Origin of the sequence: Mesorhizobium sp. M0816 (assembly GCF_040320005.1) — a bacterium.
Classification (GTDB): domain Bacteria; phylum Pseudomonadota; class Alphaproteobacteria; order Rhizobiales; family Rhizobiaceae; genus Mesorhizobium.
On the sequence record NZ_JAMYOT010000004.1, the window covers coordinates 1 to 108,573 of the forward strand.

A 108,573-nucleotide genomic window follows, 5' to 3' on the forward strand; every position below is an offset into this window, starting at 1 on the left:
TGCCGGTCGATGCCATACCAAGCCGTCGAAAACTGCTTTCCCGGCCTTCAAAAAAGCCCCATTAACTCACCAACCAGGATTTCGCTTCCCGTGCAAAGCCCTCCTTGTGGGAGAAGGTGGATTGGCGCGCAGCGCCAAGACGGTTGAGGGGTGTTGGACGGAGTGCCGTCGTTGCCAAGCTGGAACACCTCTCATCCGACCGCGCTTCGCGCGGCCACCTTCTCCCACAAGGGGAGAAGGGAGAACCCCAAGCGTGCGGCCTGCTTGCGTCATCGTTTCGGCTGGCGTAATGAGGCGCCGCCAACGGGTCTCATCCGCTGGACCGCACGGCATCGATCGAATGCCATATCCTATGACAGAGTCGAGATGCCGGAGATATCCATCGTCATTCCTTGCCGGAACGAGGCGGCGAACCTGCCGCTTCTGCTCGACGAGATCGGCGCCGCGATGGCCGGGCGCGACTTCGAGGTCATCGTCGTCGACGACGGCTCGACAGACGATACGCCTTCGGTGCTTGCCGCAGAGGCAGCGCTTCGCCGGTTTCCGCTGCGCCATCTCAGGCATGAAAAATCCGCCGGCCAGTCGCTCTCGGTGCGCTCGGGCGCCTGGGCGGCGCGCGGCGATATCGTCGCCACCATCGACGGCGACGGCCAGAACGACCCCGGTTATATCCCAGTGTTGATAGACGCGCTGCGGCAGGCTGGTCCCGATGTCGGGGCCGCGCAGGGACAGCGTCTGAAGCGCCGCGACAGCAAGATCAAGCAGCTGGCGTCGCGTTTCGCCAACGGGCTGAGAAAGGCCATCCTGCACGACGAGACGCGGGATACCGGCTGCGGCCTCAAGGCGATCCATACCGACATTTTGAGGAAATTGCCGTTCTTCGACGGCACCCACCGCTTTGTTCCGGCGCTGGTCATCCAGGAGGGCTACCGCGTCGTCCATTGCGACGTCGTCGATCGCTCCCGCCGTCACGGCAAATCGAATTACGGCATCTTCGATCGCGGCCTGCAGGGCGTGCTCGATCTTGCCGGCGTCTGGTGGCTGCGCCGCAGGCGCCGCAGAATGCCCAAAGTAGAGGAAATCAGGCATGGGTAACGTGCTTCAGGAATTGGCGACCTGGCTTCACGATGTTTTCGTCAAGCAATTCGATGCCTGGGTTCTGCTCGGCTTCGTCGCCCAGTTCTTCTTCACCATGCGCTTTCTGGTGCAGTGGGTGGCGTCGGAAAAGGCCAAGCGCAGCGTCGTGCCGATCGCCTTCTGGTTCTTTTCGCTGTTCGGCGGCGGCCTGCTGCTGATCTACGCCATCCAGCGTCAGGATCCGGTGTTCATCGCCGGCCAGGCCATGGGCCTGTTGATCTATATCCGCAATCTCTGGCTGATCGCCAACGAGCGCAAGACGGCGATGACGAAGGTCGATTGAGCCCTCGACCGGCCTGAAACCGGTCGAGCAAGCAATCCAGATTACTTGCCGTCCAGCCCGCCGTAAGACCTTACCAGTCGGACCATGTCGGCCGAATCGGCAGTCTCGCTCTCGAGCCCCTCGGCGACACCGACGCGGTCGGCGGCCGGGCGGTTCTGGCTGACTTTCCATTTGCCGCTGATTTCGGTGATTTCGATCTCCAGGCCGACGATGCCTTTGATCTGTGACTGGATGAAGGGTGCCGGCGCGTCGGTCACCGCCCACGGCGCCGAGCGGCTGCCCTCCTGCGACATCGTCAGATCGGAAATCTGCTCGGCCAGCCAATCCTGGTCTTCGATCACCGTGACGATGCCGCGCACCTGGACGATGGCGTAGTTCCAGGTCGGTACCACCTTGCCGGTTTCACGCTTGGTCTCGTACCAGGACGGCGTCACATAGGCATCGGCGCCCTGGAAGACGACCAGCACCCGCGCCAGGGGATTGTCGGCCAAAAGCCGCCATTGCGGATTGGCCTTGGCCAAATGGGCGCGGAGCCTGCCGTTCTGTGGCACATCCGTGTCTAGAAGAAAGGGAATCGCGTTGGCGACCGGCCCCTCGACGCCGTTCGACACCAGCAGGCCAAGCGGATGCGCCCGGATCAGCCCGTGCAGGACGTCCTGCCGTGTTTCCTGGAAGTGAGGCGGTTGGTACATCGCCGATTATCTCAGCCGCTTCGGCCGTGGGTCGGACAATTCCCCGGCCAGCCGGCGATCGAGATAGTCGGCGCATTCCTCGATCAGAAGCTCCGCATGGTTGGCAAAGAAATGGTTGGCGCCGGGTAAGGTCTTCTGGGTGATGGTAATGCCCTTTTGCGTGTGCAGCTTGTCGACCAGCCCCTGCACGTCCTTGGGCGGCGCGACCTTGTCGGCGTCGCCGTGGATGATCAGGCCGGACGACGGGCATGGCGCCAGGAACGAGAAATCATAGGTATTGGGCTGCGGCGCGACCGAGATGAAGCCCTCGATCTCCGGCCGGCGCATCAGAAGCTGCATGCCGATCCACGAGCCGAACGAATAGCCGGCAACCCAGCAGCTCTTGGAATCCGGATGCAGCGACTGCACCCAGTCGAGCGCCGCGGCGGCGTCGGACAATTCGCCGGTGCCGTGGTCGAACTCGCCCTGGCTGCGGCCGATGCCGCGGAAATTGAAGCGCAGCGTGGTGAAATTGCGCTTCTGGAACATGTAGAAGAGGTCGTAGACGATCTTGTTGTTCATCGTCCCGCCGAACTGGGGGTGCGGGTGCAGGACGATGGCAATCGGCGCGCTCTTTTCCTTCGAGGGCTGATAGCGACCCTCCAGACGGCCGGCCGGACCGGTGAAAATGACCTCAGGCATGAAATACTCCACTTGGTATAAATTTGCGCGGCGCCCGGAACAACTCTTCCTCTGGCCCCAGTCTTCCTCTGGCCCCAGTCTTCCCTAGGCCCCAGTCTTCCCTAGGCCTTGACGCAGGGCGGGCGTCTTTCTAGAAGCTAGTTTAGAATTGTTCAAAACTGGGCGGCCAAAGACTGTGGCTCGGCCACCCACGCCGCAAGCCGCGTAAATAGGACGTCTTGCCTTGCAATTTCAAGGAAATAACGCGCTATCTTCGCGGAACGGCTTTTGAAGGGACCAGTTGGACGGAAATGGCCGGAGCACGCGCCTATCTCGACTACAATGCCAGCGTGCCGCTGCTTGCCTCGGCGCGCGCGGCGGTGGTCGCTGCGCTCGACGTCGCCGCCAACCCGTCCTCGGTCCATGCCGAGGGCCGCGCTGCACGGCGGCTGATCGAGGACGCCAGGCGCGACGTGGCTCGACTGGTCAACGCCAAAGCCGAGCATGTCGTATTCACCTCCGGCGCGACGGAAGCGGCCTCGACGCTGCTGACGCCGGACTGGCAGATGGGGCGCGGCGCCCTCGGCATGAGCCGGCTTTACGTGTCCGAGGCCGACCATCCCTGCCTGCTGAATGGCGGGCGCTTCCCCACGGGGCAGGTAACGCGGATCGGCGTCGACACCGACGGCGTCGTCAGGCTCGACGTTTTGGCCGAGGCTCTCGCCCAGCATGACAAGGCCGAAGGCTTGCCGCTGGTGGCCATCCACGCTGCCAACAATGAGACCGGCGTGATCCAGCCGATTGGCCGCATTGCCGAAATCGTCAAGGCGGCGGGTGGCATCCTGGTTGTTGATGCGGTGCAGGCTGCCGGCCGCATTCCGCTCGATATCTCGGCGGGTTACGGTGATTATTTGATTCTTTCCTCGCACAAGATCGGCGGCTCAAAGGGCGTCGGCGCCATGGTCGCGGCGTCGGACCTGATGATGCCAAAGCCGCTGGTCAGCGGCGGCGGCCAGGAAAAGGGCCATCGCGGCGGCACCGAAAACCTGGCGGCGATTGCCGGGTTTGGCGCGGCGGCGCGTGAGGCGCTTGCCGGCTTGCAAACGATCGAAACGGTGCGGCAGCGTCGCGACGAAATCGAGGCGATCGTGAAAACGCTGGTTCCGGACGCCGAAATCTTCGGGACCGGCGCGCCAAGGCTTGCCAATACGACATTCTTCGCTATTGCCGGTATCAAGGCCGAGACGGCGCAGATCGCCTTCGACCTGGCCGGTGTGGCGCTGTCGGCGGGATCGGCCTGTTCGTCGGGCAAGGTCGGCCCGAGCCATGTGCTGAAAGCCATGGGTTACGGTGACGGCCTCGGCGCGTTGCGCGTGTCCATCGGCCACGCGACCAGCGCTGAAGATATCGAGCTGTTTCGTTCGGCGCTGGCGACGATCGTCGCGCGCCAAGCCGGTAAGGAAAAGGCAAGCAGGGAACGAGCCGCCTGAGCGCGGCAGACGAAATGTAGGGCCTTGCGGCCTGGTAGAGCCGGGCGTTCGCATTTGGCCGGGTGAATTTCCGGCATGAACGCACTATATGAAACTTACGCCGCCTCCGGTGCCTGATGGGTGCTCGTTTGCGGTGCCATAGTTTGAAAACTGCCGGGCCTTGACCCCGGCGTGGATGGAGAACGCTGATGCCTGCTGTGCAGGAGACGATCGATCGAGTTCGAAAGATCGATGTCGACCAGTATAAATACGGATTCCAGACCGAAATCGCGATGGACAAGGCCCCCAAGGGCCTGAGCGAAGACATTATCCGCTTCATTTCGGCGAAGAAGGACGAGCCGTCCTGGATGCTGGAATGGCGCCTGGAAGCCTATCGCCGCTGGCTGACGCTGGACGAGCCGAAATGGGCGCGCGTCCACTATCCCAAAATCGATTTCCAGGACCTCCACTATTACGCCGCGCCCAAGAGCACGCCGGGGCCGACTTCGCTCAGCGAGGTCGATCCCGAACTGCTGAAGGTCTATGAGAAGCTCGGCATTCCGCTCAGGGAACAGGAAATCCTCGCCGGCGTGCAGAAGACCGATGCGTCGGAGCTCGAGGAAGCCAGCGACAACGTCTACAAGTCGGGCCGCGTCGCCGTCGATGCGGTGTTCGATTCCGTCTCCGTCGTCACCACTTTCAAGAAGGAACTGGCGCAGGCCGGCGTCATCTTCTGCTCGATCTCGGAAGCCATCCGCGAGCATCCGGAGCTGGTGAAGAAGTATCTCGGCTCGGTCGTGCCGACCTCCGACAATTTCTACGCGACGCTGAATTCGGCGGTGTTCACCGACGGCTCCTTCGTCTTCGTGCCCAAGGGCGTGCGCTGCCCGATGGAACTGTCGACCTATTTCCGCATGAACGAGAAGAACACCGGCCAGTTCGAGCGCACGCTGATCATCGCCGAGGAGGGGGCTTACGTCTCGTATCTCGAAGGCTGCACGGCGCCGCAGCGCGACGAGAATCAGCTTCATGCCGCGGTGGTCGAGCTGATCGCGCTCGACGATGCCGAGATCAAATATTCGACGGTGCAGAACTGGTATCCCGGCGACGCCGAAGGCAAGGGCGGCATCTACAATTTCGTCACCAAGCGCGGCGACTGCCGCGGCCATCGCTCGAAGATTTCGTGGACGCAGGTCGAGACCGGTTCGGCCATTACCTGGAAATATCCGAGCTGCATCCTGCGCGGCGACGATTCCAGCGGCGAGTTCTATTCGATTGCCGTGTCGAACGGGTATCAGCAGGTCGACAGCGGCACCAAGATGATCCATCTCGGCAAGAACACGTCGAGCCGCATCATCTCCAAGGGCATCGCCGCCGGCTTCTCGCAGAACACCTATCGCGGCCAGGTCTCGGCGCACCGCAAGGCGACCAACGCCCGCAACTTCACCAATTGCGACTCGCTGCTGATCGGCGACCAGTGCGGCGCACACACTGTTCCCTACATGGAAGCCAAGAACTCGACCGCTCAGTTCGAGCATGAGGCAACCACCTCGAAGATTTCAGAGGACCAGAAATTCTACGTCATGCAGCGCGGCATCCCCGAAGAAGAGGCGATCGCGCTGATCGTCAACGGCTTCGTCAAGGACGTCATCCAGCAGCTGCCGATGGAATTCGCGGTCGAGGCGCAGAAGCTGATCGGCATCAGCCTCGAGGGGAGCGTGGGGTGAGTGACGATGAGGCAGAGAACGGTCCGCCGTTGGTCGCACGCGTCCACCAGTTTGACAGGCATTCTGGTGAGCTACCCGACGACTATCGGGCTAAACTCGATGAGCGGATTTGCGGAGAATTGGCAACGTCGCTTGGCAACCACCTTCGGAGCTTTGCTGCCGAAAGCAAAGTTGTCGTCAGTATCGAAGTCGAAGCCAACCGAATTAGCGCTGGGCGCGAAGACGGCACGGAGTTGATGATCACAGTCTACGGCCCTGAGATTTTTGAAATCACCAGGTGGCCGAATCCCGCCGACGCCGTCGAGGACGGAAGTATGCGATTTGACTTGGCACCTGAACTTGAAAGCGACGTCGCCGTTGCACTAGCTCGGCGATATGTAGTTAACGGAACGATAGAGCAAGAGAATGCTTGAAATCAGAAACCTGCATGCCCGCATCGTCGATGACGGCACCGAGATCATCCGTGGCCTGAACCTGACGGTCAGGGCCGGCGAGGTTGCCGCCATCATGGGGCCGAACGGCTCGGGAAAATCGACGCTGTCCTATATCCTCGCTGGCCGCGAGGACTATGAGGTCACCGAGGGCGATATCCTCTACAACGGCCAGTCGATCCTCGAAATGGATCCGGCCGAGCGCGCCACCGCCGGCATCTTTCTCGCCTTCCAGTATCCGATGGAGATACCGGGCGTGGCGACGATGGAATTCCTGAAAGTGGCGATGAACGAGCAGCGCAAGGCGCGCGGCCAGGAACCGCTGAAGATCCCGGAATTTCTCAAGCGCGTGAAGGAAGCGGCGGCCTCGCTCAACATGGACATGGCGATGCTGAAGCGGCCGCTCAATGTCGGCTTCTCCGGCGGCGAGAAGAAGCGTGCCGAGATCCTGCAGATGAAGCTGCTCGAGCCAAAGCTCTGCGTGCTCGACGAGACCGATTCCGGTCTCGATATCGACGCGCTGAAGATCGTCGCGGACGGCGTCAACACGCTGCGCTCGCCGGACCGGGCCATCGTCGTCATCACCCATTACCAGCGCCTGCTCCAATATATCGTGCCGGATACGGTGCACGTGCTCTACAGGGGTCAGGTGATCAAGTCGGGCGACAAGTCGCTGGCGCTCGACCTCGAGGCCAATGGCTATGCCGGCGTGATCGGGCAAGCCGCGTGAGATGCCAGCAGGCCCGGAAGGCAAGCCAAATAAGGCGATACTGATGAATATGCACACGACACCCCAGCGAACATTGGCCGAAACGGCGCTGATCGACGCCTTTGGCGAGCGGCTGTCGCTGCTGCCCGGCGACGGCGCGGTGATGCTGAAGCGCGACGACGCCATCGAGGCGATCAAGGGCGGCCTGCCGACGCGGCGCGTCGAATCCTGGCATTATACGGACCTGCGCCGGCTGCTGACTTCGGTGCCGGACTTCGATCCGGCAGCGGTCGCGAAAGCCATTGCGCCGATCGTCGAAGGCTCCAGCGTTTTACCGGTGCTGAACGGCGTTTCGAGCGCGAAATGGGCTGTTGTCGAGGGCGTCACGGTACAGCGCCTATCGGAGAAGCTGACCGACGGCAGCATCGCCCCGGGGCTGGATTCCTATGGCAGCGACGATGCCATCGGCGCGCTCAACACCGCCTTTGTCGCCGACGGCTATTTCGTCGACATCGCCGACGGTGCCCAACTGGACAAGCCGGTCGAAATGCAGAATTTGCAGGCCGGTGGACAGACGCATGTACGCTTGGCCGTCCGCGTCGGTGCCCGCGCCAACGCTGTTATCGTCGAACGCCAGGCGGGCGAGGGGGCGGCACTGGTCAGCTCGGTCAGCCAGCTTGTGCTTGGCGAGGGCGCCGAAGTGACATGGCTGGTCGTGCAGGAGCAGCCGGATACGGCGACGCACCTTGCCCAGTTCAAGGCGCATCTCGGCAAGAATTCGAAGCTGACGCTGTTCGTCATGAATGCCGGCGGCAAGCTGGTGCGCCAGGAGGTCGTCGTGAAGACGACCGGCGAGGGCGCCGAATTCACCCTGCGCGGCATCAATCTGCTCGCCGGCGACACCCATACCGACGTCACCATGGTGCTCGACCACGCCGTGCCGCATACGGCCTCGACTGAAGTCATCCGCAATGTGGTGACCGGCAGAGCGCGCGGCGTCTTCCAGGGCCGCATCAACGTCCATCAATATGCCCAGAAGACCAACGCCAAGATGGCCTGCAACACGCTGCTTCTGTCGGACGACGGCGAGTTCTCGACCAAGCCGGAGCTTGAAATCTTCGCCGACGACGTCGTCTGCGGCCATGGCGCGACCGTCACCGAGATCGACCACAATCATTTGTTCTACCTGATGGCGCGCGGCATCGACGAGAAGACCGCGCGCGGCTTGCTGGTCAAGGCCTTCGTCGCCGAGGTGATCGAGGAACTGGACGACGAGGCCATCGTCGAGGCGCTGGAAGCGAGACTCGACAACTGGTTCGTGGCGCACGGATAAAGTGGATGAGGGCCTGGCGCTTCGGCCAGCACCCCTCATCCGACCGAGCTTCGCTCGGCCACCTTCTCCCACAAGGGGAGAAGGAAACGCGCCTCTCCTTCTCCCCTTGTGGGAGAAGGTGGATTGGCGCGAAGCGCCAAGACGGATGAGGGGTGTTGGAAGGAACGCGGCAGCGCGGCAAGGACTTCGAGATGGACCAGAAAGTCGAAAACATCCCCTACGACGTCGAGGCGATCCGCCGCGACTTCCCGATCCTGTCGCGGCAAGTCTACGGCAAACCGCTGGTCTATCTCGACAATGGCGCCTCGGCGCAGAAACCGCAGGCCGTGCTCGACGCCATCCAGCACGCCTATTCCCAGGAATACGCCAACGTCCATCGCGGCCTGCATTTCCTGTCGAATGCCGCGACCGACGCCTATGAGAGGGCTCGCGAGACGGTGCGCCGTTTCCTCAATGCGCCGAGCACCGACAACATCGTCTTCACCTCGAACACCACGGCGGCGATCAACACGGTCGCCTATGGTTTCGGCATGCCGAACATCGGCGAAGGCGACGAGATCGTGCTCTCGATCATGGAGCATCATTCCAACATCGTGCCGTGGCATTTCATCCGCGAGCGGCAGGGCGCCAAGCTGGTCTGGGTACCGGTCGACGATCTCGGCGTCTTCCATATCGAGGAATTCGAGAAGCGGCTGACCGACCGGACAAAACTGGTCGCCATAACCCACATGTCGAATGCGCTGGGCACGGTGACGCCGATCAAGGAAATCGTGCGCATCGCGCATGCCCGCGGCATCCCGGTGCTGGTCGACGGCAGCCAGAGCGCCGTGCATATGCCGATCGACGTGCAGGACCTCGACTGCGATTTCTTCGTCTTCACCGGCCACAAGGTCTATGGCCCGTCGGGCATCGGCGTGCTCTACGGCAAGAAGGATATTCTGGAGCGCATGCGCCCGTTCATGGGCGGCGGCGAGATGATCGAGGAGGTGACGCAAGACATCGTCACCTACAACGATCCGCCGCACCGTTTCGAGGCCGGCACGCCGCCGATCGTCCAGGCGATCGGGCTGGGTGCCGCGCTCGAATACATGGAAAACATCGGCCGCGAGCGCATCGCCGCGCACGAGGCCGATCTGAAGGATTATGCGCATCAAAAACTGCGCGCCATCAACTCGCTGCGCATCTTCGGCGATGCGCCCGGCAAGGGCGCCATCATCTCGTTCGAGCTGCAGGGCATCCACGCCCATGACGTGTCGATGGTCATCGACCGGCAGGGCGTGGCGGTGCGCGCCGGCACCCATTGCGCCCAGCCGCTGTTGAAACGCTTCGGCGTAACATCCACATGCAGGGCGTCGTTCGGCATGTATAATACCAGGGCCGAAGTCGATGCTTTGGCCGATGCGCTGGAAAAAGCGCGCAAGTTCTTCGGGTGACGATCATGGATGATGCCGGCCATACCGCCGAGACCACTTCCGAAACGGCCACCAATGCGGTGGTCTCCGGATCGGCCATTCCGGCCGAAGAATTGGCGCGGCTGACCGACGACATCGTCTCGGCGCTGAAAACGGTCTACGACCCGGAAATCCCGGCCGACATCTACGAGCTCGGCCTGGTCTACAAGATCGACATCGAGGACGACCGCTCGGTCAAGATCGATATGACGCTGACCGCGCCTGGCTGCCCGGTGGCCGGCGAAATGCCCGGTTGGGTGGAGAATGCCGTCGGCGCCGTCGAAGGCGTCTCCGGCGTCGAGGTCAACATGACCTTCGACCCGCCCTGGTCGCCCGACCGAATGTCGGAAGAGGCGCAGGTGGCGGTTGGGTGGTACTAGCATCCGACCAGCCAGAGGCTGGCGCACTTGCGCCGGGTACAAAACTTCACCATTTTAGGTGAGGAATCATTCGGCAGGCCTTGAACCTGCGCGCATGGAGAAGGAAAACATGGGACGCTTCGCCGTCATCACGATGACCGAAAAGGCCGCCGACCGGGTTCGCGAGATCGTTGCGACCCGTGAGAATGCGCATGGCATTCGCCTTGGCATCAAGAAGGGCGGCTGCGCCGGCATGGAATATACGGTCGATCTGGTGACCGAACCCAATACCAAGGACGACCATATCGAGCGTGACGGCGCCCATGTCTATGTCGCGCCGGAGGCGGCCCTTTTCCTGTTCGGCACCGAGATGGATTTCGAGCAGACGACGCTGCGCACCGGCTTCACCTTCCGCAATCCGAACCAGAGCTCGGCCTGTGGCTGCGGCGAATCGGTCGAGTTGAAGCCGGCCGATTTGAAGGCACTGGCCGAGGCGCGCGCTTCGGCCTGAGAATTTTCTTTTCCTTAGTAGGATTTCGCGAGACCCCCTCATCCGGCCGCTTCGCGGCCACCTTCTCCCCGAGGGGAGAAGAGGTCGCGAACGGTTGAGCCAGTCTCTTCTCCCCAGCGGGGAGAAGGTGGCCCGAAGGGCCGGATGAGGGGGACTGCCGAAGCTAATCCACCCACATCCCCGTTCGCTTGTGCCAGTCTGCGATCGACTCCTCCGGGTAGACGTCGAACACCTTGTCGCCCTTGCCGATATCGGGCTCGACCCAGTTCGCCTTGTATTTCAGCATCAGATGCACCTTCTCCGGCGGTTTCGGCAGGTCTGTGTCGACAGCCGAGGCGAACGGATGCACCAGCTCCGGCCAGGTCGGATCGTAGAGCCAGAGTGCCGTCCCGCATTTCGTGCAGAAGTTCCGCTCGCCCGTCGAGGTCTCGCGTTGCGGGTGCTCGTCGTCCTCGATCTCGGCGCGGTAGACGCCGAGATGGCGCTTGCCCTGGATTTTCAGCGTCTCGTAATCGGCGCCGAGATTGATGGCAAAACCGCCACCGCCCTGCTGCTTGCGGCAGATCGAGCAGTAGCACAGCATGAACGGCACCGGCGTGTGGCTTTCCACCTCGAAACGCACGGCATTGCACCGGCAGGACCCTTTGAGCAGAAGCGGCATGAAAAACTCCGACGAAATTGATTCTGAACTTGTCAGGATGGTGCCGGTTGCGTCGATGACAAGGGGAAATCCGGGTGACATGATCGCCGCATGGACAACGAGCGCATAGAAGAGCTTTTCGAAGGCCTCGGCCCGGTCAGCATCCGCAAGCTGTTCGGCGGCAAGGGCATCTATTTCGACGGCGTCATCGTCGCCATCGTCATCGGTGGCGAATTGATGCTGAAGGCCGACGCCGAAAGCGCCCCGGATTTCGAAGCGGCCGGCTGCCGGCAATGGACCTATACCGGCTCGCGCCACGGCAAGCTCGTGTCGATGCCCTATTGGAGCGTTCCCGACAGCGCCTTCGACGATCCCGACGAGATGGCGATCTGGGCACGCCGCGCCTACGAGGCAGGACGGCGCGCCGGCAAATAGGCTGCGTCATGCTTCGGCAATTCCGGGCCGTACTTCATGCCAGGTCCCGCGCCTCGGGCACGAGCGCCAGCGCTTCGGCAAAGCCAGCGCTGGTGAAGGCGGCGCGCTCGACGGCGAGCATAGCTGCGGCAATGCCTTCGCGCAGTGCCGCGCGTAGCGTCAGGCCGCGCAGCAGGGCAACGATCGTGGCGCCTGCCAATGCGTCGCCGGCGCCGGCAGTATCGGTCCGCTTTTGTAGCGGCGGTGGCGAGATCGAGAACGCGCTCAATTCGTCAAAACCGAGCACTGGTTCGTCGCCGGCGGTGATCACGCCGCTTTTCAGCCCGGCGCGTCTTAGGCCGTCGACGATGCCTTGATCGTCAGCATCGATGCCGACGCCGGCGAGCACGCCGGCCTCCTGCCGGTTCATGAAGGCCAGCGCCAGACGGTCGAGCACCGGCATCAGCCGCGCCGCCTTATTGGGCGAGACCGCAAGCGCAAACACCGGCTTGTCGGCGGCGAGTGCCGCCAGCCGCCCCAGCGCGGTCGACGGCAGGTTGGCGTCGCACAGCACCGCGTCGGCCGAACCGATCGCTTCCCGCACCTTGGCGCGGCGGATCTGCTTGGGAAGCGCCAGCTCGTAGAGCACCATGTCGGCAAGGCCGGCGATCAGCCCGCCGTCGCTATCGATCAGCATCGTATGGCTTGGCGTTGCTCGGTCGAGGAACACCGCCGACAGGTCGGCAATGCCGGCCTCGGTGACGGCGCGTAAAACCGTGTCGCCAAGGGCATCGCCGCCGCGCACCGAAAGCAGCGAGGCCGAGGCGCCGCGTCGCACCGCACAGCGCAAGGCGTTGAAGACGGCACCGCCGACATGCTCGCGCATCGTGCCGGGGTTGGAAGCGGCCGGCACGAAGGCGCCGGCAACCCGGCCACGCCGCTCGATATAGGCGCCGCCCACGGCCAGGATCGTCGGGGAGTTCATCATGCCGGCAAAAATGCCCTTTGCTGTTGCCCGGGAGGAGACTAGGTGGCCGGGCGGAACCCTGCAATCGCGGGTGCGATTCGGCTGGTGACGGCAACGGCGCCGCATGCGAGGCGAGACACATCGGAAGCAATAATTGCGAAACAAAAATAGAACAAATAGGGATATGCGTTGTTTTTCAAACCCTTGATGCTCATTGACAAATGAGAACAAATGAGGTACATTCTTTTAAGGATTGCGGGATTGTCCGGCCTCCATTGACGACCACGGGGTGATGTATCATGGCTCAGAATTCTTTGCGGCTTGTAGAGGACAAAGCGGTGGACAAATCAAAGGCTCTGGATGCGGCGCTGTCGCAAATTGAGCGTGCCTTCGGCAAGGGCTCGATCATGCGGCTCGGCGCGAACGAGCAGGTCGTCGAGATCGAAACGGTGCCGACCGGCTCGCTTGGGCTGGACATCGCGCTTGGCGTCGGCGGCCTGCCGCGCGGCCGCATCGTCGAGATCTACGGACCGGAAAGCTCGGGCAAGACGACGCTGGCGCTGCACACGGTGGCCGAAGCCCAGAAGAAGGGCGGCATCTGCGCCTTCGTCGATGCCGAGCACGCGCTCGACCCGGTCTATGCCCGCAAGCTCGGCGTCGATCTCGAAAACCTGCTGATCTCGCAGCCCGATACCGGCGAGCAGGCGCTGGAGATCTGCGACACGCTGGTGCGCTCTGGCGCCATCGACGTGCTGGTGGTCGATTCGGTGGCGGCGTTGACGCCGCGAGCGGAAATCGAAGGCGAGATGGGCGATTCGCTGCCCGGCCTGCAGGCCCGCCTGATGAGCCAGGCGCTGCGCAAGCTGACCGCCTCGATCTCGCGCTCCAACACCATGGTCATCTTCATCAACCAGATCCGTATGAAGATCGGCGTCATGTTCGGTTCGCCCGAGACGACGACCGGCGGCAATGCGCTGAAATTCTATGCCTCGGTCCGCCTCGACATCCGCCGCATCGGCTCGGTCAAGGATCGCGACGAGGTCGTCGGCAACCAGACCCGCGTCAAGGTCGTCAAGAACAAGCTGGCGCCGCCCTTCAAGGTGGTCGAGTTCGACATCATGTATGGCGAGGGCGTCTCCAAGACCGGCGAGCTGGTCGATCTCGGCGTCAAGGCGGGCGTGGTCGAAAAGTCGGGCGCCTGGTTCTCCTATAATTCGCAGCGTCTTGGCCAGGGCCGCGAAAACGCAAAGCTGTTCCTGCGCGACAATCCCGACACGGCGCGCGAGATCGAGCTGGCGCTGCGGCAGAATGCCGGGCTGATCGCCGAAAAATTCCTTGAGAACGGCGGCTCCGAAAGCAGCGATGACGGTTTCGAGGACGACGCCGGGGTGATGTAGGGCAAGCGACGCCTCGCGGAGCGTCAACCAGGTTTTGGATTTGATGTTTTGATTTTGAGTTTGCGTAATCGATGCGTTTCGAACCGCCGGCCCCGTGCCGGCGGTTCCCGTTTGATGGCGAGGCAGACGCGTTTCAAAGCGCTGATGAAAGCCGGGATTTTAGCCCATTTGGTGTTTCTGGACAGGCTGCGGTGCGACCGCTAAAAGGCCATGTCTATTTTCCGCCGACAGCCGGCGGTTCTCTCGAAAAGGCAGTATTCATGAGTGGCGTCAACGAGATCCGGTCGGCATTTCTCGACTATTTTCGCAAGGAAGGTCACGAGGTCGTCGCGTCAAGCCCGCTGGTGCCGCGCAACGACCCGACGCTGATGTTCACCAATGCCGGCATGGTGCAGTTCAAGAACGTTTTCACCGGTCTGGAGAAGCGGCCCTATTCGCGCGCCACGACTGCCCAGAAGAGTGTTCGCGCCGGCGGCAAGCACAACGACCTCGACAATGTCGGCTACACCGCGCGCCACCTGACCTTCTTCGAGATGCTCGGCAATTTCTCCTTCGGCGACTATTTCAAGGAGCGGGCCATAGAGCTTGCCTGGAACCTGATCACCAGGGAGTTCGGGCTGAAGAAGGACAAGCTGCTGGTCACCGTCTACCACACCGACGACGAGGCGGCCTCGTACTGGAAGAAGATCGCCGGCCTTTCGGACGATCGCATCATCCGTATCGCGACTTCGGACAATTTCTGGGCAATGGGCGACACTGGGCCTTGCGGGCCCTGTTCGGAGATTTTCATCGACCGCGGTGAGCATATCTGGGGCGGCCCTCCCGGCAGCCCCGAGGAGGATGGCGACCGTTTCCTCGAATTCTGGAACTTGGTGTTCATGCAATACGAACAGGTGACGAAGGACGAGCGCGTCGACCTGCCGCGTCCGTCGATCGACACAGGCATGGGCCTCGAGCGCATGGCATCCATCCTGCAAGGGGTTGAAAGCGTCTTCGAAACCGACCTGTTCCGCCACCTGATCGACGCTGCGTCGTCGGCGCTTGGCAAAGGTCCGGATGCGGGCACCGTCGCATCGTTCCGTGTCATCGCCGACCATTTGCGTTCGTCCTGCTTCCTGGTCGCCGACGGCGTGCTGCCGTCCAACGAAGGACGCGGCTACGTGCTTCGTCGCATCATGCGCCGCGCCATGCGCCACGCGCAGTTGCTCGGTGCCCGCGATCCTCTGATGTGGCGCCTGGTGCCGGCGCTGGTCCGCGAGATGGGCCAAGCCTACCCGGAACTGGTGCGCGGCGAACAGATGATCACCGAAACGCTGAAGCTTGAGGAAACTCGTTTCCGCAAGACGCTGGTGCGCGGCTTGGGCTTGCTTTCGGAGGCGACGGAAAAGCTGGCCTCCGGCGACATGCTGGATGGCGAGACAGCGTTCAAGCTCTACGACACCTATGGCTTTCCGCTCGATCTGACGCAGGATGCGCTGCGCCAGCGCAACATCTCGGTCAACCTTGCCGGCTTCACCGAGGCGATGGAACGGCAGAAGGCGGAGGCGCGCAAAAGCTGGGCCGGCTCCGGCGACGTGGCGACCGAGACGGTATGGTTTCCGGTGCGCGAGAACGCCGGCGCCACCGAGTTCCTCGGCTATGAGACCGAGCAGGCGGAAGGCCTCATCCAGGCGCTGGTCAGGGACGGCAAGACCGTCGACAGCGCCGGCAAGGGCGACGCCGTTGCCGTGGTTGTCAACCAGACGCCGTTCTATGGCGAGTCCGGTGGCCAGATGGGCGATACCGGCGTCATTTCGGGCGACGGGTTCTCGATCGAAATATCCGATACCCAGAAGAAGGCCGATGGGCTTTTCGTCCATCTTGGCAAGGTGGCCACCGGCACGGTCAAGACGGGTGCGACCGTCGAGCTGAAGGTGGACCACGCGCGTCGCTCCAGGCTGCGCGCGAACCATTCCGCCACGCATCTGATCCATGAGGCGCTGCGCGAGGTGCTGGGTACCCATGTCGCGCAGAAGGGCTCGCTGGTCGCGCCCGAGCGTCTGCGCTTCGACATTTCGCACAACAAGCCGATCTCGCCTGACGAGCTCGAAGAGGTCGAGCGCATGGCAAACGAGATCGTCGTTCAGAACGGCCCTGTAACCACGCGGCTGATGTCTGTCGACGACGCCATTGCCGAAGGCGCCATGGCGCTGTTTGGCGAGAAATATGGCGATGAAGTGCGCGTCGTTTCGATGGGCACGGGCTTGCATGGCGCCAAGGCCAACCGGCCCTATTCGGTCGAGCTATGCGGCGGCACGCACGTCAGGGCGACCGGCGATATCGGCCTGGTGCGCATCGTGTCCGACAGTGCGGTCGCTGCCGGCGTGCGCCGCATCGAGGCGTTGACCGGCGAGGCGGCCAGAAAGCATCTCGACGAACAGGACAAGCGGTTGAAGGCGGCCGCCGCCGCGTTGAAGATTTCGCCGGCCGATGTGCCGGCCCGCGTCGAGGCGCTGCTGGACGAACGCAAGAAGCTCGAAAAGGAGCTGATCGAGGCGCGCAAGAAGCTGGCGCTGGGCGATCGCTCGCCAGCCGGTGTGCCTGCGGAAAACGAAACCATTGCCGGTGTCGGTTTTCTCGGCAAGGCGGTATCGGGCGTCTCGCCAAAGGATCTTAAGCCGTTGGCCGATGCCGGCAAGAAGTCGCTCGGCTCCGGCATCGTCGTCTTTGTCGGCGCCGGCGAGGACAACAAGGCGAGCGTCGTCGTCGCCGTCACCGATGATCTGACCGGCCGCTTCAACGCCATCGATCTGGTGCGCGTCGCGTCCGCGGCATTGGGCGGGCAAGGCGGCGGCGGGCGACCCGATATGGCCCAGGCCGGCGGCCCGGACGGCTCGAAGGCCGAAGACGCGATCGCTGCGGTGAAAGCGGCTCTCGAAGCGGCGTGAACCTGCACCGGGGGCGGCACGGCCGAAATGGCGCGCCGCCCAGCGGATATCTTTGAGGGCCGATATGCCGACGCTGACGATGTATCAGGTCGATGCCTTTGCCGAACGGGCCTTCCAGGGTAACCCTGCCGCCGTTCTCCTTTTAGAGGAATGGCTGTCGGAGCAGGTAATGCAGGCCATCGCCAACGAAAACAATCTTGCTGAAACCGCGTTTGTGCGGCCGAATGGCAAAGGTTGGGATTTGCGCTGGTTCACGCCGGTCCACGAAGTCGACTTCTGCGGCCACGCCACTCTTGCGGCCGCCCATGTGCTGGCTACGGAATACAATGGTCAGGGCGAAATGGCCTTCGCCACCCGGGTCGGCGAGCTGCGGGTTTCCCGGTGGGCAGGGGGCTATCAGCTCGATCTGCCTTGTTTTCCGCCGCAGCCCGTCGAGGAGGAGCTGAACTCGGCGCTGCAAGCGATATTGCCTCAGCGGCCGGTTGCGAGCTTCCGCAATTTCGAGAACCTGTTTGTCGAGCTTGCCGACGAGACAACCGTGCGATCTTTCGTTCCCGATCTGCTCAGGATCGGACGTTTTCATCCTCTCGGCCTGGTTATTACCGCGCCTGGGCGAGCCCACGATTTCGTCTCCCGTTACTTTGTGCCCGGGGCGGGCATTCCCGAGGATCCGGTAACCGGCTCCATTCATGCTACGCTGGTGCCTTATTGGTCTGAAAAACTCGGCAAGACGCATCTGTCGGCATTCCAATGCTCGCAGCGCGGCGGGCATTTGCTCTGCAAACTGGCCGGAGATCGCGTGCTGATCACAGGCCGTGCGAAGACCTTCATGAAGGCGGAGATCTACCTTCCCGATTGAGCGGCTTGCGAGGCGGAGAAGGCAAGGATCTGGGAGAATTTGTCGCCAGCCTCGGCGGGACAGTACCCCCCTCTGTCCGGCAGGACAGAGGGGGGTGCTGTCCCTCGGCCTCTCGTATCTTTGTCACCCTGCCTTTTCGGTTTTCGCAAAACTCGCGCGTTGAGTGATGCGCGCATACCAATCCCGAATCTCGGCAAACTCGGCCAGCAGGGCTTGTCCCTCGGCGACCTTGACGAAATAGCCGATGATCGGTGCGGCGTGCAGGTCGGCCAGCGTCAGGTCCGTCCCCAACAGCCAAGGCCCTTCGGCTTTCAGCGAAGAGAGCGCCTGCAATGCCGTTCTCGCCTGCCGCAACCCGTTGGCGATCACGGCTTCGTCGGGCGGCGTTTTTTCCAGCCGCTCGACAGCGACATCCCAGACCATGGTCCTGTAGGCGTAGGCGTCGAGCAGGCCGGTGATCTGGTTCAGGCGTGCTCGAGGCCGGGCTTCGACCGGTTGCAGCGCCGGGCCGTCAAAGGCTTCGTCGACATAACGGGCAATCGCGCCAGTCTCGTAGAGGCGAAAGCCGTCATGCTCGAAGGTCGGGATGCGGCCGAACGGCTGGTGCTCGAAGTACCAGCCGGGAATGCCGTCCGCGGCAAAGACGTCGACGGGCACGAGCTCGTAGCCGACACCCTTTTCCTCCAGCACCAGCCGCACGATGCGCACATAGACGCTGTAATCCGCGCCGTAGACGACGGGCTTGCCCATGCCGGTTGGGCTCAGGCCATCGCTTTCTGCAAATTCTCGTCGATCTTGTCGAGGAAGCCGGTGGTCGAAAGCCATGGCTGGTCGGGGCCGATCAGCAGCGACAGGTCCTTGGTCATGAAGCCGGACTCGACCGTCTGGATGCAGACCCTTTCCAGGGTCTCGGCAAAGCGCTTCAGTTCGGCATTGTCGTCGAGCTTGGCGCGGTGCGCGAGGCCGCGCGTCCAGGCAAAGATCGAGGCGATCGAATTGGTCGAGGTCTCCTCGCCCTTCTGGTGCTGGCGATAGTGGCGGGTGACGGTGCCGTGCGCGGCTTCCGCCTCGACGGTCTTGCCGTCCGGCGTCATCAGCACCGAGGTCATCAGGCCGAGCGAGCCGAAGCCTTGCGCCACCGTGTCGGACTGAACGTCGCCGTCATAATTCTTGCAGGCCCAGACATAGCCACCCGACCATTTCAGGCTCGAGGCCACCATGTCGTCGATCAGCCGGTGCTCGTACCAGAGCTTCTTAGCTTTGAATTCTGTTTCGAACTCCGCCTCGTAGACCTCCTGGAAGATGTCCTTGAAGCGGCCGTCATAGGCTTTGAGGATGGTGTTCTTGGTCGAGAGGTAGACGGGGTAATTGCGCAGCAGGCCGTAGTTCAGGGAGGCGCGGGCGAATTCGCGGATCGATTCGTCGAGATTGTACATGGCCATGGCGACGCCGGCGCCGGGTGCGTCGAACACGTCGTGCTCGATCACCTGGCCGTCCTCGCCGACGAATTTGATCGTCAGCTTGCCCTTGCCGGGGAAGCGGAAGTCGGTGGCGCGGTACTGGTCGCCGAAGGCGTGGCGGCCGACGATGATCGGCTTGGTCCAGCCGGGCACCAGCCGCGGCACGTTCTTCATGATGATCGGCTCGCGAAAGATGGTGCCGCCGAGGATGTTGCGGATGGTGCCGTTCGGCGACTTCCACATCTTCTTCAGCTTGAATTCCTCGACGCGCTGCTCGTCGGGCGTGATCGTCGCGCATTTCACGCCGACGCCGTATTTCTTGATGGCATTGGCCGAATCGATGGTCACCTGGTCGTTGGTGGCGTCGCGGTGCTCGATGCCGAGGTCGTAATATTCGAGCTTGAGGTCGAGATAAGGGTGGATCAGCTTGTCCTTGATGAACTGCCAGATGATGCGGGTCATCTCGTCGCCGTCGAGTTCGACGACCGGGTTCGCCACCTTGATCTTCGCCATGGAAAGAATGCCTCGCTTTTGGGGAACGGAACGGCCTTGCCCGCACGGCTGCCGGCCCTGGGATGCGGCCCGTATATCAAAGGCTTTTTGGCCGCGCAAACGGCGAACCGCGCCGTAGTGCCGGCATTCCTTGCGAAAGCTTCATTTTCGCCGCCAAATGTGGCAGGGGACTGCGAAATGCCGCAAACAGCAGTTCACTGACAACCATGGCCGCTACCCAGGATCCCGACACCCCTCTTGCCTCCGGAACTCCAGCGTCCGGACCGGCGATCATCCTGGTCGAGCCGCAGCTCGGCGAGAATATCGGCATGGTTGCACGCGCCATGGCCAATTTCGGCCTTTCCGAGCTGCGGCTCGTCAATCCGCGCGACGGCTGGCCGAGCGAGAAGGCGCGTGCCGCCGCAAGCCGCGCCGACCACGTCATCGATGCCGTCAAGGTGTTCGATGACCTGGCCTCGGCGGTTGCCGATTTGAACTTCGTCTTCGCCACCACGGCGCGCGCGCGCGACAATTTCAAGCCGGTGCGCGGTCCGGTCGAGGCGGGCAGGGCGCTGCGGGCGCGGCAGCGGGCCGGCCAGCGCACCGGCATCCTGTTCGGCCGCGAGCGCTTCGGCCTCTATAATGACGAGGTCGGCCTTGCCGACGAGATCGTCACCTTCCCCGTCGATCCGGCTTTCTCCTCGCTCAACATCGCCCAGGCGGCCCTGCTGATGTCCTATGAATGGATGAAGTCCGGCCTGGAAGACGAGACCAGGACCAACTTCTCCGGCCCCGAAATGCCGCCGGCCACCAAGGACGAATTGCACGGCCTGTTTGTGTATCTGGAAGGTGCACTCGAGGCGCGCGGCTATTTCCGCCCGGCAGCGAAGAAGCCGAAGATGGTCGACAATTTGCGCGCTGTGCTGACCCGCCCCGGCTTTGCCGAGCCGGAGCTCAAGGTGCTGCGCGGCATAATATCATCGCTGGACAGGTTCTCGCCGGCCATGCCGCGCGGCGACGGATCGCCCGGCGACGATCCAAGGCGGCTCCCGGCGGCCGCGGCACGCGCTGCGAGGGCGAAAGACAAAGACTAGCCTCGGAACTGCCCATACCTCACCAGTAACCGAATGTTATTTGGTGTGATCCATTGTCTGGAAAACGATGGATCCTTTCGATGTTCAATTCAAATATCGGGCGTCTTCGCTTTTTTTTCTATTCCGCGGCCTTGCTGGTTGCGGAAATCGTGACCTTTGTGCTGTGCGTCGTGCTGACCATCGGCATCGAGGGTTTGGCCAATTCAAAGCCCGGACCTTCCAGGGAAGGGCTGGCCGCAGCCGTTCTCGTCGCCTCGCTGGTGATCGTTCTGTTCCGCGCGAATTTCGCCTGGCGTCGAAGCCGCGACGCGCAAGGGTCGGGTTGGATCCTTTGGTCCTATATCGTGTTCTCGACGCTGTTTGCGATCCTGCAGGCCGGCACTGTTCTTGTCGTAAAATTCGACGGCGAAGATTCGCATTCCGGCCTTAACCTGCTGGGATTAGCTCTTGTCGGGCTGTGGGCCGTCATCTTGGCGGCCAAGCCGGCGGGTGGCGGCTCTTCGGATATAGCGTCATCCCTGAGTTTCGACGATTTCGACCCGCCCGGGCCGCTGCGCGGCGCCGCCGCGCTCCATTCAGCGTCAGCCGCCGGCGCGACGGCCCTGGCTCCAGCCTACGCAACGCGGGCCGCGCCGGTGCCGTCGAACCACCCTGCATCTCAACCTGCATCTCCGGCGAACGGCCGGCCGCGGCCCGGCGGCTTCGGCAAGCGCGGCCTTGTGTGACCGGCTCGCCGCATCAAGGCCATGATGGTCCCACATAGAAGCGGCCGGGATAAAGCATCATTGGCCGAAGCAGAAAGCATGGGCCGGGCCTTCCCTCGTGATCTCGTTTGTGATTCCCAGCCCTTAGTGATTCCCAGCCCTTAGTGACTCAATGACAATGACCGATCCATCGAGCGCCCGTCCGATCCTGATGTTCGATTCCGGCATTGGCGGCCTCACCGTGCTGCGTGAGGCGCGCGTGCTGATGCCTGACCGCCGCTTCATCTATGTCGCCGACGACGCGGCGTTCCCCTTCGGCGGCTGGGAGGAACCGGCGCTGAGAACACATATCCTGGAGTTGTTCGCCAGGCTGCTCGACCGGTTTTCGCCGGCCATTTCGGTCATCGCCTGCAACACCGCCTCGACACTGGTCATCGATGCCTTGCGCGAGAGGTTTCCCGGCCACCCTTTCGTCGGCACCGTGCCGGCCATCAAGCCGGCGGCGGAACGCACGCGCTCAGGTCTGGTTTCGGTGCTGGCTACGCCCGGCACCGTCAAGCGCCAGTACACGCGCGACCTGATCAGCAAATGGGCGCAGAAATGCCATGTCCGCCTGGTCGGCAGCGACAGGCTGGCTGCATTGGCCGAAGCCTATATGCGCGATGGTTTTGTCGACGAGGAGGCCGTGCGCGCCGAGATCGCGCCGTGCTTCGTCGAGCATGACGGGCTGCGCACCGACATCGTCGTGCTTGCCTGCACCCATTATCCTTTTTTGGCCAACCGCATGCGCAAGACAGCACCGTGGCCGGTCGACTGGCTCGACCCGGCCGAGGCGATCGCACGCCGCGCGCTGTCGCTGCTCGCCGATACCGAGGCCCGCTATCGCAGAGAGGCACTGCCGGAAGGCGCCGACCTTGCATTCTTCACCTCGAACAGCGCCGATTTTTCGACGCGCCGGCTGATGCAGGGATTTGGCCTGGCGATACCCTGATCGCAGGCAATTTTCGCTTTGGGAACATCACACCGGACAATGCGTTTTCCTCTCATCGGAAACGGGAGAAACCATCATGCCAGCCACCTCAAAAGCCCAGCAGAAAGCGGCCGGCGCGGCATTGTCAGCCAAGCGCGGCGAGACCAAGAAGGGCGCGCTCAAAGGCGCGTCGAAGGGAATGTATAAATCCATGAGCGAAAAACAGCTCGAGGAATTCGCAGAGACCAAGCGCAAGGGCCTGCCGGAAAAGAAGTCGAAACACTGATCGACTGGCTATTCTGGCGGCGGATGCCGGTCAATAAAAGGCCCGCGGCTGAGCCGCGGGCCTGAAGTCTCAAAGGTTGAGGGCGAAAAATTACCAGCCCCAGCCCCAACCGCAGTGCCGCACTTTGTAGCGGATGACCTTGCGATGACCGTGCCGCCACACCACCTTCTTCTTGACCACGATGCGGCAGACCTGGTGATGCCTGTGCCCATGCCAATGCCGGGCCTGCGCCGGCTCGGGCGCGACCGCCATCGTGCCAGCCATCACCGCGGCTCCTACCAACGTAAGGAAGAACTTCTTCATGCGAATTCCAGCTCCTCTGACTTCAGTCCCTTCCTGATGCCGCTGGCGCAACCTCCCGCCACATCCGGCATGTTCTACAACCGTAACACTATCCGCTTCGGCGATTCGCGCCAGCCGGAAGCTTGACAGCGGTTAAATCTCCGTTTAACCAGCCCACCAACACCGGGCCGCAATGCCCGGTGGTTTTCTTTATGTGTGCAAGACGTTTGGGAAGCCGGTTTTACTTTCCTTATGTCTTGCTTGAAATGACGTGTCCCGTGGGTTTTCCGTCGCGTTGCGTGGAAAACCCTGTCAGGTCTCGAAAACGGAGGCCAGAGGAGGGCGCGTTTCCTTCACCCGGACCATGAGGTTCCGGGTGCATTGTTTTGAAAGGGAATGCGATGAGCAAGCGCGAATCCGCGAAGTACAAGATCGACCGCCGTCTTGGCGAAAACATCTGGGGCCGCCCGAAGTCCCCGGTCAACAAGCGTGAATACGGCCCCGGCCAGCATGGCCAGCGCCGCAAGGGCAAGCTTTCCGATTTCGGCCTGCAGCTGCGCGCCAAGCAGAAGCTGAAGGGCCACTATGGCGACGTTTCGGAAAAGCAGTTCCGCAAGGTCTATGAAGAGGCGGACCGCCGCAAGGGCGACACCTCGGAGAACCTGATCGGCCTGCTCGAATCGCGCCTCGACGCAGTCGTCTACCGCGCCAAGTTCGTGCCGACCATCTTTGCGGCGCGCCAGTTCGTCAATCATGGCCACGTCAACGTCAACGGCAAGCGCGTCAACATCGGCTCGTACCGCTGCAAGCCGGGCGATGTCATCGAAGTGCGCGAGAAGTCGAAGCAGCTGGTCATTGTGCTGGAATCGGTGGGCCTGGCCGAGCGCGACGTGCCCGATTATATCGAGGCCGATCACAACAAGATGACCGCGGCCTTCACGCGCATCCCCGGCCTGGCGGACGTTCCGTTTGCCGTGCAGATGGAACCGAACTTGGTCGTCGAATTCTATTCGCGCTGATCGTCGCGTTCGTCGCGATACAATCGAAGGCCGCCCGTCGAGGCGGCCTTTTCTTTTTTCGTTCCTTTTCCGCGGCGTGATTCCGAAATCGATTTCGATTTTCGGTCCGATGCGCTACTGCGGGCGGCAACAGGATCTTGGGGCCGACGCGCCGTGAACATGCAGCCAGACGCCGAAACGCTCGAACCGGTCGCCGACGCCGAAGGCGGCTTTCATCCTCTGTTTGCCGATGTGCCGTCCTCCGTCGAGTTCAACAAGCTGCGCAAACGGCTGTTGCGGCTTGCCCGCCAGGCGATCGACGATTTCTCCATGGTGAGGCCCGGCGACCGTTGGCTGGTCGCTCTGTCGGGCGGCAAGGATTCCTACGGCCTGCTTGCCGTTCTGCTCGATCTCAAATGGCGCGGGCTGCTGCCGGTCGAGCTGTTAGCCTGCAATCTCGACCAGGGCCAGCCGAACTTTCCCAAGCACATATTGCCCGATTATCTCGATAGATATGCCATTCCGCATCGCATCGAATATCAGGACACCTATTCGGTGGTCACCGACAAGCTGGCCGAGGGCAGCACCTATTGCTCGCTGTGCTCGCGGCTACGGCGCGGCCATCTCTATCGCATTGCCCGCGAGGAGGGCTGCTCGGCGCTGGTGCTCGGCCACCACCGCGAGGACATACTGGAAACCTTCTTCATGAACCTGTTCCATGGCGGGCGCCTGGCCGCCATGCCGCCGAAGCTGCTCAATGACGAAGGCGATGTCATGGTGCTGCGGCCGCTCGCCTATTGTGCGGAAGCCGATCTCGAGAAATTCGCCGGCGCCATGAAATTCCCGATCATTCCGTGCGATCTGTGCGGTAGCCAGGAAGGCCTGCAGCGCAACGCCATGAAGGCGATGCTCGACGACATCGAGAAGCGCATGCCCGGCCGCAAGGACACGATGATCCACGCCATGACCAATGTGCGGCGTTCGCATCTGCTCGACAGGAAGCTGTTCGATTTCGCCGCCCTCAACGAAACCCTCACCACCAGGCGTCCCGATGACATTTGACGATAGCGCGATCGACTGGCTTGCCGACCTTCTGTCGGAAGCCGCCGTCGCCGAGATCATGCCACGCTTTCGCCGGTTGAGCGAGGGCGACGTCCGTCGCAAGACCTCGGCCGCCGATCTCGTCACCGAGGCCGACGTCAATGCCGAACGGCTCATCACCGCCAGGCTGCGCCAGCGTTATCCCCACGCAATGATCGTCGGCGAGGAGGCCTGCTCCGACGACCCGACGCTGCTCGACGGTCTCGGCGATGCCGAACTCGCCTTCGTCATCGACCCGGTCGACGGCACCTTCAACTTCGCCTCCGGCGTGCCGCTGTTCGGCGTCATGCTTGGCGTCGTGGTCAAGGGCGAGACGGTCGTCGGCATCATTCACGATCCCGTCGGCAAGGATTGGCTGATCGGCGTTAGTGGCGCCGGCAGCCATATCCGCCATGCCCATGGCAATCTGGAAAAGGTCCATGTCGCCAAACCGGCGCCGATGTCGGAAATGACCGGTGCGGTCTCATGGCACTATGTGCCCGAGCCGGACCGCTCACGTTTGGCGCGCAACCAGACCAAGTCGCTATCGCAGTTCAATTATCGCTGCGCCGCCCATGAATACCGCCTGCTGGCCAGCGGCCACGGCCATTTCGTCGTCTACAACAAGCTGATGCCTTGGGACCACTTGGCCGGCGTGCTGATCCATGCGGAGGCCGGCGGCCATGCCGCGCGCTTCGACGGCAGCGCCTATCTGCCGTCGCATGTCGGGGGTGGCCTGCTGGTCGCACCGGACCGGGAGAGCTGGCGGGAGCTGCGCCGTGAGCTCTGGGCGGAATAGCTCTTCGCTGCCAAAGTTGTCCAATCTTGTGCGAAACCGGAGATCTCGAATGAAACCTCGGTCCGCAATTGTTGCAACGGCCTTTGCCCTTGCCTTGGTTGCCGGTGTCCATGAAACAAGAGCTGGGGAACGCGCATGTCGCAGTCCCGACTCCGTCGACACCATAGACGAGATGTTCTCCGCGATCTTCGCCTGTTGGAAGCCGCCGCGCGGAAGCGCGGGCATGACCCTGACGCTGCAGTTCTCAATTCGCCGAAACGGCACGCTTATCGGCAAGCCGCGCGCCACCTACTCACATCTAGGGGACGATGGTCCGCTCAACCGGGCCTTCGTGGCTTCCGTCCTCGAGGCGCTCGACAAGGCTCTTCCACTGCCCGTTTCGGACAGTATGGGTGGAGCAATCGCAGGACGTACGCTGTTCCCTCGCTTCACCGCGGTCAGTGAGGGTGCATCCTAGGCGCACGCGCAATGGGCATTAAACCGGCGGGTTATGCGGCTGGAACAGTCTGCCGCGCTCGGCCAGCAGGATCATCAGCAGCGCCGCCACGGACACGCTGCAGAACCCGGCGGCCAGCGGCGTCACCGTGCCGTTGAAGGCTTGGCCGATCAGCGTGCCGAGAATGCCGCCAAGAAATGTCTGCATGAACCCAAGGATCGACGACGCAGTGCCGGCCAGGTGCCCCAGCGGCTCCATAGCGAGCGCGTTGAAGTTCGCGCCGAGCGCGCCGAACGGGACCATGGCGCAGGCAAAGAAGGTAATGAAGAGCCAGAGCGGCATCTTTATTTCGATGGAAACGACCAGCCAGGCAAGGCTGATGGCCAGAAACAGCAGCAGCGCGCTTTGCGACAGACGGCGCATGCCGATGCGGCCGACGAGGCGCGAGTTGAGGTAGTTCGAAAAAGCAAGCACACCGGCAACCCCCGCGAAGATGACCGGGAACACCTCGCCGACATTGAACACGCTAACATAGATCTGCTGGGCCGAGGCGATGAAGCCGAACATGGCGCCGAAGATGAAGGTGCTGGCGAAGGCGTAGCAGAGCGCGATGCGGTTGGTGAGAACGATGCGGAAGCCGCCGATGATGGAGGACAACGTCAGCGGCCGGCGATATTCGGGGTGTAGTGTCTCGGGCAGGCGCAGCAGCGACCAGGCGGACACGATCAGCGCGCCGGCTGCCATGGTGACGAAGATCACATGCCAGGTCGCAAACAGCATGATGAACTGGCCGATACCGGGCGCCACCACCGGAATGGCCATGAACACCATGAAGATCAAGGACATGACTTCGGCCATGCGCCTTCCGTCGAACGTATCGCGCACGATCGAGACGGCAATGACGCGCGTCGCCGCCGCACCGATGCCTTGCACGGCCCGGCATAGCAGAAGCGTGGTGAATGACGGGGCGATTGCCGCAGCGCCGGCCGCCAGGACGTAGATCACCAGCCCTGCGACAAGCGGCGCGCGGCGCCCGAAGCGGTCCGAGATCGGCCCGAAGAACAGCTGTCCGCCGCCAAAGCCAAGGATATAGGCGGTGACAACATATTGCCGGTGGTTTTCATTTTCGATGCCAAGCGAAGCGCCGATCTGCTGCAGCGCCGGCAAAATAATGTCGATGGCCAGCGAATTGAGCGCCATCAGCGCCGCGCACAGCGCAATGAATTCCCAACGCGGAATAGGCAAGGTGCTTGCCTTTTGCTGCGCTTGTGCTTGCTGATCCACGGCCAGTCCGATCCTCAAACGAAAATGCGCCGGCTGGCCGACGCATCCATTCGTTGATTGCCCGATAATGGGCAGAACTTTTTGCCAAGGTGGGGGCTGCCCCGGCGCTTAGCGCATGACCCCCGAAAATCGCAGGCGGAAGGTCATACGCAGAAACAGAAGTCAGGCGGCGCCTTTGACGCTGACGCCCTTTTCGACGAGGAAGGTCTGCAATTCGCCCGCCTGGAACATCTCGCGGATGATGTCGCAGCCGCCGACGAACTCGCCCTTGACGTAGAGCTGCGGGATGGTCGGCCAGTTTGAATAGTCCTTGATGCCTTGCCGCAGTTCGGCCGACGTCAGCACGTCGACGCCCTTATAGTCGGCGCCGATATAGTCGAGGATCTGCACGACCTGGCCGGAAAATCCGCATTGCGGGAAGCCGGGCGTGCCCTTCATGAAGAGAACGACGTCGTTGCCCTTCACTTCATTGTCGATGTAGTCGTTGATGCCGCTCATGGAATACCCTTTCATGCCTGTGGGAGTCAGGCTCGAACATTACCCTTCAAATAAACCCATGGGTTGCGCGAAACAAGATGTTTGCCGCCTTGCCACGCAAATGGCGCAAAGGAACGTCTGATCTTGGGCCAAGAGCGTTGGCCACCATCTTTCCCGAGGCGCGATGAAAAGACGATATCTCGCCGGGTTCCTCCTCGCCGTTCTGTTCGCCGCACTGTCCTTGATCTGGTGGGCCAGGTCGCCGAGACAGCCATCTCTCGTCGTCGGCGGTGAATTACCGGCGCCGTGCCGCGATACGAGCTTCGAGGCGGTCGCCTATGTCGTCTGCGAAATCGATCTGCGCCGCTATGACGTCGGTGTGTTCCACACAGGCCTCGACGGCAAGGCTTTCGGTTCACTGGACAAATTCGACAAGGCGATGGCGGATCAGGGCCGGACGGTGCTGCTCGCCATGAACGCCGGCATGTATCACCAAGACCTGACCCCAGTCGGCCTTCTCGTCGAAGACGGCCGGGAGAAGGCGCCGATCAACGTCGCCGACAGCGGAGGCAATTTCTTCCTGAAACCGAATGGCGTATTCCTGGTCCGCAAGGACGGCAAGGCGGCGGTCATGGAGACAAGCGCCTATGCTGCGACCAGACTGGACGTGATGTTTGCCACGCAATCCGGCCCGATGCTGGTGATAGACGGCCGGCTTCATCCCCGCTTCGAGCAGAACGGCACATCACGCTATATCCGCAATGGCGTCGGCGTGCGTGACGAAAATACGGTCGTGCTGGCGATCTCACGCTCTGAAGTCAGCCTCGGCAGCTTCGCACGGCTATTCCGGGATGCGCTCGATTGTCCCAACGCGCTTTTCTTCGACGGGGTCGTTTCGGCGCTGTCGAACGGCGAGCGGATGATTGTGGGTGGAAAGTATCCGGCGGGGCCGATCATTGCCGTGACCGGTAAGAAGCTTGCGAGCCGGTAACTGCAAGAGAGCTCAGTCCGGCACGCTGGTCTGCAGGGCAAGCGCGTGCAGTACGCCGCCCATGTTGCCCTTCAGCGCGTCATAGACCATCTGGTGCTGCTGGACGCGGCTTTTGCCGCGAAAGCTTTCGGCCACAACCTCAGCCGCATAATGGTCGCCGTCGCCGGCCAGGTCGCGAATCGTCACCTTGGCGTCCGGAATGCCTTCCTTGATCAGCCGTTCGATGTCGTGGGCGTCCATTGCCATGTGAGGATTCCTTGTTCAGGTCGTGATCTCATAGATATGGTCGAAATGGCGGATGAACCACAGGGAAAGGGGCCCACTCGATCACATCACGGGTCCACGACCTCATTTGCCATGAAGCGAGGGAACCAGGATTCGTGGGCGGCGGTCAATTCGCTGACCGGTATCGCACGCGCCTCGCCCAGCTTCAGTTCGCTGCCGCCGGTCGAGCCGATCCACGGCGCAAAAACGCCGAGCTTGTTTTGCTGTTCGCGAATGGCGTCCCATTGCTCGCTCTGCGGGTCGATCGACAGCGTCAGCAGATAACGGCCCTGGTCCTCGCCGAACCAGACCGGGATCGGATCTGCACCGATCAGGCCGGGAATGGTCGCGCCGATGCCGGAGGCCATCGCCATCTCGGCCAGCGCCACCGCGATGCCGCCATCGGAAACGTCATGCGCCGCGGTAACAACACCGGAGGCGATCAGTGCCCGCACATGGTCGCCGACCCGCTTCTCGTGGCCGAGATCGACCGGCGGCGGCGGGCCGTCGGCGCGGCCAAAGATGTCGCGCATATAGACCGACTGGCCAAGATGCGTTCCCCACATGCTCGGCGCGCCGACCAGCACGATCATCTGGCCTTCGGCGGTAAAACCGATCCGTACCATCTTCGACCAGTCGGCAATCAATCCGACGCCGCCAATGGTCGGTGTCGGCAGGATGCCTTGGCCGTTGGTCTCATTGTAGAGCGAGACGTTGCCGGAGACGATCGGGAAGCCGAGCGCCCTGCAGGCATCGCCAATACCTTTCACCGCGCCGACCAACTGACCCATGATCTCCGGCCGTTCCGGATTGCCGAAATTGAGGTTGTCGGTGGCCGCGAGCGGCAGAGCACCGGTGGCGGTAAGATTGCGCCAGCATTCGGCAACCGCCTGCTTGCCGCCCTCGTAAGGGTCGGCCTCGCAATAGCGCGGCGTCACGTCGGAGGAGAAGGCGAGCGCCTTGGTCGGATGACCATCGACGCGCACGACACCGGCGTCGCCGCCGGGAAGCTGCAGGGAATTACCCTGGATCAGCGTGTCGTACTGCTCCCACACCCAGCGGCGCGAGGAAAGGTCCGGTCCGCCCAGCAGCTTGAGGAGTGCGTCGGCCACGTCGGTTCGCGGTGCATCGCCAGCCAATGGCGCCGGTTTCTTCGGCTCGACCCAGGGACGGTCATATTCCGGCGCCTGGTCGCCGAGATCCTTGATCGGCAGGTTGGCGACCTCGTCGCCCTGGTGCAGCACGCGGAAGCGCAGATCGTCGGTGGTCTTGCCGACGATGGCAAAGTCGAGGCCCCATTTGTGGAAGATCGCCTCGGCCTGTTTTTCCTTTTCGGGGCGCAGCACCATCAGCATGCGCTCCTGGCTCTCCGACAGCATCATCTCATAGGCGCTCATGCGCTCTTCGCGCACCGGCACCTTGTCGAGGTCGAGCTCGATGCCGAGGTCGCCCTTGGCGCCCATCTCGACCGCCGAGCAGGTGAGGCCAGCGGCACCCATGTCCTGGATGGCGATAACGGCGCCGGACGCCATCAGTTCGAGGCAGGCTTCGAGCAGGCATTTTTCGGTGAAGGGATCGCCAACCTGGACCGTGGGCCGCTTCTCGTCGATCTTGTCGTCGAACTCTGCCGAGGCCATGGTGGCGCCGCCGACGCCGTCGCGCCCGGTCTTGGCGCCGAGATAGACGACCGGCAGGCCGACGCCCTTGGCCTCGGACAGAAAGATTGCGTCCGTCTTCGCGAGGCCCGCGGCAAACGCATTGACCAGGATATTGCCGTTGTAGCGGGCGTCGAAATTGACCTCGCCGCCGACCGTCGGCACGCCGAAGGAATTGCCGTAGCCGCCGACGCCGGAAACGACGCCGGCAACCAGATGCCTGGTTTTGGGGTGGTCCGGCGCGCCGAAGCGCAGCGCGTTCATCGCCGCGATCGGTCGCGCGCCCATGGTGAAGACATCGCGCAGGATGCCGCCGACGCCGGTCGCGGCACCTTGATAGGGCTCGATGTAGGAGGGGTGGTTGTGGCTCTCCATCTTGAAGACGACGCAGTCGCCGTCGCCGATATCGACCACGCCGGCATTCTCGCCCGGGCCCTGGATGACTTGCGGCCCGGTGGTCGGCAGCGTGCGCAGCCACTTCTTCGAGGATTTGTAGGAACAATGCTCGTTCCACATCGCCGAAAAAATACCGAGTTCGGTAAAGCTCGGTTCGCGCCCGACGAGGTCGAGGATGCGCTGGTACTCGTCGGGCTTCAGCCCGTGCGCGGCAATGAGTTCCGGAGTGATCGGCACGGAATTGGAAATGGTCATGATCGGCAATTTATGTCCTTGGGATCGAGTCCCGTCTTATCGCAAGCTTTGCAGCCGATACACCCCGTCGGATGACTAAAACGACGGAAAGCAACAACTGGCCGCAAGTAGCGAGAGATCGCCACTCGACCCGCCGGTTTCAAGCCGGTTCAGGAAAAGCTGTCGTAGCCGGCGCGGCCTTCGTCCAGAAGCCGCCGGATCACTGCGACGCCGTGCGCAATATCGTCCCGCTGTCGCGGCTGCGAGATGCCAAACCGCACGCCGTGAAAAGCCTGTTCGGAACGTCCCGCCTTGAACTCGTCCTCGTCGTCGATGAGCACGCCATGTTCGAGGCAAGCCTGCTTGAAAGTGCCGGAAAGCCATGGGTCGGGCAAGGTGAGCCAGACGAACGGCACATTATCCAGCGCCTTGAACTCGAAGCCGTCGAGTGTCTCGCGTACGATCGCGATGCGTGCACCGATCTCGGCAATGCTGCGTTTGCGCATCTCAGCGGCCTGACCGGACAGCACCAGCCGGCTGCCCACCTCCGCCAGCAGAAAGGGCAGGCCGCCCGTCATCATCTTGTGGGCAACCCGGATGCGGTGACGATAGGCCGGCGGGCAAGCGAGCCAGCCGCCGCGAACACCCGCCGCAACCGATTTCGACAGGCCGCCGGCAACGATGGTCCGTTCGGGAGCATATTCGGCCATTAAAGGCGTTGGGTCATCGGTCAGTCCGCCATAGAGATCGTCCTCGATCAGGACGACGTTATATTGACGGGCGACATGCGCGATTGCCTCGCGGCGCGATGCCGACAGCGTTGTCAGCGTCGGGTTCTTGGCCGTCGGCATCAAAAACATCATCTTCGGGTGCTTTTGTGCGCAGACGCGCTCGAAATCCTGGGGATCGATGCCCTCGTCGTCAGTCGCCACCAGTGCGGTCCGGCGACCGATCAGGCCGGCACTGCGCGAGATCTGCGAATAGGTGAGGTGCTCGAAGACGACATAGTCGCCGGGGGCGGTGAGCCCCGCAATGGTTGCCATCACTGCGGCGTGGGTGCCGAGCGTGGGAACGATTGCATCCGCCGCCGGGCGATAGGAATTTCGCGACAGCCAGCGCCTGCCCGCTTCGAACCAGCGGTCCGGGAAATCACGAGTATAGCTTGAAATCTCATGCGGATGGTCTTGCGCCGTGCGTGTCAACACGTCAGCGACGATGGCACCCTGGCCGACATCCGGTGCGGCCGTGCTATCGAAGCGCAGTTTGTCGCCGGGCGCATCCATATAGCGCGTGCCTTGTTCGACCGGCCCCAGGAAATCCGGCTTTGCGCTCTCCGACTGTTGAGCGATAACATAGGTTCCGCGGCCGACCTCGCCGCTGACCAATCCCCGCTCGCGCAGCAATTGATAGGCCCTGCCGACCGTGCCGACAGTCGTGCCGATGTCGTATGCCAGATCGCGCTGCGGCGGCAGCTTTGCCCCTGCACCGATCAGGCCGCGGTCGATGTCCGTCTCGATGGAATCGGCAAGCCGCTGATAGAGCGGGCCAGTGCCGGCTGTAAGGTCTGGAAGCCAAGTTGTCATGGTGACAATTTTTTACATTGCACCGAAATGAGAGTCAATACATATGAAGCGGGCTGTACAAAAGGGCACAATTGCAATCTTGGCAGAAAGAAAATGGGTACAATAGAGACAATCCGCTACGCGGCAGTTGAATTGCAGGTGCAGGTGGCGCGCCCGCCGGGCAGGCCAACCTATGTCAGTCGGCTGGTGCGTACGCTCAGATCCTTCGCGAGGTGGATCGACGGGTTAATGGATCGCCGGCGCAGCCGGCTGGTCCTGCTCGAGATGACTGACGACCAGCTCAAGGACATCGGTATCTCGCGTTGCGATGCCCATCGTGAGGGGCTGAGGGCGTTTTGGGACTGAGAGCAGCCGGATGCTCCGTCTCGAACGTCGCGTGGCATATCGGCGGTTAGACGAGAGCGTCAATATCGACATCGGAACCAACGAGATCTTCTTCATCACTGAGATACCATCCTCCTTCGTGCCCTCACAGCATTCGCTCGCGACGTCTCCAGTGAATAGCGGTATTGCTGAAAACAGCTAATTCCCTTATTTTGGGGATAACGAAGGAGATGACCGTGGCAAGTTTCACCCTCACAGATCTCGGCAACAAATCCGGCGAGGTTGTTGAGGCCGCGTTCCGCGGCCCTGTTGACATCACCAAGCGCGGCAAGCGCAAGTTCGTTCTCCTGACGGCAGAGCAGTTCGACCGCATCACCAGTCGCAGCGCGCAACGGGCACACCGCGTCGAGGATCTGTCGGCCGAGGAACGCGACAGGCTTCTAACCGGCCTCGACGCAGTCGCGCGAGATGATGTTCGGGATGACTGAACCCGGCCACGGACAGATCATTCTCTATTCCTATTTGTGGGCAAGGGAATATGACCGGGGCGAGGAAAGCGGACGCAAGGCGCGGCCGACTTGCGTTATGCTGATCGTTGCCGGCAAGAATGGCCGCAAGCAGGCCCTGCTCTTTCCAATCACGAGCCAGCCGCCACGACCTGGCGCGCACCATGTTGAGATTCCTGAGACCGAGGCCCGCCGCGCCACCCTCTTTACCCCAGCCTGGGTTATCGTCGACGAATTCAACACCGATGATCTCGCGACGAGCTGGGCGCTCGAAGATACCAAGCCGCTCGGCCAATTCACGCGCAAGTTCATGTCACGGATCGCTGGCGAAGCTGCTGCGGCGATCCGTGCAGGCGCCGCGCGAACCGTGCCAAGACGCTAAAGGCTGCCGCGGCGGGAGAGCATCATCGCGGATGAACGCCCGCCGCCCTGATCCGCGTGACACCGTGGTCCACAAGCACCGCCACGATGCACAGCATCAGAAAGAGCCCGGTGATGGCCAGAGCCGAGACGGCGACGCTGGTCGCGCCGTTCTTGGCGAGATCGAGGAACGGGTAGGGCACTTCACCGGCAATCGGCGCCCGCAGCAGCGCGTAGGCCAGATAGGCGATCGGATAGATCATCCACCAGGAGATGTCGCGCCACCGCGTCGAGCCGTCGGCGCCTGCCACAAGCCACCACAGCACGAACAACACCGGCGTCACATAGTGCAGGAGCACATCGCAGAGCAGGAACAGCCCTTGCGGCTGCCAAAGCTGCGCCAGGACCGTTGCATAAACGATGAGGACCAGCGTTATGGCGACGGCTACGCCCGCCCGCATCCGTGGCGCGGCAAAGGCCGGAAACCAGGCATAACCCGTCGACGACAGCAACGAGGCATGGACGAGCACTGCGCCGATGTTGGTCAGGATGGTGAAGAAACTGAAATAGAAGACCAGCGAGCCGGCAAAGCCGCGGCCGGCTTCCATTGATGCCGGGACGGTGATGCAGATCTGCAGGACGAGCCCGGCCAGGCCGACGACCAGACCGGTGATCTGCAGCACGCGACCCATTGGGCTAGGCAGCAGCGCCGCAGGCCGGATTGCCCGCCTGCCAGCGGGCAATGTCCGAGCCGATGCGCGCGCCGAGCGGTTCCGCCATCAATGGGCCGAACACGTCGACGCGGCTCGAATTGCCTTGCGCTTGCACGACCAGCAACGGCTTTCCACCATAATGTTTGGCCGGCACCAGCAGGAAGCGCGGCGTGCCGCTGAACGAATTCAGCTCGTTGGCCATCTGATAGGATTTGAAGGCAGGGTCCTTGCTGGCGATCCAGCATTTGTGGGCAGCGATTGCCACCTGTTCCATGGCAAGCAGTGACGCGCTCTTGCCCGCCGGCGCCGGCGTGCTCCTCGGGCCTGACTGGCATGAGGCGAGTACAAGCCCGGCGGCAGTAGCGACGGCGAGGCGCGTGGTCGTCGGTCTCATGTTCAAGCGGCGCCCATCTCGAGTTCGGACAGAAAGATCTTCAGACCGTCTGTCATCTCACCCCAGACGCGCGACAGCGCCGGATGCTGCAAGGCGATTTGCTCGTAGGCATCGAATTTCGGATAGGCGTCAAGCAAATCGGGGCGGCCGATCGTTGTCCTGAAATTGTTGAAGACGAAGCGGGTCGGCGTCAACCACGCATCGGCAAAGGAGATGTCGTCGCCGAGCGCGAACGGGCCATGCGCCATGCGGGCCTCGATTGCCGCAAGCCCGTGATGCAATCGGGCGAACTGTGCCTTGATCTCCGCCTCGTTGCGCTGCGGCACGAAATGGAGCTCGAACAGCTTCATCGTCGGGGCGAGCACGTCGAGGTCGGTGATGCGGGCGAACATGCGCACCAGCGCCCGGTCCTTCGAGTCCCTCGGCAGCAGCGCCGGCTCGGGAAAGCGCTCCTCCAGATATTCGGCGATGACCACCGATTCGACGATCGTTTCGCCGGAGCCGGTGATCAGCACCGGAATCCGGTTCAACGGCGAGATGGCACGAAACGCCTCCGGGATGGGAAACCCCGGCGGCGGTGCAATGAGCTTGAGCGGCACGTTCTTGATGTAGGCCAACGCCCGCACGATCGACGAATAGGGCGACAACGGCCGCGAATAGAGTTTCATGACCGTGGCTCCAGGAGGAAAATTGAAGGCATCAAGCAGCGATGCCCAGCGCGCTTTCGAACAGCGCCCGGCCGTCGCTGCCGCCATGCGCCGCTTCGATCAGGTTCTCGGGATGCGGCATCAGGCCGAGCACGTTGCCGCGGCCGTTGACGATGCCGGCAATGTCGTTGATCGAGCCGTTGGGATTGGTGCCTTCGGCATAGCGGAACACCACCTGGCCTTCGCCTTCGAGGCGGGCCAGCGTTTCGGCATCGGCAAAATAATTGCCGTCATGGTGCGCCACCGGCGCCCGGATGATCTGGCCCGGCTGGTAGCGGCGGGTGAACATCGTGTTGGCATTGGCGATCTGCAGCTTCACCTGACGGCAGACGAATTTCAGCGAGGTATTGCGCATCAATGCGCCCGGCAGCAAGCCGGCCTCGACCAGGATTTGGAAGCCGTTGCAGACGCCGATGACCGTGACGCCCTTGGCCGCCTTTTCGGCCACAGCCCGCATTACTGGCATGCGCGCGGCAATGGCGCCGCAGCGCAGATAATCGCCGAACGAAAAGCCGCCGGGAATGGCGATCAGGTCGACATCGGGAATTTCGGTGTCGGTCTGCCAGACGGTGACCGGCGGCGTGCCGGAAATCTTGGTCAGCGCCGCGATCATGTCGCGGTCGCGATTGAGGCCTGGGAGCAGGACGACGGCTGATTTCACCTCAGGCGATCTCCACCGCGTAATTCTCAATCACTGTATTCGCCAGAAGCTTGTCGCACATGGCTTTCAGATCGGCCTCGGCCTTGGCGCTGTCGCTCTCGGCCAATTCGACGTCGAAAACCTTGCCTTGCCGCACCTGGCCGACGCCGCCGAAACCCATTCCGGACAGCGCGTGCTCGATTGCCTTGCCTTGTGGGTCTAGCACGCCGTTCTTGAGGGTTACGGTAATGCGGGCCTTGATCACGCTGGACATGCTCCTGTTCACCTGTTGAGCGGGCAAGCCGTCAGTGCGGCTTACCTTTGACACCGTCGGTCGATGCGACGAGCACCGGCCCGGCCGGACGCGGTGGCTCGTTCTCGTTCATGATGCCGAGACGGCGGGCAACTTCCTGATAAGCCTCGACCAGCCCGCCCATGTCGCGGCGGAAGCGGTCCTTGTCGAGCTTGTCCTGCGTCGCCACGTCCCACAGCCGGCAGGAATCCGGCGAGATCTCATCGGCAACGACGATGCGCATCATATCGCCTTCGAACAGGCGGCCGCATTCGATTTTGAAATCGACCAGCTGGATGCCGACGCCCATGAACAGGCCGGAAAGGAAGTCGTTGACGCGAATGGCCAGCGCCATGACATCGTCGATCTCCTGTGGGCTCGCCCAGCCGAAGGCGGTGATGTGCTCTTCCGATACCATCGGATCGTCGAGCGCATCGGCCTTGTAATAGAATTCGATGATCGAGCGCGGCAGCACGGTGCCTTCCTCGATGCCCAGGCGCTTGGCCAGCGAGCCGGCGGCGACGTTGCGCACCACCACTTCGAGCGGGATGATCTCGACTTCCTTGATCAACTGCTCGCGCATGTTGAGCCGGCGGATGAAGTGGGTCGGAATGCCCATCCGGTTGAGATGATTGAAGATGTGCTCGGAAATGCGGTTGTTGAGCACGCCTTTGCCATCGACGATTTCATGCTTCTTCTTGTTGAAAGCGGTAGCGTCGTCCTTGAAGAACTGGATCAGCGTGCCAGGCTCCGGTCCCTCATAAAGGATCTTGGCCTTGCCTTCATAAATGCGGCGGCGATTTTTCATCTGATTTTTCTCTGGATTTGCGGGCAGGCGGCAAGCGACCAGTTCCTGTCCGTCTGCCTAAAATAAGATGGCGACGGTGGGGTTCAATGCCGGTGTCTATCCCAATCGCACTGTTTGCTCAATCGGCAAATCCTTTCAATCAACCGCTTTCGGGCACCGAAATGCCGCAGCGCAGCAAGCAATGTAGCATATTGACCGGCCGGCGCCCTTTTGGTTTGTGCTCCGGCAACACATATTGGCACAACGAATCGGATTTCACGGAGGGATGCCATGAGCAGCATGAAAGACCGCGAAGAGGGCTTTGAGCGCAAATTCGCATTCGACGAGGAACTTCGGTTCAAGGCTGCGGCACGCCGCAACAGAGCGCTCGGCCTGTGGGCTGCCGAAAAGCTCGGCAAGTCCGGCGCTGATGCCGACGCTTATGCCAGGGAAGTGGTCGTCAGCGACATCGAGGAAGCCGGCGATCACGACGTTTTCCGCAAGATACGCAAGGATTTCGATGCCGCCGGCATCGACCAGTCGGACCATCAGATCCGCCGCACCATGGATGAATTGATGGCGCAGGCGATCGAGCAGATCAAGAACACCTGATCCCCATCGATACTCTTCGAATGCTGGACCAATCGACCGCCCGGCCTCACCGGGCGGTTTTTCTTTGCCTTTGCGGTCATTTCCGGCTGAATTGCTGCAAGCAAAGAGGAAATCGCCAATGTCCCTGAAGTCACGCCTTGCGGCCGACGAGACGCTGTTCACCGCATGGTCCGGCGTGCCGGATGCCTTGACGGTCGAGATACTGGCCAGGCAAGGGTTCGACGCGGTTACGCTCGATATGCAGCATGGTGGCCATCACGAGGATAGCGTGCTGCGCGGGCTTGTGCCGGTGCTGGCCGCCAACAAGCCGGCTTTGGTACGCATCCCGGTCGGCCGCTTCGACATGGCCAGCCGTGCGCTTGACTTCGGCGCCGAGGCGGTGATCGCCCCGATGGTGAATTCGGTGGCGGATGCAAAGCTGTTTGCTGCCGCAATGAAATACCCGCCACTCGGCGAGCGCTCCTGGGGCCCGACCTATGCTTTTCCGCGCCATGGCAAGGGCGACTATGCCGACTGGCTGCGCGACAGCAACCAGCGCACCATGGCGTTCGCCATGGTCGAAACGCGGGCCGCGCTTGATGCACTCGACGGCATCCTCGACACGCCGGGCATCGACGGTATCTTCCTTGGCCCGTCGGATTTCTCGATCGCCTGGTCGAAGGGCACCACCGTCAGTTCGACGCTGGAGAGCATGATGGGGACCGTCGCCTCGATCGCCGAGCGCACCCGCAAAGCCGGCAAGCATGCGGCGATCTATGTGATGGAACCGGCCATCGCCGGTCGCGTGGTGTCGATGGGTTACCGGCTGCTGGCGATGGGTTCCGAGCATTCGCTGATTTCGCTTGGGGCAAAGACCCTGCTGAACAGCGTCAGGGATTCGATCGCTTCCTAGAGCAATTCCAGGAAAAGTGTGAAACGGTTTTCCGTCCGGAATTGCGTCAAAACAAAGAGATAGAGCGGTTCGCCGTTTCCGTGAAACGGTGAACCGCTCTAAAGATCCGTCAGGAATTTCGCGAACGTCATCGAGCCTTCAGGCCAGGGGCCGAAGCCGGAATCCGCGTTGAGATGACCGGCATCGCCGGCGTCGATGAATAGCGAGCCCCACGCCCCGGCAATGTCCTCGGCGACGCCGAAGGCGCAGAACGGGTCGTTGCGGCTGGCGATCACCACCGACGGAAACGGCAGCGGGTCACGCGGATAGGGGCCGAAGGTCATCAGGTGCCTCGGCTTTATCTCTGGATTGGCGACATCGGGCGGCGCCACGAAGAAAGCGCCGGCGACCGGCCTCTCGAACCGAGGCAATGCTTGAATGACCGCCGCGACGCCAAGCGAATGGGCGACGATGACGACCGGCCGCTCGGCCTCGTTAACCGCCTTGGCGACACCGGCCGTCCAATCCTCGCGCACCGGCTTCGACCATTCCGCCTGTTCGACGCGGCGCGCTGTCGATAGTTTCGACTGCCAGCGGCTCTGCCAATGATCGGGGCCGGAATTGGTGTAGCCCGGCACGATGAGAATATCTGCTTCCCTGACTTTCATGGCGCGCATGTAGCGAGAGGCGCTGTCGGGTGCAACCGGGTATGAACTCAACAGCGACACGCAAACGGCCGCTCACGAGCCCGGTTCTGCTCGCGATTGTGAACACCCTGTTCGCTTCTTGCGCTCTTGTGTGAACGATCGCGATCAACGATCTGTCGCCAGGAAAGAATGGCTGTTCCGAGATTTTGGCACGGACATGGCGTAGAATGATTGATGGCGCCGGATTGCTCTGTTGGAAGCTTGTCGAGCGCCGCCTGAACGGAGCACTTTGATGAGCGAACTGCCTTTTGCCGCGACGACCCCGGTCAGCGTTGCCCGCGTCGGCTTGAGGGCGCGCGATGCAGACAATCTCGCTGCCTACTATCGCAAAGTCGTCGGTTTGCAGGAACTGAGCCGCGCCGGCGGCACGATTACGCTCGGCGCAGTCAATCGCCCTTTGCTCGACATCGAAGCGGATCTGGCCGCGAAACCCGATGACCCGCGCAGCGCCGGTCTTTTCCACACCGCCTTCCTGCTACCCAGCCGGGCCGATCTCGGCCGCTGGATCAATCACGCCATCGCCGGCAAGATCGGCATCGAGGGCGCATCCGATCATCTGGTCAGCGAGGCTCTTTACCTAACCGATCCGGAAGGCAACGGCATCGAGATCTATGCCGACCGCCGTCCGCAGGACTGGAAATGGAACGGTGACAAGATAGCGATGGCGACGGAGCGGCTGAACATTCCGTCGGTCGTTGCCGAGGTGCCGGCCGGCGACACCGGCTGGCAGGGCGCGCCGGAAAACAGCATTATCGGCCACGTCCATTTGCGGGTCGGCAGGCCGGAAGAAGCCGAAGCATGGTGGCATCAGGAGTTCGGTTTCGACACAGTGGCAAAGTACGGTGGCGCGGCGGTGTTCCTGTCGTCCGGCGGCTATCATCACCACATTGGCGCAAATGCGTGGCAGAGCGCGGGCGCCGGTCGCCGCGATCCCGCCCGCTCCGGCTTGGCCTGGGTCGAGATGCGCTCGGACAATGCCGCAAGCGAGACCACCCGCGAGGATCCGTGGGGCACGGTGATAAGGACGGTTCCCTGTAAGGCGTAGGTTAGAGGTTTGCTTTTTCGAACAAGCGGCCAAGCATGAGCAGGCCCGCTGGCCATACGCCGAGGCCGGCCTCGTTCCCCATATGGCCAAGATCGCCGGCATCGGCGATATCCGCGCCCCAGGCGGCGGCAAAAGCGGTCGCCTTGTCGAAGGTGACGCGTGGGTCGCTGCGGCTCGCCACCACCAATGTCGGGAAGGGCAGGCGCTTCAGCGGCATCGGCGCGAACGGGCGCACCGCGTCGAATGAGGGATCGGCATCCTCGACATTGGTCGCGGCAACCAGGAATGCCGCCGCGACCTTGTCGAGTTGGCCTTGACTGGCGCCGGCAGCCCACTTCACCGCCGTCGCCACCGCCAGCGAATGCGCAAGCAGCACGACGCGCCGCGGTGCGGCGGCCACCGCGGCATCCAACTGGCCGATCCAGTCTTCAGGCTTAGGCCGGTCCCACTCGGCCTGCAGCACGCGGGTCGAATTGGGGAACACCCGGCACCAATGCGACATCCAATGATCCGGCCCGGAATTGCCGCGCCCGGGCAGGGCAAGGAAATCGAAATCTCCGGCCGACGAAATCATCAGGCTTCTCCGAACACTCGGCTAAAGATCGTATCGACGTGCTTGGTATGATAGCCCAAGTCGAATTTCTCGCGGATCTCGGCCTCGGGCAGGGCTGCGGCAACGTCCTTGTCGGCCAGCAGTTCCTCAAGGAAATCAGCGCCTTGCTCCCACACCTTCATGGCGTTTCGCTGTACCAGCCGGTAGGCGTCCTCGCGTGAAACACCGGCTTGCGTTAGCGCCAGCAGCACGCGTTGCGAATGCACCAGGCCGCGGAACTTGTTCATGTTCTTCAGCATGTTGTCGGGGTAGACCAGCAATTTGTCGAAGACGCTGGTCAGTCGCGACAGCGCGAAATCGAGCGTCACCGTCGCGTCTGGCCCGATCATGCGCTCGACCGAGGAATGCGAGATGTCGCGCTCGTGCCACAGCGCCACATTCTCCATTGCCGGCAATGCGAAGGAGCGCACCATGCGGGCAAGGCCGGTGAGGTTCTCGGTCAGCACCGGGTTGCGCTTGTGCGGCATCGCCGACGAACCCTTCTGTCCGGGTGAAAAGTACTCTTCTGCTTCAAGTACCTCGGTGCGCTGCAGATGGCGCACCTCGATCGCCAGCCGCTCGATCGACGAGGCGATCACGCCGAGCGTGGCGAAGAACATCGCGTGGCGGTCGCGCGGGATCACCTGCGTCGACACCGGCTCCGGCTTCAGTCCGAGTTTCTTGGCCACGTATTCTTCGACATATGGGTCGATGTTGGCAAAGGTGCCGACCGCACCGGAGATGGCGCAGGTGGCGATGTCCTCGCGTGCGTGCACCAGCCTCTCGCGGCAACGCGAGAATTCGGCATAGGCCTGCGCCAGCTTGACGCCGAAGGTGGTCGGCTCGGCATGGATGCCGTGGCTGCGGCCGATGGTGATGGTGTCCTTGTGCTCGAAGGCGCGGCGCTTGAGCGCCGCAAGCAGCCCGTCAATGTCGGCCAGCAGGATGTCGCTGGCGCGGGTGAGCTGCACGGCAAAACAGGTGTCGAGAACGTCGGAGGATGTCATGCCCTGGTGGATGAAGCGGGCATCCGGCCCGACGAATTCGGCAAGATGGGTGAGAAAGGCGATGACGTCATGCTTGGTGACCCGCTCGATCTCGTCGATGGCGTCGACGTCGAACTTCGCCGCTCCGCCTTTCTCCCAGATGGTCTTGGCGGCCTCCTTCGGGATGACGCCGAGCTCGGCCAATGCGTCGCAGGCGTAGGCCTCGATCTCGAACCAGATGCGGAACCGGGTTTCGGGCGACCAGATGGCCACCATTTCCGGCCGGGAGTAGCGAGGGATCATCATTCGGTCCTGACTTGCGAGAGCATTTGCCCGCGTCCTATCAGAGGCAGGCAAAATGCTCAACGTTGCTGGCGCGCAAACCAGACACTGGCGACAGCGAGCGCAATGAAACCGAGCGGAAAATACAGCCGGATGCCAAGGACGACGAACTGATAGAGCGCCGTCAACATCGTGAACACGAACTGGAAAACCCAGGTGATGGTGAGCGCGGGTGCATGCCATTGGACGTAGTAGGAGCGGTATTGCAGCCCAAAGAGGCCGCCGGTGAAGGTAATTGTCGTGGCGAGAAGGCAGACGAAGGCGGCGGCGAGGGCGATTTCCCAGTGGCGTCCGAGCGAGACGAGCCGCGCTAGGAACAGCCCAACCGGGAAGGCCAGCGCGCCGCCGGCAGCATAAAGCAGCGAGACGAAGCGGATCTTTGCCGGGGTCTCCCAATCGTACTGCAGCAGATTTGAGCAGCGCGCTGGCGCCCATCGCCATGGCCCACAGCAAGGCACCGGCAAATGCGGTGCGCAGCGACGGCAGAGCACGGCGAAGACGGCCCAGAGCGCGATAGCGCATGGCGGGGAACTTCACAGGCGACCGGTTACCGCGATCCAGCGATAGTCCGGCCCTTCGAAGCCGTATTGGCGCACCGCGATCAGCACGGCATAGGCGCTGAGGCTATCCAGCGAAAATGTCTGAACCGCGCCGATCTGGTAGCCATTCGGACAGCCTCTGCTTTGCGGGATCGATTTGTCCTCGTGAATGATCCTCGTCTGGCCGCCATCCTTCGCCTCGATGCGCAGCAGGCGAAAGCCATTGATCTCGCCCTGGCTCTGGCAGCGTTCGGTGTCATTCATGCCGATCTGGTCGAGCCGGAACTCGAGCGGATCGTCGACCGGCGAGAAGATCGGGCGCGGATTGACCACCATGCGGAAGGGATCGGCAGAAAGCTCGGTCACCGGGTTGAAGCCGGCGGTGATGCCGCGATTTGCCGTGAGTTCCGCCTGACTGACGATCGCTTCGCCCCTTTGCCGGGCCTGCAGCCGCGCTGCGGCCACCGTGGCATTCTCGTCGTCGAGCCGGACACGTATCGGCGAGCCCTTCAGGAAACTGTCGTCGGCCGTGTCGATATAATAGCGGGTCGCATAGGGAAATCCCGATCCGTCCTGGACGCCGTATTCCTCGAAGGCAAAGACCCCGCCATCACTGCTGAAGCCGAGGATCTCAAGCTCGGCGACATCGCCTGCGTGGGCGGCGGCCAAAGTTGCAAGCGGGGCAAGCAGGCAGACTGCAAACAGGGCAAGATTTCGCATGGGGCTTTCCATTCCGGCGGTCGACGCCGTTAAATTCCTATCACGATGCCGTCAAAAGATCGTGCTGACTGAAACACAAAGTCGATGCATCCAATCCGGCCGCCGTTTGTTATTGTCGGCAGCTTCACCGCATTGTGCCTTCCGAAAATCAGAATCGATTTTCGGAAGGCACGATGCATTGATTCAAAATGTTTAGAGCGTCGTTTGCGCGTCCAAAGGGACGCGCGGCGCTCTAAGGGAGACCCCCATGACAGATGCAGCCAAGATTCGCGAACGTATGGAAGTGATCGGTGCCGACGGCGTCCATGTCGGTACCGTCGACAAGGTTGACGGAGATCGCATAAAGCTGACCAAGCGCGACAGCGGCGAGGGCGCTCACAGGGGCCATCACCACTTCATTCCTCTCAGCCTTGTCGCCGAGGTCGAGGGCCAGAAGGTGCGGCTGTCGGCAAACTCGGATGTTGCGGTCACGTTCGAGGAAGAAAAATCCGAACCCACCTGATCATAATCCAGTCTGATTACGGCTCACCCGAATGAGCGTTGCGCGTTCAGCGCGACGACCAGACCGGGAACAGATCGCCCTCGGCCGACGTCGCGGCAAAGACGCCGCGGCTGATGGCGCGCGCCATCGTGGCGCCGGCCGCGGCGTAGAGATCGATTGCATCGTCGGGCTCAAGCTCGATGCCGCTCTTGCCCGTTGCCAGCGCGAAGACCAGATCGCCGTCGGCGGGCGTATGCGTCGGCCAAATGGCACGGACAAAGCCGTCATGCGCCGATATCGCCAGGCGTTTGGCGGCGGCCTTCGTGAGTACCGCATCGGTGGCGATCACGGCGATGGTCGTGTTGGCGCCGGTTTCCGCCTGCTCTGCGGCATACCTGTCACGGAACTTCAGCAGGACCTTTCTGGCATCGTCAGGCATCGGGTGGGGATAGCCTAACCCGCCGAACTCGTCGCCGATCTCGAACGGTGCCGCCCAGAAATGGCGGGTCCCGGCGACCGTCACCGAGCCGGTCGGGTTGACGGCGGCAAGCGCGCCGATGGTGACGCCGCTGTCCAGCACCGTCGAGGCCGAGCCGAGCCCGCCCTTCAGGCCGGAGCTCAGCGCGCCGGCACCCGCGCCGGCGGTGCCGAGCGCAAAGTCGATCGCGGCGGCTTGCGCGGCTTCGTAGCCGAGGTCGCGGTAAGGCGGATACCGGCCCCAATCCTTGTCGCCGCCATTGCGCAGATCGAACAGGATCGCCGCCGGCACGATCGGCACGCGAAAGCCGCCGACCTCGACGCCGATGCGCCTTTCACGCAATGCCGCCTGCACCCCCGACGCGGCGTCGAGGCCAAAAGCCGACCCGCCCGAAAGCACCACGGCATGGATGGCGTGGATCGAATTGTGCGGCTCGAGCAGGTCGGTTTCGCGGGTGCCCGGCGCACCGCCCAGGATTTGCACGCCGGCCACGGCCGGTTCGTCGCAGATGACGGTGGTCACACCGGATTTCAGCTTGGCATTCGCCGCATTGCCGACACGCAGGCCGGCGACGTCCGTGATGAGATTGCGCGGACCCGTATGGAACATCCCTGTGCTGGACATCATTGGCTCTCCGCCGGCGCGAAACGGCCGCCGTCGAAACGGTAGGCTCGATAAGGATTTTGCGTCAGGTCACCTTTTTCGTCAAAGCGGATCGGTCCGATCGCCGTGGTGAAGTCATGCGCGGTCAGCACGTTGGCCAGCCTCTCGCCGGAGCTTTGCGGCAATGCTGAAGCCGCCTTGGCGATCTCGACCGCGGCATAGGCGGGAAGCGTGTAACCTTCCGGCACGATGTTTTGTGCTGCAAAGCTTTGCAGTACCTTGGGGTCGGCGACGTCGGCCCATTCGGGCGGCGCGATCATCAGCGTGCCGACGGCATAAGGCACGTCGCCGGGCGGCGCGCGCAACGCTTCGCCGCCGGCAAACACCATGCCGGTATTTAGCTGGCCGGCATCCCGGCCCATAATGGCGACATCATCGCCGTCGCCGCCGGCAAAGACATGCGTTGCGCCGGCTTTCTTCAGCCGGCCGATCAGGCCGATCTGGTTGTCGAGCTGCGGCCGGAACGTGTCGACGAACACCGGCTTCAGAGCCGCTTGCTCGGCGGCTGCCCGAAACGTCTCGGCCATTTCGCGGCCATAGATCGTGCCGTCGTCGACTATGGCGAACAGCTCGGTTTGCCATAGGCGGGTGAGGATGGCAGCGACGGCATTGCGCTCGTCGTCGCCGCGCGGCCCGAGACGATAGATCGGCCATCCGGTCTTGGCGCGCCGGTCGGTCAGGCTTTCCGTGCGCACGCCGACGGTGATCACCGGTATGCCGGCATCCTTGAGGATCGGCAGAGCCGCCTCGATTGCGTCGGTGCACAAAAACCCGATGACGACGTTGACCTTGGCCGCGGTGAACTCCCGCGCGGCGGCGGCGCCACCGTCGGCCGTGCAGGCGTCATCGATCGACTTGATTTCGGCATCGTTCGCTTCAGCCGCCATTGTCGCGCCGGCCTCGATCTGTTTGCCGAGGATCGCCGACGGCCCCGACAAAGGTGCCGCGACGCCGACCAGCAGCGTCTCGGCATTTGCACTGCAGGCGACCGAGAGCCAGGCCAGCACCGCTATCGTGGTTGTCCAAGGTCGCATGCGAGCGAAGAATTCCTCCACGCCGGTCGCGTGGTTGCCGGCGCCAATGCCGTCAAGACCTAAAGGCTGGCCAGCTTTGGCGCAACACGCGAATTCGGGATATAGGTCAAGCACTTCGCTTGTGGCCTGCAATATCCCCCCATATATAACGGTTGGTTCTGACTAGTGGAAAATCATCGGTGCTGAAGAAGAATGACATCGGGCCGCAGGCCTACCGCGACGCGATGGCCCATTTTGCTGGCCATGTGCATGTAGTCACCACCGATGGCCCTGCCGGCAGGCGCGGCGCGACGGTGATCGCGGCCTGCTCGGTGTCGGACACGCCGCCAACCATCCTGGTTTGCCTCAATCGTGAAAATCCCAAGAACGAGCCGTTCGTGGAAAACGGCAAATTTGCCCTGAACACGCTGGCTTCGGATCAGGAGCCGCTGTCGATCGCCTTTTCCGGCATTACCGGCCTGCCGGTCGAGGAGCGTTTCGCGTTGGCCGAATGGGATGTGATCTCGACCGGTGCGCCGACGCTGAAGGGCGCGCTCGCCGTCTTCGACTGCGAACTGATCGACTCCAAGGATCTGGCCACCCACCGTGTGCTTTTTGGCAAGGTTACAGGTTTGCGCATCGGCGATAATTTGCGGCCGCTGATCTATCACAACCGCGGCTACCACGCTTTGTAGAGGCTTTCAGATGGCCGCGCCCGCGAAGACAGAATGACCGAGTTGAAAACCGCGTCCGGCGCCGCGGATGATCGACGAGACGCTCGATCTGTTGACCCGTGCGGATTATGTGGCGGACCGGTCGCTGGCGACCGTGCTGTTTTTATGCGTTCGGTCGACCCGCGGCGGTGGATCCAGGCTGGCGCGAAGCGCGTCGCATAACCACATGTCTGCCAGGGAGAAAATCATGGAACACAGTATCTATCTCGATGAGGCCCGCGATCCGCTGATCATCGCGGAGGGCTGGATGAAGGACGGCAAGGATGTCGCCATTGCCACCGTGGTCGAGACCTGGGGCTCGGCGCCGCGCCCGGTCGGCAGCCACCTAGTGATCGACGCGGAAGGCAATTTCCACGGCTCCGTCTCGGGCGGCTGCGTCGAAGGCGCGGTGGTGACCGAGGCGGTCGATGTTATCGATAGCGGCACGGCCAAAATGCTCGAATTCGGCGTCGCAGACGAGACCGCCTGGCAAGTCGGCCTGTCATGCGGCGGCCGCATCAAGGTCTATGTAGAAAGATTGGGTTGATCTCGAATGGATCCCTATGCGCTGAAGACACTCAACGCCGAACGCCGCGCCCGCCGCGCGGCAATCCTGGTCACCGATCTCGGCGACGGCCGCGACCGTGTCGTGCGCGAGGGCGACCGGGTAGCCGGCGAACTCGGGGCGGCCATCGCCAAGGCATTTCGCACGGGCAATTCCGGTTCGGCCGAAGCTGAGGGACGGACCTTCTTCCTCAACGCACATCTGCCGCAGCCGCGCCTGGTGGTGATCGGCGCCGTCCACATCAGCCAGGCGCTGGCACCGATGGCCAGGATCGCCGGCTATCCTGTCGAGATCATCGATCCGCGAACGGCCTTTGCCACGCCCGATCGTTTTCCCGATATCGCGCTGCATGCCGAATGGCCAGAGGATGTGCTGACGCGTCAGCCGCTCGATAGCTATACGGCGCTGGCTGCTCTCACCCACGATCCGAAGATCGACGATTTCGCGCTGAAGGCGGCGCTCGACGCCGGCTGCTTTTATGTCGGCGCGCTCGGCAGCCGCAAGACCCACGCCAAACGTGTGGAACGCCTGCTGGCTTCGGGAGCGACCGCCGACCAGATCGCCCGCATTCATGCCCCGATCGGCCTCGACATTGGGGCTGCCAGCCCGGCCGAGATCGCCGTCGCGGTGTTGGCGCAAGCGATCCACGCCTTTCGCTCCCGTGGTCTCGAATCCAAAGGCGCCATCGCGTGAAATTTGGTCCCGTTGCGATCGATGCGGCCGAAGGGGCAGTGCTGGCGCACGCCACCACAGCCGGAGAGCGCCGCTTCCGCAAGGCGCACAGGCTAAGCGCCCGGGATGTGTCCCTGTTGAAGGCCGCTGGCATTTCCGAGGTCGTAGCGGCGGTGTTGGCGCCCGATGATCTCAGCGAGGACGTCGCTGCCGAAAAGATCGCCGCATCCATGATCCATCGCAACATCGAGGCGAGGCCCGCCGCGACAGGTAGGGTCAACCTCCACGCGCAGGCTGCCGGCATGTTCACCGTCGACGCGGCGATGATCGACGCCATCAACGCCGTCGATCCGACGATCACCATCGCCACGCTGGCGCAGCATGCGCCGGTCGAAAAAGGTCAGATGGTAGCAACGGTGAAGATCATCCCATTTGCGGTCGCCTCCGCTTTGGTCGATGCCGTGGCAAGGATCTGCGCCGGCGGCGAGATATTTGCGGTCAACGCCTATCAGCCGGTGCGCGTCGGCGTCATCCAGACGGTGCTGCCCGGCATCAAACCCAGCGTGCTCGACAAGACGCTGCGCGTCACCGAAGCGCGCCTGGCGCGTTCGGGCGGCAGGCTGACGGCGGAGCGTCGAACCCCGCATGAAATTATCCCCGTCGCCGAGGCTGCGGCCTCGCTGATCCGCGACAACGATATGGTGGTGATCTTCGGCGCTTCGGCGATGGCCGATTTCGGCGACATCGTTCCTGCTGCGATCGAAAGGGCGGGCGGCACTGTCATCCGCGCCGGCATGCCGGTCGATCCCGGCAATCTGCTGGTGCTAGGCACTCTAGGCGGCAAGCGCATCATCGGTGCGCCGGGCTGCGCCCGCAGTCCCAAGGAGAACGGCTTCGACTGGGTGCTCGACCGGCTGATCGCCGGTCTCGACGTGACCGCCAGGGATATTGCCGGCATGGGTGTCGGCGGGCTGTTGATGGAAATTCCGACGCGGCCGCAACCGCGCGAGCCATTGCCGGCCAAAGCCGAACCAAAGGTCGAGATCGTGCTTCTGGCCGCCGGCCGCTCCAGCCGCATGGGCGGGCCGAACAAGCTCTTGGCGCTCTTCGACGGCAAGCCGCTGGTCCGTCGCACTGCCGAACGCGCGGTCGGTTCGAAAGCCGGGGCCACCATCGTCGTCACTGGCCACCAGCGCGAGCGCGTGCGCGATGCACTGTCTGGCCTCGATGTGACCTTCGCCGACAATCCGGATTTCGGCGAGGGTCTGTCTTCGTCGCTGAAGGCCGGCATCGCCAAGATTTCCGGCGACGCCGCAGGCGCCATGATTGTCCTCGGCGATATGCCCGGCGTCGCCTCGGCCGACCTCGACAAGCTGATCGAGGCGTTCCGCAGGTCCGAAGGCCGATCGGTGGTGCGGGCCTCGCACGACGGGCGGCGCGGCAATCCGGTGCTGCTGCCGCGTTCGCTGTTTGCCGCGATCGCTCACCTCGAAGGCGATACCGGCGCCCGCCATCTGGTCGAGGCCGAAGGGCTCGACGTCATCGATGTCGAGATCGGCGAAGGGGCAGCCGTCGATGTCGACACGCGCGAGGCGCTGGAAGGCGCCGGCGGCGTGCTGCAGGATTGACAAACCGAAGCCGAAAAACGCATGGCTGAGGGATGGCCTTTCGTTCCTGCTTCCGGTTCCGCTTGCCTCCCTCCGGCCTCCCGGCCCTGCTGATGGCGATTCTTTTGTCGCTCTCTTGTGCCGCCTACGCCAACGCTCTCGAACTCAAGCCCTTCAAGGACGATCTGTTCGCCTATCCGGTCACGCTCTCATCCGAAAACAACGGCGCCTATACGGTTGTCGATTATCGTGAGCTGCGCGACATCAACGCTCGTGACGAAGTGCCTGAGCGTCGTGTGCACGCGCAATACACCGAAACCGGCGTGCGCAAGGTGCAGCAGGATCTCTTGCTGAAGACCGACGCTGGCGATGTCCGCCACATTGCCGTCGGCAAGACCGGGGGCGCCAGCATCATCGTGCTTTACCTGCACGGGCAGGGCGGCAGCCGTAAGCAGGGCACCGACGACTTCACCTTCGGCGGCAATTTCAACCGCATCAAGAACCTGATGGCCGGCAATGGCGGCCTCTATCTGTCGCCGGATTTTTCCGATTTCGGCGACACCGGTGCCACCCAGATCGCCGCATTGATCGGCCACTATGCCGAACAGTCGCCGCGCGCAAAAATCTTCGTCGCCTGCGGCTCTATGGGCGGCGCGTTGTGCTGGAAGCTGGCAGGCCGCAAGGACTCCGGCGGGCGCATCGACGGGCTGCTGCTGCTCGGCTCGCTGTGGGACGAGAGTTTCTTCTCAAGCCCCGCCTTCAAGCGTCGTGTGCCGGTCTTCTTCGGCCAGGGCAGCAAGGACCCGGTGTTTCCAATCGAGAAACAGGAAGCCTTCTTCCGATCGATTCTGGCCAAATCGAAAGCCTACCCGACCCGCTTCGTCCGCTTCGAGACCGGCACGCATGGCACCCCTATCCGCATGACCGACTGGCGCGGCACGCTCAACTGGATGTTGTCGAAGGTCCCTTAGGGCGCGGTGTTGTAGTCGAGCACGGTCTGCGGGTTGATCTCGCCGTCATAAGAGGCATCGACCTCATACTGCACCAGCGAGAAATTGCCGTGGCGAAACAGGTAGGTGCCGGCCGACGAGGCGTCGCCGACGCCGCGCCACTTGTTCAAGGATGAAATCGTTTTGGTGGCCTCGTCATATTCGGAGTTGACCAACTGGTCGTCGGTCTGGAAGCCGATGATGTTGATGCCCTCGACCTTGCCTTCGCTATTGTTGTTCTCATAGCGAATATCGAGTTCCGGTGACGCGAATTGCAATTGCCGGACGCCCGATACGTCGTCGTAGATGTAATAGACTGCGCTCTCATTGTAGGCGGCCATCGAGCAGAAAAAGCGAAACAGCCGTGTCTCGCGTTCGGGCTCGTTTTCGGCCGCCCCCGCATCCTTGTAGCGGAGCGAGTAGGCGTCCGGCTCTCCTCGCGGATCGCCGCCGGGCATGTCCTTGTCGCATTGGTCGCCATAGGTCGCTGTGAAGGCCTTCTTGGCCTGCTCAAGCGCTGCGTCCTTCTTCGGCGGCGTCGGTCCTTCGCCGCAGCTTGCCGGCACGGCATCCTCGAAATCGGCCTTCGAGGGTTTCAGCGCACCCTTGTCGATGAAGATCGCGCGAAATGGCGGTTCCTGGATCGAAGCGTTGATCTGGCGCAGCGTGTAGCAACCGGCAAAGACATTCTCGCTGCCGTCGTTGGCCGTCGCCCGGATGGCGACGGGGACGCTGTAATAGATGCTGCCGGCAGCACCGTCTTCGGACACACCACCGATTTTGACTTCGACCGTGTCGGTGCCGTCATAGCCTTTGACGAAAGCATCGAAGTCCTTGGCCGGCTTGGTGTCGCCGAAATAGTCCCAGGCGCGCGCGAATTCGTGCCGGCTGATGGCACTATAAAGCGACCGGATGACCGCTTCGGCATTCGACCTGTCGTCGATATAAGGCGCGTCGGCGGCGAGCACCGGTTGGCTGGTAGCGGCAACGGAGAAAAAAGCGGTCGCTGCGAACAAGGCGCGTCTCATCGGGAACCTCCACTCGATGAAAAATCCTATCATATCGATTGCGGCGGCGTGGTGACGCTTGAACAATCGCCTGCGAAAGCGCTACCTCTCGCCCTCGGCAGTCGGGCCGCGTGGAGATTTCTTGTGACCATATCAATGTATGAAGCATCCGTGCCGGTATTTTCGGCGAGGCTGAAGGCACTAGCCAATGTGCTGAACATTGCCGAGCAAAATGCGGCTGACCGCAAGATCGACCCGCAGGTGTATCTCACGGCGAGGCTGGCGCCGGACATGTTCGCCCTGACCAGGCAGGTACAGATTGCCACCGATCACGCCAAGGGCGCGCCGTCGCGGCTTGCCGGGCGCGAGGTGCCAAAATACGAGGACAATGAGGCGAGCTTCGCCGAGCTGCAGGCGCGCATAACCAAGACGCTCGATCTACTCGCCACGTTCTCGGCGGCCGAATTCGATGGTTCAGATGACAGAATGGTCGAACTGAGGCTTGCGGGGCGCGAAGTGTCGATGCCGGGAATGCAGTATCTGCTGCATGCCGCCGTGCCCAATTTCTATTTCCACCTGACCACCGCCTATGACATCCTGCGTCACAACGGCGTGCCATTGGGCAAGTCGATTTTCCTCGGATTGCGTTGAGATTCGCTCGGGAGATATCCCGGCCGCGCCGGGATATCTCGCGGTGCACTGTTTAGCGCAGGGACATTTCCCGGGCGATGCGCGGGAAATCGGACGGCTTGACGCCGATATCGGCGCGATCGGCATTGCTCATCGAATGGAGCAGCGCCAGTGCCGCGCGATAGCGCAGCTGTTCCCGCGGACGCGGACGGGCGAACATTTCAGTGAAGAATCCCATGATTCAAGCCCCTTTATTGAACCTCCACGGCCGTCAATATAGGCAGATCATGACAATTGTGCAGTGCAGCATCCGCATGGCAGCCATGCTGCCCCGATCTTTTTTGACATAATTCGGCTGTTCCGGCGAAACTTCTGTGGCGCTTCGACCGTAGGAGTCAGTGCCGGCACTTGGCCGGTTTTTCCTCGCCATTCCTGGCGAAATTCCGGACTGCATGAAAATGCGGTCCGGCTTTTTATTGGCCGCGGGGATAAACCCGGTTCGCCGGCGTCCTGGGAAAGTCGCCTGGCCTGCCGGCGGTGGGCTTGGAAGCGGGCGGCGCTTTCCTGTATGCTGTTGTTTCCTCCTCGCGCAGCCGCGCAAAAATTCCCACCGGAGAAACTCCATGCACAAACGCCGTCTCGGCCAGACCGATCTTTTCGTGTCGCAAATCTGCCTCGGATCGATGACCTGGGGCCAGCAGAACACCGAGGCGGACGGTCACGCCCAGATGGATCTGGCGTTTGCTCGCGGCGTCAATTTCATCGACACCGCCGAACTCTATCCGATCCCGCCCAAGGCGGAGACACAAGGCCGTACCGAGACAATCATCGGCAATTGGATGAAGGAGAAGCGCAATCGCGACCAGGTGATCATCGCCTCGAAGGTAGTTGGTCGCACCGCCAACAGTTGGTTTCGCGGCGACCGCCCGTCTAAGCTGGTGCGCGCCGATATCTTCGACGCTATCGATAAGTCACTCGCCAGGCTCAACACCGATTACATCGACCTCTATCAGATCCATTGGCCGGAACGCGACGTGCCGTGGGGCGCCAATCCGAACCGCATCGGCGCCGTACCGCGACGCTCCGATGCCGCCGGCGTGCCGGAAGGCGAGACGCCGATCGCCGAGACGCTTGCCGTATTCGATGAACTGGTGAAGGCCGGCAAGATCCGCCATTTCGGCCTGTCGAACGAGAATTCCTGGGGAGTCATGCGTTTCATCGCCGAAGCCGACAAGGGCCTCGGCCCGCGCGTCGCCTCGCTGCAGAACGCCTACAATTTCGTCAATCGCACCTTCGAGGTGAACCTTGCCGAAGTCTGCGAGCGCGAGCAGGTGTCGCTGCTTGCCTATTCGCCGCTGGCGCAAGGCTATTTGACCGGCAAATACGATCATGGCGCGCGGCCGCAGGGCTCGCGCTCGCAGTTGTTCAACCGCGGCCAGCGCTACGAGACTCCCAATGCTGCCGACGTGCAGCTCGAATACAACCGGTTGGCGCGCACCTTCGGCATGGAGCCGGCGCTTTTTGCCAATGCCTATGTCTCGAACCGGCCCTTGGTCACCTCGAACATCATCGGCGCCACCACCATTTCGCAACTCGAAATGGCGCTCTCTTCCGCCGACGTGGTCTGGACCGAGGACATGCAGAAAGCCGTTGATGCGATCCACCAGCGCGTCGGCAATCCGTGCCCTTGATGCGTCGGGACGCGGTTGTCCAATCGTCATAAGGAGAGGGGAACAGCCATGGACTTCCGGATCGACGCGGTGCGCGCGAAATTTCCGGCCTTGTCGCTGACCGACAAGGGCCGCCGGCGCATCTATCTCGACAATCCTGCCGGCACGCAGGTGCCGCAGTCGGTGGCGGACGCAGTATCGCGTTGCTTGCTGACCACGAATGCCAACCTCGGCGGCTTCTTCGAGACCACCGTTGCAGCACAAGACATCGGGGACGAGGCCCATCTGGCGATGGCGGATTTTCTCGGCGCTGCGAGCCCGCAGGAAATTATCATCGGTGCCAACATGACGACATTGACCTACCACATGTCGCGAACGCTCGGCCGCACGATGAAGCCCGGGGACGAGATCATCCTCACCCGCATGGACCATGAGGGCAACGTCTCACCCTGGCTGCAACTGGCCGAAGACCTTGGCCTTGTCGTGCGCTGGCTGCCTTTCGACCAGCAGAGCTGGCAGATCGAGGAGGCGGCGCTCGCCGCGCTGCTTTCCGAGAGGACGCGGCTCGTCGCGCTCAACTACGCCAGCAATCTCACCGGGTCGATCAACCGGGTGAAGGCGTTGACCGGCATCGCCAGGCGGGCTGGTGCGTTGGTCTACGTCGATGCCGTCCAGTTCGCGCCGCATGGCCTGATCGACGTCCAAAACCTCGGCTGCGATTTCCTAATCTGCTCGGCTTACAAGTTCTTCGGCCCTCATATGGGAATTTTGTGGGGCAGGCTGGACGTTATCGATGCGCTTAAGCCGTATAAATGCCGTTGCTCGTCCAATGCCTTGCCGGAGCGCTTCGAGCTCGGCACGCCGTAAATTGAATTGATGGCCGGCCTGTCGGCGGCTGTCGATTATTTTGCCGAGTTGGGCGCGGCAGCCGGCGCGCAAGGATCGCGTCGGCTGAAAATCGCCAAGGCCTTCGAAGTTTCAATCGCTTACGAGAACCCGCTGGCGCAACAGCTGATCGACGGTCTGTCGGATATTGCCGGCCTGACCATCCACGGCATCACCGATCCGAAGCGGATCAATGAGCGTGTGCCGACGGTGTCGTTCACTGTCGAAGGCATCGTGCCGGAGACGATCGTGCGGCAGATGAATGCCGAAAACATCTTCCTGTGGTCCGGCCACAACTACGCCTGGGAGATCGTCCACCAGCTCGGCATTCCGGCCGAGCAGGGGGTGGTGCGCATCGGCATCGCTCATTACAACACTTCAGCCGAAATCGACGAGACGCTGGAGAGCGTGCACCGCGTTGTCGCCATGCTGAGGCAGGAACGATCCTGAGCGGCCCTCGCGGGCGGATCATCGCTTGTGGGCGCCGCCAAAACCGGTGAGGAAGGCGGTGAGATTGTCGCCGAGCTCGTCGCAGAGATAGCCGCCTTCCTGGACGATGACCGTTGGCAGGCCGAGCCCGGCGATCACCTCGCCAATGCGCGAAAAACCAGGCGTGCTCACCGACAGCCCGCCGAACGGATCGCCTTCGAAGGCATCTAGCCCCAGCGCCACCACAAGCGCATCGGGCGAGAAGGCGTTGATGCGCTGGAACGATGCCTCCAGCGCTTCGAGGAACGCTGCATCGCCGGATTTGCGCGGCAGCGGCAGGTTGAGATTGTAGCCGAGGCCGGCGCCTTCGCCGCGCTCGTCGCCATAGCCCCAGAAAAACGGGTAGAAGCGCACCGGGTCGGCATGCAGCGACACGGTGAGCACGTCCGGCCGGGCATAGAAGATGCCTTGCGTGCCGTTGCCGTGGTGCAGGTCGACATCGAGGATCGCCACCCGCGCCGCCTGCTTGCGCAGAACCTGTGCAGCGACGGCCGAATTGTTGATGAAGCAGAAGCCGCCGGCGACATCGGCAAAGGCGTGATGGCCGGGCGGCCGGCACAGCGCATAGGCGGCGGGCGCTCCCGACATCACCGCCTCGGCGGTTTCAACCGCGCTCCAGGCGCTCCAAAGCGCGCTCTGCCACGTCTCGCCGGAGATCGGGCAGGCGGTGTCGGCCATGTGGTAGCCGGCCTGGCCGACCGCCGAGGCCGGATAGGAGCCGTTCCGCGCGATCGGATGGATATTGGGGATGACCTCGGCCGAGGCGCCCTCGATGCGCTGCCAGCGCGCGAAGATATGCTGGAGAAAATCGAGATATTCCGGCGTATGCACCGCCGCAATCGGGCCGAGCCCGTGATCCCGCGGCCGTTCGATCGTGCAGCCGGCAGCCTTGGTGCCGGCTAACAATCGCTCGACCCGTTCCGGCTTTTCCGGATTGGGCTGCGGCGCGCCGCTTGAGAGGAACGCCTTCGGGTCGTGGCGCTTCTGTTCTTCGGCATAGAAGGCTTTCATGTTGGCTCCTCCGGTGCATCGGCAAAGGCGAAAAAGGCGTCGCCGACGATCTTCTGCACCTGCTCGTAGCTCGACCAGCCAATGCCTAACCGTTCGTAAAAAGCCTTGGCGGTCTTGTTGTCGGTGTTGACGGACAGCCTGAGATAGACGCCGCCTGCCTTCCGGCACTGCGCCGCCACCCGGCGCAGCAGGCGCTCGCCGATCCTGCGGCCACGAAAACGGTCCTCGACATAGAGGTCCTGCACATAGACGCCGGGCCGTCCCATCCATGTCGAGAAGATCGGAAAATACAGGCAAAGCCCGGCAAATTCGCCACCGACTTCGGCGATCAAGGTCGAGAAGGCAGGCTTTTCGCCAAAGCCATAGGTGCGGAGATCCTGAGCTGTCGAGGTGATCTCCTGATGTGCGCCGACATGCGCGCCGAGCCGTAGGAGTGCGGCGTGGATGGTTTCGACGTCCTCGACGGTCCCGGGCCGGATGTTGATCTCGGGCAAAGCGACAGTCACTGGAGGTACGATGCCAAGGCACCCCCCTCTGGCCTGCCGGCCATCTCCCCCTCAAGGGGGGAGATCGGATCACCTCCGCGTTCGCCAATCTCCAACGCTGAAAAAGGGGCAGGACGGCGAAGCTGCCAATCTCCCCCCTTGAGGGGGAGATGCCAAGTAGTGGTAAAGAGGGCAGGACAGAGGGGGGTGGGCCGGGAGCCAAACATTTCAGATTGCCTTCCCCTCAGAACGCCACGCGGTCGCCGCCCTTGAGCGCCAGCATCTGCCGTGCCTCGGCCGGCGTTGCGACGTCCAGCGACAGCCCTTCCAGCACGCTGCGGATACGGCGGACGTGGTCGGCATTGGACTTGGCGAGCTGGCGCCCGTCGTAGAGGCTGTCCTCCAGCCCGACGCGGACGTTGCCGCCCATTGCCGCCGCAATCGAGATCATCGGCATCTGGTGGCGTCCGGCGGCCAGCACCGAAAACCGGTAGCTCTCGCCGAACAGTTTGTCGGCGATGCGCTTCATGTGGACCAGGTTTTCTGGATCGGCGCCGATACCACCCAATATGCCGAACACGAATTGGATGAACAATGGTCCCGACACCAGCCCGCGGTCGCGGAAATGCGCAAGCGAATAGAGATGGCCGACATCGTAGCACTCGAATTCGAAACGCGTGCCACAGCCGCGCCCGAGCTTTTCCAGCACCGTCTCCATATCGGCAAAGGTGTTCTTGAAGATCGTGTCACGGGTAGCCTCGAGCAGCTTCGGCTCCCATTCGTGCTGCCATTCTCGCGGCCGCTCGAGCATCGGGAACAGCGCAAAATTCATCGAACCCATATTGAGCGAACACATTTCCGGCTCGGCCCTGAGCGGCGCGGCCAGCCGCTGGTCGAGCGTCATCAGCGACGATCCGCCGGTGGTGATGTTGATCACCGCATCGGTCGCCTGCTTGATGCGCGGCAGGAACTGCATGAACACCTCGGGGTCGGCGGTCGGCCGCCCGTCGCTGGGGTCGCGGGCGTGAAGATGCAGGATCGCGGCGCCGGCTTCGGCGGCGGCGATCGCGTCTGCGGCGATCTGGTCCGGCGTCACTGGCAGATGTGGCGACATCGATGGCGTGTGCACCGACCCGGTGACGGCACAGGTGATAATGACTTTGCGCGGTGCCATGGTCGCCTCAACCTTCGACCGGCAGGTCGAGCTCGCTGGCCAGCACCTCGAGCGAGTCGCCGATGATGGATACGATCTCGCCGATCTGCGCGGCGGTGACGATCATCGGCGGGGCGACCATGAAATTGTCGCCGTCGACACCGCCCTTGACCTTGCGTCCGTAGATGATCAGGCCGCGCTCGTAGGCGAGGTCGAGCAGCCGCTGGGTGGCCTTCTTTGCCGGCTCGATCGGCCTCAGCGTTTCTGGGTCGGCGACCATTTCGGCACCGGTCAGCAGGCCCTTGCCGCGGATGTCGGCGATGAACGGAAACCGCTTCGCCAATCCCTTCAGCTCGTCCATCAAAAGCTCGCCCATGACAGCCGCGTTGGCGATCAGGCCGAGACGGTCCATCTCGCCGAGCACGGCGAGCCCGGCGGCGCAGGCGAGCGGATTGCCGGCATAGGTATGGCCGTGCTGGAAGCCGCCCGACGCGAGCAATGGCTGCACCAGCCGCATCGGTGCCGCCAGCGCGCCGAGCGGCGCGTAGCCAGAGCCCAGCCCCTTCGACAGCGCGACGATGTCGGGCTTGCAGTTCCAGTGGTCGCCGCCGAGGAATTTTCCGGTGCGGCCGGCACCGCTCATCACTTCGTCATGGATGAGCAGGATGCCGTAGCGATCGCAGATCTCGCGGATGCGCGGATAGTAGCTGTCCGGCGCCACCAGTGCTGCCGTGGCAGCGCCGCCGACTGGCTCCATGATGAAGGCGAGCACGCTCTGCGGTCCCTCGGCGAGGATCTTTTCCTCCAGCATGTCGGCGTAGCGGATGCCGCGCTGTTCCATCGAAAGATTGTCGCGGTCGCGCCAGGCGATGGGCGCCGGCACGGTCGGCATCATCTGCATCATCGGCACAAATGTTTCGGACAGCGCATCGTCGCCGGTGACGGCGAGCGCGCCGAGCGTGCCGCCATGATAGGACGGAAAGCGCGTGATCACCTTCCAGCGGCTGGGCTGACCGGTGGCGACCGCCCACTGCCGCGCCAGCTTGACGCAGGATTCCGTTGCTTCCGAGCCGCCGGAGACGAAAAAGATGCGGTCCAGGCCTTCGGGGAGTTTGGCCGCCAGCTGCCGCGCGAGCTCCTCTGCCGGTTCGTTCTCGAAATGCAGGCGGTAGGCGAAGGTGGCGCGGTCCATCTGCCGTTTCATCGCGTCGAGCACGTTGCGATTGGAGTGGCCGATATTGGCGACCATCGGGCCGCTCGATCCGTCGATGAAGCGGCGGCCATCCTGCGTCCACATGTAGATGCCTTCGGCGCGGTCGATCAGCGGCCGGCGCACGCTGGATAGATAAAACAGATGCGAGGCTTCGCGAGTTTCCGGGGCAGGAGACTTCAACATGTCATGGCTTTCCAAGATAGCGGTCGAGGACATTTCTGGTGACGCGCTCGACCATCGCATCCTGCCTTAGCAGGCCGGCAATCCATTCGCAGCTTCCGGCGTGAAACACCTCGCCTTTGCCGCGCGGGAAATTGACGATCATGCCGTTGCCGCGTTTGACCTTGTCGAGGTTGGCATCGCTTGCCTCGCCGAACAGCGTCTCGGCGGTGAAGCGTCCGTCCTCGTCGCCGAGAAACTGGTCCTCGAACGCAATGTCGGCGCTTTCCTCGACCTGGCTCGCCATGCCGACGGCCAGCACTTGCAGCCCGTCCGGTGCACCGCTGTCGGGCTTGGGGTAGGGCAGGCCGCCGCGGATCTCGAAATCGAGCCCGTCGACCTCGTAGCCATAGACATGGCTGTCGGCGCCGAGCAGATCGCCATAGTAGATGCCGGTGCCGGCAAACGCCCAATGCTCCGGCCGGTAGACCGGAAAGCCGCGCACGCCGCGCGGCGCGCAGCCGCCCCAGCCGGCATAGACGCCTCTTGTCGCGTTGAGGCCGAAGGTCGCCGCACCCGGCCGGCCGATTTCCGGCGCTTCCCAGGAATTGGTGGCGCGCCTCATATCGCCGCCGCGATAGGCCGGGTCGTCGGCGCGAGCGCGGTATTTGTAGCAGACCTGCCGGCGGCCTTCGTCCTCCAGCCTGGTCTGCCACATGAAATTGCCGGCAAAGCGCGCCGCATGACCGCCGCGCTCGACATAGGTGTCGACCGCATCGCGCATTTCCCAGGTCCAATATTCGTCGTGGCCGACGAAGACGACGCAGTCATAGCCGTCGAGAATGTCGGGCGAAAAATGCAGATCGTGCTGGCTGGCGAGATCGACGGCGTAGCCGGCACGCTCGGCGAAGCGGAAGAAATGGCTGTCGTAGCTTGCCCAGCCGGCTGAGGCGTATTTCTTCGAATGGCCGGTGGCAAAGGCCCATTCCATGTGCGGATAGCGCGGCACGGTTTTCGGCGGCACCGCGACTTCGAGCGGCACGCGCGGCGCATCCTTGGGCAGCACGACGAAGCCGCGGCACCAAGGCCGCTGCGTCGACACCATTCGTGCATATTGGTCCCGGCCTGGCCCGGTGATGCCTTCGTAATGGTTGGAACCGCCCCATGTATTGTAGGCGAGCCAGGTGCCGGTGGCCGCCACCTGCAGCACACGGCCAGGCTTCTTGCCGGGCTGCGGCGCGACGATAAAAAGATGGTGGCAGCGGATCGGCTTGCCGTCCCGGCCATCTGCCGTCAGCGTCACGCGATAGGCGCCGGACGGCCAGTCGTCGCCGATGCGAAACTCGAACGACGCTTGCCAGCCGCAGCCTTCGACCGAACATTGGTCCGGCGTATCTTGCCAGCGCGCCGCGATTCCGGTCCCTTCGAACATTGTCGTTTCCGCGCCGCCGTCGCGGATGATCGCGATGCCGAAACTGGCGGCCGTCGAACTGACATGCAGTGCCACCATGTCGCCAGGACGGTAGGAAAAACGGTCGCTGTAGCACCAGATTTCGCCGCGCCTGCCATCCATACCGGGCCATTCCCAGTAATGGCTGCGCACCGCCTGGCGTCGCTGCTCCGGCGTCAGTCCGAAATCGGGAAACTCGGTCGGCAAATGGTTCATGAACACCGCTAAGGTCGAAGGCCGCCATTTCGGCCATCCGCCGGCCAAGCGTCAATTGGAAACGATCGGGCCAGCCATTGCCGGGCTGCTCCCTTGGCCTTGCCGGCCAAACAGACTATCTCACAAAGGGCGGCCTTGTCCGCCACGGGAGCCGATATGCTGAGAGTGCAAAAGGTCAGGGTCAACGATATCTACGTGCCGACGGCGCGCAAGAAGACGCTGCATCCCGAGACTGTCCGCAATCTGGCCGAGGACATTCTGGAAAACGGCATGAAGATGCCGATCCAGGTGCGCCATGACGGCAAGCGCCATATCCTGGTCGAAGGGTTGCATCGGCTGGAAGCCGCCAAGTGGCTCGGCGAGACCGAGATCGACGCCTATCTGGTGCAAGCCAAGCGCCACTGAAGCCACTTATTTCCGTCGTTCGAATCTCCTGTCCCGCGGATTTTTTCGCGGACCGTGTCGGCTTGCGTCTTGTCGGTTCGTCCTAGACACGGAAGCCAAAACCGACATGTGAGGAAACATCATGACCACCAAGCTCGACGTCGCCCCCAACTCCGACCGCGAGCTGGTTCTCGCCCGCATCATCGATGCGCCGCGCGAGAACGTCTATCGCTGCTGGACCGAGCCGAAGCTCTTGACGCAATGGTTCGCGCCGAAGCCGTGGACGACGCCGCGAGCGGAGATGGACGTTCGCGCCGGTGGCACCAGCCTGGTCGTCATGGCCGGTCCCGACGGCAACGAGTTTGCGAGTCCCGGCGTCTTCCTCGAAGTCGTGCCGGGCAGGAAGCTCGTCTTCACCGATGCCTATACCAAGGCGTGGGAGCCGTCCGAAAAGCCGTTCATGACGGTCGTGCTGACCTTCGAGGACGAGGGCGAGGGCAAGACCCGCTACATTGCCCGCGTCGCGCATTGGTCGGTCGCCGACCGCGAACAGCACGAGAAAATGGGTTTTCACGAGGGCTGGGGCCAGTGCGCCGAACAGCTTGAGGAGGTCGCCAAGCGACTTTGATGCAAACGGGAGAGGGAGACTGATGTCCAGATCGGTATTTTTCGCCATTTTCGCCTCGGCCGCCGCGCTGTTTGCCGCGCCGGGCACCATCAACGCAGAGGAGGCCAAGCCCGCCATGACGACCGCAACCGCAACACTGCCGACGCCGGAAAAATCCGGCCTGCTGCCGATTAACGGCCTGAACTATTATTACGCCGTCTACGGCAAGGGCGAGCCGCTGCTTCTGCTGCATGGCGGTCTCGGCACGACCGACATGTTCGCGCCGATCCTGCCGAAGCTTACCGAAAACCGCACCGTCATCGGGGTCGACCTGCAGGGCCATGGCCGCACCGCGCTCGGCGACCGGCCGCTCAGCCTGGAGGCGATGGGCGACGACATGGCGGCGATCGTCAAGGCGCTCGGCTACGACAAGGTCGACGTGATGGGCTATTCGCTGGGCGGCGGCGTCGCCTTCCGCATGGCCGTCCAGCATCCCCAAACGGTGCGCCGCCTGGTGCTGGTCTCGACCGGCTACGCCGCGGACGGCTTCTATGCCGAGATGCGTGGCCAGCAGGCACAGGTCGGCGCGGCGATGGCCGACATGATGAAGGACACACCGATGTACAAATCCTACGTCGCGGTTGCGCCGCATCCGGAGGATTTTCCGAAACTGCTCGACCAGCTCGGCGCCTATATCCGCAAGGACTACGACTATTCGGCCGACGTGCCGAAGCTGAAAATGCCGGTGATGCTGGTGTTCGGCGACAGCGACATGTACCGGCCCGAGCACGAGATCAAGTTCTATCAGATGCTCGGCGGCGGGTTGAAGGACGCCGGCTGGATGCGCGAGAACCTGTCGCAGAACCGCCTGGCGATCGTGCCGAACCGCACCCACTACGATGTGTTCTTCGCGCCGGAACTGACAGCTGCCGCGCTGCCGTTCCTCAATGGCCAGACCAAGGTCAAGACCTGGGACGAGGTCGTCAACGAAACGAACTGACGCCCAGTCAATTGTCTGCCGGCCGTCTTCCGCGAGATGGCCGGCATGTCGCCCATGGGGCCTTGGCCCGGCGCATCGGCCAATCGTGTATTGGCCGCATCACAGCTATAGATGGCGCCATCAAAGCTTTTCAATTGACGCTGCCACGCCTATCGATAGGTATGCCGCCTATCCTCACAGGGCAGGGACGCGGGTGATGGCAAGATATCAGGGCGGGTGTTTGTGCGGTGCGGTGCGCTACCGCGCCGAGGCGGCACCGATCAATGAGCGCGTCTGCCATTGCCGGTTGTGCCAGAAGGCGCTGGGTGCCGCCTTCAACGCGCGCGTGCTGTTCCGCATCGATGATGTGACGGTCGACGGACCGCTGGCGACGGTGAATTCCTCGCCCGATCTCAAGCGCGGCTTTTGTCCGCGCTGCGGCACGACGATGTTTTCCCGGCGCGATTCCGCCGGCATTATCGGCATCACCACCGGCTCGCTCGATGATCCCTCGTTGTTCAGGCCTGAGATGCATATCTGGACCGCCTCGAAGCAGCCCTGGTTGCAGATCGACGACGGCCTGCCGCAGTTTGAAGGCGCGCCACCTCCGGCTTGAGGTGGAATCTGGACAAAATTTAATCCGAAGCGACACGAGATAGCCGGCAAAGCGTCATTGGCGGGCCATCATTGCTGCCTATCTATTGGCATGCGGGCAGGCAGTCGAGGAGGCGACGGATGAACGACAGCATCAACACCCTGGATGAACTCTTGAGCGATCCGATGATCAAGCTGGTAATGGAGCGCGACCGCGTGCAACCGGCACAACTTCGCACGCTGCTCGAAGAAAAGGTCCGCCGGGTAGACGATGATGCGCCGGTCAACGATCGCTTTGTACCGCCGGCCCACCTGATGGCCACGACCTGTCACAAGCTGTGGTTGTGCAGCTAGGGTCTTGAAGCGGTCAGCCGGAATTTGCCGGCAAATAGCTGTAATGGCTGCGGAAATAGGCAAGCTTGAAGCCGAGGCGTGCATAGTTGCGGTAGGCTGGCCCCTCACGTTCGGCTCGCGGCGCCTCGATATCGGCCACGAACAGTTTTGCACCGGCCGCAAGTCCGTCGCGCACCATCGCTTCGCCGAGCATTGCATCGAGGTCGAAGCTCGGCGCCATGATGCCGGGCACCGGCGCGTCGATGCCGCTCCAGGCCATGCCGTCGGCGCCGATGAACATCGAGCGCACCGCCGCCACCGCGTCTTCCCGCCGCAGCATGTAATGATGCCAGCCGCGTCGGCCGGCCAGCGCCAGCAACCACGGTGAGGTCGGCAACCGATATTGGCTGTCGATGAACCCAGCCCATTCCCTTGCCGTTGCCGGCGTCACCCGCTCGACCGAGGCATCCTCCGTCGGGAAAAGCGGCTCAGCGGGCAATGGCGTCGCGTCGCGAAAGATGCGTTCCCAGCCGCCCTGACGTTGCAGGCCGCGCGCCTCGAGCCAGCAGCTGAGCGTCGCCGGCTCGGTGTGTGGATTGGTGTAGAACCAGGGCCGCAGAATGCCGGCGTCGCGATAATGCGCCAGAAGTGCGTCGAGCCGGCTCTCGGTGGCCGCGCTCTCGACGCCGAAATTTTTGACACAGTTGAAATGGATGAACGGGATCGTCGTGCAGGTGGTCCAGACGAGATCGCCATCTTCGGCGATGGCAAGGCTTTGCCTTGCGGCAAAGTCTGCCGGGGCGGCGCGATAGAGATCGAGCCACGCATTGACCTCGGCGCGTTCGATGGCGCGACTGAGGTTGCGAGGTATCTCGTCGACCCCGATGGCGGGCGAGCATGGCTCCGGCGGGACTACGGGCTGCAATTCTGACAGGGCGGCGGGCTGCATGACGTCCTCCACGTGGTGCCTTACACCGTAAGATTAGTAGAGACTAATCTCATGCCGTGAGTTGTCAAGCCGAGGCAGCGACGTGGCCGAACATTGGAGGGCTAGCACACTTCCGCCCGGCCAACGTCCCGCTGCAAAGCCCTAACAATTCGATTCAAACTTTGTTGGTAGTTTCTTGTTAGGAATCCAGCTTGGTTTGTCCGGCGGCGTTGTCCTGCCTTCGGTCTGTTGTGTTTTGCGTACAGGTCCAGATGCGGTTATCAGGCGTCGTCATCTTTTCGATCGCAGCGCTGTGCCTTGCCGGCTGCACGTCAACCTCCGGCGTCGATGCGCTGCAAGTGCCGTCCAGCGAGACCACCAGCTCGGTTGTGCGGCCACCCGCGCCGGTGGCGTCCGTGGCGAAAACTGATGCTGCGCCCGCTTTTGCCGAACAGGAGCAGGACGAACAGCCGGTCGCGATGGACGTACCCGATCAGGACGTCGAACCGCCGGCCGAGGTGATCGCGCTGATGTCGCCGCCGAAGCGGCTGACACGCGCGGCACCAGCAATGCTTGCCGAACCGGTCACGCGCTATGGTTTTCGCGATGCCAAGCCGATCAATTTCGGCAAGGCATCCTCGCCGAGGCGTCTCGCCGTCCACGGCGTCGACGTTTCGCGCTGGCAGGGCAATGTGAACTGGGGAAAGCTGCGTGCCCAGGGCGCCAACTTCGCCTATATCAAGGCCACCGACGGGGGCGACCATCTCGACCCGATGTTCACCAGAAACTGGCGCAGTGCCGACGCCGCCGGCCTCAAGCGCGGCGCCTACCACTTCTTCTACTGGTGCCGCACCGCCGGCGAGCAGGCCGACTGGTTCATCCGCAATGTGCCGAGGGTCGAGGGCGCGCTGCCGCCGGTGATCGACGTCGAGTGGAACGGCGAATCCAGCTGCAAGCGTCGCCCGTCGCGGCAAAAGGTGCTGGAGAAGATGCAGGTGTTCATGGACAGGCTGGAGCGCCACTACGGCCAGCGGCCGATCATCTACACCGCGCCCGACTTCTACCGCGACAATCTCAGGGGCGCCTTCCCCGATTATCCGTTCTGGCTGCGCGCCGTGGCCGCGCACCCGTCAAAGGTCTATCCCGGGCGCAAATGGCTGTTCTGGCAATATTCCGGCTCCGGCCTGTCGCACGGCGTAAGAGGCCGCATAGACCTCAACGTCTTCCACGGCGATGAGAGGGCCTGGCGCGACTGGGTGGGCGGCCGGCAGATGGTGGCCGAGGCGGAGTAGCGCGGCAGCTTCTTCCTTCTCCCCATGTGGGAGAAGGTGGATTGGCGCGCAGCGCCAAGACGGTTGAGGGGTGTTGGACGGAGTGCGTCGGTGCCAAGCTGGAGCACCCCTCATCCGACCTCGCCACCTTCTCCCACAAGGGGAGAAGGGGAGGCGCCGCGCCATCCCCTTTGGTTGGTCTCGAACGTCGGCCCTTATCTGAGGATTCCTTGGAGGTCGTCCCCAGGATTGGATAACGTCGCCCCATGCCGCATCAGCCCGTTGCGCCCACTAAACGTCGCTTCGCCCGCTCAATGCGACGCGAGCCGACGGAAGCGGAAGACCGCCTGTGGCACGAACTGCGCGGACGTAGGCTCGATCGCATCAAATTTCGGCGCCAAGTTCCGGTCGGCAAGTTCATCGCCGATTTCATTTGCGCCGAGGCCAGACTGATCATCGAGATCGACGGCAGCCAGCATGCGGATTCGAACTATGACCGGGAGCGGGACGCCGAACTTAAGGCGAGGGGCTTTCGTGTACTGCGTTTCTGGAATGACGACGTGCTGCGGGATCTGAACGCAGTCTGCGACACCATCATCGCTTACGTCCGCGATGACAGTTTGCAGCCTTGGCGGTAATCGCGCGCTCTTCCCTTCTCCCACAAGGGGAGAAGGGAGGGCGCGACCTCAGCTCCTCAGCTACACCCGCTCGTGGCCCCGCAAGTATCGCACTTCTCGCAAGTCCCGTTCCGCACCATCGTGAAGTTGTGGCATTCCGAGCATTCGTTGCCGGTGTAGCCCTGCATGAGCGATTGCTGGCGCCGGTTGGCGGCGAGTGCTTTGGCTTCGGCTGCTTCTTTCGCGGCCTCATCGGTGAACAGCTCCGTCGGGTCGGAGGCTTCCGCGTAGACGATGTCCTCGACCAGTTCCCTGGCGCGCTCCTCGTAGTCGCGCTTATAGGCGATGGCTTCGTCGCTGGCCGGCTTCAGCGTCAGCACGTTGGAGCCGGAGAAGGCGGTCGGGGCGGTACGGGCTGGAGTTCCGGAGCCCGAGCCAGCAAAGCCCTTCGGCTCGGCACCCGACACCAGCTTGACCGGCGAGGCACCGCGGGTCAGGCCCTTGGAGAAGGGCGTTGCCTTGCCTTCGTTGATGCCGCGCCCGAGCGCCGTCTTGTCGAAGTCCGACTGGTCGACATGGGCGAGGTCGTGGCGGCCGAGATAGGAGACGGCGAGTTCGCGGAAGACGTAGTCGAGGATCGACGTGGCGTTCTTGATGGCGTCATTGCCTTGCACCATGCCAGCCGGCTCGAATTTGGTGAAGGTGAAGGCTTCGACGAATTCCTCGAGCGGCACGCCATATTGCAGGCCGAGCGAGATGGCGATGGCGAAGTTGTTCATCATCGCCCGGAAGGCCGCACCTTCCTTGTGCATGTCGATGAAGATCTCGCCGATACGACCGTCATCGAACTCGCCAGTGCGCAGATAGACCTTGTGGCCGCCGACGACCGCCTTCTGGGTATAGCCCTTGCGGCGGTTCGGCAGTTTCTCGCGGTCGCGGTAGAGACGTTCGACGACGCGCTCGACGATCTTCTCGGTCACCTGCACGGCGCGCTGTGCGGCCGGCGCCGCGATCAGCTGCTCGATGGCTTCGTCCTCGTCGTCTTCGACGTCTGCAAGCAACGAGGCGTTGAGCGGCTGCGACAGCTTCGAGCCGTCGCGATAGAGCGCGTTGGCCTTCAGCGCCAGCTTCCACGACAGCATGTAGGCGCCCTTGGCGTCTTCCACCGTCGCGTCGTTCGGCATGTTGATGGTCTTGGAGATGGCGCCGGAGATGAAGGGCTGCGCCGCCGCCATCATCATGATGTGGCTGTTGATCGACAGCGAACGCTTGCCGATCTTGCCGCACGGGCTGGCGCAGTCGAACACCGGCAGGTGTTCGGCCTTCAGGAACGGCGCGCCTTCCAGCGTCATCGCCCCGCAGACATGGATGTTGGCGGCCTCGATGTCCTTCTTCGAGAAGCCCAGCGCCGGCAGCATCTCGAACGAGAAATCATTGAGCTGCTCGTCGGTGAAGCCGAACGTCTCCTTCACCCAGTCAGAGCCCAGCGTCCATTGGTTGAAGACGAATTTGATGTCGAAGGCCGACTTCAGCGCCGCATTGAGTGCTGCGATCTTTTCGTCGGTAAAGCCTTTTGCCTTGAGCGAGCCGGGGTTGATGCCCGGCGCCTGGTTGAGATTGCCGTGGCCGACGGCATAGGCCTCGATCTCGGCGATCTGGGCCTCGGAATAGCCGAGCGTGCGCAGCGCTTCGGGCACCGCGCGGTTGATGATCTTGAAATAGCCGCCGCCGGCCAGCTTCTTGAATTTTACCAGCGCGAAGTCGGGCTCGATGCCGGTGGTATCGCAATCCATCACCAGGCCGATTGTGCCGGTCGGCGCGATCACCGTTGCCTGCGCGTTGCGGTAGCCATGCTCCTCGCCGAGCTCGATGGCGCGGTCCCAGGCGGCCTTGGCATGGTCGGCAAGTTCCTGCTGCTTGAGATCCGAGGCGACCAGCGGCACCGGGTTGACGGCGAGCTTCTCATAGCCGTCCCTTTCGCCATAGGCAGCGCGGCGGTGGTTCCGCATGACGCGCAGCATGTTCTGCGCATTGCGGTCATAATCGGGGAAGGCGCCGAGCTCGGCGGCCATTTCGGCCGAAGTGGCATAGGCCGTGCCGGTCATGATCGCGGTGAGCGCGGCGCAGATGGCGCGGCCCTCGTCGGAATCATAGGGAATGCCCGAGGTCATCAGCAGGCCGCCGATATTGGCGTAGCCGAGGCCGAGCGTGCGGTACTCGTAGGAAAGCTTAGCGATCTCCTTCGACGGGAACTGCGCCATCATCACCGAGATTTCCAGCACCATGGTCCACAGCCGCACCGTGTGCTCGTAGGCTGATATGTCGATCGTGCCGTCGGCATTGCGGTAGGGCAGAAGGTTGATCGACGCCAGGTTGCAGGCGGTGTCGTCGAGGAACATGTATTCCGAGCACGGGTTGGACGCCCGGATCGCACCGGCCGAGGCGCAGGTGTGCCAGTCGTTCATCGTCGTGTTGAAATGCAGGCCCGGATCGGCCGACGCCCAGGCGGCATAGCCGATCTTTTCCCAGAGATCGCGCGCCTTCAGCGTCTTCAGCACCTTGCCGTCCTTGCGGGCGGTGAGATGCCAGTCGCCGTCCTGCTCGACGGCGCGCAGGAAATCGTCCTTCAGCGACACCGAATTGTTGGAATTCTGGCCGGAAACGGTGAGATAGGCGTCCGAATCCCAGTCGGTGTCGTAGGTCTTGAACGACATCGAGGTGTAGCCCTGCTTGGCGAACTGGATGACGCGGTAGATGTAGTTCTCCGGCACCGCGTCCTTCTTGGCCGCCTTGATCTCGCGCTTCAGCGCGGTGTTGACCGCCGGGTCGAAGCAATCGTCGCCATTGCCTTCGCAGTTGATGCAGGCCTTCATGATCGCTTCGAGATGCTTCTTGACGATCTTCGAGCCGGTGACCAGCGAGGCGACCTTCTGCTCCTCATTGACCTTCCAGTCGATGAATTCCTCGATATCGGGATGATCGGCGTCGACGATGACCATTTTCGCGGCGCGGCGTGTCGTGCCGCCCGACTTGATGGCGCCCGCCGCGCGGTCGCCGATCTTGAGGAAGCTCATCAGCCCCGACGAACGACCGCCGCCCGACAGCTTTTCGCCTTCACCGCGCAGGAACGAGAAGTTGGAGCCGGTGCCGGAGCCGTATTTGAACAGGCGCGCCTCACGCACCCACAGGTCCATGATGCCGCCCTCATTGACGAGGTCGTCCTGCACGCCCTGGATGAAGCAGGCATGCGGCTGCGGATGCTCGTAGGAAGACTTCGACTTGGTCAGCTTGCCGGTGAACGGGTCGACATAGAAATGACCCTGGCTCGGACCGTCGATGCCATAGGCCCAGTGCAGGCCGGTGTTGAACCATTGCGGCGAGTTCGGCGCGACGCGCTGGGTGGCCAGCATATAGGCGAGCTCGTCGCGGAAGGCGCGCGCGTCTTCCTCCGACTTGAAGTAGCCGCCCTTCCAGCCCCAATAGGTCCAGGTGCCGGCAAGCCGGTCGAAGACCTGGCGGGCGTCGGTCTCGGAACCGTAGCGCTCGGCTTCCGGCAGCTTGGCCAGTTCAGCCTCGTCGGCGACCGAGCGCCACAGGAAGGAGGGGACTTGCGTCTCTTCGACCTTCTTCAGCCGTGCCGGGACGCCAGCCTTGCGGAAATATTTCTGCGCCAGGATATCGGCGGCAACCTGGGAGAACTGCGCCGGCACGTCGATGTTGTCCAAGCGGAACACCACCGAGCCATCCGGATTCTTGATCTCCGAAAGCGCCTTGCGGAATTCGATCTCCGCATAAGCTGATTGCCCTGGCTTGGTGAAACGACGCTCGATGCGCATTGGTCCGGTCCCTTTTGTCTACATATAGCGCTTTTCCCAGAGGATTTCTGCCCTCTTGGCGAAACGCGCATGTCCGCCGTCTGCCGGCGTTCGAAAACCGCCGGCTCTCATCTTCACAGTCTCCGCCGCCCTGCCGGTCAAACCTCTTGCGAGGCCGCTGTCCAACGCGCTGACGGACCCTGTGGGTCCCTCAAAACTGAAAACTTTTTGTAACGCCCTCGATCGAGGGAAATTCACATTATCTAGCGTCGAACCTACCTGCAAACACTAAATATAGTATTAACAGACAATTTATTCAAGTCCGACAATCCTCCCCTTTCGCCCCCAAGGCTTCAAAATCCCACGCCTTCGCCGGCCTCGTAAACAGGCGGGAATGCGGCTCAAAACGCACATATTCCGGGAAAAAGACCGGCCTCGAAACTTTTCCGGTCGCACTCTCAACAGGAGCGCATGGCCTATAAAAGGCGACTCGTTTTGCGGCGTCAAGGATTCGTTTGCGTAGCTTTTATGACCCCACATCTTGTGTGTCACACATGTGGATAACGGGGATAGAAGCGGAGCGCAAGGAAGGGTCGGCTCTGGGTGGAGGCGCTTCGGCAACGACGTTCACAGCACCTGAGCGATAGGCTATGCGCGACTGAGACTCAGGAGAACTGATGCGGATCCGCGCAGAAATGGGCGATGATCTGGCTGAGGTCGGGTTCGTTGACCATGCGCACAGCCTCGGCGGCGCTGACCCATTTGCGGGTGCGTGCCCGCTTTTCCTTCCACCGGTCGGCGACCTTGTCGACCTGCAGCGGGAAGACCAGCACCTCGCACGGCACTTCCTCGCCGGTAGCCAGCACCTTGGCGTAGAAATAACGGCCGGCCTCGTGATGTGAGATCGTGCCGCGCAGCCCGGCCTCCTCGCCGGCTTCGCGTGCCGCCGCTTCGCAAAGCGGCTCCTTCGCTTCCGGCCAGCCCTTGGGAAGCACCCAGCGGCCGGTATCGCGGCTGGTGATCAGCATGATTTCCACGCCGTCCCCGCTATCGCGCCAAGGCAACGCTGCAACCTGAAGGCGGTACGGCACCGCGCCGAAGAGTCGCCGGACCCTTTCGGCCTTATGGTTGTGCGTCGTTGGCCTCGTCAACATCGGAGAAGCTTGCCCCAGCTTCCAGAATCATTTGCCGTCTCACGAATCTTACGGCTAATTATAAGCAATGAAAGTAAAAAATGTTTCACGGATCGGCCAGATTCCGTCAATCTGCGCCGATCTCAGCCTAATGGCGCGACTGCAGCAGCGTCGCGCCACGCCTTTATCGGTGTGCGGAGGTCCCCTGGGCGGACTCGGTGCATCAAGCGGCGTTGCCGCGAATCAGCCGGCGTGATCGTCGGCGATCGGCTTTTGGTAGGTGAAGCCCATGTCCCAGGGGAAATAGATCCAGGTGTCCTGGCTGACCTCGGTAACGAAAGTGTCCACCATCGGCCTGCCTTTCGGCTTGGCATAGACGGTGGCGAAATGCGCCTTGGGCATCATCGCGCGCACTATGCCCGCCGTCTTGCCGGTGTCGGTGAGGTCGTCGATGATCAGCACGCCGGCCCCGTCATCGGCGAGCAGCGCCGGCGTGACCTCCTTCAGCACCTGCAACTGCCCCTGGCTGGTATAATCGTGGTAGGAGGCGACGCAGACCGTCTCGATGATGCGGATGCCAAGCTCGCGCGAAATGATAGCCGCCGGAACCAGGCCGCCGCGCGTGATGCAGACGATCGCCTTCCATTGCCCCTTGTTGGCGCCGGCAAGCCGCCAGGCGAGCGCGCGCGCATCGCGGTGGAACTGGTCCCAGGAGACCGGGAAGGCTTTTTCGGGCAGGGACATCTCTCGCGCACTCCGCAAAGCGCGCATCGCGCGCAGACACTATGGAATGCGCGCGGAATTAACTGGAAAGGCTTGGCTTTGGCAAGGGCGCGGCAAAGCTATTGTCCTGCCAGCTATCCCTGTGAACCTACCGCGACAGGAAAGCCGCCACGGGTGCGGTGCGCAGCACCGTTCGCGTCACCCCGCCGAACAGCAGCTGGCGCAGCCAGGAATGGCTGTAGGCGCCGAGCACGAGCAGGTCCGCACCCGACTCGGCGACCCTGGTCTGGATGATGTCGTCGACCGAGGCGCCGCCGGACCTCAGCACCGAGACGCTGACGGTCGCGCCATGCCTGGACAGCGAGGCGGCGATCTCGGCGCCGGCTGTTTCCGGCGCCTCGTCGAGCGTATCCGGCGGGTCGATGACGACGATGTCGGTCTTTTCGGCCTCGATGATGAACGGCAAGGCATCGAAGGCCGCGCGCGCGGCCTCCTTGCTGCCGTTCCAGGCGAGCAATACGTGCTTGAAGCTGGTGACGAGCGGACCCGAATGCGGCACCACCAGCACCGGCCGGCCGGCATCGTAGACCAGGGTGTCGACGTCGGCGCTCGGGTCGCTGCCCGATTCGCGCTGGGCGGCGATGATCAGGTCCGCGGTGCGAACGGTCGAGATGCCGGTCAGCGCACTGTCGCCGGAAAAACTCTCGAGACTGCGCCACTCGAACGACAGGCCGGAATCCTCGATGCGCTTGTGAAAGGCGGCCTGCAACTTCTCGGCGCGCTCCCGGTTCATATCGGCGGAAACCTGCAGGAACTCGGTGTCCGGAAAGCCGGTGGCAGAGGTGTAGGGCACGGGCAGCGCCTCGGCATGGATGCCGATCAGATGGCTCTGGAACCGGCCGGCCAGCGGGATCGCGCAGTCGAGGACGCGCTCGGCGTCCTGTTCGTTCTGTAGTATGGCGACGATGGTCTTGAAGCGCATGGCAGTCCCTCACTTCTTACGGCGATCCCATCCGTGACAAACGTCACTGCGCGATGCTGGTTCCGTCAGGCCGGCCGATCAGCCCACTCGGCTTGCCTTGATCAAGCCCGCCACCATAGCCTCTACGTCGGCGCGTGCGGAGTCCAGCGCCTGCTGGCTGCGGGCGCGCACCACCAGTTCCGTCCAGAACTTGCCGTCGCCATATTTCGGGTAGGAGCCGATGATCGTGTCCGGATGCGCCTTCTGGATGTCACCCAGCGGCCCGCCGATCAGGCCTTCGCCGAACGGGCATTCCACGGTTGCTGACAGCATTTTGGTGCCGGCTCGCAATGTCGGCACGACATTGTCGAGCATGGCCTGGAAAATCGCCGGCACGCCGGCCATGACATGGACGTTGCCAATGCGAAAGCCCGGCGCAACCGACACTGGGTTGTCGATATGGTCTGCCCCGCGCGGCATCCGCGCCATGCGCTTGCGCGCTTCGGTGTATTCGATGCCGCGGGCGGCGTAGCTTGCCTCCAGCAGGGCGTAGGCCCTGGCGTCGTATTCGCATGGCACGCCAAAGGCCTTGGCAACCGAATCGGCGGTGATGTCGTCATGCGTCGGGCCGATGCCGCCGGTGGTGAAGACATAAGTATAGCGGGTGCGCAGCGCATTCACCGCAGCGACGATCTCGTCTTCTTCGTCCGCAACGATGCGCACTTCCTTCAGGTCGATGCCGATCGCCGTCATGATGTCGGCGAGGTGGCCGATGTTCTTGTCCTTGGTGCGGCCGGACAGAATCTCGTCGCCGATGACGAGCATGGCGGCGGTGACGATTTCGGTCATGACTGGCTCCGGCAAACGGGTCGCCTGAGATAGCGCGGCAAACGGCCGGCGGCAATGCCGCCAAATGACGGATCTACCTGTGCCACCTCCCTTGCAGTGCACCCGTCGGCGGGTGATGCTGCGTGCCGGTTTGGAGCCCTGAGCAAGACATGCCGGCATCGATTCTGCTATGGCTACCCGGCGCGCTGTTTCTGCTGGCGCTCGTCATGGCAGCCTATCCGATGCTGGCGACGCTGCGGATCGCGGCGAAGGCCGAAAGGCTGGTGCCGGCCAGTGGCAAATTCATCGAGATCGACGGCAACCGCATCCATTATGTCGAGACGGGCGAGGGGCGGCCGATCGTCTTCCTGCACGGCCTCGGCGCGCAGCTTCATCAATTCGGCCACACGCTGTTCGGACGATTCGGCCCGAACTATCGGCTGATCGCGCTCGATCGTCCGGGCTCCGGCTATTCGATGCGGGCCAGGGGCGCCAGCGGACGGCTGCCCGAGCAGGCCGAGATCGTGCGGCACTTTATCGACGCGCTTGGGCTGGAAAAGCCTTTGGTCGTCGGTCATTCGCTGGGTGGCGCCATCGCGCTGACGCTGGCTATCGAGCATCCAGAGGCGATTTCCGGCATCGCCTTGCTGGCACCGCTGACCCATCTGGAGCCGGACGCGCGCGAGAAGTTCGGTCCGCTGTACATTAAGTCGCCGCTGCGGCGCCGGATCATGGCTCATACGGTGGCGATCCCGGCGGCTCTCAAATATGCCGAAGCGACGCTTGCCTTCATTTTCTCGCCGCAGACGGCGCCGGCCGACTATATGGTCGAGGGCGGCGGCTGGTGCGGGCTGAGGCCAAGCCATTTCTATGCAACGTCGACCGATGTCATGGCCATCGAGCACGACCTTGGCCGCATCGAGCAACGCTATCGCGAGATCACCATGCCGGCCGGCATTCTGTTTGGTGCTTCCGATCTCGTGCTGGGCATCGATATTCAAGGCTGGCCGGTGATGGAAAAGATCAGGGGCTCGATTTCGAGCCTGTCGAGGGGCTTGGTCACATGCCGCAATTCGTCGAGCCGGAACGGGTCGTCGCTTTCATAGAACGCATTGCCGACCGCGCATTTGCGCCGAAGTCCGACACCGGCAGCTGACACCCTTCCGGAACGCGGTCTCGGCCGGCAGGGTGCCTACCCCAGGCATTCCCGGCCGCCGGGAATACCTCCGAACCCAATCACGATGCTGGCTATTCCTTCACGGCTCCGGTCATCGAGGAAACATAGTGCTCGACAAAGAACGAATAGAGCACCACGACCGGCAGCGAGCCGATCAGCGCTCCCGCCATCAGCGCCCCCCATTCATAGACGTCCGAGCGCACCAGCTCGGTGAGCACGCCGACCGGCACAGTCTTGTTTTCGGACGACTGGATGAAGGTCAAGGCGTAGATGAACTCGTTCCATGACAGCGTGAATGCGAAGATGCCGGCGGAGATCAGGCCCGGCACCGATAGCGGCAGCACGATCTTGGTGAGGATCTGCCAGCGACTCGCCCCGTCGATCAGCGCGCATTCCTCCAGCTCGAACGGGATCGAGCGGAAGTACCCCATCAACAGCCAGGTGCAGAACGGGATCAGGAAGGTCGGATAGGTGAGGATGAGGGCGAAGGGCGTGTCGTAAAGCCCAAGGTTGAACACCATCACCGACAGCGGAATGAACAGGATCGAGGGCGGCACGAGATAGGCGAGGAACACCGCGAGGCCGACCTGCCGCGCCCCGGAGAACCTCAAGCGTTCGATCGCATAGGCAGCGAACACCGCAGCCAGCAGCGACAGGAACGTGGCGGCGGTCGAGATGATGATCGTGTTGAGCAGCCAGCCCGGATAAGACGTCTCGAAGAGCAGGTAGCGGATATGCTCGAGCGTCGGATGCACCACCCAGAACGGATTGAAATTGGCGTAGTCGGTCATCTCGAGGTTGGGCTTAACCGCCGTGATCGTCATCCAGTAGAACGGAAACAACAGCACGATGACGAAGATCAGCAACGGCAGGTAGACCGTCACCACGCGGCGCGGCAAACTCTGCAGGTAGCCCATGCCGCCTTCGTCGAGTTCCGGGCGTTTGCTCGTTTCGATCGCGGTCATGTCAATCTCCGCCGCCCTGCTGCCATTTGCGACGCTGCAGGCCAAAATAGCTGAACAGGATCGCCGCCAGCAGGAACGGGATCATGGCAACTGCGATCGCGGCACCTTCGCCAAGCTGGCCTCCGGAAATGCCGCGCTGGAACGACAGCGTCGCCATCAGATGCGTGGCGTTCACCGGCCCGCCGCGCGTCAGCACATAGATCAGCTGGAAATCGGTGAAGGTGAACAGCACCGAAAACGTCATGGTGATGGCGATGATCGGCGTCAGCAGCGGCAGCGTCACATAGCGGAACAATTGCCAGCGGCTGGCGCCGTCGAGCGTGGCGGCCTCGTAGAGCGACTGCGGAATCGTCTGCAGGCCGGCAAGCAGCGTGATCGCCACGAAAGGAATGCCGCGCCAGACATTGGCGGCGATGACCGAAGCCCGCGCATTCTCGGGATCGCCGAGGAAGTTGATGCGATGGTCGATCAGGCCCATTTCCATAAGCGCCCAGGACAGGATCGAGAATTGCGAATCGTAGATCCACCAGAAGGCGATCGCCGACAGCACCGTCGGCACCACCCAGGGCAGCAGGACGATCGCGCGGAAGAACGACTTGAACGGCAGGTTCTGGTTGAGGATAAGCGCCAGCCACAGGCCGAGCGCAAACTTCAGGACCGAGGCGCTGATCGTGTAGAGCAAGGTGTTGAAGACGGAGAGCCAGAAGACGGCGTCATCCCACAGATATTCGTAGTTCTCGATACCGATGAAGATGCCGGGGCGGCCGATGCGGGCATCGGTGAAGCCGAGCCAGACGCCGAGCCCGAGCGGATAGGTCAGGAAGACCAGCAGCAGCGCCGCCGCCGGCAGCATGAAGCCGAAGCCAAGCGCGTTATGACTTTCGGACACGAACGTCAGAATGCGCGACAGCGCCGACCGGCGTGGCTGAGCGGCAGCGGAGGTCACGGCCATGGGTCGGCTCCTCTAAGGTCTCATTGATCGGCGGGCGGCCGCGACGCAGTCCAAAGCCAGCCGGGCAGCATGGCTGCCCGGCTGAACCCGGCTCAAACGCGATAGTAGCGGTTTGCGCGCTTCTCGGCTTCTTCCATCGCTTCTTGCGGCGTCGCCTGGCCGGTCACCGCCTTGGCGAACATGTCGACCAGCACATAGTCGGCCATGGTCGCTGCCGAGGCATAGCCAAGCGGGCCGGCATAGCCGTTGGGCCGCAGCGTCGCCGAGGCCTTGGCGTAGGCGGCATTGTTCGGATCGGCCGTCCACACCGGGTTGTTGTCAAAGGCTTTGAGCGTCTGGCAGCAATAGCCTGCCGACGACGTGATCCACTGCGACATCTGCGGATCCTCGAACATGAACTGCAGGTAGGCCTTGGCGGCGTTGGGGTAGGGCGTGTAGTCGAAGATCACGGCCGTGGTCACCTGGAACAGCTCGACGGATTTCCCGACCGGGCCGATCGGCAGGTTGGTGGTGCGGATGTCCTTGGCTATCTCAGTGAGCTTCGGATCCTTGTCCTTGTTGATCTTGGCGGTGTTGTAGGCCGAAATGCCGTTGGCGATGACGCTCAATTCGCCGGCCAGGAAGGCGCGGTTGTTGTTGACGTCGAGCCAGCTTTCGGTACCGGGAATGAAGGTCTCGTAGAGCTCCTGCGCGTATTCGATCGCCTTCAGCGTCTCGGGGCTGTTGATCGTCACCTTGCTGCTCTCGTCGACCATCTGGCCGCCATGGCTCCACAGCAGCCAGTGGGCGTAGTTGTTGCCGTCGCCGACGCCGTGGCCATGCGTGAAGCCGGCCGGGTGCCCCTTTGCCTGCAATGCCTTGCAAAGCTCGAGCAAGCCTGCCGTGTCCTTCGGAAATTCGGAGAAGCCGGCCTCCTTCACCCAGCTTTCGCGATAGACGATGGCATTGCCGATGGTCGCCAGCGGCAGGCCGAGGAATTTGCCTTGCCGTGTCGCATATTGGTGCGGTCCATCGTGCCAGCCGCCATATTTCGAGCCGAGATATTCGCCCAGTTCCGTCACGTCGTGCAGCTTGTCGGGATATTGGTGCGGGTCGTCGAACCAGACGAACATCAGGTCCGGGCCGGAGCCGACATTGGCGGCGACCGCCGCCTTGGGGCGGATGTCCTCCCAGCTTTCCTTGTCGACGCGGACCTCGACACCGGTCGCTTCGGTAAAGCGCTTGGTGTTGGCCAGCCATTGATCCTCGTCGCCCTGCACGAAGGGCGACCAGCGCAGCAGCCTGAGCTTGGCGCCGTCCTCGGGCTTGTATTTCAACCCCTCCTGGGCAAAGGCGGGAGAGCCGATGAACCGGCTTCCCAAGGCTCCCGCCGCCGCACCGGCGGTGGTGCGGATCACGTCGCGTCTGGTGAATTTCATGCTCGCTTCCTCCTGCTTATTGTCCTTGCCGTCCTACTGCCCGATGGGTGTTTCGAACCGCTGTCCGGTTTTGCCGTGAAAGAGATGGATGAGGCCAGGCTCGGCCGTAAGCCGGATGGTTTCGCCTGGCGTGAAGGAATGGCGTTCCCGGAAGTTTGCGACGATCTCCTCGCCGCCGGCGGTGCGGCCGATGAGCTGCACTTCGGACCCTGTCGGCTCGACCACCACGACGGTGACCGGGATGCCCTGATGGTCGGACAGCCGTAAATGCTCGGGCCGTATCCCCAGCACGACCGGCTCACCATTGCCGATGGAAAGTGCCGAGGCCAACGGGACCGAAATCCCTCCGGCGCCGCGAAATGACGGCGAGCCGTCGCTTACGATCTCGCCCCTGAGCATGTTCATGGCGGGCGAGCCGATGAAGCTGGCGACAAAGAGATTGTTCGGCCGGTCGTACAGCTCGAGCGGCGGCCCGATCTGCTCGACGATGCCGTCATGCATGACGACGATCTTGTCGGCCATGGTCATCGCCTCGATCTGGTCGTGGGTGACGTAGACCGTCGTCGTCTTCAGGCGCTGGTGCAGTTCCTTGATCTCGGCGCGCATCTGCACCCGGAGCTTGGCATCGAGATTGCTGAGCGGCTCGTCGAACAGGAAGACCTGCGGGTCGCGTACGATCGCCCGGCCCATGGCGACGCGCTGGCGCTGGCCGCCGGAAAGCTGGCGCGGATAGCGGTCGAGCAGCGGCACCAGTCCCAGGATTTCGGCCGCGCGCCGCACGCCGGCATCGCTCTCCGTCTTGGGAACGCCCTTGAGCATCAGCGAGAACGCCATGTTCTCGGCGACCGTCATATGCGGGTAGAGCGCATAGTTCTGGAAGACCATGGCGACGTCGCGCTCCTTTGGCGCAACGTTGTTGACGACACGTTTGCCGATCGCGATCTGGCCGCGCGAGATCTTTTCCAGGCCGGCGATCATCCTGAGAAGGGTCGACTTTCCGCAACCCGAAGGACCGACCAGCGTGACGAACTCGCCGTCGTCTATATCGACGCTGACCCCGTGCAGGACCTCGACGGTCCCAAATGATTTGTAGACATCGCCGATCGCGACAGACGCCATCGATCTCCTCCCGATTGATTCCCGCAACGACTTCGAAGGAAACCGCTTTCCTGCCTGGACCGCGACAGCGCCCAGGCTCCTCTCCGGTCACGCGCGATGTGAGACGGTAGCGCTACCAAACCGACCTGTAAAGCAGCCCGGCATCACCTGGATATCGACACACCCTAATCCGAAACCTCCGTCTGCGGCCGGTCGCGGCCATCTGCGAGCTCGTCGTGCCATTTGCCGTCGGCGTCCTCGTACTGGATGCCGTCGGTATTGCCGGCGACCTGCTGTTCGGCCGAAGCGATCTCGGCGGCGCGCAACGCGTCCTGATGGGTTGGGAACGTTTCGGAGAATGTCGAGCCGACCTTGTAGGCCCAGCCTCCGTCATGCTCGACGATCTTGTAGGTCAGTTTCGCCATGAAACCCTCCGGTTGAAAGCCCGTTGCCTCAATGCAGCCTATCGTCGGCCAGTCTGTCGTCTGGCAGCCTGTCGTCTGTGACCAGCACGTCCGATTCCCTGGCGGCTTCGATTAGTGCCCGGCGCGCATCCGCCGTCGAACGATAACCTTCCAGCACTTTTAGGCAAGTGTCGAGGGCATCACGATGACGCGGCCCGCGATTGAGTGGCCAGACCGTCATCAGGCACTCCGCCGCCTCCTGGGCGCTGCGGATCTGCCGATATTTGCCGACATGGCCGAGTTCGACCACGACCGGCTTTTCAAATGGCTTGCTGTCCATCATCGCCGCCAACGCGGAGCGGCCGATTTGGTTGCAACTGCTATTTTAGCTCAGGCGAAAATAGCTCAATAGCCGCAGTCGTTGCGCAGCCAGCGTGCATTCGCCCAGCCGGTGCGGCCGCCGAAATCGACCTTGTACCAGCTTCCGCGGCGGTCGAAGATCTCGGTTTGGTCGCCGTTGAATAATTGCCCGATCATGCGCGACGACGAGTTCGGTCGGGCTCGAACGGCGAGAAAGCCGCTTCCCGTTGCCAGATTGTAGTGCCTGGAAAGTCCGTGCACCGTACCTTCGCAATATTGCGCCTCGGCCGGCGTCGGTGCGGCGAACGACAGCCCGGCCAACACCGCGGCGGCAGCCGCAGCATAAATCCCTCTGAAAGACATGGTTTCGCTCCCCCAGCTCAGCCGCGCCACCCGCAGCCTTTGCGCATCATACAACGGCAGAGGATCAAAGCGAAGCTGTGGCGCGCCTTGGTAGTGTCTCAGTTTGAAAATTCTCACATGAAAAAGGCCGCTTCTGGAAGGCGGCCTACCGGCGACGGGAGTCGAACCGCAGTCTCTCTAAAGACATGGTTTGCCATGGCCTTACCATTCGGGCGAACGCCGGATTGCTCTATCTATCAGGCCGCACTCTTGTTGTTACTCCCCTGCACCTTCCAGAGTGACAAACACTAGCGGCACTTTCTCCGCGCTTGCTGTGGCCGGCTGCGGGACATGCGTTATCTCGGTCACCGCATACATGGCCAGACTATCGCCTGATGGCATGTGTACCCGGTCACCTACTACAGGCATTGATGCGAACGTCCACATCGTTGCTTCGTTTTCAATTCTGACAAGGCATCGGACCACCGCTCAATCACTCCATGCTTTCCGGTAAGCATATAGGAGTTCGGCGCGTGGCGCGACAATCGGCCGATGCCTAATAGCAGCCCGTCAAATTTCCAACTGAGACACTATCCGCGCCTTCCGGTGAGACGAGAACCCGCCCCTTCAGCTCGCCGCTTTCATCCAATGCTGCATCGTCGTCACCGAGCGGGCAAGCTGCGGCGCCGGGTGGATTTTTTCGCCGAAGGTGGCCGCGGCGCGCCAGCCCCAGCGCGGATCGGCGAGGAAGGCGCGCGCCAGCGCCACCATGTCGGCGCGCCCGTCGGCGACGATCGCCTCGGCCTGTTTCGGATCGTCGATCAGGCCGACGGCCCGCGTCGGGATGCCGACGGCCTTGCGCACCGCTTCGGCCAGATGAACCTGGTAGCCGGGCCCGGAGGGCAGCTTCTGCAACGGTGAATTGCCGCCGCTCGAGCAGCAGAGATAGGCGACGCCGGCTTCCTTCAGCGCTTTTGCCACTTCGATCGCATCCTCGACCTCGAAGCCGCCATCGACCCATTCCTTGATCGACAGACGCGCGCCCAGCATCAGCCTGGGCACCGCCTTCTTCACCGCCTTGGCGATCTCGACGGCGAAACGCATGCGGTTTTCCAGCGAGCCGCCCCACCGGTCGGTGCGCCGGTTGGAGAGCGGCGACAGGAACTGGAAGATCAGATAGCCATGCGCGGCATGCAGCTCGATGAAGTCGAAGCCGGCGCGCTCGGCCCGCCGTGCCGCTTCTGCGAAGCGTTCGATGATTTGCAGGATCTCGTCGTCCTCCAGCGCCCGCGGCACCTGCCAGCCGGTGTCGTAGGCGATGGCCGACGCCGACACGATCGGCCACGGATCTTGATCGGCATGCAGCGGGCCGCCGCCCTCCCAAGGTTTGCGGTTCGAGGCCTTGCGGCCGGCATGGGCAAGCTGCGTGCCGAATTTCGTGCCCGGTGCGGCGACACGCTTGGCTGCATCCAGCGTGCGTCGCGCGGCCGCCTCGTTGTCCTCGGAATAGAGGCCGAGACAGCCATGCGAGATGCGGCCGCGCCGTTCGACATCGGTCATCTCGACGGTGACCATGCCGGCGCCGGACATCGCCAGGTTCATCCAGTGATAGAGGTGCCAATCGCTGGCCGAGCCGTCCTCGGCCGAATACTGGCACATCGGCGCGACCGCGATGCGGTTGGGGAAGGTGAGGCCTTCGAGGGTGATCGGTTGGAAAAGAGATGAGGTCATAAAAAACTCCGGAAAGGGTTGCCGCTATTTATGCAGCCGATTGTGCCAGCGCCAGACACGAGACGGTGAACCGGCGCTCTGGACCAATTGGTGACCCGATTGCGCGAACCGCCGTTCGCGGCTACGCCTTGCCGCGGCAGCAGGGAGTCCACCATGGAAGATCGCATTCGCATCCGCTCTGAGGAAGTCCTTTCCGACGAGTGGGCGGTTTTGAAAAAGACCGTCTTCGACTACCGCCGGCGCGACGGCAAATGGGAAACGCACACCCGCCAGACCTACGATCGCGGCGACGGCGCGGTGATCCTGCCTTTCGATCCGGAGCGTTCGACGGTGCTTCTGGTGCGGCAGTTCCGCTACCCGGCCTACGTCACCGGCCACAAGGAGCCGCTGATCGAGGCCTGCGCCGGCCTGCTCGACGAAGACGATCCCGAAACCTGCATCCGCAAGGAGGCCGAGGAGGAACTCGGCTACCGTCTGAAGGACGTGCAGCGGCTGTTTTCGCCCTATATGAGCCCCGGCAGCGTGACTGAGCGGCTCTGGTTCTTCGTCGCCCGCTACTCGCCCGCCGACCGCATTTCCGACGGCGGCGGCGCGCATGACGAAGGCGAAGACATCGAAGTTTTGGAAATGCCGCTCGACGAGGCACTGGCCGGCATCCACGACGGTCGGATCATCGACGCCAAGACGATTATTTTGATCCAGCACCTGAAGCTGAACCCGATCGGGAGGTGAGCCATGCCGGAAGCTGGACCCTGCGAGGAAGCGCCCGGCCGGAACCCCTTCCACCAGGCCGCCTTGCGGGGCTGGGACAAGGCGACGCTGGTTGCGGCTGGAGGCCTGGGGCTGAACAGACTTCTTTCGCCGGCGCGATCGGCGAGGCTCCACTGGGGCAGAGGTCTTATCGCCCGATCGTTACGCCCGTTAGCCTTTGTCCTTGAGGTCCGCTTCATAGTCCTGCCCGCCGTAATAGACGCCGAGGACGGCGATGGTGTCGGCTTCGGCCGTGAAGGCAATGCTGACGCGGCGGCGGTAGCCTAGAACGCGGAGGCCGGGACGAATATCGTCGCGGCGCGTTCCGCGCTCGGGAAACGGCTCGAACGCGTGGCAATAGGCCACGATGCCGCCAACGAACGATTCCGCACGGGCTGTGGAGGAATATTCCTCTATGTAGCGATACAGCGCATCCAACTGGTGCTCCGCTTGCGCGGAAAATACAACCCTGCGCGTCATTCCTTAGTGGCATCGTCGCGCCGCGCGGCGGCGCGGTCGCGGATACGCAGCATGACCTGCTCGGCAGGGATGGCGCTGGACGGATTCGCCTTGTACTCGTCGTAGCTCTGGGCGACTTCCTCGCGCAGCCAGCGTTCAACGGCGGCGTCGCGGTCGAGCAGCGCGCGCACGCCCTCGCGCAGCACTTCGCTGACGGAGGCGTACGCGCCGGATTCGACCTTGCGCGCGACGGCCTCGGCCATGTCGCGCGGGAGGGTGATACTTATCGGCTGGGTGGTCCGCATGGGCGGGCTCCTTTTCCACCATATAGCAGCCGATGTGACAAAATCATATCGAAATTGCTGGCGATGATGCGTGTGACCGATACCGCCACCCTTGCCTGAGTGCGCTTTGGAAGCTGGCAAACGAACATGCGGACACCGGATACGCATATCGCAGATCCCGCATCGGCTCGCCGGCTCCTGGTCGAGAAATGGCATGTGGCAGCCTGTATTCGGCGAGTTCATGCTCTTGCTTAGGCCGCAATGGCGGCGCCGATGTTGCTGGTGCGGACGACGGGAATCGAACCCGTACGATCAGAGATCGAGGGATTTTAAGTCCCTTGCGTCTACCAATTCCGCCACGTCCGCAGGCCAGCCCTTTTCAGCCGCCAGCCAAAGGCCGTCAAGCCCTCTTCTGCCGTCGACAAATCTGGCACTGGAAGCTAGCGAGGCCGATCACCTACAGTGATACAAACAAAATCGTTTCACCTGGAAATGTTTTTAGCGGCAGCTTCCGCGGCTACCGCGAATGCGCGTCCCCCGTTCGCAGGATGCGTTCGGGCGCTCTGCCCTGATAGACTCCAATTGGCAAGTGGATCGGCGCGCCGATACTCGACGCCGTCCTCTACAGACACTGGGAGATTGTCATGCTCAAGCTTGCCTCTGCCCTGGCACTGCTGCTTGTTGGGACGGCGCCTCTGTTTGCCGATGAGATGCCGATGAACGCCAAAGACATCAAATGGGGTCCTGCTCCTGCTGTCATTCCCGCTGGCGCGGAAATGGCTGTTGTCGCTGGAGATCCCTCAAAGGACGGCGCCTATGTGCTGCGGTTGAAGACACCCGCCGGCTACAAAATTGCCGCACATAATCATCCCACCACGGAATACGTAACGGTGCTTTCCGGCAACTTCCATATTGGAATGGGCGATAAGCTCGACGAGGCGAAAGGTGTCGAACTGACTGCTGGCGGCTTCGGCGTCGCGCCGGCCGGAATGAATCACTTCGCCTGGACGACAAGCGATACGATTATCCAGGTTCATGGCGAGGGGCCATTCAAGATCACCTACGTCAACCCGGCGGACGATCCAAGCAAAAAGTGACAGTTCGGGATCGAATTGAGTGAACCGGCCGAAGGCTCGAACGATGGAGTGCGTCAAACTCCGCGACCGTCGATTCAGAAGGATCCTCTAACGAGACGAAAGCTGATTGGCCGCAACGGAATCGTATTCCGCCTGGGCCATTTGCCATGAATGGCGCAATAACAAAAAACCCGCCTCGGGAGGACGGGTCGTTGGAGCCAATTGGCACCATACCCAAATTAGTAGCATAGCTGCCGGCACAAAGCAAGAACAAAGTTGCTGCGGCCGGCACAAAATGCCCTTAGCGATTGGCGAAGGCCATGGCGCATCGATCTCCCTCCTTGAGGGGGAGATGGCCGGCAGGCCAGAGGGGGTCGTCGCGCGTCGAGCGCCAGCCTGTTTTGTTCGCGGTAAAGGTTCGCGTCAGGACGTCCCGACCCCCTCTGTCGCCTTCGGCGACATCTCCCCCTCGAGGGGGGAGATCTGCAACTTCGCCGTCCGCGTTTTACTTCCTCGCTGGTCAAAATCCTCGCGGCTTGGCACAGTCGGGCAAAGAGGAGCCTGTTGATGCCGAAGACCGCCAATGCGACGAAACCAAAACCCTGGGCTGAGATGGCGACGCATCTGGTCGATGTCGCTATGGGTCGCAAACCCGCCGATCTCGTCATCCGCAACGGGCGCTGGGTCAACGTCCATTCGGGCGAGATCATCGCCGGCACCGACATTGCCATTGCCGGCGGCCGCTTTGCCTATTGCGGGCCGAACGCCGGCCATGCCATCGGCCAGGGCACCAAGGTGGTCGATGCCGGCGGCCGCTATCTGGTGCCGGGGCTTTGCGACGCGCATATGCATGTCGAGAGCGGCATGGTGACGGTGACGGAATTCTGCCGCGCGGTGATCCCGCATGGCACAACTTCGATGTTCATCGATCCGCATGAGATCGCCAACGTGCTCGGCCTGCCGGGCGTGCGACTGATGCATGACGAGGCCGTCGCCATGCCGGTCAACGTGCTCGTGCAGATGCCGTCCTGCGTGCCCTCCGCCCCGGGGCTGGAGCATGCCGGCGCCGAGCTGACCGTCGCCGACGTTGCCGAGGCGATGAGCTGGGAAAACATCATCGGGCTCGGCGAGGTGATGAATTTTCCGGGCGTCGCCGCCAATGATCCGGTGATGTCGGGCGAGATCGCGGCGACGGTGAGGGCCGGCAAGACCGTCGGCGGGCATTATGCCTCGCGCGATCTCGGCCTGCCGTTTCACGGCTACGTCGCCGGCGGCCCGGAGGATGACCACGAAGGCACGCGCGCCGAGGACGCCATCGCCCGCGTCCGCCAGGGCATGAAGGCGATGCTGCGGCTGGGCTCAGCCTGGTACGACGTGGCCTCGCAGATCAAGGCGGTGACCGAGAGCGGCCTCGACCCGCGCAACTTCATCTTGTGCACCGACGATAGCCATTCCGGCACGCTGGTGCACGAAGGCCATATGGACCGGGTCGTGCGCCACGCCATCAGCCAGGGCTTGAAGCCGGTGACGGCGATCCAGATGGCAACGCTCAACACCGCCCAGCATTTCCGGCTGGAGCGCGAGATCGGCTCGATCGCGCCGGGACGGCTCGCCGATCTGCTGATCATCTCCGACCTGGCCGAAATGACCATCGACGAGGTCTATGGCCGCGGCGTCAGGCTGGCCAAGGGCGGCAAGCTCGAAATCGACATTCCGGCCTACAATTATCCGAAGACGGCGAAGAACACCGTCAAGCTCGGCAGGAAGCTCAAGGCAGGCGATTTCGACATCGCGGCACCCATGGGCGCCAACGAAGTGCGGGTGCGCGTCATCGGCGTCATCGAAAACCAGGCGCCGACGCGGGCGCTGGAGGCCGATCTTGCCGTCGAGGACGGGCTGGTCGCCATGGATCGCCGCAACGATGTCTGCCAGATCGCGCTGGTCGAGCGCCACAAGGGCACCGGCGGCGTCACCAACGCCTTCGTCTCCGGCTTCGGCTATATCGGCGACTGCGCCATGGCCTCCAGCGTGGCCCACGATGCCCACCACATCATCGTCGTCGGCACCAACAAGCAGGATATGGCCCTGGCCGTGAACCGGCTGGGCGAGGTCGGCGGCGGCGTCGTGCTGTTCTCCAGGGGCAAGGAACTGGCGCTGGTCGAAATGCCGATCGCCGGGCTGATGTCGGACGAGCGGGCGGAAATCGTCGCCGCAAAGGCGGACCAACTCAGCGACGCCATGCGCCAGATGGGCTGCTCGCTCAACAACGCCTACATGCAGCACTCGCTGCTGGCGCTGGTCGTCATCCCCGAGCTCAGAATTTCCGACGTCGGCCTTATCGACGTGACGACGTTCCAGAAGGTTGATCTGTTCGTTTGAAGAATCACTGAACCCTGGAGGGACAGCGCCCTGGACAGCGCCCCCCTCTGTCCTGCCGGACATCTCCCCCTCAAGGGGGGAGATTGGCAGTTTCGTTGACAGCGCCTTGTTCGTCAAAGATGGAGATTGGCGAAAGCCGAAAGTGGCGGCCAATCTCCCCACTAGAGGGGGAGATGTCCGGCAGGACAGAGGGGGGCGCGAAGGATCGCTGCAGAGCGTTTTTGTTGACAGCTGCCAATTACCGGCGTGATTGGCAGCAGAGGTCGGCTCACCCGCCGGTGGCGATGGTCAGCACTTTGAACGGCGTGGTGATGACGATTTCGGCGACCGAACCGACGGCCTTGCCGAGGCCCTGGCCGAGATTGTCGAGCTGGGCCGGCGCGGTCTCTTCGGAGGCGAGGCCCGCCGGGGCGCGCAGGCGGTCGCCGAGCAGCTGCACCAGGAACGGGTTGTCGGCGAATTTGGCGTGGTTCAGCCGGTCGCCGCCCTTGGTCTTGGTCAGGTCGACCACCGAGACGCCATAGCTGGCGAGGTCGGCCGCGTCGCCATAGTCGCCGACGCGTGGCTTGTCGCCGGAGATCAGGGTCGACAGCCTGAGCGCCCGGTCGTCGCCCGAAAGCAGCACGGCGAACGGCTTGTCGGGCTTGCCGTAGCGGATCATCTGCTTCTTGAACACGTCGACGTCGATGTCGGGTGAGGCCAGGATGACGTAGCCGAGCTTGCCGCCGAGATCGCGGTCGCCGGTGATGGCAAGCTGGCGCAACGCTTCCATGGTCACCCAGGTCCCCATCGAATGGGCAATGATGTCGATGCTCTTGGCGCGGCTCTTGGCGAGCATGCGCAGCGTCGCTTCGAGATCGTCGCGCGCCGCATTGGCGCTTTCCTTGTCGTAGATGTAGCCGGTCGTCTTGCCGCTCGACGCCCACGAAAACAGCACCGGCGTGCCCGGATATTTCGTGTCGTGCGCGATCTGCGTCAGCCGGTAGATGCCGTCGTCGAAGCCGTTGTTGAAGCCGTGCACGAAAACCAGCGCGCGGTCGCCGCGCATCGCGATATCGGCGCCGACCGCCTTGGCGAATTGCGGCGCGCCTTCGTAGAAGGTGACGCCGGTCGCCGTGAAATCCTTCGCCGGATTGCTGTTGGCCGAGCCCTTGACCCGCTCGATGGCGCCGAGCTGGTGGATCTTCGGCACCGTCACCTCGACGCTGGCAAAGCTGGTGGTCGGCGAACGGTCGCCGTCGAACACCTGCCGGGGCGCTTTCGTTGCCTTTTGCCGGGTTGTGGCGACGAAGATCTTGTGCGTCGCCGCAATGTCCGAAGCAGGCACCGTGATCGTCGTCTTGTTGAGCAGATCGTGCGTGTTCTGGCCGGCGCAGCTTGCCAGCGCGAGCGCGAACGCAACGACGAGAAAGATCTTCGAAGGCACGGTCACGCGGGCTCCCGCAAAGGCGACGTCGAGCCGGAGACGTCTTGGCCTATTCGATAGAGGCAGAGCCCGGCACGGTCCAGTTCAAACTGTTCCGATGGTGCGGCAATGGTCAACAATCACTGCCGCGCAATGCAGCTATTGTCCGACCGAGGCGATGCGGTCGGTCACCTCGCGGTCGCTGGCAAACCCGTCATCCTCGCGCAGCTTCTGGCCGATCAACTGCACCAATTCCGGATTGTCGGCGAATTTGGTGTGGTTGAAGCGGTCGGCTCCCTTGACGCTGGAGAGATCGACGACCGACACGCCATAGCTGGCGAGGTCGGCGGCGTCCTTGTAGTCGCCAACGCGCGGCCGCGCGCCGGCTATCAGGCCGGAGAGCCGCAGCGCCCGGTCGTCGTCGGAGAGCAGCAGGATGAACGGCTTGTCCGGCTTGCCGTAGCGGCGCATCTGGCTCTTGAACACGTCGACGTCGATGTCGGGCGAGGCCAGCACGACGTCGCCGAGCTTGCCGCCGAGATCGCGGTCGCCGGTGATGGCGAGCTGGCGCAGCGCCTCCATGGTGACCCAGGTTCCCAGCGAATGGGCAACGATGTCGATGCGCCGCGCGCCGGTCTGCGCCAGCATTCTCAGCGTCACTTCCAGCTGGTCGCGGGCAACGCTGGCGCTTTCCTTGTCGTAGACATAATCGGTGGTCTTGGCGCCCGACGCCCAGGAAAACAGCACCGGCGTGCCCGGATAGCCGGAATCATGGGTGATCTGCGTGACGCGGTAGACGGCGTCGTCGAAGCCGGTGTTGTAGCCGTGGACGAAGACCATGACACGGCCGCCGCGCGCCGCGATGTCGGCACTGAGCGCGCTGGAGAATTTCGGCTGGGTGTCGTAGCCGACGACCTCGGAAGCCATGAAGTATTTGGCCGGATCGTCCGACTTGCCGCGCGAGCGCCGCTCGATCTGGCCTGTCTTGTGGATACCGGGGACGGTGACGTTGACGCGGGCATAGTTCAGCGTCGCCGAGCGCTCGCCGTCGAAGACCTTGTCGGGATCGTCGGAGCGCTTGCGCGTGGTTGCGATGAAGATCGAGTGATTGCCGGCGATTTCCGTCACCGGCACCGCCATCATGGCGCTGCCGAGCAGTTCCTCGGTTTGGCGCCCGCCGCAGCCGGCGAGCAGCGCGGCAATGAGAATGATGCAAATCGTCTTCAAGGGCACTTAAGCAATTCCACTCCGGCCTGACCAAAGGCCCATCCACCTCCGCCGCACCTCCCGGACAGGCCAAGTGCGGCGGAAGTAAGTCGCAGGCGCCGAAATGCGCTCAGCGCCTCGCGACTGCCATCGCACTGTTGCGCGAAAGCCAGAACGGCGGCAGGAACGCCGGAATGTTGGAAAACGGCAGCACTTCCGGCTTCAGCCTTATGCCGAGCACGTCGGTCATGAAGGCGCGGCGCGCCTCGATGCGGTGCCAGGCTTCGGGATAGCGCGCGGCGATCTCTTCGCGCAGCGCCTCGTCGGCCAGCGCGATGCCGTCCTCGATGTTTGTGGTGAAATAATCGGTGCCGGTCGCCGGGATGATGTCGACCTGCAAGGCCATGCCCGACTTCAATCTGATGTCGGAGCCGGAAAATACCGGCGAATGCATCCATTCGTCGATATGGATGAGATGGCCGGGGTTGAGCGCTACGCCGAAGAACCGATCGCCGATGCGGTCGTGCACCGCTTGCCACAACGCGCCGCCGGGAACGCCGATGCCGACCGTCTCGTACCAGTCGACGACGGCGCAGAAATAGGGCGCGACCAGCTTCTCGACATAGTCCTGGATGCCCCTCGGAAGCTCGGCCGCGTCCTCGACCAGAAAACCGGCGCGCGCATTGAGCGAGCCCTGGATGCCATAGGCCATGGTGATCGGGTCGCCGCGCTTGATGATGTCGAGGCGCGGGCTCGGCAGGCCATAGGGCGCTCGCTTGCCGGCCGACAGCATCGGATGACAGCATTGCGGCAGGCCGTTGATGCCCATCAGCCGCGCCGCCTGTAATTCGGTCATGCCGGGTTCGATGCCTTGCAGGACGTTGCGCAGGCCTTGCGAGGAATAGGTCGCGGCGAATTCGAACGCGGCCAGTTGGTCGGCCTCATTGATGGCGCGCAGGCCGTCGGCGGGGTTCATCAAAAGGTTCGCCGCGTTGACGACCGTGCCCCTATCGCCGGCAAGGGTACGCAGCGTGTCGGCGATGAAGGACGGCAGGTCGAGCGTCGTTTCGCCAAAACCCGCATCGCCGGGGCCGAACGGCTTCCAGCCGATGGCGCCGATGCGCTGGCCGGCTTTCAGGCCGCAATCGACGAGGATGTCGGAAAGCGCCTGCGAGCGGTCGCGCGGCTGCGCCGGCAGCGAAAACGTCTGGTAGAGCACGCGCTCGTACGGCCCATCGCAGATCTCGGCATAGCCCCAGCCCTCATTGCCGACCAGCAGTTTCGGCGGCTTGCCGGGAACGATGACCAACAGCGTCTCCTCGAAGCGCGGATCGTAGCCGCAGAGGTAGGCGACATTGGCCGCATGTTCGCGGTCGCCATAGACGACGAAGGCATCGAACCCGCCAAGTGCGACCAGCGCCGCGATACGGGCCTCATAGGTGGCGCGGGGAACCAGCGGCATCACCGTCGGCTCGCCGAACTCCGGCAGCGACACGGTTTTCCGGGCAACCGATGCGACAGGCATGAGCAAACGCCCCCAAATGCTTACGTTGATTCCGGAAATGCCCCTTCGGGGCGGCCGGACAATGGCTTCACGAGGCCGGATATGCAATAGCGGGACCGAACTCGCGTAGCCTGTGGGGTACTCCTGCCATGACCAGTTTCTCCTCTCGCGTCGCTGCCGCCGCTGCGGCGATCCGCGAGATTTTTCCGGAGACGCCGCTGCAGGAAAACGACTATCTGTCGAAGAAGACCGGCGCGCGGGTGCTGCTGAAGCGCGAGGACCTGACGCCGGTGCGCTCCTACAAGATCCGCGGCGCCTTTAACTTCTTCCGCAAGGCGCTCGCTGCCGGTAACAATGCCGAGCTGTTCGTCTGCGCTTCGGCCGGCAATCATGCGCAGGGCTTTGCCTTCGTCTGCCGCCATTTCGGCAAGAAGGGCGTCGTCTTCATGCCGGTGACCACGCCGCAGCAGAAGATCGACAAGACGCGGCTGTTCGGCGGCGCGTTCGTCGAGATCAGGCTGGTCGGCGATTTCTTCGACGACTGCTATCGCGCCGCACTCGAATTCACCGAAACTGCCGGCGCCCACATGGTGCCGCCTTTCGACCACAAGGACATTATCGAAGGGCAGGCGACCGTCGCCTACGAGATATCAGGCCAGATGCCCGGCGCGCGCATGCCCGACATTGTCATGCTGCCGGTCGGCGGCGGCGGCCTGGCCGCCGGCGTCACCCATTATTTCGCCGACCAGCAGCGTGAAACACGCTTCGTCTTTTGCGAGCCGCTCGGCGCGCCGAGCCTGAGCGAGAGCCTCGCCACCGGAAAGCGGGTCAAGCTCGCCAAGGTCGACAATTTCGTCGACGGCGCAGCAGTGGCCGAGATCGGCCGCGAGCCGCTGCGCCACCTCAGGGAGTTTGCCGCCGACACCGTGCGGCTGATCCCGGAAAACCGGCTCTGCGCGACCATGATCGAAATGCTCAATGTCGAAGGCGTCGTGCTCGAGCCGGCCGGCGCGCTGGCGATCGATGCGCTCAAAGATTTTTCCAGGAAGGAAATCAGGGGCAAGACCATCGTTGCCGTGGTGTCGGGCGGCAATTTCGATTTCGAGCGGCTGCCGGATGTGAAGGAACGGGCGCTGCGCTTCGAGGGCTTGAAGAAATACTTCATCATCCGCTTTCCGCAACGGCCCGGCGCGCTGCGCGATTTCCTCGAATTGCTGGGTCCCGACGACGACATCGCCCGCTTCGAATATCTGAAGAAATCAGCGCGCAATTTCGGTTCGGTGCTGATCGGCATCGAAACCAAGGACCGCCGCAATTTCGACCTGCTCAAGGCGAATTTCGACGCCGAGAGCGTCCATTACCAGGACATCACAGACAACGAGACGCTCGCCGGGTTCATCATATGAGCAGCAACGATCTTCCGAACGCTCCGGCGAACGTTTTTATCGCGCTGTTTTCCGGCATCAATGTCGGCGGCAACCGCATCGTCAAGATGGCGGAACTCAGGTCATTTTTCGAGCAGCTCGGCTTCTCCGATGTCGCCACCTATGTGCAGAGCGGCAACGCCGTGTTCCGGTCGCCAGATGGCGATGCGGCGACGCTGACCAAGCGGTTGGAAGCGGAATTCGAGAAGAAATGGGGGTTCCATTCACGCATCATGGTGCGCGATCTCGGCTGGCTCGAGCGGCTGGCGGCGAACAATCCCTATCCGGAAGTGGCCGGCGAGCCGACCAAGCTGCATGCCTATGCGCTGGAGCGCCGGCCGACCGCCGAGGAGGTCGCCCGGCTGGCGGAAAAATGCGCCGGGCCCGAACGCTTCGAGATCAAGGGCGACGTGCTCTACCTGCATGCGCCTGACGGGCTCGGCAAATCGGTGTTTGCCAATCTCATTCCGCGCGTTCTGAAGGTGCCGGGCACGGCGCGCAATTGGCGCACCGTGCTGATGCTGCTGGACATGGCCAAGGCCGGCGGTTGACAGGTCGTCTACGCGACCGGAGCGCGTTTCCAGTCGAATGCCAGCGCTTCACGGAAGGCGAAGCGCTTGATGTGCTCGGCGACGACCGTTTCCAGGCGCTCGAGCGAGCCGGCTTGATCGGTCGTCACTGCAATGTGCAGCGCAGCCGGGTCGGCATCGAGAACCGTGCGGCCGAGCGTCAGATCGATGGTGCCGTGGTTCGGGTCGAATTCGACGGGAAACTTGTGCGCCCAATGTTTGCACAGCTGCTGCAGATAGCGGCTGGCGTGTTCGGTGGCGACGTCGACATGGCTGGTCGGCATAAATGAATTCTCCTGGGGCACGCCCCTGTTGGCGTGATTGGGCGCCAGCCTGGGAGGCGGGCGCGACAATCGGATAGATAGGTGCCGCCTCGCGGATCGGCAAAGGCTGCCGGACGCATCCGTCCCCAGGCGGGGCCAAAACTCGCGACACATCGGCGCCAGACGCGGACCGCGCGAACGAACGTGCTCGCGATCATTAACTCGGGTCGATTGACCGCCGATCTTCTCCCGCGTCAGCCCCGGTATCGCAGGGTCTCCACAACGATGCTGAACGCAGGCGTCGGCTGGCGTCGGCTCGGGTAATAGAGGTGATATCCCGAATAGGGCGGGGTCCAGTCCGAGAGCATTTGGACGAGTTGGCCGCTGTCGAGGTAGGGCTGAACCTGGCCCTGCGGCAAGTAAGTCACGCCGAAACCATCCAGAGCGGCTTGCAACATCGGATTCCCGCTGTTGAACGTCAGTTGTCCGTCGACGCGCACCCGCAGCTCCCGGCCGTTCTTCTCAAATTCCCAGGCATAAAGTCCGCCATAGGTCGGCAGGCGAAGATTGATGCAGTCGTGGCTCGTCAGATCCTGAGGCGTTCGCGGCATTGGGCGTTCGGCGAAGTAGGACGGCGCCGCGACCGCTGCCATGCGCAAAATCGGCCCGATGGGTACGGCGATCATGTCCTTGGCCACCATCCCGCCGAGCCGCACGCCGGCGTCGTATTGCTCCGCGACGATATCGGTCAGGCCGTAGTCGATGACGATCTCCAATTTTATGTCGGGATAGCGCGGAAGCAGCTTGTGAAGCGCGGGCCAGAGCACGGCCCCAACGGCATATTCATCCGTCGTAATACGGATGTTGCCGGCCGGCTTCTCCCGCAATTCGCTGAGCGCCGCGAGTTCGAAGTCGATCTCCGCGAACCGCGGAGCCAAGGTCCGAAGGAGGCGTTCACCCGCCTCTGTCGTCGTCACGCTGCGGGTCGTCCGCGTGAGCAGCCGAACTCCCAGCCGCTCTTCGAGCGTACGCATCCCGTGGCTCAGGGCGGATGGAGAGATGGCGAGCTTGGCGGCGGCCCGAGTGAAACTTCGCTCGCTCGCGACCATGACGAAGGCGGCAAGATCGTTGAGGTTCGCTCGAGCCATTGCTGAATCTCACTCACAAGTACATGCACAAACTAGCACCTAATCGCATGATTGGGCGACCCTTATATTGCTTGCGAGCAGAACAGCCTGCCACACAACTGGCACGGCGCGACGCCCACGACGGCGATGACCCATCTTCCCGTCACCGAAGCCCTCGACGGCAAGGCGGTCGAGTGGACGGAGAAAGTGACGGATGAGGAATATCTCGCCGGCCCACCAAGGAGAGTCTCCGATGAGCGAAAAGCCCAAAGCCTTCTGCAGTCCGTTTGGGGACATCGCTTCCGCGCTCGCGGGCTACACCGATGACGTTCTGTTCGGCGATGTCTGGAAGCGGCCCGGCCTGTCGCCGCGCGACCGCAGCCTGATCTCAGTGGCGACGCTGATCGCCCTCTACCGGACAAACGAGCTGCCGTTCCACCTGAAATTTGCGTTCCAGAACGGCGTCACGCGCGACGAACTGGTCGAGACGATCACCCATCTCGCCTTCTACGCCGGCTGGCCCACCGCCAGCACGGCGGTCGGAATCGCGCGCAAGGTCTTCGAAGAAACCGACGCGGGAGAATGAGAATGCTGAACCGCACGCTCGGTGACAGCGGCCTTGTGGTCTCGGCCATCGGGCTGGGCTGCATGGGCCTGAATTATCACCGTGGCCCGGCTCCAGACCGTCAGGAGACGATCGCGCTCGTCCGGGCGGCGGTCGAGCGCGGTGTCACCTTCTTCGACACCGCCGAGGTATATGGTCCGTTCACCAATGAGGAACTCGTGGGGGAGGCGCTGGAGCCGTTCCGCAAGGACGTCGTCATCGCCACCAAGTTCGGCCACGACTTCAGTCGCTGCAGATCCAGCGGGCTCGATAGCCGCCCCGAACGCATCCGGCAAGCGGCCGAAGGGTCGCTGAAGCGGCTGCGGGTCGATGCGATCGACCTGTTCTATCAGCACCGGGTCGATCCCGACGTCCCGATCGAGGACGTCGCCGGCGCGATGAAGGACCTGATCGCGCAAGGCAAGGTCAAGCAGTTCGGTCTCAGCGAGGCAGGCGCCTCGACCATCCGCCGCGCCCATGCGGTTCAGCCGGTCGCGGCGATCCAGAGCGAATATTCCCTGTGGTGGCGTGAGCCCGAGGCGGAGGTGTTGCCCGCTTGCGAGGAACTGGGGATCGGCTTCGTCCCTTACAGCCCGCTGGGCAGGGGCTTCCTCACCGGCAAGATCGACGAAACCACCAGCTTCGGCGGTAACGACAACCGCGCCAGCTTGCCGCGCTTTACGCCCGAGGCCCGCAAGGCGAACCGCCCCGTGGTCGACCTGCTGGAAAGAATCGGCGCGCAGAAACGCGCGACGCCCGCACAGATCGCGCTCGCCTGGCTGCTGGCGCAAAAGCCCTGGATCGTCCCAATCCCAGGCACCACCAAGCTCAACCGGCTCGAGGAGAACATCGCCGCGGCAGGGATCGAGCTCTCGCCCGACGATCTACGGCACATCGAGGACGCTGCCGCGCAAATCACCGTGCAAGGCGACCGTTACCCTCAGGCGGAGGCGGAGCTCACGCGGCGTTAGCGGCGCACACGCCGAACCGACACATTTACAGGAGATATTTCCATGAACATTGCATTCGAGGGGAGGGTCGCGCTGGTGACAGGCGCGGCGTCCGGACTGGGCCTCGCCACAGCGAAAGCCTTCGCGGAATCGGGGGCGTCCGTCGCGCTCGCCGACTGGAACGAAGACGCGGTGCGTGCTGCGGTCGATGAACTGACCGCTCAAGGCCATAAGGTCCTCGCCATTCGTTGCGATGTCGCCGATGACGCACAGGTCGAAGCCATGGTCGCGCATACGGTCGCGGCCTTCGGCCGGCTCGATGCCGCCTACAACAATGCGGGCGTGCAGAATGTCCTCGCGGAAACGGCCGACGCCACCCGGGAAGATTACGACCGAGTCATGGGGATCAATCTCCGCGGCGAATGGAGCTGCATGAAATTCGAACTGCAGCAGATGCGCAACCAGGGTAGCGGCGCGATCGTCAATTGCTCTTCACTCGGGGGACTTGTGGGAGGTGCCGAGCGCGGGATCTACCATGCCGCCAAGCACGGAGTGCTTGGGTTCACCAAGAGCGCGGCTCTCGAATATGCAGCACGCGGCATCCGTATCAACGCCATATGCCCAGGGCTCATTTGGACGCCGATGGCCGACCAGATGGTGGCCGGCGGTCAGGGCGATGCGCTCAGGGCGATGGAAAAGAGCATTCCGATGGGACGGGTTGGCCGCCCCGAGGAAATTGCGAATGCAGTCCTGTGGCTCTGCAGCGACGCTGCGAGCTATGTGACCGGCCAGTCCATCTCGGTGGACGGCGGTTTTGTCATGCGCTGAAGAGGACGAGGAAAACCATGCAAGGAGCAGTTCTATACGGTCCGGGAGACGTGCGTTTCGAGGACCGTGCCGAGCCGAAAATCCTGGCCTCGACCGATGCCATCATCCGGATCGCGGCGACCTGCGTATGCGGGTCGGACCTCTGGCCCTACCGCGGCCTGCAAGCGTCCTCCGGGCCGACACCGATGGGACATGAATATTGCGGACTCGTCGAAGAGGGGAGGCCCAGACATGACGAGATGGTCTGAAGACGAATTGCGCGAGATCGCCGAAGCCGACAACTTGCACATTGCGCCGTTCAGGGAAGATGGCGTGACATATGGCACCCCAACCTGGATCTGGTCCGTGGCAGTCGACGGCGTCCTCTATGCGCGCGGCTACAATGGACAGGACTCACGATGGTACCAAGCCGCCATCCGGCAGAAGGGCGGACGGATCATCGCCGCTCGCATGACGAAGGACGTCGCCTTCGAGCCGGTCGACGGGCCGATCAACGACCGTATCGATGACGCCTATCGGGCGAAGCATCGCGGAAACCCGTACCTTAGCCCGATGATCGGTGCGCGCGCTCGGTCCGCCACCGTCAGGATTGTACCGCTGCTGCCTGAGTAGCAAGCTCACCGAAGGACCACGGCTCACCAGCCAAAGGCTTGCCGAGCGATCCTCCCCATTAGACACAACCCGCCCAGCAATGCCGGCTCAAGATGGCGTGATCGGTTACCAGCTGCCGGTGTTCGGCATCGACGCCCACGGCTCGGCCTTCGGCTTGGCCGGACCTTTCTGCAACAGCTCGATCGAGATGCCGTCCGGCGATTTGACGAACGCCATGTTGCCGTCGCGCGGCGGCCGGTTGATGGTAACGCCATTGTCCATCAGCCGCTGACAGGTGGCGTAGATGTCGTCGACCTCATAGGCGAGATGGCCGAAATTGCGGCCGCCCTTGTAGTCTTCCGGGTCCCAATTGTAGGTCAGCTCGACCAGCGGCGCTTTCTCGCTGATGCCGCTTTGCTCGTCTTCGGGGGCGGCGAGGAAGATCAGCGTGTAGCGGCCCTGCTCGTTTTCATGGCGGCGCACTTCCTTGAGGCCAAGCTTGTTGCAGTAGAAATCGAGCGAAGCATCGATGTCGGCGACGCGGACCATGGTGTGCAGATAGCGCATGATTTCCTCCTTATGTTGCGTTGCGGCGCAACATAGGGGCGGCCCGGCCAAAGGGCAATTGGCCACGTTTGCCGGCGCCGGAAAACGGCAAATCCGCTATTCCTGTATGGAACCGTGAAAAAAGGCACGTCAGGTCTTGCACACACCGGAAGCCGCGGTGTTAATCTGATACCAAGAATCAGTTGCAGTGTTTCTTGAAAAAAGGGGGCGTTCTTATGGGGGAAAAGGCCTCTTTCATGGGGCGGGACGGGGCCGGTAACGATACGTTGAAGCGGGATGAGAGCGCCGATACGGCCGATCTCGTCGAAATCGCCGGCGCCATCAAATGGTTCGACGTGGCCAAGGGCTACGGTTTCATCCTTCCCGATGATGGTACTTCGGGCGACATCCTCCTCCATGTGACATGCCTTCGAAAGGATGGTTTTCAGACCGCCCTGGAAGGCGCCCGTGTCGTCTGCCTGGTCAAGCAGGGCGAGCGCGGGCTGCAGGCCTTCCGCGTGCTCTCGATGGATGTCACCACGGCGGTGCATCCGGCGGAGCTACAGGAGCAGCGCACCCATGTCGCGGTGACGCCGGAAAGCGGCCTCGAACGGGCGCTGGTCAAATGGTTCAACCGTACCAAGGGGTTCGGCTTTCTGACCCGGGGCGAGGGCACCGAGGACATTTTCGTCCACATGGAGACGCTGCGCCGCTACGGCATCACCGAACTCCGGCCGGGCCAGGTGGTGCTGGTCCGCTTCGGACGCGGCGACAAAGGCCTTATGGCTGCCGAAATTCACCCCGATATGGGTACCTTGCCGGTCTCGCATTAGTTCCGGCCGAGGATTTCATATGGCTCACAGGAACCGGCTGACGGCGGGCGCGCTCTGCGCCGGGATTTTCCTCATCGTCGCCGCAAGTGCGTTCTTCTATTTTCAGCAACCGAGTTCCGCCGACGGCAAGGCGATGATCCTTCCCGTCGACCCGGCGCCGCTGGTCGCGGTGACGAAGGCCGGCGAGCGTTCTTTTTCGGTCGAAATCGCCGACACGCCCGCCGAGCGCGAGGCCGGCCTGATGTTCCGCCACCACATGGCCGACAATCACGGCATGCTGTTCGTGTTCGGTGCGCCGCAGGATGTGAGCTTCTGGATGAAGAATACGCCGATGCCGCTCGACTTGGTCTTCGTCGGCCAGGACGGCCGGATCCGGGCGATCAGGCAAGGCGAGCCGCAGTCGGAGGCGATCATCTCGCCGGACGAGCCGGTGCGCTTCGTACTCGAGCTCAAGGCAGGCACCGCCGCCAAAAAGGGCATTGAGGACGGCGACCTGCTGCGCCATCCGGCCATCGGCACGGCGCCGGGGCCGGCCATGCCGCCGCCCGACAAGGGCGATGCGCCGAGTGTCGATTCCGACTGAGCGGGCAGGATCTTCGGCCGATGCAGTTCTTCTCCCATGACGGTTTCGACCTTGCTTTCCTTGACCGCCAGCCGGCATCGGGGCAGGGCGATCCGGTGCTGATGATCCACGGCTTTGCCTCGAGCCATTACGTCAACTGGGTGTCGCCCGGCTGGTTCAAGGCGCTGAACGACGCCGGCTACCGTGCCATCGCCTTTGACAATCGCGGCCATGGGTCGTCGTCGAAGAGCTATGACGAAGCCGACTACACGCCGGCAAAAATGGCGTCGGACGCGGCAGCGCTTTTGAACCATCTCGGCATCGAACGCGCTCATGTCATGGGTTATTCGATGGGCGCGCGCATATCGGCCTTCCTGGCGCTCTCCGACCCGGAGAAGGTGGCGACGCTGGTCTTCGGCGGTCTCGGCGTCGGCATGGTCGACGGCGTCGGCGACTGGGATCCGATAGCCGACGCCCTTCTGGCCGACGATCCGGCAGGCACCAGCGATCCGCGCGGCCGCTCGTTCCGCGCCTTCGCCGATCAGACCCGCAGCGATCGCCGGGCGCTCGCCGCCTGCATCGCCACCTCACGCGAATTGCTGAGCGAGGCCGACATTGCCCGCATTGCCCAGCCGACCTTGATTGCGGTGGGAACCAAGGACGACATCGGCGGCTCGCCGGATGAACTCGCCGCTTTGATGCCCAACGCCAGGGCTTTTCACATCGAAGGCCGCGACCATATGCTGGCGGTCGGCGACAAGACCTTCAAGCAGCGCGTGCTGGAGTTTTATGCCGAGCATCGGTTTTGACGGATGGCTCCCCAAAAGCGGCCATTGGGCCTGAAGCTGGGGTTCTTAGCGGTTTTGCAACTCTACGGGGGTAACTAAGCGTCACGCGTGGATCGGTTCAAACCCGCCACGCGCTGAACGAGGGGCAGAGGGTACGATGGCACAATGGGGAAGAAGCGACGCCGCTTTGCTGGGCGTCGTTGCGAAAAGCAGGTTCGGCGAATGGTCCGTTGTTCTAGCGCTGGCTGCATTGGTGGCAGGCGCGATGGCGATCACCGCGTTGATGGCAATGCCGAGCGACGCGTCCGTGCTTATCCAGCACAGTGTGACAGGCTTCTTCATGGCGGTATTTTTCCTGGTCGGGCCATTGGCGCATCTTACCGGCGCGGTCTTCGGGCTGATGGCGCTGGGTCGTCCAAACGACAATCGTTTGCTCGGCCTGGCTGGCATCGTGGTCAACGGCGCGTCGCTTGCCGCCGGGGTGTTTATGCTGTGGGCCATGGCATCGACCATAGGCGCGTTTACGTGATTTCGGGCAAATCTTCCGGACGCAAGTGGCCGACGCGTCGGGCTACGATCGGCGCGGGCTGTGCCCCAGCGCCCTGAGCGAGCGCGCCATGTTATGCCGGGCCTGGGTTTCGAAGCGCCGGCGGAACTCCTTGCTGTGGAAGACATGCGGGCGGGCGAGGAAGCCATTCAGGACTGCGGCACGGCCGGCCCGCCACATCGGCTCATCGACCCACTTATATTCGCGGCGGACCGCCTGTTCATAAGCGTCGAACACGTCGGGCGCAGCACCCAGGATCGCCAGGTCCATGTCGAGGAACAGCGCCGCGTCACGAACCGAATGCTGGTCGCCAAGGGGCGGCAATTCGTGGCCGGCAGTGGCAGTGATCATCGCCGCGATGCGACCGATGCGTTGTGCATCGGCGCGGCCGGCGAGCTTTTCCTCGGCAAGTGCGGCACTCCTCGCCTCATTGTCCTTGGCGCGGCTGTCGTAGATCGCGTCGTGGAACCAGATCGCTGCCTCGACTGCTTCAGGATCATGCAACAACGCCTTGTAATCATTGGCCAGCGCCAGCGTCGCCTCGATGTGGCCAAGGTCGTGGTAGTGGCGATCTTCGGCCTCATAGAGCGCGGAAAGCTCGCGCTTCAGGGTCTCGTCCATCAAGGTTGCGTTTTCCATGGCTGCTTGAAATTCCGCCAACCAAATCCATTTCACGAAGCACTAAGGAAAATTGAGTTCACCCGTGCTATGATCTGGCTTATAGGTGCGGCCGGAGAATAGGCAAGCCGCCAACCGAGACATTGGATGGCCGAGACATTGGATGGCCGGAGACATCAGATGAACAGCGTTACGATTTCCCGTCCCACCAGGGTGCAGCCGGTAGATCCGATCTGGCGTTCGATCCGCGACGAAGCGATGGAAGCGGTCAACCGCGATCCGCTGCTGGCGGCGTTCCTCTATTCGACCATCCTCAATCAGGAAAACCTGGAAGAAGCGGTCATTCACCGGCTGGCCGAGCGCCTCGCCCATCAGGACATCGGCTCCGACCTCATCCGCCAGACGTTCAAGGCGATGGCGGCCGACGACAAGGACTGGTCGACGACGGTGCGCGTCGATATCCAGGCCTATTACGACCGTGATCCGGCATGCGACCGCTTCATCATGCCGGTGCTCTACTTCAAGGGTTTTCACGCCATCCAGACGCACCGGCTGGCGCATTGGCTGTGGAACCAGGGCCGCCAGGACTTCGCGCTGTATCTGCAGAGCCGGTCGTCCTCGGTGTTCCAGACCGACATCAATCCGGCTGCCCGCATCGGCAAGGGCATCTTCCTCGACCACGCCACCGGCCTCGTCGTCGGCCAGACGGCGGTGATCGAGGACGACGTGTCGATCCTGCACGGCGTGACGCTGGGCGGCACCGGCAAGGCCGGCGGCGACCGCCATCCCAAGATCCGCTACGGCGTGCTGATCGGCGCCGGCGCCAAGATCCTCGGCAACATCGAGATCGGCCATTGCTCGAAGATCGCGGCCGGCTCGGTGGTGCTGTCGCCGGTACCGCACAACAAGACGGTTGCCGGCGTGCCGGCCCGCGTCGTCGGCGAGACCGGCTGCGACCAGCCTTCGCGGCAGATGGACCAGCTGTTGCCATCGCAGACGATGGACCACGTCGTCAGCTTCGACATCTGAGTGCTCGGGCAGGGGCTTGTCGCGTCGGACCAACTATCAATGTCGGCGCTGCCCCTCATCTGCCTGCCGGCATCTTCTCCCCGTATAGTGACGGGGAGAAGGGGCTGACTGCGGCCTCGGCACTGTTTCTGTAACGCTGGAGATTGGCGAAATTTTTTGCGAAGGCGGCCTTCTCCCCGTCACTATACGGGGAGAAGTGCCCGGCAGGGCGATGAGGGGCAGCGCAAACCTGAGGCGATTGCCCGTGTTCTCTCGCCGGCTTGCCTTTACATGGCCATTGTCGACGTGCCAGAAGCGCGCTCAAACGAAGAAGCCGACGATCGGAGAAGACTGTTGAAGCCGGACGAAATCAGAAAGCTGGACGCCTATTTCAAGCGCACCTTCCAGAACCCTAAACTCGAAGTGAAGGCGCGGCCGCGCAAGGAAGATTCGGCCGAGGTCTATGTCGGCGACGAGTTCCTCGGCATCGTCTTCAAGGACGAGGACGACGGCGATTATAATTTCTCGATGGCGATCCTCGACATCGATCTGGCCTGAGTTGGGAGTTTAGCTGGCCGCTACGCCTCAAGCGCTGCGGCGGTACGGAACCTTGCAGGACGCCGGCGGAACAGCGCCCTCCTCTGGCCTGCCGCCCATCTCCCCCACCTGGGGGGAGATTGGCAGCCTCGGCGCTGCACTCTTCCTGCAACATTGGAGACTGGCGAAAGCCAAGATGACGGCCGATCTCCCCCCTCGTGGGGGAGATGTCCGGTAGGACAGAGAGGGGCGCGAAGGATCGCTACGGAACGGCTCGTTTCGTTGCTTACCGCCCGGTCTTCAGCACACGTGCCGCCTCGCCCGAAATCGCCGCGTCGAGCCCCTGCCAGTCGCCCAGGAATTCCCGGGGGAAGCGGTAGGTAAGGCTGAGATTGTCGCCGACCAGGATGTCGCGTTCGCAGGGCGCCAGCGATTCGTCCGAGCTCGGGCCGCTCAGGCAGCGTGCGACGAACGGATCCTTGCCGGGGCGATCGGCGACCGCCAGCACTTCGTTCAGATAGCCTGATTTTTCGCTGAAGGCGTAAAGCGTGGTGCCGCCAGGGCCGGGCGTACCCGGCTTGGCGATCAGCGCGCTGTAGATCGGCGCGAAGCGGCCGCTCATGTCGCGCGACATCATCTGCGGCTCGAACGACAGGAAGACGATGTCCTTGCTGGGTCCGGTGTGGTTGAAGTCGTTGCGGGCAGCCTCGCTGTAGCCGTCCATCTCGGGATAGCGCAGATAGAGGTCGAGTCGCGAGGCGATGCCGTCGCGCCGGGCCTGGGCAAAGCGGATGACATTGGCCGGCACGGCGATGACGTTGTTGCCGATGACGACCTTGTGGACCGTGGTGTCGTCGGTGTACCCGGCCATGGCAATCGAGCGGCCGAACCATTTGCCGCCAAGGCTGATCGCCACCGAAAGCAGCGCCAGCGTCGCGAACGCATAAAACACTCGCTTCATCAGCGTCGAATCGACGACGCTGAGTTGCGGGCCCTCTGTGGCGGCTGCCTGCTTCATCGCGATCCTCATTTGCCGTCCCATCGGGTGTACCTGAACGGCACATCTCGGCGCGCACGGCTCTTGCTTCGCAGCTTTGCGGGCGACTGTGCGATTTCATGGTAAACGGAGGGTAAAGATGGGCCCGGTCGAACAAATCATATTCAGTTTTATGGCTGGGCTGACGGCTTGCGGCCTGACCGGATCGGTGATGGAGCTGATCGCCGGCCGTAGGCTTGCCTTCGTCCAGCCCTATGTATCGTCGAAGCACATGCTGCGCTCGCTCGCCACGACGGCTTGCGCCGGGCCGCTGATGTTCGCCAACGAGGCGCTGGACGCCTGGCGCGAGCGTCGCATCTCGGTGCTGGGGCTGATCTCCTGCGGCTGTACGGCGACCATCTGGGCGCTGGCGCTGGGCATGGTGGTGATCGCCATTGCGTCCTGGGCGGCTTCGCTTCTAGGGTCTGGCAGCTTGTCGGTGTGAGACGATCTGGAGACAGCAATGCCGATCTACGCGATTGACGGAAAAGCGCCCGCCTTCGAGGACGCCGACAGCAACTGGATCGCGCCCGATGCCACCCTGATCGGCAATATCAGCATTGGCCGCAATGCCGGCTTCTGGTTCGGCGTCGTCGTCCGCGGCGACGATGAGCCGATCGTCATCGGCGCCGACACAAATGTGCAGGAGCACACAATCATGCACACCGACGCCGGCTTTCCGCTGACCGTCGGCCAACGCTGCACGATCGGCCATCGCGCCTTGCTGCATGGCTGCACGATCGGCGACAACAGCCTGATCGGCATGGGCGCCATCGTGCTGAACGGCGCGAAGATCGGCAACAACTCGCTGGTCGGCGCCGGTGCGCTGGTCACCGAAGGCAAGCAATTTCCCGACAATTCGCTGATCGTCGGCTCGCCCGCGCGCGTCGTCAGGATGCTCGACGAGGCCGCAGTCGCCAGGCTGCGCGCCTCGGCCGCGCATTATGTGGCCAACGGGAAGAGGTTCAGGGCGGGGCTGAGGAAAGTGTAGCGCCAGTCAGTGAAGGCCGCCTATCGCAAGCCCGGAAATGGTGGAGCCGGCCCGGGGACGGGGCCGGCTCCTTAAACCCGGTCGTTGGGGACGGGGAGGGTGGGGACTCGACCGGGTTTCTCCTAAAGCGCGAAGTCATGCGACGCACTTAACCTCTGCTTTATGCAGGTCGTTATCCCAAAACCGCTACGCGCTTTTGGGCGACATGCCTTGGCGTCCTCAGCGGACGCTGGCGACCGCGTCGGAGCGGCCGTCGTTGATCGTCACCCAGGCGCCGGAATTCCGCTCGGACTGGCGCTTCAGGTAGGTGTAGCCGGTATTGGTCCAGGACAGCACCTTGGGCTGGAGATTGTCGAGGATGAACTCGCCAAGGCTGGTGCGCACGGTCAGCACCGCATGGCCGTCGCCATTGCGCTGGCGCACCACCGTCATCAGCAGATCGCCGGCCGGCACGCCGATGCTCATCAGCTCGCGGCGCTTTTCCAGCGCATAGTCCTCGCAGTCGCCGAAGCCGCTATTGGGAAAGGACCAGACTTCCTCCTTGCCCCACATTTCCATGTCGGTGCGCGGCGCGACCCTGCTGTTGACCGAATTGTTGACCTTGACGATCGTTGCCCACAGCTTGCGGGTCAGCTCGACGGGTGCCCGGCCAGGCGTCCTCTGATTGCATTCCTGCGGAAGCTGCTGGCACAATTCGTAGTGTCCGACCGGCTGCGTGGTGCGGCCGCCGGTGTGCATGAAGGCCGGCTCCGCCGCGTTTACAGTCCCCCAACCGAAAAGCTGCATCGCTATTGCCGCCAGCAACAGCTTGCCCCTCATCCTGTTCATTATTCAGTCTCCCCGTTTGAGGAGACAATGACACGACTGGATTTATTTGACGCAAAAGTGCGAAGTAGACATTAAGTAAAACGCCAATAGAATAAACATAAAATTTGACGCAATTGAATATAGAATTGTTTAAGGATTCCAGCCGGGCATGTTCCCATGCTTCGTCGCACCGTTCGAACAGCCAGGATGGCGGGACAGAGGGGGGCGCGAAGGATCGCCAGCCTCTCTTCCCGATAGTGCTAACGCTTCCGCGTCAGCCGCGCGATGAGCTGAATTCGGTATCGAGCGTTTCCGGCCGCTGGATGACGGCGAACTCGATGGCGAGGCCATCTTCGAAATGCCGCACTATCTGGCCGCGCATGGTGCCCAGCGTCACCTGGACGCCGATGGCCGGCTTGACGTCGATCTCGATCGCCGCGCCCGACAGCGACAGGTCGATGATGCGGCACTGGTACTGGCGTCCGTCGGCAAGCTGCAGCACGCTCGTCGGGTTGCGCGGTGCGACGCGTTCATGGCGGCGGTCTTCCGGCAGGTCGAGCTCGTGCTTGTTGGCAAGCCAGGTCAGTTGCGCGGCGAGCTTGTCCCTCTTGCGCTCCGACGCGATGACGGTCATCGCAAAGCCATCCTGCAGTGTGCGGGTGATGACGCCTTCGATGCGGCCGATGTGATCGATGTAGGCAATGACCTTTTCGCCAGCCAGGCCGGCGCGCTCGGTGCGCAGCGCAACGTTGCCGGGCGACATGTCGACCACCTGGCAGGGATGTTCGGTGCGGTCTTCCAGCATGAAGCGTCCGTAAATTTTCACGCGGACGCGCTGAAAGTTACGCCTTTCAGCTTGGGACGGCGCATGGTCGACCGCCGCTGACCTCATCACTGCCATACCCCGTTCGGCATTCCGCGCATGGATGCGGGGAATTTCAGCGGAAAACTACAACAAAGCAGGTTAACAAAGGGGAAAGCCCGGCGCTGTTGCTTTAAGCTTTGGGCATCATTCCTCGCGTCCGCCGTCGAAGACGACCAGGTGACGGATGCGGCGAGCCTGGCCGAGCGCCGAAATCGTCTCGGGCGGGTCGAATTCCGATGGGGCGAGCGAGGGAACCTCT

The 108,573-nt window shown here is 62.9% G+C and carries 120 protein-coding genes, 1 tRNA gene and 4 pseudogenes (1 of these 125 only partly in view); 65 read left to right on the plus strand and 60 right to left on the minus strand.

All coding sequences use genetic code 11. The features are described from left to right. The first annotated feature begins 366 nt into the window (after positions 1–366). Both NKI17_RS06665 and NKI17_RS06670 read left to right on the plus strand, forming a co-directional pair. The gene (locus NKI17_RS06665; protein ID WP_352905545.1) at positions 367–1,095 is read left to right on the plus strand and encodes a glycosyltransferase family 2 protein; all 729 of its coding nucleotides are present in this window, start codon (positions 367–369) and stop codon (positions 1,093–1,095) included. Further along, positions 1,088–1,420 carry a lipid-A-disaccharide synthase N-terminal domain-containing protein gene (locus NKI17_RS06670; protein ID WP_352458432.1) on the plus strand — a complete coding sequence of 111 codons (333 nt, stop codon included), beginning with the start codon at positions 1,088–1,090 and terminating at the stop codon, positions 1,418–1,420. Before NKI17_RS06665 ends, NKI17_RS06670 begins: the two co-directional genes overlap by 8 nt. A gap of 41 nt (positions 1,421–1,461) precedes the next feature. On the opposite strand, the gene NKI17_RS06675 is transcribed toward NKI17_RS06670, so the two are convergent. Beyond that, a complete protein-coding gene (locus tag NKI17_RS06675; protein WP_352905546.1) occupies positions 1,462–2,112 on the minus strand; it encodes an FMN-binding negative transcriptional regulator in 651 nt (216 codons plus the stop codon). A gap of 6 nt (positions 2,113–2,118) precedes the next feature. Further along, positions 2,119–2,793: an alpha/beta hydrolase gene (locus tag NKI17_RS06680; RefSeq protein ID WP_023674683.1), complete on the minus strand. Its 675-nt coding sequence runs from the start codon at positions 2,791–2,793 to the stop codon at positions 2,119–2,121. 290 nt (positions 2,794–3,083) lie between these two features. On the opposite strand from NKI17_RS06680, the gene NKI17_RS06685 reads away from it, so the two are divergent. The 8 genes from NKI17_RS06685 to sufA all read left to right on the plus strand — a co-directional run bounded on the left by NKI17_RS06685 (position 3,084) and on the right by sufA (position 10,762). Beyond that, a complete protein-coding gene (locus tag NKI17_RS06685) occupies positions 3,084–4,262 on the plus strand; it encodes a cysteine desulfurase family protein (RefSeq protein WP_352905547.1) in 1,179 nt (392 codons plus the stop codon). A gap of 188 nt (positions 4,263–4,450) precedes the next feature. Further along, positions 4,451–5,968: a Fe-S cluster assembly protein SufB gene (gene sufB, locus NKI17_RS06690; protein WP_023674685.1), complete on the plus strand. Its 1,518-nt coding sequence runs from the start codon at positions 4,451–4,453 to the stop codon at positions 5,966–5,968. Then, positions 5,965–6,381: a hypothetical protein gene (locus tag NKI17_RS06695; protein ID WP_352905549.1), complete on the plus strand. Its 417-nt coding sequence runs from the start codon at positions 5,965–5,967 to the stop codon at positions 6,379–6,381. The genes sufB and NKI17_RS06695 overlap by 4 nt, the downstream gene beginning before the upstream one ends. Beyond that, positions 6,374–7,129, plus strand: a complete 756-nt coding sequence (gene sufC, locus NKI17_RS06700; protein ID WP_023674687.1) for a Fe-S cluster assembly ATPase SufC — start codon at positions 6,374–6,376, stop codon at positions 7,127–7,129. Before NKI17_RS06695 ends, sufC begins: the two co-directional genes overlap by 8 nt. A gap of 43 nt (positions 7,130–7,172) precedes the next feature. After that, positions 7,173–8,441, plus strand: a complete 1,269-nt coding sequence (sufD, locus tag NKI17_RS06705) for a Fe-S cluster assembly protein SufD (protein WP_352905550.1) — start codon at positions 7,173–7,175, stop codon at positions 8,439–8,441. 191 nt (positions 8,442–8,632) lie between these two features. After that, positions 8,633–9,874, plus strand: a complete 1,242-nt coding sequence (locus tag NKI17_RS06710) for a cysteine desulfurase (protein WP_352625338.1) — start codon at positions 8,633–8,635, stop codon at positions 9,872–9,874. Positions 9,875–9,879: 5 nt separating this feature from the next. After that, the gene (locus NKI17_RS06715) at positions 9,880–10,272 is read left to right on the plus strand and encodes an SUF system Fe-S cluster assembly protein (RefSeq protein WP_023674690.1); all 393 of its coding nucleotides are present in this window, start codon (positions 9,880–9,882) and stop codon (positions 10,270–10,272) included. Positions 10,273–10,381: 109 nt separating this feature from the next. Further along, positions 10,382–10,762 carry a Fe-S cluster assembly scaffold SufA gene (gene sufA, locus NKI17_RS06720; protein ID WP_006206001.1) on the plus strand — a complete coding sequence of 127 codons (381 nt, stop codon included), beginning with the start codon at positions 10,382–10,384 and terminating at the stop codon, positions 10,760–10,762. 163 nt (positions 10,763–10,925) lie between these two features. Here the strand turns inward: sufA and NKI17_RS06725 are convergent, their stop codons facing one another. Then, entirely contained in the window at positions 10,926–11,423 is a 498-nt protein-coding gene (locus NKI17_RS06725; RefSeq protein WP_023674692.1) for a GFA family protein, read from the minus strand. Positions 11,424–11,513: 90 nt separating this feature from the next. On the opposite strand from NKI17_RS06725, the gene NKI17_RS06730 reads away from it, so the two are divergent. Then, positions 11,514–11,837, plus strand: a complete 324-nt coding sequence (locus NKI17_RS06730; RefSeq protein WP_023674693.1) for a TfoX/Sxy family protein — start codon at positions 11,514–11,516, stop codon at positions 11,835–11,837. A gap of 34 nt (positions 11,838–11,871) precedes the next feature. Here the strand turns inward: NKI17_RS06730 and NKI17_RS06735 are convergent, their stop codons facing one another. Next, positions 11,872–12,804: a PfkB family carbohydrate kinase gene (locus tag NKI17_RS06735; protein WP_023674694.1), complete on the minus strand. Its 933-nt coding sequence runs from the start codon at positions 12,802–12,804 to the stop codon at positions 11,872–11,874. Positions 12,805–13,082: 278 nt separating this feature from the next. Here NKI17_RS06735 and recA point away from each other — a divergent pair, with 278 nt between their 5' ends. The 3 genes from recA to NKI17_RS06750 all read left to right on the plus strand — a co-directional run bounded on the left by recA (position 13,083) and on the right by NKI17_RS06750 (position 17,966). Next, positions 13,083–14,180, plus strand: a complete 1,098-nt coding sequence (recA, locus tag NKI17_RS06740; protein WP_023674696.1) for a recombinase RecA — start codon at positions 13,083–13,085, stop codon at positions 14,178–14,180. 260 nt (positions 14,181–14,440) lie between these two features. Continuing rightward, the gene (gene alaS, locus NKI17_RS06745) at positions 14,441–17,107 is read left to right on the plus strand and encodes an alanine--tRNA ligase (protein WP_352681706.1); all 2,667 of its coding nucleotides are present in this window, start codon (positions 14,441–14,443) and stop codon (positions 17,105–17,107) included. A gap of 64 nt (positions 17,108–17,171) precedes the next feature. Next, complete coding sequence (locus NKI17_RS06750; RefSeq protein WP_023674698.1) at positions 17,172–17,966, plus strand: PhzF family phenazine biosynthesis protein; 795 nt, start codon at positions 17,172–17,174, stop codon at positions 17,964–17,966. Positions 17,967–18,089: 123 nt separating this feature from the next. Here NKI17_RS06750 and NKI17_RS06755 read toward each other — a convergent pair whose 3' ends face one another. Continuing rightward, entirely contained in the window at positions 18,090–18,716 is a 627-nt protein-coding gene (locus tag NKI17_RS06755) for a glutathione S-transferase family protein (protein ID WP_023674700.1), read from the minus strand. A gap of 11 nt (positions 18,717–18,727) precedes the next feature. Continuing rightward, complete coding sequence (locus NKI17_RS06760; RefSeq protein ID WP_352457792.1) at positions 18,728–19,939, minus strand: NADP-dependent isocitrate dehydrogenase; 1,212 nt, start codon at positions 19,937–19,939, stop codon at positions 18,728–18,730. 206 nt (positions 19,940–20,145) lie between these two features. Here NKI17_RS06760 and NKI17_RS06765 point away from each other — a divergent pair, with 206 nt between their 5' ends. From NKI17_RS06765 to NKI17_RS06780, 4 genes are all read left to right on the plus strand, one after another. Beyond that, the gene (locus NKI17_RS06765; RefSeq protein WP_352905551.1) at positions 20,146–21,012 is read left to right on the plus strand and encodes an RNA methyltransferase; all 867 of its coding nucleotides are present in this window, start codon (positions 20,146–20,148) and stop codon (positions 21,010–21,012) included. An 80-nt stretch (positions 21,013–21,092) separates the two neighbouring features. Further along, a complete protein-coding gene (locus NKI17_RS06770; protein ID WP_352905552.1) occupies positions 21,093–21,737 on the plus strand; it encodes a DUF805 domain-containing protein in 645 nt (214 codons plus the stop codon). Positions 21,738–21,894: 157 nt separating this feature from the next. Next, positions 21,895–22,707 carry a glutamate racemase gene (murI, locus tag NKI17_RS06775; protein WP_352755233.1) on the plus strand — a complete coding sequence of 271 codons (813 nt, stop codon included), beginning with the start codon at positions 21,895–21,897 and terminating at the stop codon, positions 22,705–22,707. 76 nt (positions 22,708–22,783) lie between these two features. After that, on the plus strand, positions 22,784–22,972 hold the full coding sequence (locus tag NKI17_RS06780; RefSeq protein WP_023674705.1) for a DUF3008 family protein: 189 nt from the start codon (positions 22,784–22,786) through the stop codon (positions 22,970–22,972). A 90-nt stretch (positions 22,973–23,062) separates the two neighbouring features. Here NKI17_RS06780 and NKI17_RS06785 read toward each other — a convergent pair whose 3' ends face one another. Then, positions 23,063–23,275: a hypothetical protein gene (locus tag NKI17_RS06785; RefSeq protein WP_352755235.1), complete on the minus strand. Its 213-nt coding sequence runs from the start codon at positions 23,273–23,275 to the stop codon at positions 23,063–23,065. 380 nt (positions 23,276–23,655) lie between these two features. Here NKI17_RS06785 and rpsD point away from each other — a divergent pair, with 380 nt between their 5' ends. The 4 genes from rpsD (at position 23,656) to NKI17_RS36990 (ending at position 26,588) form a co-directional block, all read left to right on the plus strand. Next, positions 23,656–24,273: a 30S ribosomal protein S4 gene (gene rpsD / locus NKI17_RS06790; RefSeq protein ID WP_023717376.1), complete on the plus strand. Its 618-nt coding sequence runs from the start codon at positions 23,656–23,658 to the stop codon at positions 24,271–24,273. A gap of 159 nt (positions 24,274–24,432) precedes the next feature. Next, positions 24,433–25,314: a tRNA 2-thiocytidine(32) synthetase TtcA gene (gene ttcA, locus NKI17_RS06795; RefSeq protein ID WP_352457797.1), complete on the plus strand. Its 882-nt coding sequence runs from the start codon at positions 24,433–24,435 to the stop codon at positions 25,312–25,314. Next, positions 25,304–26,131, plus strand: a complete 828-nt coding sequence (locus NKI17_RS06800) for an inositol monophosphatase family protein (RefSeq protein ID WP_352646828.1) — start codon at positions 25,304–25,306, stop codon at positions 26,129–26,131. The genes ttcA and NKI17_RS06800 overlap by 11 nt, the downstream gene beginning before the upstream one ends. 49 nt (positions 26,132–26,180) lie before the next feature. Continuing rightward, positions 26,181–26,588 (plus strand): UCP034077 family protein, encoded by a 408-nt coding sequence (locus NKI17_RS36990; RefSeq protein WP_352646825.1) that lies wholly within the window; start codon positions 26,181–26,183, stop codon positions 26,586–26,588. 18 nt (positions 26,589–26,606) lie between these two features. Here the strand turns inward: NKI17_RS36990 and NKI17_RS06810 are convergent, their stop codons facing one another. After that, positions 26,607–27,806 carry a multidrug effflux MFS transporter gene (locus NKI17_RS06810; protein WP_352905698.1) on the minus strand — a complete coding sequence of 400 codons (1,200 nt, stop codon included), beginning with the start codon at positions 27,804–27,806 and terminating at the stop codon, positions 26,607–26,609. 207 nt (positions 27,807–28,013) lie between these two features. After that, the gene (grxD, locus tag NKI17_RS06815; protein ID WP_023674712.1) at positions 28,014–28,349 is read right to left on the minus strand and encodes a Grx4 family monothiol glutaredoxin; all 336 of its coding nucleotides are present in this window, start codon (positions 28,347–28,349) and stop codon (positions 28,014–28,016) included. 163 nt (positions 28,350–28,512) lie between these two features. Here grxD and NKI17_RS06820 point away from each other — a divergent pair, with 163 nt between their 5' ends. Then, positions 28,513–29,319 (plus strand): phosphodiester glycosidase family protein, encoded by an 807-nt coding sequence (locus NKI17_RS06820; RefSeq protein WP_352623646.1) that lies wholly within the window; start codon positions 28,513–28,515, stop codon positions 29,317–29,319. Between the two features lie 12 nt (positions 29,320–29,331). Here NKI17_RS06820 and NKI17_RS06825 read toward each other — a convergent pair whose 3' ends face one another. The 3 genes from NKI17_RS06825 to NKI17_RS06835 all read right to left on the minus strand — a co-directional run bounded on the left by NKI17_RS06825 (position 29,332) and on the right by NKI17_RS06835 (position 33,451). Then, on the minus strand, positions 29,332–29,565 hold the full coding sequence (locus NKI17_RS06825) for a BolA/IbaG family iron-sulfur metabolism protein (RefSeq protein WP_023674714.1): 234 nt from the start codon (positions 29,563–29,565) through the stop codon (positions 29,332–29,334). Positions 29,566–29,651: 86 nt separating this feature from the next. After that, complete coding sequence (gene purL, locus NKI17_RS06830) at positions 29,652–31,889, minus strand: phosphoribosylformylglycinamidine synthase subunit PurL (RefSeq protein ID WP_352905699.1); 2,238 nt, start codon at positions 31,887–31,889, stop codon at positions 29,652–29,654. A gap of 149 nt (positions 31,890–32,038) precedes the next feature. Next, entirely contained in the window at positions 32,039–33,451 is a 1,413-nt protein-coding gene (locus NKI17_RS06835; RefSeq protein ID WP_352457784.1) for an aminotransferase-like domain-containing protein, read from the minus strand. A 93-nt stretch (positions 33,452–33,544) separates the two neighbouring features. Between NKI17_RS06835 and NKI17_RS06840 the strand changes: the two genes are divergently transcribed. The 3 genes from NKI17_RS06840 (at position 33,545) to NKI17_RS06850 (ending at position 34,663) form a co-directional block, all read left to right on the plus strand. Then, the gene (locus NKI17_RS06840; protein WP_023674717.1) at positions 33,545–33,796 is read left to right on the plus strand and encodes a DUF1127 domain-containing protein; all 252 of its coding nucleotides are present in this window, start codon (positions 33,545–33,547) and stop codon (positions 33,794–33,796) included. A gap of 209 nt (positions 33,797–34,005) precedes the next feature. Further along, positions 34,006–34,263, plus strand: a complete 258-nt coding sequence (locus NKI17_RS06845) for a type II toxin-antitoxin system prevent-host-death family antitoxin (protein ID WP_245274625.1) — start codon at positions 34,006–34,008, stop codon at positions 34,261–34,263. A gap of 97 nt (positions 34,264–34,360) precedes the next feature. Next, entirely contained in the window at positions 34,361–34,663 is a 303-nt protein-coding gene (locus tag NKI17_RS06850) for a hypothetical protein (protein ID WP_352457783.1), read from the plus strand. Between the two features lie 22 nt (positions 34,664–34,685). Here NKI17_RS06850 and NKI17_RS06855 read toward each other — a convergent pair whose 3' ends face one another. Genes NKI17_RS06855 through purC form a run of 6 tightly spaced genes read right to left on the minus strand, consistent with a single transcriptional unit; the run spans position 34,686 to position 38,195 of the window. Then, entirely contained in the window at positions 34,686–35,333 is a 648-nt protein-coding gene (locus NKI17_RS06855) for a Pr6Pr family membrane protein (protein ID WP_352797072.1), read from the minus strand. A gap of 4 nt (positions 35,334–35,337) precedes the next feature. Then, positions 35,338–35,748 carry a hypothetical protein gene (locus NKI17_RS06860; protein WP_352797074.1) on the minus strand — a complete coding sequence of 137 codons (411 nt, stop codon included), beginning with the start codon at positions 35,746–35,748 and terminating at the stop codon, positions 35,338–35,340. 2 nt (positions 35,749–35,750) lie between these two features. Then, positions 35,751–36,416 (minus strand): glutathione S-transferase family protein, encoded by a 666-nt coding sequence (locus tag NKI17_RS06865; RefSeq protein WP_352590693.1) that lies wholly within the window; start codon positions 36,414–36,416, stop codon positions 35,751–35,753. Between the two features lie 31 nt (positions 36,417–36,447). Beyond that, on the minus strand, positions 36,448–37,116 hold the full coding sequence (gene purQ, locus NKI17_RS06870) for a phosphoribosylformylglycinamidine synthase subunit PurQ (RefSeq protein WP_023674723.1): 669 nt from the start codon (positions 37,114–37,116) through the stop codon (positions 36,448–36,450). A 1-nt stretch (position 37,117) separates the two neighbouring features. After that, positions 37,118–37,360, minus strand: coding sequence for a phosphoribosylformylglycinamidine synthase subunit PurS (gene purS, locus NKI17_RS06875; RefSeq protein WP_023674724.1), 243 nt, complete (start codon positions 37,358–37,360; stop codon positions 37,118–37,120). A 40-nt stretch (positions 37,361–37,400) separates the two neighbouring features. Then, positions 37,401–38,195 carry a phosphoribosylaminoimidazolesuccinocarboxamide synthase gene (purC, locus tag NKI17_RS06880; protein ID WP_023674725.1) on the minus strand — a complete coding sequence of 265 codons (795 nt, stop codon included), beginning with the start codon at positions 38,193–38,195 and terminating at the stop codon, positions 37,401–37,403. A 270-nt stretch (positions 38,196–38,465) separates the two neighbouring features. On the opposite strand from purC, the gene NKI17_RS06885 reads away from it, so the two are divergent. Then, entirely contained in the window at positions 38,466–38,786 is a 321-nt protein-coding gene (locus tag NKI17_RS06885; protein WP_023674726.1) for a DUF1476 domain-containing protein, read from the plus strand. A gap of 118 nt (positions 38,787–38,904) precedes the next feature. Continuing rightward, the gene (locus tag NKI17_RS06890) at positions 38,905–39,678 is read left to right on the plus strand and encodes an HpcH/HpaI aldolase family protein (protein ID WP_352576016.1); all 774 of its coding nucleotides are present in this window, start codon (positions 38,905–38,907) and stop codon (positions 39,676–39,678) included. A gap of 98 nt (positions 39,679–39,776) precedes the next feature. Here NKI17_RS06890 and NKI17_RS06895 read toward each other — a convergent pair whose 3' ends face one another. Beyond that, positions 39,777–40,325 carry an RBBP9/YdeN family alpha/beta hydrolase gene (locus NKI17_RS06895; RefSeq protein ID WP_023674728.1) on the minus strand — a complete coding sequence of 183 codons (549 nt, stop codon included), beginning with the start codon at positions 40,323–40,325 and terminating at the stop codon, positions 39,777–39,779. Between the two features lie 271 nt (positions 40,326–40,596). On the opposite strand from NKI17_RS06895, the gene NKI17_RS06900 reads away from it, so the two are divergent. Then, on the plus strand, positions 40,597–41,409 hold the full coding sequence (locus tag NKI17_RS06900) for a VOC family protein (RefSeq protein WP_352797076.1): 813 nt from the start codon (positions 40,597–40,599) through the stop codon (positions 41,407–41,409). A 1-nt stretch (position 41,410) separates the two neighbouring features. On the opposite strand, the gene NKI17_RS06905 is transcribed toward NKI17_RS06900, so the two are convergent. From NKI17_RS06905 to NKI17_RS06920, 4 genes and pseudogenes are all read right to left on the minus strand, one after another. Continuing rightward, positions 41,411–41,983, minus strand: coding sequence for an RBBP9/YdeN family alpha/beta hydrolase (locus NKI17_RS06905; protein ID WP_023674730.1), 573 nt, complete (start codon positions 41,981–41,983; stop codon positions 41,411–41,413). Next, a complete protein-coding gene (gene purB, locus NKI17_RS06910; RefSeq protein WP_352905553.1) occupies positions 41,983–43,290 on the minus strand; it encodes an adenylosuccinate lyase in 1,308 nt (435 codons plus the stop codon). Before purB ends, NKI17_RS06905 begins: the two co-directional genes overlap by 1 nt. A 59-nt stretch (positions 43,291–43,349) precedes the next feature. Beyond that, positions 43,350–43,851, minus strand: a pseudogene (locus NKI17_RS06915) (hypothetical protein). Between the two features lie 11 nt (positions 43,852–43,862). Beyond that, positions 43,863–44,588, minus strand: coding sequence for a DUF2259 domain-containing protein (locus NKI17_RS06920; protein ID WP_352619098.1), 726 nt, complete (start codon positions 44,586–44,588; stop codon positions 43,863–43,865). A gap of 247 nt (positions 44,589–44,835) precedes the next feature. Between NKI17_RS06920 and NKI17_RS06925 the strand changes: the two genes are divergently transcribed. Then, positions 44,836–45,090, plus strand: a complete 255-nt coding sequence (locus NKI17_RS06925; RefSeq protein ID WP_023674734.1) for a DUF2171 domain-containing protein — start codon at positions 44,836–44,838, stop codon at positions 45,088–45,090. Between the two features lie 46 nt (positions 45,091–45,136). On the opposite strand, the gene NKI17_RS06930 is transcribed toward NKI17_RS06925, so the two are convergent. Both NKI17_RS06930 and NKI17_RS06935 read right to left on the minus strand, forming a co-directional pair. Continuing rightward, positions 45,137–46,156, minus strand: a complete 1,020-nt coding sequence (locus NKI17_RS06930) for a P1 family peptidase (protein WP_352905700.1) — start codon at positions 46,154–46,156, stop codon at positions 45,137–45,139. 14 nt (positions 46,157–46,170) lie between these two features. Further along, complete coding sequence (locus NKI17_RS06935) at positions 46,171–47,244, minus strand: branched-chain amino acid ABC transporter substrate-binding protein (protein ID WP_352576024.1); 1,074 nt, start codon at positions 47,242–47,244, stop codon at positions 46,171–46,173. Between the two features lie 179 nt (positions 47,245–47,423). Between NKI17_RS06935 and NKI17_RS06940 the strand changes: the two genes are divergently transcribed. The 5 genes from NKI17_RS06940 (at position 47,424) to NKI17_RS06960 (ending at position 51,751) form a co-directional block, all read left to right on the plus strand. Then, positions 47,424–47,918, plus strand: coding sequence for a flavin reductase (locus tag NKI17_RS06940; RefSeq protein WP_023674737.1), 495 nt, complete (start codon positions 47,424–47,426; stop codon positions 47,916–47,918). A 226-nt stretch (positions 47,919–48,144) separates the two neighbouring features. Continuing rightward, entirely contained in the window at positions 48,145–48,483 is a 339-nt protein-coding gene (locus NKI17_RS06945; protein ID WP_352570856.1) for an XdhC family protein, read from the plus strand. 6 nt (positions 48,484–48,489) lie between these two features. After that, positions 48,490–49,194, plus strand: a complete 705-nt coding sequence (locus NKI17_RS06950; protein ID WP_352576026.1) for an XdhC family protein — start codon at positions 48,490–48,492, stop codon at positions 49,192–49,194. Beyond that, a complete protein-coding gene (locus tag NKI17_RS06955; protein ID WP_352576028.1) occupies positions 49,191–50,801 on the plus strand; it encodes an NTP transferase domain-containing protein in 1,611 nt (536 codons plus the stop codon). Before NKI17_RS06950 ends, NKI17_RS06955 begins: the two co-directional genes overlap by 4 nt. A 92-nt stretch (positions 50,802–50,893) precedes the next feature. Continuing rightward, positions 50,894–51,751 carry an alpha/beta hydrolase gene (locus NKI17_RS06960; protein WP_352576030.1) on the plus strand — a complete coding sequence of 286 codons (858 nt, stop codon included), beginning with the start codon at positions 50,894–50,896 and terminating at the stop codon, positions 51,749–51,751. On the opposite strand, the gene NKI17_RS06965 is transcribed toward NKI17_RS06960, so the two are convergent. Beyond that, entirely contained in the window at positions 51,748–52,797 is a 1,050-nt protein-coding gene (locus tag NKI17_RS06965; protein WP_352576032.1) for a DUF1176 domain-containing protein, read from the minus strand. The genes NKI17_RS06960 and NKI17_RS06965 overlap by 4 nt on opposite strands. A 123-nt stretch (positions 52,798–52,920) precedes the next feature. Here NKI17_RS06965 and NKI17_RS06970 point away from each other — a divergent pair, with 123 nt between their 5' ends. Further along, complete coding sequence (locus tag NKI17_RS06970) at positions 52,921–53,427, plus strand: DUF1993 domain-containing protein (protein ID WP_352576034.1); 507 nt, start codon at positions 52,921–52,923, stop codon at positions 53,425–53,427. A 52-nt stretch (positions 53,428–53,479) separates the two neighbouring features. Here NKI17_RS06970 and NKI17_RS06975 read toward each other — a convergent pair whose 3' ends face one another. After that, positions 53,480–53,644: a hypothetical protein gene (locus NKI17_RS06975; RefSeq protein ID WP_352576036.1), complete on the minus strand. Its 165-nt coding sequence runs from the start codon at positions 53,642–53,644 to the stop codon at positions 53,480–53,482. A gap of 385 nt (positions 53,645–54,029) precedes the next feature. Between NKI17_RS06975 and NKI17_RS06980 the strand changes: the two genes are divergently transcribed. Both NKI17_RS06980 and NKI17_RS06985 read left to right on the plus strand, forming a co-directional pair. Next, positions 54,030–55,097, plus strand: a complete 1,068-nt coding sequence (locus tag NKI17_RS06980; RefSeq protein WP_352623626.1) for an aldo/keto reductase — start codon at positions 54,030–54,032, stop codon at positions 55,095–55,097. Positions 55,098–55,145: 48 nt separating this feature from the next. Beyond that, positions 55,146–56,411: pseudogene (locus NKI17_RS06985) on the plus strand (cysteine desulfurase-like protein). Between the two features lie 18 nt (positions 56,412–56,429). On the opposite strand, the gene NKI17_RS06990 reads toward NKI17_RS06985, so the two are convergent. From NKI17_RS06990 to NKI17_RS07010, 5 genes are all read right to left on the minus strand, one after another. Then, the gene (locus NKI17_RS06990; RefSeq protein ID WP_352576042.1) at positions 56,430–57,461 is read right to left on the minus strand and encodes a histone deacetylase family protein; all 1,032 of its coding nucleotides are present in this window, start codon (positions 57,459–57,461) and stop codon (positions 56,430–56,432) included. Next, a complete protein-coding gene (locus tag NKI17_RS06995) occupies positions 57,458–57,967 on the minus strand; it encodes a GNAT family N-acetyltransferase (RefSeq protein WP_352797084.1) in 510 nt (169 codons plus the stop codon). Before NKI17_RS06995 ends, NKI17_RS06990 begins: the two co-directional genes overlap by 4 nt. A gap of 223 nt (positions 57,968–58,190) precedes the next feature. After that, positions 58,191–59,120 (minus strand): 3,5-dioxohexanoate:acetyl-CoA acetone transferase, encoded by a 930-nt coding sequence (kce, locus tag NKI17_RS07000; protein ID WP_352755254.1) that lies wholly within the window; start codon positions 59,118–59,120, stop codon positions 58,191–58,193. Positions 59,121–59,127: 7 nt separating this feature from the next. Beyond that, a complete protein-coding gene (locus NKI17_RS07005; protein ID WP_352570863.1) occupies positions 59,128–60,495 on the minus strand; it encodes an aminotransferase family protein in 1,368 nt (455 codons plus the stop codon). Position 60,496: 1 nt separating this feature from the next. After that, positions 60,497–62,137 carry a N,N-dimethylformamidase beta subunit family domain-containing protein gene (locus tag NKI17_RS07010; RefSeq protein ID WP_352570864.1) on the minus strand — a complete coding sequence of 547 codons (1,641 nt, stop codon included), beginning with the start codon at positions 62,135–62,137 and terminating at the stop codon, positions 60,497–60,499. Between the two features lie 156 nt (positions 62,138–62,293). On the opposite strand from NKI17_RS07010, the gene NKI17_RS07015 reads away from it, so the two are divergent. The 5 genes from NKI17_RS07015 (at position 62,294) to NKI17_RS07035 (ending at position 65,055) form a co-directional block, all read left to right on the plus strand. Further along, a complete protein-coding gene (locus tag NKI17_RS07015) occupies positions 62,294–62,542 on the plus strand; it encodes a ParB N-terminal domain-containing protein (RefSeq protein WP_352570865.1) in 249 nt (82 codons plus the stop codon). 121 nt (positions 62,543–62,663) lie between these two features. Beyond that, a complete protein-coding gene (locus tag NKI17_RS07020) occupies positions 62,664–63,149 on the plus strand; it encodes an SRPBCC family protein (RefSeq protein ID WP_352570866.1) in 486 nt (161 codons plus the stop codon). 22 nt (positions 63,150–63,171) lie between these two features. Beyond that, entirely contained in the window at positions 63,172–64,128 is a 957-nt protein-coding gene (locus NKI17_RS07025) for an alpha/beta fold hydrolase (RefSeq protein ID WP_352570867.1), read from the plus strand. A 196-nt stretch (positions 64,129–64,324) separates the two neighbouring features. Then, complete coding sequence (locus NKI17_RS07030) at positions 64,325–64,723, plus strand: GFA family protein (RefSeq protein ID WP_352570868.1); 399 nt, start codon at positions 64,325–64,327, stop codon at positions 64,721–64,723. 119 nt (positions 64,724–64,842) lie between these two features. Further along, positions 64,843–65,055 (plus strand): hypothetical protein, encoded by a 213-nt coding sequence (locus NKI17_RS07035; protein WP_023674755.1) that lies wholly within the window; start codon positions 64,843–64,845, stop codon positions 65,053–65,055. Between the two features lie 13 nt (positions 65,056–65,068). Here the strand turns inward: NKI17_RS07035 and NKI17_RS07040 are convergent, their stop codons facing one another. Then, positions 65,069–65,983 carry a hypothetical protein gene (locus NKI17_RS07040; RefSeq protein ID WP_352570869.1) on the minus strand — a complete coding sequence of 305 codons (915 nt, stop codon included), beginning with the start codon at positions 65,981–65,983 and terminating at the stop codon, positions 65,069–65,071. 251 nt (positions 65,984–66,234) lie between these two features. Between NKI17_RS07040 and NKI17_RS07045 the strand changes: the two genes are divergently transcribed. Continuing rightward, the gene (locus NKI17_RS07045; protein WP_352570870.1) at positions 66,235–67,254 is read left to right on the plus strand and encodes a GH25 family lysozyme; all 1,020 of its coding nucleotides are present in this window, start codon (positions 66,235–66,237) and stop codon (positions 67,252–67,254) included. Positions 67,255–67,499: 245 nt separating this feature from the next. Further along, on the plus strand, positions 67,500–67,871 hold the full coding sequence (locus tag NKI17_RS07050; RefSeq protein WP_023674758.1) for an endonuclease domain-containing protein: 372 nt from the start codon (positions 67,500–67,502) through the stop codon (positions 67,869–67,871). Between the two features lie 56 nt (positions 67,872–67,927). Here NKI17_RS07050 and NKI17_RS07055 read toward each other — a convergent pair whose 3' ends face one another. The 5 genes from NKI17_RS07055 to NKI17_RS07075 form a co-directional block, all read right to left on the minus strand. Beyond that, positions 67,928–71,686, minus strand: a complete 3,759-nt coding sequence (locus NKI17_RS07055) for a vitamin B12-dependent ribonucleotide reductase (protein ID WP_352570871.1) — start codon at positions 71,684–71,686, stop codon at positions 67,928–67,930. A 644-nt stretch (positions 71,687–72,330) separates the two neighbouring features. Next, positions 72,331–72,819 (minus strand): NUDIX hydrolase, encoded by a 489-nt coding sequence (locus tag NKI17_RS07060; protein ID WP_352905554.1) that lies wholly within the window; start codon positions 72,817–72,819, stop codon positions 72,331–72,333. A 222-nt stretch (positions 72,820–73,041) separates the two neighbouring features. Then, positions 73,042–73,542 (minus strand): xanthine phosphoribosyltransferase, encoded by a 501-nt coding sequence (gpt, locus tag NKI17_RS07065; protein WP_023674762.1) that lies wholly within the window; start codon positions 73,540–73,542, stop codon positions 73,042–73,044. 127 nt (positions 73,543–73,669) lie between these two features. Continuing rightward, positions 73,670–74,503: a universal stress protein gene (locus NKI17_RS07070; protein ID WP_352570873.1), complete on the minus strand. Its 834-nt coding sequence runs from the start codon at positions 74,501–74,503 to the stop codon at positions 73,670–73,672. 78 nt (positions 74,504–74,581) lie between these two features. Continuing rightward, positions 74,582–75,331: a competence/damage-inducible protein A gene (locus NKI17_RS07075; RefSeq protein WP_352905555.1), complete on the minus strand. Its 750-nt coding sequence runs from the start codon at positions 75,329–75,331 to the stop codon at positions 74,582–74,584. 149 nt (positions 75,332–75,480) lie between these two features. On the opposite strand from NKI17_RS07075, the gene NKI17_RS07080 reads away from it, so the two are divergent. Next, positions 75,481–76,416 (plus strand): alpha/beta hydrolase, encoded by a 936-nt coding sequence (locus NKI17_RS07080; RefSeq protein WP_352905556.1) that lies wholly within the window; start codon positions 75,481–75,483, stop codon positions 76,414–76,416. 142 nt (positions 76,417–76,558) lie between these two features. Here the strand turns inward: NKI17_RS07080 and NKI17_RS07085 are convergent, their stop codons facing one another. From NKI17_RS07085 to NKI17_RS07120, 8 genes are all read right to left on the minus strand, one after another. Continuing rightward, positions 76,559–77,452 (minus strand): carbohydrate ABC transporter permease, encoded by an 894-nt coding sequence (locus NKI17_RS07085; RefSeq protein WP_023674766.1) that lies wholly within the window; start codon positions 77,450–77,452, stop codon positions 76,559–76,561. 1 nt (position 77,453) lies between these two features. Continuing rightward, on the minus strand, positions 77,454–78,305 hold the full coding sequence (locus tag NKI17_RS07090; RefSeq protein ID WP_502894452.1) for a carbohydrate ABC transporter permease: 852 nt from the start codon (positions 78,303–78,305) through the stop codon (positions 77,454–77,456). A 191-nt stretch (positions 78,306–78,496) separates the two neighbouring features. Beyond that, positions 78,497–79,822 (minus strand): ABC transporter substrate-binding protein, encoded by a 1,326-nt coding sequence (locus tag NKI17_RS07095; RefSeq protein WP_352905557.1) that lies wholly within the window; start codon positions 79,820–79,822, stop codon positions 78,497–78,499. A gap of 33 nt (positions 79,823–79,855) precedes the next feature. Continuing rightward, complete coding sequence (locus NKI17_RS07100; protein WP_023674769.1) at positions 79,856–80,941, minus strand: ABC transporter ATP-binding protein; 1,086 nt, start codon at positions 80,939–80,941, stop codon at positions 79,856–79,858. A gap of 164 nt (positions 80,942–81,105) precedes the next feature. After that, positions 81,106–81,345 carry a DUF2188 domain-containing protein gene (locus NKI17_RS07105; RefSeq protein ID WP_023674770.1) on the minus strand — a complete coding sequence of 80 codons (240 nt, stop codon included), beginning with the start codon at positions 81,343–81,345 and terminating at the stop codon, positions 81,106–81,108. Positions 81,346–81,373: 28 nt separating this feature from the next. After that, positions 81,374–81,667: a DUF982 domain-containing protein gene (locus NKI17_RS07110; RefSeq protein WP_031211240.1), complete on the minus strand. Its 294-nt coding sequence runs from the start codon at positions 81,665–81,667 to the stop codon at positions 81,374–81,376. 62 nt (positions 81,668–81,729) lie between these two features. After that, a complete protein-coding gene (locus NKI17_RS07115; protein WP_352570878.1) occupies positions 81,730–82,047 on the minus strand; it encodes an SH3 domain-containing protein in 318 nt (105 codons plus the stop codon). A gap of 606 nt (positions 82,048–82,653) precedes the next feature. Then, complete coding sequence (locus tag NKI17_RS07120; RefSeq protein WP_352637019.1) at positions 82,654–83,757, minus strand: NADH:flavin oxidoreductase/NADH oxidase; 1,104 nt, start codon at positions 83,755–83,757, stop codon at positions 82,654–82,656. A gap of 153 nt (positions 83,758–83,910) precedes the next feature. Here NKI17_RS07120 and NKI17_RS07125 point away from each other — a divergent pair, with 153 nt between their 5' ends. Further along, entirely contained in the window at positions 83,911–84,489 is a 579-nt protein-coding gene (locus NKI17_RS07125; protein ID WP_254817694.1) for an NUDIX domain-containing protein, read from the plus strand. A 189-nt stretch (positions 84,490–84,678) separates the two neighbouring features. Here NKI17_RS07125 and NKI17_RS07130 read toward each other — a convergent pair whose 3' ends face one another. From NKI17_RS07130 to NKI17_RS07140, 3 genes are all read right to left on the minus strand, one after another. After that, a complete protein-coding gene (locus tag NKI17_RS07130; protein ID WP_352458602.1) occupies positions 84,679–84,987 on the minus strand; it encodes a type II toxin-antitoxin system RelE/ParE family toxin in 309 nt (102 codons plus the stop codon). Then, the gene (locus NKI17_RS07135) at positions 84,984–85,271 is read right to left on the minus strand and encodes a ribbon-helix-helix domain-containing protein (RefSeq protein ID WP_023674775.1); all 288 of its coding nucleotides are present in this window, start codon (positions 85,269–85,271) and stop codon (positions 84,984–84,986) included. The genes NKI17_RS07130 and NKI17_RS07135 overlap by 4 nt, the downstream gene beginning before the upstream one ends. A gap of 259 nt (positions 85,272–85,530) precedes the next feature. Next, positions 85,531–85,616: transfer RNA gene (locus NKI17_RS07140), tRNA-Leu, on the minus strand. A gap of 278 nt (positions 85,617–85,894) precedes the next feature. On the opposite strand from NKI17_RS07140, the gene NKI17_RS07145 reads away from it, so the two are divergent. Continuing rightward, positions 85,895–86,347, plus strand: a complete 453-nt coding sequence (locus NKI17_RS07145; protein WP_352570883.1) for a cupin domain-containing protein — start codon at positions 85,895–85,897, stop codon at positions 86,345–86,347. A 546-nt stretch (positions 86,348–86,893) separates the two neighbouring features. Then, positions 86,894–88,705, plus strand: coding sequence for an adenine deaminase (gene ade / locus NKI17_RS07150; protein ID WP_352905558.1), 1,812 nt, complete (start codon positions 86,894–86,896; stop codon positions 88,703–88,705). 268 nt (positions 88,706–88,973) lie between these two features. On the opposite strand, the gene NKI17_RS07155 is transcribed toward ade, so the two are convergent. The 3 genes from NKI17_RS07155 to NKI17_RS07165 form a co-directional block, all read right to left on the minus strand. After that, entirely contained in the window at positions 88,974–90,137 is a 1,164-nt protein-coding gene (locus NKI17_RS07155) for an alpha/beta hydrolase (RefSeq protein ID WP_352458454.1), read from the minus strand. 132 nt (positions 90,138–90,269) lie between these two features. Continuing rightward, positions 90,270–91,343, minus strand: coding sequence for an alpha/beta hydrolase (locus NKI17_RS07160; protein ID WP_352458455.1), 1,074 nt, complete (start codon positions 91,341–91,343; stop codon positions 90,270–90,272). A 103-nt stretch (positions 91,344–91,446) separates the two neighbouring features. Beyond that, complete coding sequence (locus NKI17_RS07165) at positions 91,447–92,841, minus strand: hypothetical protein (protein WP_352905559.1); 1,395 nt, start codon at positions 92,839–92,841, stop codon at positions 91,447–91,449. A gap of 128 nt (positions 92,842–92,969) precedes the next feature. Here NKI17_RS07165 and ilvA point away from each other — a divergent pair, with 128 nt between their 5' ends. Continuing rightward, positions 92,970–94,226, plus strand: a complete 1,257-nt coding sequence (gene ilvA / locus NKI17_RS07170) for a threonine ammonia-lyase IlvA (RefSeq protein WP_023674785.1) — start codon at positions 92,970–92,972, stop codon at positions 94,224–94,226. Further along, complete coding sequence (locus tag NKI17_RS07175) at positions 94,223–94,795, plus strand: DUF1697 domain-containing protein (RefSeq protein ID WP_352905560.1); 573 nt, start codon at positions 94,223–94,225, stop codon at positions 94,793–94,795. The genes ilvA and NKI17_RS07175 overlap by 4 nt, the downstream gene beginning before the upstream one ends. An 8-nt stretch (positions 94,796–94,803) precedes the next feature. Here the strand turns inward: NKI17_RS07175 and NKI17_RS07180 are convergent, their stop codons facing one another. Next, positions 94,804–95,097, minus strand: coding sequence for a DUF2218 domain-containing protein (locus NKI17_RS07180; protein ID WP_352905561.1), 294 nt, complete (start codon positions 95,095–95,097; stop codon positions 94,804–94,806). Positions 95,098–95,330: 233 nt separating this feature from the next. Beyond that, positions 95,331–96,224, minus strand: a complete 894-nt coding sequence (locus tag NKI17_RS07185; RefSeq protein WP_352570888.1) for a LysR family transcriptional regulator — start codon at positions 96,222–96,224, stop codon at positions 95,331–95,333. A gap of 96 nt (positions 96,225–96,320) precedes the next feature. Here NKI17_RS07185 and NKI17_RS07190 point away from each other — a divergent pair. The 6 genes and pseudogenes from NKI17_RS07190 to NKI17_RS07215 all read left to right on the plus strand — a co-directional run. Beyond that, positions 96,321–96,428: pseudogene (locus tag NKI17_RS07190) on the plus strand ((R)-mandelonitrile lyase); the annotation flags it as partial. A 28-nt stretch (positions 96,429–96,456) separates the two neighbouring features. Next, positions 96,457–96,789, plus strand: a complete 333-nt coding sequence (locus NKI17_RS07195) for a carboxymuconolactone decarboxylase family protein (RefSeq protein ID WP_023674789.1) — start codon at positions 96,457–96,459, stop codon at positions 96,787–96,789. A 2-nt stretch (positions 96,790–96,791) separates the two neighbouring features. Then, on the plus strand, positions 96,792–97,778 hold the full coding sequence (locus tag NKI17_RS07200; protein ID WP_352570889.1) for an aldo/keto reductase: 987 nt from the start codon (positions 96,792–96,794) through the stop codon (positions 97,776–97,778). A gap of 42 nt (positions 97,779–97,820) precedes the next feature. Further along, the gene (locus NKI17_RS07205) at positions 97,821–98,585 is read left to right on the plus strand and encodes an SDR family NAD(P)-dependent oxidoreductase (protein ID WP_352570890.1); all 765 of its coding nucleotides are present in this window, start codon (positions 97,821–97,823) and stop codon (positions 98,583–98,585) included. A 17-nt stretch (positions 98,586–98,602) separates the two neighbouring features. After that, positions 98,603–98,803 (plus strand): annotated as a pseudogene (locus NKI17_RS07210) (alcohol dehydrogenase catalytic domain-containing protein); the annotation flags it as partial. A 13-nt stretch (positions 98,804–98,816) separates the two neighbouring features. Beyond that, positions 98,817–99,197: a DUF2255 family protein gene (locus NKI17_RS07215; RefSeq protein ID WP_023674792.1), complete on the plus strand. Its 381-nt coding sequence runs from the start codon at positions 98,817–98,819 to the stop codon at positions 99,195–99,197. Between the two features lie 105 nt (positions 99,198–99,302). Here NKI17_RS07215 and gloA read toward each other — a convergent pair whose 3' ends face one another. Beyond that, positions 99,303–99,743: a lactoylglutathione lyase gene (gene gloA, locus NKI17_RS07220; RefSeq protein ID WP_023674793.1), complete on the minus strand. Its 441-nt coding sequence runs from the start codon at positions 99,741–99,743 to the stop codon at positions 99,303–99,305. Between the two features lie 215 nt (positions 99,744–99,958). On the opposite strand from gloA, the gene NKI17_RS07225 reads away from it, so the two are divergent. The 4 genes from NKI17_RS07225 to NKI17_RS07240 all read left to right on the plus strand — a co-directional run bounded on the left by NKI17_RS07225 (position 99,959) and on the right by NKI17_RS07240 (position 102,434). After that, positions 99,959–100,555, plus strand: coding sequence for a cold-shock protein (locus NKI17_RS07225; RefSeq protein ID WP_036238076.1), 597 nt, complete (start codon positions 99,959–99,961; stop codon positions 100,553–100,555). Positions 100,556–100,574: 19 nt separating this feature from the next. After that, complete coding sequence (locus NKI17_RS07230; RefSeq protein WP_352570891.1) at positions 100,575–101,138, plus strand: DUF192 domain-containing protein; 564 nt, start codon at positions 100,575–100,577, stop codon at positions 101,136–101,138. Between the two features lie 20 nt (positions 101,139–101,158). Continuing rightward, positions 101,159–101,926 carry an alpha/beta fold hydrolase gene (locus NKI17_RS07235; protein WP_352570892.1) on the plus strand — a complete coding sequence of 256 codons (768 nt, stop codon included), beginning with the start codon at positions 101,159–101,161 and terminating at the stop codon, positions 101,924–101,926. Positions 101,927–102,062: 136 nt separating this feature from the next. After that, positions 102,063–102,434 carry a hypothetical protein gene (locus NKI17_RS07240; RefSeq protein WP_352472741.1) on the plus strand — a complete coding sequence of 124 codons (372 nt, stop codon included), beginning with the start codon at positions 102,063–102,065 and terminating at the stop codon, positions 102,432–102,434. A gap of 42 nt (positions 102,435–102,476) precedes the next feature. On the opposite strand, the gene NKI17_RS07245 is transcribed toward NKI17_RS07240, so the two are convergent. Further along, positions 102,477–103,091: an HD domain-containing protein gene (locus tag NKI17_RS07245; RefSeq protein ID WP_352570894.1), complete on the minus strand. Its 615-nt coding sequence runs from the start codon at positions 103,089–103,091 to the stop codon at positions 102,477–102,479. A gap of 159 nt (positions 103,092–103,250) precedes the next feature. Here NKI17_RS07245 and cysE point away from each other — a divergent pair, with 159 nt between their 5' ends. Together cysE and NKI17_RS07255 are read left to right on the plus strand one after the other, a co-directional pair. Continuing rightward, on the plus strand, positions 103,251–104,099 hold the full coding sequence (cysE, locus tag NKI17_RS07250; RefSeq protein ID WP_023717455.1) for a serine O-acetyltransferase: 849 nt from the start codon (positions 103,251–103,253) through the stop codon (positions 104,097–104,099). Positions 104,100–104,432: 333 nt separating this feature from the next. Further along, positions 104,433–104,636 (plus strand): DUF3126 family protein, encoded by a 204-nt coding sequence (locus NKI17_RS07255; RefSeq protein WP_023674799.1) that lies wholly within the window; start codon positions 104,433–104,435, stop codon positions 104,634–104,636. 265 nt (positions 104,637–104,901) lie between these two features. Here the strand turns inward: NKI17_RS07255 and NKI17_RS07260 are convergent, their stop codons facing one another. Next, complete coding sequence (locus NKI17_RS07260) at positions 104,902–105,633, minus strand: hypothetical protein (RefSeq protein ID WP_352570896.1); 732 nt, start codon at positions 105,631–105,633, stop codon at positions 104,902–104,904. 118 nt (positions 105,634–105,751) lie between these two features. Here NKI17_RS07260 and NKI17_RS07265 point away from each other — a divergent pair, with 118 nt between their 5' ends. Beyond that, on the plus strand, positions 105,752–106,096 hold the full coding sequence (locus NKI17_RS07265; RefSeq protein ID WP_352570897.1) for a DUF6949 family protein: 345 nt from the start codon (positions 105,752–105,754) through the stop codon (positions 106,094–106,096). An 18-nt stretch (positions 106,097–106,114) separates the two neighbouring features. Beyond that, entirely contained in the window at positions 106,115–106,642 is a 528-nt protein-coding gene (locus NKI17_RS07270; RefSeq protein ID WP_352570898.1) for a gamma carbonic anhydrase family protein, read from the plus strand. A 219-nt stretch (positions 106,643–106,861) separates the two neighbouring features. Here NKI17_RS07270 and NKI17_RS07275 read toward each other — a convergent pair whose 3' ends face one another. The 3 genes from NKI17_RS07275 to NKI17_RS07285 all read right to left on the minus strand — a co-directional run. Then, complete coding sequence (locus NKI17_RS07275) at positions 106,862–107,461, minus strand: transglutaminase-like cysteine peptidase (protein WP_198023528.1); 600 nt, start codon at positions 107,459–107,461, stop codon at positions 106,862–106,864. 262 nt (positions 107,462–107,723) lie between these two features. Further along, positions 107,724–108,341: a PilZ domain-containing protein gene (locus NKI17_RS07280; RefSeq protein WP_352570899.1), complete on the minus strand. Its 618-nt coding sequence runs from the start codon at positions 108,339–108,341 to the stop codon at positions 107,724–107,726. 117 nt (positions 108,342–108,458) lie between these two features. After that, on the minus strand, positions 108,459–108,573 hold the end of the coding sequence (locus tag NKI17_RS07285) for a PAS domain-containing protein (protein WP_352492545.1). 524 nt of this gene lie beyond the right edge of the window; only the last 115 of its 639 coding nucleotides appear in the window; the start codon falls outside the window, past its right edge — the gene reads right to left on this strand; its stop codon occupies positions 108,459–108,461.

Coding starts and splice junctions, on each gene's coding strand:
- NKI17_RS06665 (WP_352905545.1), top strand. CDS start 367: ATGCCGGAGATATCCATCGTCATTCCTTGCCGGAACGAGGCGGCGAAC.
- NKI17_RS06670 (WP_352458432.1), top strand. CDS start 1,088: ATGGGTAACGTGCTTCAGGAATTGGCGACCTGGCTTCACGATGTTTTC.
- NKI17_RS06675 (WP_352905546.1), bottom strand. CDS start 2,112: ATGTACCAACCGCCTCACTTCCAGGAAACACGGCAGGACGTCCTGCAC.
- NKI17_RS06680 (WP_023674683.1), bottom strand. CDS start 2,793: ATGCCTGAGGTCATTTTCACCGGTCCGGCCGGCCGTCTGGAGGGTCGC.
- NKI17_RS06685 (WP_352905547.1), top strand. CDS start 3,084: ATGGCCGGAGCACGCGCCTATCTCGACTACAATGCCAGCGTGCCGCTG.
- sufB (WP_023674685.1), top strand. CDS start 4,451: ATGCCTGCTGTGCAGGAGACGATCGATCGAGTTCGAAAGATCGATGTC.
- sufC (WP_023674687.1), top strand. CDS start 6,374: ATGCTTGAAATCAGAAACCTGCATGCCCGCATCGTCGATGACGGCACC.
- sufD (WP_352905550.1), top strand. CDS start 7,173: ATGAATATGCACACGACACCCCAGCGAACATTGGCCGAAACGGCGCTG.
- NKI17_RS06710 (WP_352625338.1), top strand. CDS start 8,633: ATGGACCAGAAAGTCGAAAACATCCCCTACGACGTCGAGGCGATCCGC.
- NKI17_RS06715 (WP_023674690.1), top strand. CDS start 9,880: ATGGATGATGCCGGCCATACCGCCGAGACCACTTCCGAAACGGCCACC.
- sufA (WP_006206001.1), top strand. CDS start 10,382: ATGGGACGCTTCGCCGTCATCACGATGACCGAAAAGGCCGCCGACCGG.
- NKI17_RS06725 (WP_023674692.1), bottom strand. CDS start 11,423: ATGCCGCTTCTGCTCAAAGGGTCCTGCCGGTGCAATGCCGTGCGTTTC.
- NKI17_RS06730 (WP_023674693.1), top strand. CDS start 11,514: ATGGACAACGAGCGCATAGAAGAGCTTTTCGAAGGCCTCGGCCCGGTC.
- NKI17_RS06735 (WP_023674694.1), bottom strand. CDS start 12,804: ATGATGAACTCCCCGACGATCCTGGCCGTGGGCGGCGCCTATATCGAG.
- recA (WP_023674696.1), top strand. CDS start 13,083: ATGGCTCAGAATTCTTTGCGGCTTGTAGAGGACAAAGCGGTGGACAAA.
- alaS (WP_352681706.1), top strand. CDS start 14,441: ATGAGTGGCGTCAACGAGATCCGGTCGGCATTTCTCGACTATTTTCGC.
- NKI17_RS06750 (WP_023674698.1), top strand. CDS start 17,172: ATGCCGACGCTGACGATGTATCAGGTCGATGCCTTTGCCGAACGGGCC.
- NKI17_RS06755 (WP_023674700.1), bottom strand. CDS start 18,716: ATGGGCAAGCCCGTCGTCTACGGCGCGGATTACAGCGTCTATGTGCGC.
- NKI17_RS06760 (WP_352457792.1), bottom strand. CDS start 19,939: ATGGCGAAGATCAAGGTGGCGAACCCGGTCGTCGAACTCGACGGCGAC.
- NKI17_RS06765 (WP_352905551.1), top strand. CDS start 20,146: ATGGCCGCTACCCAGGATCCCGACACCCCTCTTGCCTCCGGAACTCCA.
- NKI17_RS06770 (WP_352905552.1), top strand. CDS start 21,093: ATGTTCAATTCAAATATCGGGCGTCTTCGCTTTTTTTTCTATTCCGCG.
- murI (WP_352755233.1), top strand. CDS start 21,895: ATGACCGATCCATCGAGCGCCCGTCCGATCCTGATGTTCGATTCCGGC.
- NKI17_RS06780 (WP_023674705.1), top strand. CDS start 22,784: ATGCCAGCCACCTCAAAAGCCCAGCAGAAAGCGGCCGGCGCGGCATTG.
- NKI17_RS06785 (WP_352755235.1), bottom strand. CDS start 23,275: ATGAAGAAGTTCTTCCTTACGTTGGTAGGAGCCGCGGTGATGGCTGGC.
- rpsD (WP_023717376.1), top strand. CDS start 23,656: ATGAGCAAGCGCGAATCCGCGAAGTACAAGATCGACCGCCGTCTTGGC.
- ttcA (WP_352457797.1), top strand. CDS start 24,433: ATGCAGCCAGACGCCGAAACGCTCGAACCGGTCGCCGACGCCGAAGGC.
- NKI17_RS06800 (WP_352646828.1), top strand. CDS start 25,304: ATGACATTTGACGATAGCGCGATCGACTGGCTTGCCGACCTTCTGTCG.
- NKI17_RS36990 (WP_352646825.1), top strand. CDS start 26,181: ATGAAACCTCGGTCCGCAATTGTTGCAACGGCCTTTGCCCTTGCCTTG.
- grxD (WP_023674712.1), bottom strand. CDS start 28,349: ATGAGCGGCATCAACGACTACATCGACAATGAAGTGAAGGGCAACGAC.
- NKI17_RS06820 (WP_352623646.1), top strand. CDS start 28,513: ATGAAAAGACGATATCTCGCCGGGTTCCTCCTCGCCGTTCTGTTCGCC.
- NKI17_RS06825 (WP_023674714.1), bottom strand. CDS start 29,565: ATGGCAATGGACGCCCACGACATCGAACGGCTGATCAAGGAAGGCATT.
- purL (WP_352905699.1), bottom strand. CDS start 31,889: ATGACCATTTCCAATTCCGTGCCGATCACTCCGGAACTCATTGCCGCG.
- NKI17_RS06835 (WP_352457784.1), bottom strand. CDS start 33,451: ATGACAACTTGGCTTCCAGACCTTACAGCCGGCACTGGCCCGCTCTAT.
- NKI17_RS06840 (WP_023674717.1), top strand. CDS start 33,545: ATGGGTACAATAGAGACAATCCGCTACGCGGCAGTTGAATTGCAGGTG.
- NKI17_RS06845 (WP_245274625.1), top strand. CDS start 34,006: ATGACCGTGGCAAGTTTCACCCTCACAGATCTCGGCAACAAATCCGGC.
- NKI17_RS06850 (WP_352457783.1), top strand. CDS start 34,361: ATGCTGATCGTTGCCGGCAAGAATGGCCGCAAGCAGGCCCTGCTCTTT.
- NKI17_RS06855 (WP_352797072.1), bottom strand. CDS start 35,333: ATGGGTCGCGTGCTGCAGATCACCGGTCTGGTCGTCGGCCTGGCCGGG.
- NKI17_RS06860 (WP_352797074.1), bottom strand. CDS start 35,748: ATGAGACCGACGACCACGCGCCTCGCCGTCGCTACTGCCGCCGGGCTT.
- NKI17_RS06865 (WP_352590693.1), bottom strand. CDS start 36,416: ATGAAACTCTATTCGCGGCCGTTGTCGCCCTATTCGTCGATCGTGCGG.
- purC (WP_023674725.1), bottom strand. CDS start 38,195: ATGAAAAATCGCCGCCGCATTTATGAAGGCAAGGCCAAGATCCTTTAT.
- NKI17_RS06885 (WP_023674726.1), top strand. CDS start 38,466: ATGAGCAGCATGAAAGACCGCGAAGAGGGCTTTGAGCGCAAATTCGCA.
- NKI17_RS06890 (WP_352576016.1), top strand. CDS start 38,905: ATGTCCCTGAAGTCACGCCTTGCGGCCGACGAGACGCTGTTCACCGCA.
- NKI17_RS06895 (WP_023674728.1), bottom strand. CDS start 40,325: ATGAAAGTCAGGGAAGCAGATATTCTCATCGTGCCGGGCTACACCAAT.
- NKI17_RS06900 (WP_352797076.1), top strand. CDS start 40,597: ATGAGCGAACTGCCTTTTGCCGCGACGACCCCGGTCAGCGTTGCCCGC.
- NKI17_RS06905 (WP_023674730.1), bottom strand. CDS start 41,983: ATGATTTCGTCGGCCGGAGATTTCGATTTCCTTGCCCTGCCCGGGCGC.
- purB (WP_352905553.1), bottom strand. CDS start 43,290: ATGATCCCTCGCTACTCCCGGCCGGAAATGGTGGCCATCTGGTCGCCC.
- NKI17_RS06920 (WP_352619098.1), bottom strand. CDS start 44,588: ATGCGAAATCTTGCCCTGTTTGCAGTCTGCCTGCTTGCCCCGCTTGCA.
- NKI17_RS06925 (WP_023674734.1), top strand. CDS start 44,836: ATGACAGATGCAGCCAAGATTCGCGAACGTATGGAAGTGATCGGTGCC.
- NKI17_RS06930 (WP_352905700.1), bottom strand. CDS start 46,156: ATGTTCCATACGGGTCCGCGCAATCTCATCACGGACGTCGCCGGCCTG.
- NKI17_RS06935 (WP_352576024.1), bottom strand. CDS start 47,244: ATGCGACCTTGGACAACCACGATAGCGGTGCTGGCCTGGCTCTCGGTC.
- NKI17_RS06945 (WP_352570856.1), top strand. CDS start 48,145: ATGGAACACAGTATCTATCTCGATGAGGCCCGCGATCCGCTGATCATC.
- NKI17_RS06950 (WP_352576026.1), top strand. CDS start 48,490: ATGGATCCCTATGCGCTGAAGACACTCAACGCCGAACGCCGCGCCCGC.
- NKI17_RS06960 (WP_352576030.1), top strand. CDS start 50,894: ATGGCGATTCTTTTGTCGCTCTCTTGTGCCGCCTACGCCAACGCTCTC.
- NKI17_RS06965 (WP_352576032.1), bottom strand. CDS start 52,797: ATGAGACGCGCCTTGTTCGCAGCGACCGCTTTTTTCTCCGTTGCCGCT.
- NKI17_RS06975 (WP_352576036.1), bottom strand. CDS start 53,644: ATGGGATTCTTCACTGAAATGTTCGCCCGTCCGCGTCCGCGGGAACAG.
- NKI17_RS06980 (WP_352623626.1), top strand. CDS start 54,030: ATGCACAAACGCCGTCTCGGCCAGACCGATCTTTTCGTGTCGCAAATC.
- NKI17_RS06990 (WP_352576042.1), bottom strand. CDS start 57,461: ATGAAAGCCTTCTATGCCGAAGAACAGAAGCGCCACGACCCGAAGGCG.
- kce (WP_352755254.1), bottom strand. CDS start 59,120: ATGGCACCGCGCAAAGTCATTATCACCTGTGCCGTCACCGGGTCGGTG.
- NKI17_RS07005 (WP_352570863.1), bottom strand. CDS start 60,495: ATGTTGAAGTCTCCTGCCCCGGAAACTCGCGAAGCCTCGCATCTGTTT.
- NKI17_RS07010 (WP_352570864.1), bottom strand. CDS start 62,137: ATGAACCATTTGCCGACCGAGTTTCCCGATTTCGGACTGACGCCGGAG.
- NKI17_RS07015 (WP_352570865.1), top strand. CDS start 62,294: ATGCTGAGAGTGCAAAAGGTCAGGGTCAACGATATCTACGTGCCGACG.
- NKI17_RS07020 (WP_352570866.1), top strand. CDS start 62,664: ATGACCACCAAGCTCGACGTCGCCCCCAACTCCGACCGCGAGCTGGTT.
- NKI17_RS07025 (WP_352570867.1), top strand. CDS start 63,172: ATGTCCAGATCGGTATTTTTCGCCATTTTCGCCTCGGCCGCCGCGCTG.
- NKI17_RS07030 (WP_352570868.1), top strand. CDS start 64,325: ATGGCAAGATATCAGGGCGGGTGTTTGTGCGGTGCGGTGCGCTACCGC.
- NKI17_RS07035 (WP_023674755.1), top strand. CDS start 64,843: ATGAACGACAGCATCAACACCCTGGATGAACTCTTGAGCGATCCGATG.
- NKI17_RS07040 (WP_352570869.1), bottom strand. CDS start 65,983: ATGCAGCCCGCCGCCCTGTCAGAATTGCAGCCCGTAGTCCCGCCGGAG.
- NKI17_RS07045 (WP_352570870.1), top strand. CDS start 66,235: ATGCGGTTATCAGGCGTCGTCATCTTTTCGATCGCAGCGCTGTGCCTT.
- NKI17_RS07050 (WP_023674758.1), top strand. CDS start 67,500: ATGCCGCATCAGCCCGTTGCGCCCACTAAACGTCGCTTCGCCCGCTCA.
- NKI17_RS07055 (WP_352570871.1), bottom strand. CDS start 71,686: ATGCGCATCGAGCGTCGTTTCACCAAGCCAGGGCAATCAGCTTATGCG.
- NKI17_RS07060 (WP_352905554.1), bottom strand. CDS start 72,819: ATGTTGACGAGGCCAACGACGCACAACCATAAGGCCGAAAGGGTCCGG.
- gpt (WP_023674762.1), bottom strand. CDS start 73,542: ATGTCCCTGCCCGAAAAAGCCTTCCCGGTCTCCTGGGACCAGTTCCAC.
- NKI17_RS07070 (WP_352570873.1), bottom strand. CDS start 74,503: ATGCGCTTCAAGACCATCGTCGCCATACTACAGAACGAACAGGACGCC.
- NKI17_RS07075 (WP_352905555.1), bottom strand. CDS start 75,331: ATGACCGAAATCGTCACCGCCGCCATGCTCGTCATCGGCGACGAGATT.
- NKI17_RS07080 (WP_352905556.1), top strand. CDS start 75,481: ATGCCGGCATCGATTCTGCTATGGCTACCCGGCGCGCTGTTTCTGCTG.
- NKI17_RS07085 (WP_023674766.1), bottom strand. CDS start 77,452: ATGACCGCGATCGAAACGAGCAAACGCCCGGAACTCGACGAAGGCGGC.
- NKI17_RS07090 (WP_502894452.1), bottom strand. CDS start 78,305: ATGCTGCCGGCGGCGGCGCTGCTGCTGGTCTTCCTGACCTATCCGCTC.
- NKI17_RS07095 (WP_352905557.1), bottom strand. CDS start 79,822: ATGAAATTCACCAGACGCGACGTGATCCGCACCACCGCCGGTGCGGCG.
- NKI17_RS07100 (WP_023674769.1), bottom strand. CDS start 80,941: ATGGCGTCTGTCGCGATCGGCGATGTCTACAAATCATTTGGGACCGTC.
- NKI17_RS07105 (WP_023674770.1), bottom strand. CDS start 81,345: ATGGCGAAACTGACCTACAAGATCGTCGAGCATGACGGAGGCTGGGCC.
- NKI17_RS07110 (WP_031211240.1), bottom strand. CDS start 81,667: ATGATGGACAGCAAGCCATTTGAAAAGCCGGTCGTGGTCGAACTCGGC.
- NKI17_RS07115 (WP_352570878.1), bottom strand. CDS start 82,047: ATGTCTTTCAGAGGGATTTATGCTGCGGCTGCCGCCGCGGTGTTGGCC.
- NKI17_RS07120 (WP_352637019.1), bottom strand. CDS start 83,757: ATGACCTCATCTCTTTTCCAACCGATCACCCTCGAAGGCCTCACCTTC.
- NKI17_RS07125 (WP_254817694.1), top strand. CDS start 83,911: ATGGAAGATCGCATTCGCATCCGCTCTGAGGAAGTCCTTTCCGACGAG.
- NKI17_RS07130 (WP_352458602.1), bottom strand. CDS start 84,987: ATGACGCGCAGGGTTGTATTTTCCGCGCAAGCGGAGCACCAGTTGGAT.
- NKI17_RS07135 (WP_023674775.1), bottom strand. CDS start 85,271: ATGCGGACCACCCAGCCGATAAGTATCACCCTCCCGCGCGACATGGCC.
- NKI17_RS07145 (WP_352570883.1), top strand. CDS start 85,895: ATGCTCAAGCTTGCCTCTGCCCTGGCACTGCTGCTTGTTGGGACGGCG.
- ade (WP_352905558.1), top strand. CDS start 86,894: ATGCCGAAGACCGCCAATGCGACGAAACCAAAACCCTGGGCTGAGATG.
- NKI17_RS07165 (WP_352905559.1), bottom strand. CDS start 92,841: ATGCCTGTCGCATCGGTTGCCCGGAAAACCGTGTCGCTGCCGGAGTTC.
- ilvA (WP_023674785.1), top strand. CDS start 92,970: ATGACCAGTTTCTCCTCTCGCGTCGCTGCCGCCGCTGCGGCGATCCGC.
- NKI17_RS07175 (WP_352905560.1), top strand. CDS start 94,223: ATGAGCAGCAACGATCTTCCGAACGCTCCGGCGAACGTTTTTATCGCG.
- NKI17_RS07180 (WP_352905561.1), bottom strand. CDS start 95,097: ATGCCGACCAGCCATGTCGACGTCGCCACCGAACACGCCAGCCGCTAT.
- NKI17_RS07185 (WP_352570888.1), bottom strand. CDS start 96,224: ATGGCTCGAGCGAACCTCAACGATCTTGCCGCCTTCGTCATGGTCGCG.
- NKI17_RS07195 (WP_023674789.1), top strand. CDS start 96,457: ATGAGCGAAAAGCCCAAAGCCTTCTGCAGTCCGTTTGGGGACATCGCT.
- NKI17_RS07200 (WP_352570889.1), top strand. CDS start 96,792: ATGCTGAACCGCACGCTCGGTGACAGCGGCCTTGTGGTCTCGGCCATC.
- NKI17_RS07205 (WP_352570890.1), top strand. CDS start 97,821: ATGAACATTGCATTCGAGGGGAGGGTCGCGCTGGTGACAGGCGCGGCG.
- NKI17_RS07215 (WP_023674792.1), top strand. CDS start 98,817: ATGACGAGATGGTCTGAAGACGAATTGCGCGAGATCGCCGAAGCCGAC.
- gloA (WP_023674793.1), bottom strand. CDS start 99,743: ATGCGCTATCTGCACACCATGGTCCGCGTCGCCGACATCGATGCTTCG.
- NKI17_RS07225 (WP_036238076.1), top strand. CDS start 99,959: ATGGGGGAAAAGGCCTCTTTCATGGGGCGGGACGGGGCCGGTAACGAT.
- NKI17_RS07230 (WP_352570891.1), top strand. CDS start 100,575: ATGGCTCACAGGAACCGGCTGACGGCGGGCGCGCTCTGCGCCGGGATT.
- NKI17_RS07235 (WP_352570892.1), top strand. CDS start 101,159: ATGCAGTTCTTCTCCCATGACGGTTTCGACCTTGCTTTCCTTGACCGC.
- NKI17_RS07240 (WP_352472741.1), top strand. CDS start 102,063: ATGGCACAATGGGGAAGAAGCGACGCCGCTTTGCTGGGCGTCGTTGCG.
- NKI17_RS07245 (WP_352570894.1), bottom strand. CDS start 103,091: ATGGAAAACGCAACCTTGATGGACGAGACCCTGAAGCGCGAGCTTTCC.
- cysE (WP_023717455.1), top strand. CDS start 103,251: ATGAACAGCGTTACGATTTCCCGTCCCACCAGGGTGCAGCCGGTAGAT.
- NKI17_RS07260 (WP_352570896.1), bottom strand. CDS start 105,633: ATGAAGCAGGCAGCCGCCACAGAGGGCCCGCAACTCAGCGTCGTCGAT.
- NKI17_RS07265 (WP_352570897.1), top strand. CDS start 105,752: ATGGGCCCGGTCGAACAAATCATATTCAGTTTTATGGCTGGGCTGACG.
- NKI17_RS07270 (WP_352570898.1), top strand. CDS start 106,115: ATGCCGATCTACGCGATTGACGGAAAAGCGCCCGCCTTCGAGGACGCC.
- NKI17_RS07275 (WP_198023528.1), bottom strand. CDS start 107,461: ATGAGGGGCAAGCTGTTGCTGGCGGCAATAGCGATGCAGCTTTTCGGT.
- NKI17_RS07280 (WP_352570899.1), bottom strand. CDS start 108,341: ATGAGGTCAGCGGCGGTCGACCATGCGCCGTCCCAAGCTGAAAGGCGT.